107 protein-coding genes and 3 tRNA genes (1 of these 110 running past the window's edge) are annotated in these 115,343 nt (G+C 57.6%); 40 read left to right on the top strand and 70 right to left on the bottom strand.

The features are described from left to right. The 12 genes from F0319_RS08435 to mltB form a co-directional block, all read right to left on the bottom strand. Positions 1-14 (bottom strand) — tRNA-Arg (locus tag F0319_RS08435); it reaches 63 nt to the left of the window's first position. Positions 15-78: 64 nt separating this feature from the next. After that, positions 79-155: transfer RNA gene (locus F0319_RS08430), tRNA-Arg, on the bottom strand. 4 nt (positions 156-159) lie between these two features. After that, a tRNA-Ser gene (locus F0319_RS08425) sits at positions 160-252 on the bottom strand. A 342-nt stretch (positions 253-594) separates the two neighbouring features. Then, complete coding sequence (csrA, locus tag F0319_RS08420; protein ID WP_000906486.1) at positions 595-780, bottom strand: carbon storage regulator CsrA; 186 nt, start codon at positions 778-780, stop codon at positions 595-597. A gap of 241 nt (positions 781-1,021) precedes the next feature. Beyond that, a complete protein-coding gene (alaS, locus tag F0319_RS08415) occupies positions 1,022-3,649 on the bottom strand; it encodes an alanine--tRNA ligase (protein ID WP_111965499.1) in 2,628 nt (875 codons plus the stop codon). A 131-nt stretch (positions 3,650-3,780) separates the two neighbouring features. Then, positions 3,781-4,281, bottom strand: coding sequence for a recombination regulator RecX (gene recX / locus F0319_RS08410; protein WP_111965498.1), 501 nt, complete (start codon positions 4,279-4,281; stop codon positions 3,781-3,783). A gap of 69 nt (positions 4,282-4,350) precedes the next feature. Then, a complete protein-coding gene (gene recA, locus F0319_RS08405) occupies positions 4,351-5,409 on the bottom strand; it encodes a recombinase RecA (RefSeq protein WP_024907698.1) in 1,059 nt (352 codons plus the stop codon). Positions 5,410-5,498: 89 nt separating this feature from the next. After that, a complete protein-coding gene (pncC, locus tag F0319_RS08400; protein ID WP_149366673.1) occupies positions 5,499-5,996 on the bottom strand; it encodes a nicotinamide-nucleotide amidase in 498 nt (165 codons plus the stop codon). A gap of 129 nt (positions 5,997-6,125) precedes the next feature. Continuing rightward, positions 6,126-7,004: a metal ABC transporter substrate-binding protein gene (locus F0319_RS08395; RefSeq protein WP_111965497.1), complete on the bottom strand. Its 879-nt coding sequence runs from the start codon at positions 7,002-7,004 to the stop codon at positions 6,126-6,128. Positions 7,005-7,018: 14 nt separating this feature from the next. Then, entirely contained in the window at positions 7,019-7,879 is an 861-nt protein-coding gene (locus tag F0319_RS08390; protein WP_032660373.1) for a metal ABC transporter permease, read from the bottom strand. Then, on the bottom strand, positions 7,876-8,529 hold the full coding sequence (locus tag F0319_RS08385) for a metal ABC transporter ATP-binding protein (RefSeq protein WP_149366672.1): 654 nt from the start codon (positions 8,527-8,529) through the stop codon (positions 7,876-7,878). Before F0319_RS08385 ends, F0319_RS08390 begins: the two co-directional genes overlap by 4 nt. A 269-nt stretch (positions 8,530-8,798) precedes the next feature. Next, positions 8,799-9,899, bottom strand: coding sequence for a lytic murein transglycosylase B (mltB, locus tag F0319_RS08380; protein ID WP_188035090.1), 1,101 nt, complete (start codon positions 9,897-9,899; stop codon positions 8,799-8,801). Positions 9,900-10,151: 252 nt separating this feature from the next. Here mltB and srlA point away from each other — a divergent pair, with 252 nt between their 5' ends. The 7 genes from srlA (at position 10,152) to gutQ (ending at position 15,062) form a co-directional block, all read left to right on the top strand. Continuing rightward, the gene (srlA, locus tag F0319_RS08375; protein ID WP_003862164.1) at positions 10,152-10,715 is read left to right on the top strand and encodes a PTS glucitol/sorbitol transporter subunit IIC; all 564 of its coding nucleotides are present in this window, start codon (positions 10,152-10,154) and stop codon (positions 10,713-10,715) included. Then, positions 10,712-11,671 (top strand): PTS glucitol/sorbitol transporter subunit IIB, encoded by a 960-nt coding sequence (gene srlE, locus F0319_RS08370; protein ID WP_023308950.1) that lies wholly within the window; start codon positions 10,712-10,714, stop codon positions 11,669-11,671. The genes srlA and srlE overlap by 4 nt, the downstream gene beginning before the upstream one ends. A 12-nt stretch (positions 11,672-11,683) precedes the next feature. After that, the gene (gene srlB, locus F0319_RS08365) at positions 11,684-12,046 is read left to right on the top strand and encodes a PTS glucitol/sorbitol transporter subunit IIA (protein ID WP_008499554.1); all 363 of its coding nucleotides are present in this window, start codon (positions 11,684-11,686) and stop codon (positions 12,044-12,046) included. Positions 12,047-12,060: 14 nt separating this feature from the next. Further along, positions 12,061-12,840, top strand: coding sequence for a sorbitol-6-phosphate dehydrogenase (gene srlD / locus F0319_RS08360; protein ID WP_111965493.1), 780 nt, complete (start codon positions 12,061-12,063; stop codon positions 12,838-12,840). Between the two features lie 67 nt (positions 12,841-12,907). Continuing rightward, the gene (gene gutM / locus F0319_RS08355; RefSeq protein WP_111965492.1) at positions 12,908-13,267 is read left to right on the top strand and encodes a transcriptional regulator GutM; all 360 of its coding nucleotides are present in this window, start codon (positions 12,908-12,910) and stop codon (positions 13,265-13,267) included. A gap of 63 nt (positions 13,268-13,330) precedes the next feature. Further along, positions 13,331-14,104 carry a glucitol operon DNA-binding transcriptional repressor SrlR gene (gene srlR / locus F0319_RS08350; protein WP_115876141.1) on the top strand — a complete coding sequence of 258 codons (774 nt, stop codon included), beginning with the start codon at positions 13,331-13,333 and terminating at the stop codon, positions 14,102-14,104. Further along, entirely contained in the window at positions 14,097-15,062 is a 966-nt protein-coding gene (gutQ, locus tag F0319_RS08345) for an arabinose-5-phosphate isomerase GutQ (protein WP_149366670.1), read from the top strand. The genes srlR and gutQ overlap by 8 nt, the downstream gene beginning before the upstream one ends. Here the strand turns inward: gutQ and norR are convergent. Continuing rightward, positions 15,059-16,573, bottom strand: coding sequence for a nitric oxide reductase transcriptional regulator NorR (gene norR / locus F0319_RS08340; protein WP_149366669.1), 1,515 nt, complete (start codon positions 16,571-16,573; stop codon positions 15,059-15,061). The genes gutQ and norR overlap by 4 nt on opposite strands. 186 nt (positions 16,574-16,759) lie before the next feature. Here norR and norV point away from each other — a divergent pair, with 186 nt between their 5' ends. Beyond that, positions 16,760-18,205, top strand: coding sequence for an anaerobic nitric oxide reductase flavorubredoxin (gene norV / locus F0319_RS08335; protein ID WP_149366668.1), 1,446 nt, complete (start codon positions 16,760-16,762; stop codon positions 18,203-18,205). After that, positions 18,202-19,335 (top strand): NADH:flavorubredoxin reductase NorW, encoded by a 1,134-nt coding sequence (norW, locus tag F0319_RS08330; protein WP_149366667.1) that lies wholly within the window; start codon positions 18,202-18,204, stop codon positions 19,333-19,335. The genes norV and norW overlap by 4 nt, the downstream gene beginning before the upstream one ends. 452 nt (positions 19,336-19,787) lie before the next feature. Here the strand turns inward: norW and F0319_RS08325 are convergent, their stop codons facing one another. The 4 genes from F0319_RS08325 to F0319_RS08310 form a co-directional block, all read right to left on the bottom strand. Beyond that, a complete protein-coding gene (locus tag F0319_RS08325; protein WP_149366666.1) occupies positions 19,788-20,810 on the bottom strand; it encodes a HoxN/HupN/NixA family nickel/cobalt transporter in 1,023 nt (340 codons plus the stop codon). Beyond that, a complete protein-coding gene (gene hypF / locus F0319_RS08320; protein ID WP_149366665.1) occupies positions 20,788-23,028 on the bottom strand; it encodes a carbamoyltransferase HypF in 2,241 nt (746 codons plus the stop codon). The genes F0319_RS08325 and hypF overlap by 23 nt, the downstream gene beginning before the upstream one ends. A gap of 5 nt (positions 23,029-23,033) precedes the next feature. Further along, positions 23,034-23,579 carry an electron transport protein HydN gene (hydN, locus tag F0319_RS08315; protein WP_023308960.1) on the bottom strand — a complete coding sequence of 182 codons (546 nt, stop codon included), beginning with the start codon at positions 23,577-23,579 and terminating at the stop codon, positions 23,034-23,036. 134 nt (positions 23,580-23,713) lie between these two features. Next, on the bottom strand, positions 23,714-24,727 hold the full coding sequence (locus F0319_RS08310) for a LacI family DNA-binding transcriptional regulator (RefSeq protein ID WP_149366664.1): 1,014 nt from the start codon (positions 24,725-24,727) through the stop codon (positions 23,714-23,716). 214 nt (positions 24,728-24,941) lie between these two features. On the opposite strand from F0319_RS08310, the gene ascF reads away from it, so the two are divergent. Both ascF and F0319_RS08300 read left to right on the top strand, forming a co-directional pair. Beyond that, positions 24,942-26,393: a PTS cellobiose/arbutin/salicin transporter subunit IIBC gene (gene ascF, locus F0319_RS08305; RefSeq protein WP_149366663.1), complete on the top strand. Its 1,452-nt coding sequence runs from the start codon at positions 24,942-24,944 to the stop codon at positions 26,391-26,393. An 18-nt stretch (positions 26,394-26,411) separates the two neighbouring features. Then, the gene (locus F0319_RS08300; protein WP_149366662.1) at positions 26,412-27,836 is read left to right on the top strand and encodes a 6-phospho-beta-glucosidase; all 1,425 of its coding nucleotides are present in this window, start codon (positions 26,412-26,414) and stop codon (positions 27,834-27,836) included. A gap of 67 nt (positions 27,837-27,903) precedes the next feature. Here F0319_RS08300 and hycI read toward each other — a convergent pair whose 3' ends face one another. The 9 genes from hycI to hycA all read right to left on the bottom strand — a co-directional run bounded on the left by hycI (position 27,904) and on the right by hycA (position 35,682). Continuing rightward, entirely contained in the window at positions 27,904-28,359 is a 456-nt protein-coding gene (gene hycI / locus F0319_RS08295; protein ID WP_149366661.1) for a hydrogenase maturation peptidase HycI, read from the bottom strand. Next, complete coding sequence (locus tag F0319_RS08290; RefSeq protein WP_149366660.1) at positions 28,352-28,762, bottom strand: formate hydrogenlyase maturation HycH family protein; 411 nt, start codon at positions 28,760-28,762, stop codon at positions 28,352-28,354. The genes hycI and F0319_RS08290 overlap by 8 nt, the downstream gene beginning before the upstream one ends. Beyond that, positions 28,759-29,526 (bottom strand): formate hydrogenlyase subunit HycG, encoded by a 768-nt coding sequence (gene hycG / locus F0319_RS08285; protein ID WP_048029233.1) that lies wholly within the window; start codon positions 29,524-29,526, stop codon positions 28,759-28,761. The genes F0319_RS08290 and hycG overlap by 4 nt, the downstream gene beginning before the upstream one ends. Further along, the gene (locus F0319_RS08280) at positions 29,526-30,068 is read right to left on the bottom strand and encodes a formate hydrogenlyase complex iron-sulfur subunit (protein WP_115876150.1); all 543 of its coding nucleotides are present in this window, start codon (positions 30,066-30,068) and stop codon (positions 29,526-29,528) included. Before F0319_RS08280 ends, hycG begins: the two co-directional genes overlap by 1 nt. A 9-nt stretch (positions 30,069-30,077) precedes the next feature. Continuing rightward, positions 30,078-31,787: a formate hydrogenlyase subunit HycE gene (gene hycE / locus F0319_RS08275; RefSeq protein WP_149366659.1), complete on the bottom strand. Its 1,710-nt coding sequence runs from the start codon at positions 31,785-31,787 to the stop codon at positions 30,078-30,080. Between the two features lie 15 nt (positions 31,788-31,802). Further along, entirely contained in the window at positions 31,803-32,726 is a 924-nt protein-coding gene (locus F0319_RS08270) for a respiratory chain complex I subunit 1 family protein (protein ID WP_149366658.1), read from the bottom strand. A 1-nt stretch (position 32,727) separates the two neighbouring features. Next, positions 32,728-34,542, bottom strand: a complete 1,815-nt coding sequence (hycC, locus tag F0319_RS08265; protein ID WP_149366657.1) for a formate hydrogenlyase subunit 3 — start codon at positions 34,540-34,542, stop codon at positions 32,728-32,730. Further along, positions 34,539-35,147: a 4Fe-4S dicluster domain-containing protein gene (locus tag F0319_RS08260; protein WP_149366656.1), complete on the bottom strand. Its 609-nt coding sequence runs from the start codon at positions 35,145-35,147 to the stop codon at positions 34,539-34,541. The genes hycC and F0319_RS08260 overlap by 4 nt, the downstream gene beginning before the upstream one ends. A gap of 70 nt (positions 35,148-35,217) precedes the next feature. Beyond that, positions 35,218-35,682, bottom strand: coding sequence for a formate hydrogenlyase regulator HycA (gene hycA / locus F0319_RS08255; RefSeq protein WP_032653166.1), 465 nt, complete (start codon positions 35,680-35,682; stop codon positions 35,218-35,220). A 210-nt stretch (positions 35,683-35,892) separates the two neighbouring features. Here hycA and hypA point away from each other — a divergent pair, with 210 nt between their 5' ends. The 10 genes from hypA to F0319_RS08205 all read left to right on the top strand — a co-directional run bounded on the left by hypA (position 35,893) and on the right by F0319_RS08205 (position 45,822). Next, positions 35,893-36,243, top strand: a complete 351-nt coding sequence (gene hypA, locus F0319_RS08250) for a hydrogenase maturation nickel metallochaperone HypA (protein ID WP_047173498.1) — start codon at positions 35,893-35,895, stop codon at positions 36,241-36,243. A gap of 3 nt (positions 36,244-36,246) precedes the next feature. Further along, a complete protein-coding gene (gene hypB, locus F0319_RS08245; protein WP_149366655.1) occupies positions 36,247-37,110 on the top strand; it encodes a hydrogenase nickel incorporation protein HypB in 864 nt (287 codons plus the stop codon). Further along, entirely contained in the window at positions 37,101-37,373 is a 273-nt protein-coding gene (locus F0319_RS08240) for a HypC/HybG/HupF family hydrogenase formation chaperone (protein WP_111965475.1), read from the top strand. The genes hypB and F0319_RS08240 overlap by 10 nt, the downstream gene beginning before the upstream one ends. Positions 37,374-37,375: 2 nt before the next feature. After that, positions 37,376-38,497, top strand: a complete 1,122-nt coding sequence (hypD, locus tag F0319_RS08235; RefSeq protein WP_149366654.1) for a hydrogenase formation protein HypD — start codon at positions 37,376-37,378, stop codon at positions 38,495-38,497. Further along, entirely contained in the window at positions 38,494-39,504 is a 1,011-nt protein-coding gene (hypE, locus tag F0319_RS08230) for a hydrogenase expression/formation protein HypE (protein ID WP_149366653.1), read from the top strand. The genes hypD and hypE overlap by 4 nt, the downstream gene beginning before the upstream one ends. Positions 39,505-39,562: 58 nt before the next feature. Further along, positions 39,563-41,635, top strand: a complete 2,073-nt coding sequence (flhA, locus tag F0319_RS08225; protein ID WP_149366652.1) for a formate hydrogenlyase transcriptional activator FlhA — start codon at positions 39,563-39,565, stop codon at positions 41,633-41,635. A 153-nt stretch (positions 41,636-41,788) separates the two neighbouring features. Continuing rightward, positions 41,789-42,787, top strand: a complete 999-nt coding sequence (gene eitA / locus F0319_RS08220) for a siderophore ABC transporter substrate-binding protein EitA (RefSeq protein WP_149366651.1) — start codon at positions 41,789-41,791, stop codon at positions 42,785-42,787. Then, the gene (locus F0319_RS08215; protein ID WP_149366650.1) at positions 42,787-43,824 is read left to right on the top strand and encodes a FecCD family ABC transporter permease; all 1,038 of its coding nucleotides are present in this window, start codon (positions 42,787-42,789) and stop codon (positions 43,822-43,824) included. Before eitA ends, F0319_RS08215 begins: the two co-directional genes overlap by 1 nt. Next, complete coding sequence (gene eitC / locus F0319_RS08210; protein WP_008499588.1) at positions 43,824-44,585, top strand: siderophore ABC transporter ATP-binding protein EitC; 762 nt, start codon at positions 43,824-43,826, stop codon at positions 44,583-44,585. Before F0319_RS08215 ends, eitC begins: the two co-directional genes overlap by 1 nt. 16 nt (positions 44,586-44,601) lie before the next feature. Then, positions 44,602-45,822 (top strand): MDR family MFS transporter, encoded by a 1,221-nt coding sequence (locus tag F0319_RS08205; protein WP_111965468.1) that lies wholly within the window; start codon positions 44,602-44,604, stop codon positions 45,820-45,822. A gap of 5 nt (positions 45,823-45,827) precedes the next feature. Here F0319_RS08205 and F0319_RS08200 read toward each other — a convergent pair whose 3' ends face one another. Further along, entirely contained in the window at positions 45,828-46,172 is a 345-nt protein-coding gene (locus F0319_RS08200; RefSeq protein WP_111965467.1) for a nitrous oxide-stimulated promoter family protein, read from the bottom strand. 175 nt (positions 46,173-46,347) lie between these two features. Here F0319_RS08200 and F0319_RS08195 point away from each other — a divergent pair, with 175 nt between their 5' ends. Beyond that, a complete protein-coding gene (locus F0319_RS08195) occupies positions 46,348-46,578 on the top strand; it encodes a SymE family type I addiction module toxin (protein WP_008499591.1) in 231 nt (76 codons plus the stop codon). Positions 46,579-46,691: 113 nt separating this feature from the next. Further along, complete coding sequence (mutS, locus tag F0319_RS08190) at positions 46,692-49,253, top strand: DNA mismatch repair protein MutS (protein ID WP_149366649.1); 2,562 nt, start codon at positions 46,692-46,694, stop codon at positions 49,251-49,253. A 45-nt stretch (positions 49,254-49,298) separates the two neighbouring features. Here the strand turns inward: mutS and F0319_RS08185 are convergent, their stop codons facing one another. Genes F0319_RS08185 through F0319_RS08175 form a run of 3 tightly spaced genes read right to left on the bottom strand, consistent with a single transcriptional unit; the run spans position 49,299 to position 51,550 of the window. Next, positions 49,299-49,520, bottom strand: coding sequence for a non-oxidative hydroxyarylic acid decarboxylases subunit D (locus tag F0319_RS08185; RefSeq protein ID WP_003862116.1), 222 nt, complete (start codon positions 49,518-49,520; stop codon positions 49,299-49,301). A gap of 10 nt (positions 49,521-49,530) precedes the next feature. Further along, entirely contained in the window at positions 49,531-50,958 is a 1,428-nt protein-coding gene (locus F0319_RS08180; RefSeq protein WP_149366648.1) for a non-oxidative hydroxyarylic acid decarboxylases subunit C, read from the bottom strand. Next, entirely contained in the window at positions 50,948-51,550 is a 603-nt protein-coding gene (locus tag F0319_RS08175) for a non-oxidative hydroxyarylic acid decarboxylases subunit B (protein WP_149366647.1), read from the bottom strand. The genes F0319_RS08180 and F0319_RS08175 overlap by 11 nt, the downstream gene beginning before the upstream one ends. Before the next feature lie 172 nt (positions 51,551-51,722). Between F0319_RS08175 and F0319_RS08170 the strand changes: the two genes are divergently transcribed. Beyond that, positions 51,723-52,130, top strand: a complete 408-nt coding sequence (locus tag F0319_RS08170; RefSeq protein ID WP_149366646.1) for a MarR family winged helix-turn-helix transcriptional regulator — start codon at positions 51,723-51,725, stop codon at positions 52,128-52,130. Here F0319_RS08170 and F0319_RS08165 read toward each other — a convergent pair. Continuing rightward, complete coding sequence (locus F0319_RS08165; protein WP_149366689.1) at positions 52,127-53,014, bottom strand: LysR family transcriptional regulator; 888 nt, start codon at positions 53,012-53,014, stop codon at positions 52,127-52,129. The two genes, F0319_RS08170 and F0319_RS08165, sit on opposite strands and share 4 nt — an antisense overlap. A gap of 108 nt (positions 53,015-53,122) precedes the next feature. On the opposite strand from F0319_RS08165, the gene F0319_RS08160 reads away from it, so the two are divergent. Further along, on the top strand, positions 53,123-54,325 hold the full coding sequence (locus F0319_RS08160) for an MFS transporter (protein WP_149366645.1): 1,203 nt from the start codon (positions 53,123-53,125) through the stop codon (positions 54,323-54,325). Further along, the gene (locus F0319_RS08155; RefSeq protein WP_149366644.1) at positions 54,322-54,702 is read left to right on the top strand and encodes a DUF4440 domain-containing protein; all 381 of its coding nucleotides are present in this window, start codon (positions 54,322-54,324) and stop codon (positions 54,700-54,702) included. Before F0319_RS08160 ends, F0319_RS08155 begins: the two co-directional genes overlap by 4 nt. Positions 54,703-54,754: 52 nt before the next feature. Here the strand turns inward: F0319_RS08155 and rpoS are convergent, their stop codons facing one another. From rpoS to cysG, 13 genes are all read right to left on the bottom strand, one after another. Then, positions 54,755-55,747 (bottom strand): RNA polymerase sigma factor RpoS, encoded by a 993-nt coding sequence (rpoS, locus tag F0319_RS08150; RefSeq protein ID WP_008499600.1) that lies wholly within the window; start codon positions 55,745-55,747, stop codon positions 54,755-54,757. Between the two features lie 59 nt (positions 55,748-55,806). After that, positions 55,807-56,931 carry a murein hydrolase activator NlpD gene (gene nlpD, locus F0319_RS08145; RefSeq protein WP_149366643.1) on the bottom strand — a complete coding sequence of 375 codons (1,125 nt, stop codon included), beginning with the start codon at positions 56,929-56,931 and terminating at the stop codon, positions 55,807-55,809. 116 nt (positions 56,932-57,047) lie between these two features. Further along, a complete protein-coding gene (locus F0319_RS08140; RefSeq protein ID WP_111965459.1) occupies positions 57,048-57,674 on the bottom strand; it encodes a protein-L-isoaspartate(D-aspartate) O-methyltransferase in 627 nt (208 codons plus the stop codon). Next, a complete protein-coding gene (gene surE / locus F0319_RS08135; protein WP_149366642.1) occupies positions 57,668-58,429 on the bottom strand; it encodes a 5'/3'-nucleotidase SurE in 762 nt (253 codons plus the stop codon). The genes F0319_RS08140 and surE overlap by 7 nt, the downstream gene beginning before the upstream one ends. Next, positions 58,410-59,459, bottom strand: a complete 1,050-nt coding sequence (gene truD / locus F0319_RS08130) for a tRNA pseudouridine(13) synthase TruD (protein ID WP_149366641.1) — start codon at positions 59,457-59,459, stop codon at positions 58,410-58,412. The genes surE and truD overlap by 20 nt, the downstream gene beginning before the upstream one ends. Further along, on the bottom strand, positions 59,456-59,935 hold the full coding sequence (gene ispF, locus F0319_RS08125) for a 2-C-methyl-D-erythritol 2,4-cyclodiphosphate synthase (protein ID WP_008499607.1): 480 nt from the start codon (positions 59,933-59,935) through the stop codon (positions 59,456-59,458). Before ispF ends, truD begins: the two co-directional genes overlap by 4 nt. After that, positions 59,935-60,645: a 2-C-methyl-D-erythritol 4-phosphate cytidylyltransferase gene (gene ispD / locus F0319_RS08120; RefSeq protein ID WP_111965455.1), complete on the bottom strand. Its 711-nt coding sequence runs from the start codon at positions 60,643-60,645 to the stop codon at positions 59,935-59,937. The genes ispF and ispD overlap by 1 nt, the downstream gene beginning before the upstream one ends. Positions 60,646-60,664: 19 nt before the next feature. After that, the gene (gene ftsB / locus F0319_RS08115) at positions 60,665-60,976 is read right to left on the bottom strand and encodes a cell division protein FtsB (protein WP_008499609.1); all 312 of its coding nucleotides are present in this window, start codon (positions 60,974-60,976) and stop codon (positions 60,665-60,667) included. A gap of 166 nt (positions 60,977-61,142) precedes the next feature. Continuing rightward, positions 61,143-61,469, bottom strand: coding sequence for a DUF3561 family protein (locus tag F0319_RS08110; RefSeq protein WP_008499610.1), 327 nt, complete (start codon positions 61,467-61,469; stop codon positions 61,143-61,145). Positions 61,470-61,527: 58 nt separating this feature from the next. Next, positions 61,528-62,133 (bottom strand): adenylyl-sulfate kinase, encoded by a 606-nt coding sequence (cysC, locus tag F0319_RS08105; protein ID WP_021241908.1) that lies wholly within the window; start codon positions 62,131-62,133, stop codon positions 61,528-61,530. Beyond that, a complete protein-coding gene (gene cysN, locus F0319_RS08100; RefSeq protein WP_149366640.1) occupies positions 62,133-63,557 on the bottom strand; it encodes a sulfate adenylyltransferase subunit CysN in 1,425 nt (474 codons plus the stop codon). Before cysN ends, cysC begins: the two co-directional genes overlap by 1 nt. Before the next feature lie 9 nt (positions 63,558-63,566). Continuing rightward, a complete protein-coding gene (gene cysD / locus F0319_RS08095; protein WP_006811770.1) occupies positions 63,567-64,475 on the bottom strand; it encodes a sulfate adenylyltransferase subunit CysD in 909 nt (302 codons plus the stop codon). 9 nt (positions 64,476-64,484) lie between these two features. Continuing rightward, positions 64,485-65,834 carry a siroheme synthase CysG gene (gene cysG / locus F0319_RS08090; protein WP_181574044.1) on the bottom strand — a complete coding sequence of 450 codons (1,350 nt, stop codon included), beginning with the start codon at positions 65,832-65,834 and terminating at the stop codon, positions 64,485-64,487. Positions 65,835-66,080: 246 nt separating this feature from the next. On the opposite strand from cysG, the gene F0319_RS08085 reads away from it, so the two are divergent. Then, complete coding sequence (locus F0319_RS08085; RefSeq protein WP_111965451.1) at positions 66,081-67,124, top strand: aminopeptidase; 1,044 nt, start codon at positions 66,081-66,083, stop codon at positions 67,122-67,124. Between the two features lie 71 nt (positions 67,125-67,195). Here F0319_RS08085 and cysH read toward each other — a convergent pair whose 3' ends face one another. The 3 genes from cysH to cysJ are packed head-to-tail and all read right to left on the bottom strand — an operon-like array spanning position 67,196 to position 71,463. After that, on the bottom strand, positions 67,196-67,930 hold the full coding sequence (gene cysH / locus F0319_RS08080) for a phosphoadenosine phosphosulfate reductase (protein WP_111965450.1): 735 nt from the start codon (positions 67,928-67,930) through the stop codon (positions 67,196-67,198). Positions 67,931-67,945: 15 nt separating this feature from the next. Beyond that, entirely contained in the window at positions 67,946-69,658 is a 1,713-nt protein-coding gene (cysI, locus tag F0319_RS08075; RefSeq protein ID WP_008499617.1) for an assimilatory sulfite reductase (NADPH) hemoprotein subunit, read from the bottom strand. Then, complete coding sequence (gene cysJ / locus F0319_RS08070; RefSeq protein WP_149366639.1) at positions 69,658-71,463, bottom strand: NADPH-dependent assimilatory sulfite reductase flavoprotein subunit; 1,806 nt, start codon at positions 71,461-71,463, stop codon at positions 69,658-69,660. The genes cysI and cysJ overlap by 1 nt, the downstream gene beginning before the upstream one ends. 306 nt (positions 71,464-71,769) lie before the next feature. Between cysJ and queD the strand changes: the two genes are divergently transcribed. After that, positions 71,770-72,132, top strand: a complete 363-nt coding sequence (gene queD / locus F0319_RS08065) for a 6-carboxytetrahydropterin synthase QueD (RefSeq protein WP_111965448.1) — start codon at positions 71,770-71,772, stop codon at positions 72,130-72,132. Here the strand turns inward: queD and F0319_RS08060 are convergent. Next, complete coding sequence (locus tag F0319_RS08060) at positions 72,117-74,465, bottom strand: helix-turn-helix domain-containing protein (RefSeq protein ID WP_149366638.1); 2,349 nt, start codon at positions 74,463-74,465, stop codon at positions 72,117-72,119. The genes queD and F0319_RS08060 overlap by 16 nt on opposite strands. Positions 74,466-74,636: 171 nt before the next feature. On the opposite strand from F0319_RS08060, the gene F0319_RS08055 reads away from it, so the two are divergent. Beyond that, positions 74,637-75,806, top strand: coding sequence for a M20 aminoacylase family protein (locus F0319_RS08055; RefSeq protein ID WP_149366637.1), 1,170 nt, complete (start codon positions 74,637-74,639; stop codon positions 75,804-75,806). A 27-nt stretch (positions 75,807-75,833) separates the two neighbouring features. After that, entirely contained in the window at positions 75,834-77,231 is a 1,398-nt protein-coding gene (locus F0319_RS08050; protein ID WP_149366636.1) for an MFS transporter, read from the top strand. 17 nt (positions 77,232-77,248) lie between these two features. On the opposite strand, the gene queE is transcribed toward F0319_RS08050, so the two are convergent. The 3 genes from queE to F0319_RS08035 are packed head-to-tail and all read right to left on the bottom strand — an operon-like array spanning position 77,249 to position 80,241. Further along, complete coding sequence (gene queE / locus F0319_RS08045; protein ID WP_149366635.1) at positions 77,249-77,920, bottom strand: 7-carboxy-7-deazaguanine synthase QueE; 672 nt, start codon at positions 77,918-77,920, stop codon at positions 77,249-77,251. Positions 77,921-77,974: 54 nt separating this feature from the next. Continuing rightward, positions 77,975-78,682 carry an N-acetylmannosamine-6-phosphate 2-epimerase gene (locus tag F0319_RS08040; protein ID WP_149366634.1) on the bottom strand — a complete coding sequence of 236 codons (708 nt, stop codon included), beginning with the start codon at positions 78,680-78,682 and terminating at the stop codon, positions 77,975-77,977. Then, positions 78,682-80,241: a PTS transporter subunit EIIC gene (locus F0319_RS08035; RefSeq protein ID WP_149366633.1), complete on the bottom strand. Its 1,560-nt coding sequence runs from the start codon at positions 80,239-80,241 to the stop codon at positions 78,682-78,684. Before F0319_RS08035 ends, F0319_RS08040 begins: the two co-directional genes overlap by 1 nt. A 165-nt stretch (positions 80,242-80,406) precedes the next feature. Here F0319_RS08035 and F0319_RS08030 point away from each other — a divergent pair, with 165 nt between their 5' ends. Together F0319_RS08030 and F0319_RS08025 are read left to right on the top strand one after the other, a co-directional pair. Continuing rightward, on the top strand, positions 80,407-81,231 hold the full coding sequence (locus F0319_RS08030) for a MurR/RpiR family transcriptional regulator (RefSeq protein WP_024909265.1): 825 nt from the start codon (positions 80,407-80,409) through the stop codon (positions 81,229-81,231). Positions 81,232-81,589: 358 nt separating this feature from the next. Next, positions 81,590-82,699, top strand: a complete 1,110-nt coding sequence (locus F0319_RS08025) for an SDR family oxidoreductase (protein WP_149366632.1) — start codon at positions 81,590-81,592, stop codon at positions 82,697-82,699. A 53-nt stretch (positions 82,700-82,752) separates the two neighbouring features. On the opposite strand, the gene eno is transcribed toward F0319_RS08025, so the two are convergent. The 5 genes from eno to rlmD form a co-directional block, all read right to left on the bottom strand. Beyond that, positions 82,753-84,051: a phosphopyruvate hydratase gene (gene eno, locus F0319_RS08020; RefSeq protein ID WP_024909267.1), complete on the bottom strand. Its 1,299-nt coding sequence runs from the start codon at positions 84,049-84,051 to the stop codon at positions 82,753-82,755. An 82-nt stretch (positions 84,052-84,133) separates the two neighbouring features. Next, entirely contained in the window at positions 84,134-85,771 is a 1,638-nt protein-coding gene (gene pyrG / locus F0319_RS08015; RefSeq protein WP_032648095.1) for a glutamine hydrolyzing CTP synthase, read from the bottom strand. A 223-nt stretch (positions 85,772-85,994) separates the two neighbouring features. Continuing rightward, entirely contained in the window at positions 85,995-86,786 is a 792-nt protein-coding gene (gene mazG / locus F0319_RS08010; RefSeq protein ID WP_149366631.1) for a nucleoside triphosphate pyrophosphohydrolase, read from the bottom strand. A 66-nt stretch (positions 86,787-86,852) separates the two neighbouring features. Then, complete coding sequence (gene relA / locus F0319_RS08005; protein ID WP_008499628.1) at positions 86,853-89,084, bottom strand: GTP diphosphokinase; 2,232 nt, start codon at positions 89,082-89,084, stop codon at positions 86,853-86,855. A 51-nt stretch (positions 89,085-89,135) separates the two neighbouring features. Beyond that, positions 89,136-90,434, bottom strand: a complete 1,299-nt coding sequence (gene rlmD, locus F0319_RS08000) for a 23S rRNA (uracil(1939)-C(5))-methyltransferase RlmD (protein ID WP_149366630.1) — start codon at positions 90,432-90,434, stop codon at positions 89,136-89,138. A 57-nt stretch (positions 90,435-90,491) separates the two neighbouring features. Here rlmD and barA point away from each other — a divergent pair, with 57 nt between their 5' ends. Next, on the top strand, positions 90,492-93,251 hold the full coding sequence (gene barA / locus F0319_RS07995) for a two-component sensor histidine kinase BarA (RefSeq protein ID WP_111965439.1): 2,760 nt from the start codon (positions 90,492-90,494) through the stop codon (positions 93,249-93,251). 95 nt (positions 93,252-93,346) lie between these two features. On the opposite strand, the gene F0319_RS07990 is transcribed toward barA, so the two are convergent. From F0319_RS07990 to syd, 8 genes are all read right to left on the bottom strand, one after another. Further along, complete coding sequence (locus tag F0319_RS07990; protein WP_111965438.1) at positions 93,347-94,486, bottom strand: glycerate kinase; 1,140 nt, start codon at positions 94,484-94,486, stop codon at positions 93,347-93,349. A 77-nt stretch (positions 94,487-94,563) separates the two neighbouring features. After that, entirely contained in the window at positions 94,564-95,901 is a 1,338-nt protein-coding gene (gudD, locus tag F0319_RS07985) for a glucarate dehydratase (RefSeq protein WP_149366629.1), read from the bottom strand. Positions 95,902-95,916: 15 nt separating this feature from the next. After that, a complete protein-coding gene (locus tag F0319_RS07980; protein ID WP_149366688.1) occupies positions 95,917-97,257 on the bottom strand; it encodes an enolase C-terminal domain-like protein in 1,341 nt (446 codons plus the stop codon). Next, positions 97,257-98,612: a galactarate/glucarate/glycerate transporter GudP gene (gudP, locus tag F0319_RS07975; RefSeq protein ID WP_024909274.1), complete on the bottom strand. Its 1,356-nt coding sequence runs from the start codon at positions 98,610-98,612 to the stop codon at positions 97,257-97,259. Before gudP ends, F0319_RS07980 begins: the two co-directional genes overlap by 1 nt. A 294-nt stretch (positions 98,613-98,906) precedes the next feature. Continuing rightward, the gene (locus tag F0319_RS07965; RefSeq protein WP_029741558.1) at positions 98,907-99,356 is read right to left on the bottom strand and encodes a flavodoxin; all 450 of its coding nucleotides are present in this window, start codon (positions 99,354-99,356) and stop codon (positions 98,907-98,909) included. A 24-nt stretch (positions 99,357-99,380) separates the two neighbouring features. Then, entirely contained in the window at positions 99,381-100,157 is a 777-nt protein-coding gene (truC, locus tag F0319_RS07960) for a tRNA pseudouridine(65) synthase TruC (protein WP_149366628.1), read from the bottom strand. Continuing rightward, positions 100,154-100,483, bottom strand: coding sequence for a YqcC family protein (locus tag F0319_RS07955; RefSeq protein ID WP_149366627.1), 330 nt, complete (start codon positions 100,481-100,483; stop codon positions 100,154-100,156). Before F0319_RS07955 ends, truC begins: the two co-directional genes overlap by 4 nt. Positions 100,484-101,114: 631 nt before the next feature. Further along, complete coding sequence (syd, locus tag F0319_RS07950; RefSeq protein ID WP_149366626.1) at positions 101,115-101,660, bottom strand: SecY-interacting protein; 546 nt, start codon at positions 101,658-101,660, stop codon at positions 101,115-101,117. A gap of 69 nt (positions 101,661-101,729) precedes the next feature. On the opposite strand from syd, the gene queF reads away from it, so the two are divergent. From queF to xni, 5 genes are all read left to right on the top strand, one after another. After that, entirely contained in the window at positions 101,730-102,572 is an 843-nt protein-coding gene (gene queF / locus F0319_RS07945) for an NADPH-dependent 7-cyano-7-deazaguanine reductase QueF (protein ID WP_149366625.1), read from the top strand. 116 nt (positions 102,573-102,688) lie between these two features. Further along, entirely contained in the window at positions 102,689-104,053 is a 1,365-nt protein-coding gene (ppnN, locus tag F0319_RS07940; RefSeq protein WP_023309027.1) for a nucleotide 5'-monophosphate nucleosidase PpnN, read from the top strand. Positions 104,054-104,568: 515 nt separating this feature from the next. Beyond that, entirely contained in the window at positions 104,569-105,864 is a 1,296-nt protein-coding gene (locus F0319_RS07935; RefSeq protein WP_111965430.1) for an HAAAP family serine/threonine permease, read from the top strand. A gap of 65 nt (positions 105,865-105,929) precedes the next feature. Then, positions 105,930-107,297 carry an L-serine ammonia-lyase II gene (gene sdaB / locus F0319_RS07930; protein ID WP_149366624.1) on the top strand — a complete coding sequence of 456 codons (1,368 nt, stop codon included), beginning with the start codon at positions 105,930-105,932 and terminating at the stop codon, positions 107,295-107,297. A 112-nt stretch (positions 107,298-107,409) separates the two neighbouring features. Then, on the top strand, positions 107,410-108,165 hold the full coding sequence (gene xni / locus F0319_RS07925; protein WP_149366623.1) for a flap endonuclease Xni: 756 nt from the start codon (positions 107,410-107,412) through the stop codon (positions 108,163-108,165). Between the two features lie 61 nt (positions 108,166-108,226). On the opposite strand, the gene rlmM is transcribed toward xni, so the two are convergent. The 4 genes from rlmM to F0319_RS07905 all read right to left on the bottom strand — a co-directional run bounded on the left by rlmM (position 108,227) and on the right by F0319_RS07905 (position 111,249). Beyond that, the gene (gene rlmM / locus F0319_RS07920) at positions 108,227-109,327 is read right to left on the bottom strand and encodes a 23S rRNA (cytidine(2498)-2'-O)-methyltransferase RlmM (RefSeq protein WP_111965427.1); all 1,101 of its coding nucleotides are present in this window, start codon (positions 109,325-109,327) and stop codon (positions 108,227-108,229) included. Continuing rightward, positions 109,320-109,715 (bottom strand): DUF423 domain-containing protein, encoded by a 396-nt coding sequence (locus tag F0319_RS07915; RefSeq protein WP_023309031.1) that lies wholly within the window; start codon positions 109,713-109,715, stop codon positions 109,320-109,322. Before F0319_RS07915 ends, rlmM begins: the two co-directional genes overlap by 8 nt. 39 nt (positions 109,716-109,754) lie before the next feature. Further along, on the bottom strand, positions 109,755-110,672 hold the full coding sequence (gene gcvA / locus F0319_RS07910; protein ID WP_032643156.1) for a glycine cleavage system transcriptional regulator GcvA: 918 nt from the start codon (positions 110,670-110,672) through the stop codon (positions 109,755-109,757). Between the two features lie 349 nt (positions 110,673-111,021). Continuing rightward, positions 111,022-111,249 (bottom strand): YgdI/YgdR family lipoprotein, encoded by a 228-nt coding sequence (locus tag F0319_RS07905; protein ID WP_008499648.1) that lies wholly within the window; start codon positions 111,247-111,249, stop codon positions 111,022-111,024. A gap of 192 nt (positions 111,250-111,441) precedes the next feature. Between F0319_RS07905 and csdA the strand changes: the two genes are divergently transcribed. Then, positions 111,442-112,647: a cysteine desulfurase CsdA gene (gene csdA, locus F0319_RS07900; protein ID WP_149366622.1), complete on the top strand. Its 1,206-nt coding sequence runs from the start codon at positions 111,442-111,444 to the stop codon at positions 112,645-112,647. Beyond that, on the top strand, positions 112,647-113,093 hold the full coding sequence (gene csdE, locus F0319_RS07895) for a cysteine desulfurase sulfur acceptor subunit CsdE (RefSeq protein WP_111965425.1): 447 nt from the start codon (positions 112,647-112,649) through the stop codon (positions 113,091-113,093). The genes csdA and csdE overlap by 1 nt, the downstream gene beginning before the upstream one ends. Here csdE and tcdA read toward each other — a convergent pair. Together tcdA and mltA are read right to left on the bottom strand one after the other, a co-directional pair. Continuing rightward, on the bottom strand, positions 113,084-113,890 hold the full coding sequence (gene tcdA, locus F0319_RS07890; protein ID WP_111965424.1) for a tRNA cyclic N6-threonylcarbamoyladenosine(37) synthase TcdA: 807 nt from the start codon (positions 113,888-113,890) through the stop codon (positions 113,084-113,086). The two genes, csdE and tcdA, sit on opposite strands and share 10 nt — an antisense overlap. Before the next feature lie 75 nt (positions 113,891-113,965). Continuing rightward, positions 113,966-115,063 (bottom strand): murein transglycosylase A, encoded by a 1,098-nt coding sequence (gene mltA / locus F0319_RS07885; protein WP_111965423.1) that lies wholly within the window; start codon positions 115,061-115,063, stop codon positions 113,966-113,968. Positions 115,064-115,343: the final 280 nt, after the last annotated feature.

Genomic DNA, 115,343 nt, shown 5'->3' with positions numbered 1-115,343 from the left:
TGAGCTACGGATGCATCGGGATTTACTACTGTACTGCTCGATATTCATATCACTTCTAAAGCAATATGAAGTAATAGATGGTGCATCCGGGAGGATTCGAACCTCCGACCGCTCGGTTCGTAGCCGAGTACTCTATCCAGCTGAGCTACGGATGCAAAATGGCGGTGAGGCGGGGATTCGAACCCCGGATGCAGCTTTTGACCGCATACTCCCTTAGCAGGGGAGCGCCTTCAGCCTCTCGGCCACCTCACCACACAACGCCTCTTTCGAGTGCTTCGAGCAACTCGTTAAGAGCTTCTCGTCGCTGCGTGGCGCATATATTACTTTCTGGGACTTATAAGTCAAACAATTTTCCAAAAGCTTTTATCGTTTGCACAAATCACACGCAATTCGCATGTAAAAGCCGCAAAGAGGGTGTTTTATAAGCGGATTTTGCAGGCTTCTTCACAGAAAACCTATGCAGAAAAGGCGGAGATAGGACGAGTTAAGGGTTATGGAGCGGTTAAAAAGAGAGCGATTGAAATTAAACGGTAACTTTGAGCAGGAAAAATGACAGGAGGGTTGCGTCTCGCCCGACAGCGAGACGCGACAATATCAGTAACTGGACTGCTGGGATTTTTCAGCCTGGATACGCTGGTAGATCTCTTCACGGTGGACAGATACTTCTTTAGGAGCGTTAACACCAATACGTACCTGGTTACCCTTTACCCCTAAAACTGTCACGGTGACCTCATCCCCAATCATGAGGGTCTCACCAACTCGACGAGTCAGAATCAGCATTCTTTGCTCCTTGAAAGATTAAAAGAGTCGGGTCTCTTGTATCCCGGCATTATCCATCATATAACGCCAAAAAGTAAGCGATGACAAACACGTAAAGTGTAAGCAGTCACGGCATCACATTCTGTTAAACGTAAGTTTAGCCGATATACACAAACTCAACCTGACTTTATCGTTATCGATAGCACAGTGAACAAGACGCCATAACGTTACCGCTATGGCGTCTGCTTGTGCTTTGTAGTTATTACAGTTTCGCGCTTACCCAGCTTTCAACGCTGGCCAATGCTGCAGGGAGTGCCGCCGCATCCGTACCACCGGCTTGCGCCATGTCCGGACGACCGCCACCCTTGCCGCCCACCTGCTGAGCGACCATACCAATCAGTTCCCCTGCTTTTACGCGGTCGGTCACATCCTTAGATACGCCCGCAATCAGAGAAACCTTACCTTCTGCCACTGTCGCCAGCACGATAACGGTAGAACCAAGCTGGTTCTTGAGATCGTCGACCATAGTACGCAGCATCTTAGGCTCAACGCCCGCCAGATCGCTGACCAGCAGTTTGACGCCCTTAATGTCTACAGCCTTGCTGGAGAGGTTTGCACTCTCCTGCGCCGCAGCCTGCTCTTTCAGCTGCTGCAGCTCTTTTTCCAGCTGACGCGTGCGATCCAGCGCAACGCGCACTTTCTCGCCCAGGTTCTGGCTATCGCCTTTCAGCAGCTGCGCGATATCGTGCAGTTGATCGCTCTGCGCATGCAGGCTGGCAATCGCACCTTCACCGGTCACCGCTTCAATACGACGCACGCCTGCCGCCGTACCCGACTCGGAAACAATACGGAACAGGCCGATGTCACCGGTGCGCGAGGCGTGTGTACCGCCGCACAGCTCGGTAGAGAAGTCGCCCATGCTCAGCACGCGAACACGTTCGTCGTATTTCTCGCCAAACAGCGCCATCGCACCTTTTTTCTTCGCGTCCTCGAGATCCATGATATGAGTCTCGATTGGCAGGTTACGACGGATCTGCGCGTTCACCAGATCTTCCACCGCACGGATTTCAGATGGCTTCATCGCTTCAAAATGCGAGAAGTCGAAGCGCAGCACTTTGTCGTTAACCAGAGAACCTTTCTGTGCAACGTGGGTACCGAGTACATCGCGCAGGGCAGCGTGCATCAGGTGGGTTGCCGAGTGGTTCAGACGAATGCGCGCGCGGCGAGCTTCATCAACGTTAGCCTGGACGCCCTCGCCCACTTTCAGAGAACCGGAAACCAGTTTGCCCTGGTGACCAATCGCCTGACCGTATTTTTGGGTGTCGCTGACGCTGAAGCTAAAGCCATTGCCCTTCAGTTCGCCCTTATCGCCAACCTGGCCGCCGGATTCGGCGTAGAACGGCGTTTTGTCCAGAATGACTACGGCTTCCTGGCCCGCGCTGATGCTGTCCACGGCTTTGCCGTCAACAAACAGGGCGGTCACTTTGCCGGTCAGTTCCAGCGCCTCATAACCTTTGAATTCAGACGCGCTATCAACGCGGATCATCGCGTTGTAGTCTGCACCGAAACCGCTGGACTCACGCGCACGACGGCGCTGCTCTTCCATCGCGGCTTCGAAGCCCGCTTCGTCAACTTTGATGTTGCGCTCGCGGCAAACGTCCGCCGTCAGGTCAACCGGGAAGCCATAGGTATCGTACAGGCGGAAAGCTGTTTCGCCATCCAGCGTGTCGCCCTTGAGTTTCGCCAGCTCTTCGTCCAGCAGCGCCAAACCGCGCTCCAGAGTACGGGCAAACTGCTCTTCTTCGGTTTTCAGAACCTGCTCAACCTGCGCCTGCTGGCGTTTCAGCTCGTCACCGGCTGAACCCATCACGCCGATCAGTGGCCCAACGAGTTTGTAGAAGAAGGTGTCCTTCGCGCCCAGCATGTTGCCGTGACGAATAGCACGACGAATGATACGACGCAGCACGTAGCCACGGTTTTCATTCGACGGGATAACGCCGTCTGCAATCAGGAACGCGCAGGAACGAATGTGGTCCGCGATAACGCGCAGCGATTTGTTGTTCAGATCGGTCGCGCCGGTGACTTCGGCAACGGCTTTGATCAGGGTGCTGAACAGGTCAATCTCATAGTTGGAGTTAACGTGCTGCAGAACCGCGGCAATACGCTCCAGCCCCATACCGGTATCAACGGAAGGCTTCGGCAGCGGCTCCATCGTACCGTCGGCCTGACGGTTGAACTGCATGAAGACGATGTTCCAGATCTCAATGTAGCGATCGCCGTCTTCTTCCGGGCTTCCCGGAGGGCCGCCCCAGATGTGGTCGCCGTGATCGTAGAAGATCTCGGTGCACGGACCGCAAGGACCGGTGTCACCCATCTGCCAGAAGTTGTCGGACGCGTAAGGCGCGCCTTTGTTATCGCCGATGCGAATAATACGCTCGCGCGGGATCCCGACTTCTTTTTCCCAGATTTCGTAGGCTTCGTCATCGGTTTCATAGACGGTAACCCACAGACGCTCTTTCGGCAGGTTGAACCAGTTTTCACCGGTCAGCAGTTCCCACGCATATTGAATGGCATCGTGTTTGAAGTAGTCGCCGAAGCTGAAGTTACCCAGCATTTCGAAGAAGGTGTGGTGACGCGCGGTGTAACCGACGTTTTCCAGGTCGTTGTGTTTACCGCCCGCACGCACGCAACGCTGTGAGGTTGTGGCGCGGGAATAATTACGCTTGTCGAGACCAAGGAACACATCCTTGAACTGGTTCATCCCGGCGTTGGTAAACAGCAGAGTCGGATCGTTGTTCGGTACCAGGGAGCTGCTGGCAACAACCTGGTGTCCCTTACTATGGAAAAAATCGAGAAACGCCTGACGGATCTCAGCGGTGCTCTTGCTCATAATTATCCTGAAATCAAGCTAACGAAATGTCGTAGCCAGCCTGTATCGGTAAACCGTTGGACAGACCAGCTACTGGAAAAAGTGGGAATAAGATAAGTTTTCTTTAGTGGGAAGTAAAATCCCGCATGCGTTCAATCGGCAAAATTACGCCAGATATCCTGAATATCTTCCATCAGAAAGCCGCGGTAGAGCAAAAAGCGCTGGATTTTGACTTTTTCTGAAAATTCACGCGGCAGCGGCTCGCCGTACTTGCGAATCGCCTGTTCTCTTGCCAGTTCGCACCAGTCAATATCGCATTCGCGCATCGCTTTTTCGATGGACTCCCTGGCTACCCCTTTCTGGTTTAGCTCCTGCCGGATGCGCGCGGGCCCGTATCCTTTACGGCCACGGCTGGCGAGAAACCGCGAGGCAAAACGCTCGTCATCAAGATAGCGATGCTCATAGCACCAGGCGATGACGCGGTCATAATCTTCCGCGGCGGCATCAATCTCTTCCGGGCCGTTTTTACTCATCACCGGCGCCGACAGTTTTCGCCGCAGCTCCTGTTCACTGTGGTCACGGACGGCCAGGATGCGCACCGCGCGATCAAGTAAGCGTGCATACGCGGGTCGACGTGTTGTCGGTTCACTCATAAAAAAACCTGCTGATTCAGAAATGCAAAAAGGGCCGCATCAGCAGCCCTTCATTGTTAAACGAGAGAATTAAAAGTCTTCGTTAGTTTCTTCAGCATCCGCGCTATCAACCGCGAAATCAGGTGTGGAGTCCTGGTTGTTCAGCAGAAGCTCACGCACTTTCTTCTCGATCTCTTTCGCCGCAGCCGGGTTCTCTTTCAGCCAGGAGATGGCATTCGCTTTACCCTGACCAATCTTGTCACCGTTGTAGCTGTACCAGGCGCCCGCTTTTTCAATCAGCTTCTCTTTCACGCCCAGGTCAACCAGCTCACCGAAGAAGTTAATACCTTCGCCGTAGAGGATCTGGAACTCAGCCTGCTTGAACGGCGCTGCGATTTTGTTCTTCACAACCTTGACGCGGGTTTCGCTACCGACGACGTTCTCCCCCTCTTTCACCGCGCCGATACGGCGGATATCAAGACGGACAGAGGCGTAGAATTTCAGGGCGTTCCCCCCGGTCGTGGTTTCCGGGTTACCGAACATCACGCCAATTTTCATACGGATCTGGTTGATGAAGATCAGCAGCGTGTTGGACTGCTTCAGGTTACCCGCCAGCTTACGCATCGCCTGGCTCATCATACGAGCCGCAAGGCCCATATGAGAGTCGCCGATTTCGCCTTCGATTTCGGCTTTTGGCGTCAGTGCAGCAACGGAGTCGACCACGATAACGTCAACAGCACCAGAACGCGCCAGCGCGTCACAAATTTCCAGTGCCTGCTCACCGGTATCCGGCTGAGAACACAGCAGGTTGTCGATATCGACGCCCAGCTTACGGGCATACACAGGGTCCAGCGCGTGCTCGGCATCGATAAACGCACAGGTTTTACCTTCGCGCTGTGCCGCGGCAATGACCTGCAGCGTCAGGGTGGTTTTACCAGAGGACTCTGGCCCGTAGATTTCTACGATACGGCCCATAGGCAGGCCGCCAGCGCCCAGCGCGATATCCAGAGAAAGCGAACCGGTGGAGATGGTTTCCACATCCATGGAACGGTCTTCACCCAGGCGCATGATGGAGCCTTTACCGAATTGCTTTTCGATCTGGCCCAGTGCTGCCGCCAACGCTTTCTGTTTGTTTTCGTCGATAGCCATTATTACTCCTGTCATGCCGGGAGAAGCGACTGTGCTTCACCGTGGATTTCTGTTCTGTTGGTGCAATTATACTGTATGGTCATACAGTATCAAGTGTTTTGTAGAAATTGTTGCCAGAGCGTTTTTAACGCATATTCCGTTGCCTGACGACGCACGCTTTCGCGATCGCCGCTGAAGCACTCCCGGCGGGTGATGCCTTCGCCTTTAGAAGTAGCAAACCCAAACCAGACTGTGCCGACAGGCTTCACGTCGCTGCCGCCGTCCGGGCCCGCAATGCCGCTAATGGAAATTGCGTAATCTGCGCGCGCCTCTTTGAGCGCACCAATCGCCATCTCGATCACCACCGGTTCGCTGACCGCGCCATGCTGTTCAAGCGTGGATCCGCGCACGCCAATCATCTGTGCTTTAGCTTCGTTACTGTAGGTCACAAATCCGCGTTCAAACCAGGCGGAACTGCCGGCAATATCGGTAATCGCTTTCGCCACCCAGCCGCCGGTGCAGGATTCCGCGGTGGTGATTGTCGCGCCACGCTGCTTCAGCGCAAGGCCAACGATCTCGCTAAGCTGCATCAATTCATGGTCAGTCATTCTCGCTCCAGGCATCAGAAAAACATGCTGCACAAGATAGCACTTTCTCGTCAGATGTGGGGATGCACTTCAGGTTTTACGAGGGGGCTTCAGAAAAAAGCCGGTACGGACGCACCGGCGATGGAATGGTTATTTCATGCTGTCGGCGAGAGTGTTCACATTGTGGCGAAATGCCTTAACGTAGGTGTCTGCCACCCCGCCTTTTGCCGACAGCGCTTCCGGATACAGTTCGCCCCCCGGCTGTGCGCCCGTCGCCGACGCTATCTGCTTCACCAGACGCGGATCGAGCTGATTCTCCATAAACCAGGTTTTGACGCCGTCGGCTTTGATCTGATTGATAATCTCAGCAACCTGCGACGCGCTGGCCTCGCTCTCGGACGACAGTCCCTGAGGCGCCATAAACGTCACGCCGTAGGCGCGGCTGAAATAGCCGAATGCGTCATGGCTGGTCAACACGTTACGCTTCGCCTGCGGGATCTGGCTAAAGCGCGTTTTGGCCCAGCTATCCAGCTGGTTAAGCTGCGCGATATACGGTTTACCGGAGGCTTCCAGCGCGGCTTTGTCCTGCGGATCGGCTTTCACCAGCCCGTTCAGAATATTTTGTGCATACAGCGCCCCGTTCGCCGCGCTGTTCCACGCGTGCGGATCGGTCACGGTCTTTCCATCTTCCTCAAGCGTGTGGGTTTTCACCCCGGCTGAGGCGACGACCAGCTGTCCTTTGAACCCGGAGGCCTTCACCAGCCGATCGAGCCAGCCCTCCAGCCCCAGGCCGTTCACCACCACCACATCGGCCTTGCTCAGCGCCGCGCTGTCTTTCGGCGACGGTTCAAAGGTATGCGGATCGCCGTCCGGCCCCACCAGCGTCGTCACGTTCACATGGTCACCGCCCACCTCCTGCGTGATATCCCCCAGAATCGAAAAGCTGGTGACCACATTCAGCGTTTTCGCCATCACGCCGTGCGACATCATCCCCAGCGCGAGCGCCACTACTAATCCTGTTCGTTTCATCGTTTCCCCTTGCGTTAAAAAAGCGCGCGCAGGCTGCCAGCGAGCCTGCTTCGCGTGCCCAGTAAAATGGAAATAAAGAACAGCGCGCTGGCGGTGAGCACGATGGATGGCCCGGCAGGCAAACTCATTGCCCAGGAGAGGCTCAGCCCCAGCCATGCGCAGAAAATACCGCTGATGCCCGCCATCAGGAGTAACGCAGGCAGCGTGCGCACCCAGCAGCGGGCCGCCACGGCTGGCAGCATCATCAGCCCGACGGCCATCAGCGTGCCGAGCACCTGAAAACCAGCCACCAGGTTAAGAACCAGCAGCGCCAGAAACAGTCCGTGCAGCAGGCCGGGCAGCCAGCGGGCGTTCACCTGTAGCCAGGCGGTATCAAACGCTTCTGTGACCAGCCCGCGATAGAACAGCGCCAGCGTGATAAGGGTGAACATACACACGCCCGTAACAAACAGCGCGGCGTCGTTGTCCACGGCGAGGATGGAGCCAAACAGCAGATGCAGCAGATCGACATTCGACCCGCGCAGCGACACCAGCGTGACGCCCAGCGCCAGTGAGCCAAGGTAAAACCCCGCGAAGCTGGCATCTTCCTTAAGCGGCGTGCGTCGGCTGACCAGACCGGCCAGCAGCGCCACGGTAATGCCCGCGATAAAACCGCCAATACTCATCGCCAGCAGCGACATGCCGCTGAGCAAGTATCCCACGGCGACGCCCGGCAAAATGGCGTGAGAAAGGGCGTCGCCCATCAGGCTCATCCGACGCAGCTGAAGAAACACGCCGAGCGCGGTGGTGCTGACCGAGAGCGCCAGGCAAACCACCAGGGCACGACGCATAAAGCCGTACTCAATAAACGGCTGAAAAAAGAGATGCCAGATCATGCCACCCTCACCCGCTCGGTTTTCCACTGGGGCACGTCAGCATCCAGCCGCAGCGTTTGCGGGAAATGGCGCGACACGCGCTCGCTGTCGTGCAGTACCGCGAGCAGCGTTTGCCCCTGCATATACATCTCCAGCATCACGTCCATCAGCACGTTGCAGGTGGCTTCATCGACGCCGGTAAAGGGCTCATCCAGCATCACCAGCGGCGCCTGCTGTACCAGAACGCGGGCAAACAGCATGCGCTGGAACTGCCCGCCTGAGAGCTCATCGATGGTGGATAACGCTATGGTTTCCAGCCCGACGCGCTCAAGAGCGCTGGCAAGGCGCAGCCGCGCTTCGCGACGAAACCCGGAAAACAGCGAAATGCCCGGCCAGCAGCCCATGCTTACCACGTCCTGTACGGTCAGCGGAAACTGCGCCTCCAGCGCGTGGCGCTGTGCCAGCCATCCGATTACCGGACGCTTCCCCTGCCAGCGAAAGCCGCCTCTGACGGGAGGAATAAACCCCGCCAGCGTTTTCAGCAGCGTGGATTTCCCGCAGCCGTTAGCGCCGATAATGGCGGTCATGCTTCCGCGCTCAATCGTGCCCGAAAGGGGCCGCGTAATGGGCTGGCGCTCATAACCCGCGACCAGTTCATTCATCACAATCATGGCAATGCCACCGCCCAGCGCACGGCCAGCCCAATAAAGACAACCAACACCAGCGCCAGCAAAAGCCGCACCAGAGCAGACAGAGAGAAAAGGGACGTTGACATCTCGACACCAATTTAAATGTTATAACATAACAATAATAAAAGGTGGTTAAGATGTAAATGGCGGGTTTGCAGAGGGAGTGTGGCGAAATGTTTCTGCGGGAAATAGGTGCGCGCGGGTGCACTCACCCTAACCCTCTCCCAAAGGGAGAGGGGGAATAAGGTGACTTACTGACTAAACGGTGACGCCGCCGGTACGCGGGCCTGAGATACCGCCAGCCCGAGCTGCCATACGGCCATCGCATAGTGGGTGCTGTGGTTATAGCGGGTAATGGTGTAGAAGTTCGGCATGCCGTACCAGTACTGATAGCCCGTCCCGACATCCAGACGCAGCAGACTCACCTGATCGACATTGCCCAGCGGCTGGGTTGGCGTTAAGCCTGCCGCCGTCAGCTGTGCAACGCTGTATTTGGTTTTAAAGCCGTTTTCCAGCCCAAACGCCTCGCCGTTCGCCTGCACCGCAACTTGCCCGCCCGGCACCCAGCCGTGCGCTTTGAAGTAGTTCGCCACGCTGCCGATGGCATCCACCGGATCCCACAGGTTGATATGACCATCTCCGTTAAAGTCGACGGCATACTGTTTATAGGACGACGGCATAAACTGGCCGTAGCCCATGGCGCCGGCAAACGACCCTTTCAGATCGAGCGGATCGTCCTGTTCGTTGCGCGCCATCAGCAGGAAGGTTTCCAGCTCGGAAGAGAAATACTCCGCGCGGCGCGGGTAGTTAAAGGAGAGCGTCGCCAGCGCATCCAGGATGCGGGTTTTGCCCATCACGCGGCCCCAGCGGGTTTCCACGCCGATAATCCCGACGATGATTTCAGGCGGTACGCCGTACACCTGCCACGCGCGGTTGAGCGCCTCTTCATACTGATTCCAGAACGCCACGCCGTTTTGCACGTTGTCCGGAGTAATAAACTGCTTGCGATAGCGCAGCCACGCGCCGTTCGGCCCGCTCGGCACCTGGGCCGTCGGCGCCTGTCTGTCCATCAGACGCAGCACGTAGTCCAGACGCTTCGCCTGAGACAAAATTTCGTGCAGCTGCTGTCTGTCAAAGCCGTGTTTGCTCACCATTTTATCGATGAACTGCTCGGCCGCCGGGTTATTCGCGAAGTCGCCCCCCATCTGCATCATATTGTGCTGCGGCTCCAGCAGGAAGCCTCCGGAAGGCGCGCCCGCCGTTTGCTGAACGGCTTCGGTCTTAGGTTTGCTACTACAGGCAGACAGCAGAATAAGCGCAGGCAACAGCGCTGCATAACGACGCTTGAACATGAGACATCCATTTAACGGGTTCGATAAGAACCCAGTATGGTAAAGCATGTGCAACACCTCAAGGAAGCGGTACGCACCTTCCCTACGCAAATCCGTGCTTTTTTCCATCGAAAATCATTATCCCCACCAATAAACTTTCAAAATAATCCGTTTTTCTTTCATTGTGAGATCTAACTAACACTTTAAAACCTTTCAAAGTGATTATTATTAGCCCAGCCAGACAAAAACAAAAAAGCCTCACAGGAGAGAAGAATGATAGAAACCATCACCCACGGCGCCGAGTGGTTCATCGGGCTATTTCAAAAAGGCGGAGAAGTGTTCACCGGCATGGTGACCGGGATCCTGCCCCTGCTGATCAGCCTGCTGGTGATCATGAACGCGCTGATCAACTTTATCGGGCAGCAGCGCATTGAACGCTTCGCCCAGCGCTGCGCCGGAAACCCGCTGTCCCGCTACCTGATACTGCCCTTTATCGGCACCTTCGTGTTCTGCAACCCGATGACCTTAAGCCTCGGCCGCTTTATGCCGGAAAAGTACAAGCCGAGCTACTACGCCGCCGCTTCCTACAGCTGCCATTCCATGAACGGCCTGTTCCCGCACATCAACCCCGGCGAGCTGTTCGTTTATCTCGGGATCGCCAGCGGCCTTACTACGCTTGGCCTGCCGCTCGGCCCGCTGGCGGTGAGCTACCTGCTGGTCGGTCTGGTGACCAACTTCTTCCGCGGCTGGGTGACCGACCTCACCACCGCTATTTTCGAGAAAAAAATGGGCATCCAGCTTGAACAAAAGGTCCATCTTTCAGGAGCGACAGCATGAACCGGATCCGCATTGAGAAAGGCACGGGCGGCTGGGGCGGCCCGCTGGAGTTCGACGCCACCGAAGGCAAAAAGATTGTTTACATCACCGCGGGTACCCGCCCGGCGATCGTCGACAGGCTGCGCGAGCTGACCGGCTGGGAAGCGGTCGATGGCTTCAAGGAAGGCGAGCCGCCGGAAGCGGAAATCGGCGTGGCGGTGATCGACTGCGGCGGCACGCTGCGCTGCGGTATCTATCCGAAGCGCCGTATTCCGACGGTAAATATTCACTCCACCGGTAAATCCGGCCCGCTGGCGCAGTACATCCTTGAAGACATTTATGTCTCGGGCGTAAAGGAGGACAACATTACTCTGGTGAATGGCACTGCCGCGCCGCAAAAAGCGGCCCCGCGCGAGTACGACACCAGCAAGAAGATCACCGAGCAGAGCGACGGCCTGCTGGCTAAGGTCGGGATGGGCATGGGTTCCGCCGTGGCGGTGCTTTTCCAGTCCGGGCGCGACACCATCGACACGGTGCTGAAAACCATTCTGCCGTTTATGGCGTTCGTCTCGGCGCTGATCGGCATCATCATGGCCTCCGGCCTGGGCGACTGGATTGCCCACGGCCTCGCCCCGCTCGCCAGCCACCCGCTCGGGCTGGTGACGCTGGCGCTGATATGCTCCTTCCCGCTGCTGTCGCCGTTCCTCGGCCCGGGCGCGGTGATCGCTCAGGTCATCGGCGTGCTGATTGGCGTGCAGATTGGTCTGGGGAACATTCCCCCGCACCTCGCCCTGCCCGCCCTGTTTGCCATTAACGCCCAGGCGGCGTGCGACTTCATCCCCGTTGGGCTGTCGCTGGCCGAAGCGCGCCAGGACACCGTGCGCGTGGGCGTGCCGTCCGTGCTGGTGAGCCGCTTCCTGACGGGCGCCCCGACGGTGCTGATTGCCTGGTTTGTTTCCGGCTTTATTTATCAATAAGAGGTTCCTGCAATGACCGTGATTTACCAGACCACCATTACCCGCATTGGCCAGAGCGCGGCCGACGCGCTGAGCGACCAGATGCTGATCACCTTCCGCGAAGGGGCGCCTGCGGATATCGAAGAGTTTTGTTTTATCCACTGCCACGGCGAGCTGAACGGTGAGCTGAAGGCCGGTAGCCAGCTTGAGCTGGGCGAGGCGCGCTATGCCGTGACCGCCGTCGGCGACGTGGCCGAGCAAAACCTGCGCGAGCTGGGCCACATCACCCTGCGTTTCGACGGCCAGCCGCAGGCCGAATATCCCGGCACGGTTCACGTGGCGGGCCCGGTTCCGCAGGCTGTCACCCCAGGCTGCACGTTAAAATTTGTTGCGTAATTAAGGAGAAACACATGAGTCAGGTTGCCGTTGTCATTGGTGGAGGACAAACCTTAGGCGAGTTCCTCTGCCGTGGGCTTGCCGCAGAGGGCTACCGCGTGGCGGTAGTGGATATTCAGAGTGAAAAAGCCGCCCGCGTGGCGGACACCATTAACACCGGGTTTGGCGAAGGAATGGCGTACGGGTTTGGCGCCGACGCCACCAGCGAGCAGAGCGTGATGGCGCTGGCCCGCGGCGTGGACGAGATTTTTGGGCGTACCGATCTGCTGGTCTACAGTGCGGGAATTGCGAAAGCGGCCTTTATCAGCGATTTCGAACTGGGGGACTTTGACCGTTCGCTGCAGGTGAATCTGGTGGGCTATTTCCTCTGCGCCCGCGAGTTTTCCCGTCTGATGATCCGCGACGGCATTCAGGGGCGCATCATTCAGATCAACTCCAAATCAGGGAAAGTGGGCAGCAAGCATAACTCCGGCTACAGCGCGGCGAAGTTTGGCGGCGTGGGGCTAACGCAGTCTCTGGCGCTGGATCTGGCCGAGTACGGCATTACCGTGCACTCGCTGATGCTGGGCAACCTGCTTAAATCGCCGATGTTCCAGTCCCTGCTGCCGCAGTATGCCACCAAGCTCGGCATCAAGGCTGAGGAAGTGGAGCAGTACTACATCGATAAAGTGCCGCTGAAGCGCGGGTGCGATTATCAGGACGTGCTGAACATGCTGCTGTTTTACGCCAGCCCGAAAGCCTCGTACTGCACCGGGCAGTCGATTAACGTCACCGGCGGGCAGGTAATGTTCTGATCGAGCGGCCTGATGCCCTCACCCTAACCCTCTCCCACCGGGAGAGGGTACACAATAAGGAGCCGATATGGTCACCGCACTCATCACCGTCGCCGCCCTCGCCTGGCTCTGCCAGATGGCGTTCGGCGGCTGGCAAATTTACCAGTTTAACCGCGCGTTTGATGCACTGTGCCAGAAAGGCCGCGTGGGCGTCGGGCGTTCCGGCGGACGCTTTAAACCGCGAGTCGTCGTGGCTATTGCGCTGGACGAAAACAATAACGTCTGCGATTCCCTCATCATGCGCGGCATGACCGTCTTTGCCCGTCCGGTGAAAATCCAGGCAATCAACGGCATTTCGCTGCAGGAATTGCAGCCTGATGTGATCTTTCCCCATGATCCACTCTGTCAGAATGCACTATCATTAGCGCTTAATCTGAAACATGGATAATTTCGTTGTGAAAGATATAGACTTGCGAAATTATCATTTCGCAACCTAAGGAACGAAGCGCCTATGAAACCTCGTCAGCGGCAGGCGGCCATTCTCGAGCATCTGCAAAAGCAGGGAAAATGTTCGGTAGAAGATCTGGCCCACTACTTTGACACCACCGGCACGACGATACGCAAGGATCTTGTATTGCTCGAAAACTCTGGCGCCGTCATTCGAACCTACGGCGGCGTGGTGCTCAATAAAGACGAAGCCGACCCGCCTATCGACCACAAAACGCTGATCAATACCCACCAGAAAGCGATGATTGCCGAAGCCGCCGTAAAATTTATCCACGATGGCGACTCCATCATTCTGGATGCAGGCAGTACCGTCCTGCAGATGATCCCGCTGCTCAGCCGCTTTAACAACATCACGGTGATGACCAACAGCCTGCATATCGTCAACGCCCTATCGGAGTTCGACAGCGAGCAGACCATCCTGATGCCCGGCGGCACCTTCCGCAAAAAATCCGCCTCATTTCACGGACAGCTGGCGGAGAACGCCTTCGACCACTTCAGCTTTGATAAACTGTTCATGGGCACCGACGGCATCGACCTGAATGCGGGCGTTACGACGTTCAACGAGGTATTCAGCGTCAGTAAAGCCATGTGCAACGCCGCGCGGGAAGTGATTCTGATGGCGGACTCGTCGAAGTTTGGCCGCAAAAGCCCCAACATTGTCTGTAGCCTTGAAAGCGTCGATAAGCTGATTACCGACGCGGGTATCGACCCGGCGTTCAAAAAAGCGCTGGAAGAGAAAGGAATCGACGTGATCGTAACCGGAGAGAGAGATGAGTGATTTTCTGTTAGAAACGGGCCGCCAGACGCTGATGCTGGAGCTGCAGGAAGCCAGCCGCCTGCCGGAACGTCTGGGCGAGGATTTTGTCCGCGCCGCCAACACCATTATCCACTGCGAAGGCAAAGTGATCGTGGCGGGCATCGGTAAATCCGGCCATATCGGCAAAAAGATTGCCGCGACGCTCGCCAGCACCGGCACCCCGGCCTTCTTCGTGCATCCGGCAGAGGCGCTGCACGGCGATCTGGGGATGATAGAAAGCCGCGACGTGATGCTGTTTATCTCCTACTCCGGTTCGGCCAAAGAGCTGGATCTCATTATTCCGCGCCTGCAGGAAAAATCGGTTGCCCTGCTGGCGATGACCGGGAAATCCTGCTCGCCGCTAGCGCTGGCCGCCAAAGCGACGCTGGATATTTCCGTTGAGCGTGAAGCCTGTCCGATGCACCTCGCTCCGACCTCCAGCACCGTGAATACCCTGATGATGGGCGACGCGCTGGCAATGGCGGTGATGCAGGCGCGCGGCTTTAACGAAGAAGATTTCGCTCGCTCGCATCCGGCAGGTGCGCTCGGGGCACGCCTGCTCAACAAGGTTCACCACCTGATGCGCACCGACGATGCTATTCCGCAGGTCAAACTCAATACCAGCGTCATGGACGCGATGCTGGAGCTCAGCCGCACCGGTCTGGGGCTGGTGGCGGTGTGCGATGACGACGGGTACGTCAAAGGCGTATTCACCGACGGCGACCTGCGCCGCTGGCTGGTGGGCGGCGGCAGGCTGGAAACCCAAGTGTCGGACGCCATGACCAAAGGGGGGCTGACGCTGAACGCCGAGAGCCGCGCCATTGAAGCCAAAGAGGTGCTGATGAAGCGCAAAATCACCGCCGCACCGGTGGTGGATGACACCGGCAGGCTGTGCGGCGCCATCAACCTTCAGGATTTCTATCAGGCCGGCATTATCTAACCCTTCAGTCCCAGACGCTTCGCCAGCCGGTGCAGGTTGGCGACGTCCATCTCCAGCGCCCGCGCGCACGCCGCCCAGCTGCGGTTATTCTGCTCCAGCGCGCGGGTAATCATCCGACGCTGGAATTCTTCCGTAGCCTCGCGCAGATTCTCGTTTGCGCTCTCAGGCGCAGCAGCCTTCACGGTCGGGGCAGTTTCCTCATGCAGTGCAAAATGCCGCGCATGAATTACCACCTCATCTCCCGAACGCGTCGCCCGCGCCAGCACGACCGCGCGGTGAATTGCGTGTTCCAGCTCGCGCACGTTGCCCGGCCAGCCGTAGCTCAGCAGATGCGTTCTCGCACCCGGGCTCAGCACCACGCGGGAAAGCCCCATCCTGAGACGGCACTGCTCGCAGAAAAAGCCCGCCAGCAGCACCACGTCGTCCCCGCGCTCGCGCAGCGGCGGCACGGTAAGCGGGAACACGCTCAGGCGATGGAACAGGTCGGCGCGGAACTGCCCTGCCAGCACCGCTTCACGCAGGTCACGGTTGGTGGCCGCCAGCACGCGAACGTCCACTCTGTGGCTGCGGTCATCCCCCACGCGCTGGATGTCGCCGTACTGCAGCACGCGCAGCAGCTTGGCCTGCAGCGACAGGGAGAGCTCGCCGATTTCGTCCAGAAACAGCGTGCCGTTATCGGCCATTTCGAACTTGCCGCTGCGGTTGCTGATGGCCCCGGTAAACGCCCCTTTAACGTGACCAAACAGCTCGCTTTCCGCCACGCTTTCCGGCAGCGCGGCGCAGTTGAGGTACACCAGCGGGTTCACCGTGCGCGGCGACGCTTCGTGAATGGACTTCGCCACCAGCTCCTTGCCAGTGCCGGTCTCCCCGAAGATCAGCACGTTCAAATCGGAAGCGGCAACGATCTCAATCTCTTTTTTGAGCTGCGCCATGCCCGGAGAGAGGCCAATCATCTCCGTATGCGTGACCTGCTCAAACGCCGCCGGGCTGCCGGGAAGGATATTCTGGCTCTCAAGCTGTTCAATCAGCAGCGCGTTGTTAAGCGCCCCGGCGGCCAGGGCGGCAATCAGGCGCAGCTCTTCGTCGCTAAAGGCATCGAACTGGTCCGGCGAAAGGCCGTCGAGGGTCAACGCGCCAATCAGATTTTGTCCGGCAAATAAAGGCAGGCCGATACAGGCGTGCACCTTCAGGCTCTCCTGGCCGGGAATAAGCCCATCGTACGGGTCGGGCAGATCGCTGTCCGCCGGAAAGCGCACCACGTCACCCGCGCGGGCGATAGTTTCCAGACGCGGATGGCCCTCAAGGGTAAAACGCCGTCCGAGCACGTCCTTCGCCAGCCCGTCGATAGCCAGCGGAATAAACTGCCGCCCCTCGTAGCGCAGCAGTGCGGACGCATCGCACTCAAGCACGTGGCGCAGCGTGGAGATCAGCCGCTGAAAGCGGTCCTGATGGCCGATACCGGTCTGCAGCTCAATGGCGATCTTCGCCAGCACGTCTACGGAAAAGCTCATAGTGACCTCGCTGTCATTTTGACAATGCATGTTGTCATATTGACACTTCTTTTGATAGTCATAATGACTACCCACTACGAGGCACGGCAACATTAATTCATTAAAATCAAATAATTAAAAACTGGCACGCAACTTGATATAAGCAAATCATCTTATTTGAAAATGCTGTATTACGTAGAGGTTGCTATGTCTATTCTGGTTAAAAATAACATTCATTGGGTGGGTCAACGTGACTGGGAAGTGCGCGATTTCCACGGGACGGAATACAAAACGCTGCGCGGCAGCAGCTACAATAGCTATCTCATCCGCGAAGAAAAAAACGTGCTGATCGATACCGTCGATCACAAGTTCAGCCGCGAGTTCGTGCAGAACCTGCGCAGCGAAATCGACCTGGACGCCATCGACTACATCATCATCAACCACGCGGAAGAAGATCACGCCGGCGCGCTGACCGAGCTGATGTCTTACATCCCGAACACGCCGATCTACTGCACCAGCAACGCCATCGACTCGATCAACGGCCACCACCACCATCCGGAGTGGAATTTCCACACCGTGAAAACCGGCGACGCGCTGGATATCGGCAACGGCAAGCAGCTGATCTTCGTGGAAACGCCGATGCTGCACTGGCCGGACAGCATGATGACCTACATGACCGGCGACGCGGTGCTGTTCAGCAACGATGCCTTCGGCCAGCACTACTGCGACGAACGCCTGTTTAATGACGAAGTGGATCAGACCGAACTGTTCGAACAGTGCCAGCGGTACTACGCCAACATCCTTACCCCGCTCAGCCGCCTGGTGACGCCTAAAATCACCGAGATCCTCGGCTTTAATCTGCCGGTGGAGATGATTGCTACCTCTCACGGCGTGGTGTGGCGTGAAAATCCCACCCAGATTGTGGAGCTGTACCTGAAATGGGCGGCGGACTATCAGGAAGACCGCATTACGATTTTCTACGACACCATGTCCAACAACACCCGCATGATGGCGGACGCCATTGCCCAGGGCATCAACGAAGTGGACCCGAACGTGGCGGTGAAAATCTTCAACGTGGCGCGCAGCGATAAGAACGAGGTATTGACCAACGTGTTCCGCTCTAAGGGCGTGCTGGTGGGCACCTCCACCATGAACAACGTAATGATGCCGAAAATTGCCGGTCTGGTGGAAGAGATGACCGGCCTGCGCTTCCGTAACAAGCGCGCCAGCGCCTTTGGCTCCCACGGCTGGAGCGGCGGCGCGGTAGACCGCCTTTCCACCCGTTTACAGGATGCCGGTTTTGAGATGTCCCTCAGCCTTAAAGCCAAATGGCGACCGGATATCGACGCCCTTGAGATCTGCCGCCAGCACGGCCGCGACATTGCGCGGCAGTGGGCGCTTGCACCGCTTCCGCAAGCAGCGAAACCGGTCGAACAGCAGGGCACCTGTGCCTGCGCCGCTGCGGCTGCCGCCGACCTCGGCCCGCGCATGCGGTGCAGCGTCTGCCAGTGGATCTACGACCCTGAGCTGGGCGAGCCGCTGCAGGACGTTGCGCCGGGTACGCCGTGGAGTGACGTGCCGGACAACTTCCTCTGCCCGGAATGTTCCCTCGGGAAAGACGTTTTTGATGAACTGGCAACGGAGGCAAAATGAGCCACGGCATCGTCATCATCGGCTCGGGCTTTGCCGCCCGTCAGCTGGTGAAAAACATCCGCAAACAGGACGCCAGCGTGCCGCTGACGTTGATTGCCGCCGACAGCATGGACGAGTACAACAAGCCTGACTTAAGCCACGTGATTAGTCAGAATCAGCGCGCCGAAGATCTCACCCGCCAGACGGCGGGGGAGTTCGCCGAGCTGTTTAACCTGCGCCTGTTCCCGTACACCTGGGTCACCGACATCGACGCCGCCGCTCACGTTGTGAAAGCGACAGAGAAAACCTGGCAGTACGACAGGCTGGTGCTTGCCACGGGTGCCTCTGCGTTTGTGCCGCCGATTGAGGGCCGCGAGCTGATAATCACCCTCAATAGCCAGCAGGAGTATCAGGCCAGCGAAACGGGGCTTCGCGACGCGCAGCGCGTGATGATTGTCGGCGGCGGGCTGATAGGCACCGAGCTGGCGATGGATTTCTGCCGGGCGGGAAAATCCGTGACTCTGGTCGACCATGCGGCGAGCATTCTGTCGTCGCTGATGCCCGCAGAAGTAAGCAGTCGCTTACAGCATCATCTGACCGACATGGGGGTACATCTGCTGTTGAAATCGCAGCTGCAAAGCCTGAGTAAAACCGAAGGCGGCATTCGTGCCGTGCTCGACCGCAACCGCAGCTTTGAGGTGGATGCGGTTATCGCGGCGACGGGCCTGCGCCCGGAAACCGCGCTGGCGCATCGCGCAGGCGCCGAAATACAGCGTGGCGTGAAGGTAAATAGCTATCTGCAAACCACGCAACCTGATATTTACGCGTTAGGAGACTGCGCTGAAATTAATGGTCAGGTACTTCCCTTTTTACAGCCAATCCAATTAAGCGCGATGTATCTTGCTAAAAACCTGCTCGGCGGCAGCGCGCCGCTGAAATTACCCGCCATGCTAATTAAAGTAAAAACGCCGGAATTACCGCTGCATCTCGCAGGTGAAACGCAGCGTCAGGATCTGAACTGGAAAATAACCCTCGAACAGCAGGGAATGGTCGCGCATGGCGTAGACAACGAGGATCAACTACGCGCTTTTGTGGTCAGTGAAGATCGGATGAAGGAGGCTTTCGCTCTGCTGAAATTGCTACCTGCTTAACCCTCTTTTTGCCGGGTGGCGCTTCGCCTACCCGGCCTGCAAAAGGGTCATGCTTACTTAACCTTTGGATATTATTATTATTCACCGCCCCGATATCCCGGAGCTTTTTTTTACGAATCCTATTCATAAAATAAATGCAAAGCAGATATATCATCGCTATCAATCCCTTATTTATTATTTTCGTAAATACTTTAATATGGAAAAGCTTAAAAACATCATCTCGATTTATTATTGACGCCCGCCCCAGCCTGAAAAGATATGAGCAGCCGGAGGTAAATCATGGCGAATTTTTATAAATAACTCAATTATCTTTCTCGCTATTTCACACAAGCGAAGAATGCGGAATATATTTTATTCCGCAAAAGTCCTATATTTTCAGCATTTTTTATCGGTATGCCGCTATGCGCCAGCCATTGAGGAAGTCGCGGAGGTTACGCTGTGCAGGAGCCGGATCAGGAACGCACCACCAGCGCGTCGTAGCCGCGCCAGCGGTAGTTGACCATGGAGATCAGCCAGCAGGAAACGAACAGCCCGACCACCACAAATCCGGCGTTGCCCAGGTTGTCGTTTACCGTGCCAATCAGATCCCACACGCCGCCGCTGAGGGCAAATTTGTCCATCAGCAGACCCAGCGCTTCCAGCCCGCCGATAAACAGCGCCACCACCACGGAGGTGCTGGTGATAGTCATGTTGTAGTAGAGCTTGCGCTGCGGCTTGTTAAAGGCCCAGCCGTAGGCGCCGACCATCAGCAGATTATCGAGGGTATCCACCAGCGCCATGCCGCTGGCGAAGAGTGCAGGAAAGATCATGATTGACCACACCGACATCCCGCTGGAGGCGCTGGCGGCAGAGATCCCCAGCACGCCAATCTCGGTGGCCGTGTCAAAGCCGAGACCGAACAGGAAACCCACCAGATACATCTGCCAGCTTTTATTGACGAGGCGGAAGGTTTTGCCAAACAGCCAGTTCATGACGCCGCCCTGGGCAGGCAGCGTGATGTCGCCCTGCACCGGCTGGCCTTTTTTCAGCGCCTGAAAACTGCGCCAGACTCCGCGCAGGATCACCATGTTCACCAGCGCCATCGCCAGCAGGAAGGAGGCGGAAACGGCGGTGCCAATCAGGCTGCCGGTTTCGTGGAACCATTCCATGTTTTTCTGAAACGCCGTCGCGGTCGCGGCGATAGCAATGGAGGCCAGCACCACGATGGTGGAGTGCCCCAGCGAGAACCACGCCCCCACGCCGGACGGACGTTTGCCCTGCTGCATCATCTTACGCGTCACGGTATCAATGGCGGCAATGTGGTCGGCGTCCACCGCGTGACGCAGCCCGTAGCACCACGCCAGCAGGCTAGCGGCCATCAGCGCCGTGCTGCCGCTAAAGGTCTGCCATGCCCATCCCCAGGCCAGCAGGTTTGCCATTACCAGAGCCAGCAGCAGAAGCGCGGCGCGAGGTTCATTGCGTAACAGTCGTAACATTTTTAGTCCTTTGTAAACATGACCGGGCAGCGGCGACCACCGCCTGCCCGAAGGAGATCGCTCCGTCACCTGCGGGCAGGCGCGAAGGAAAAAGAAGCGTAAAGTCATAAAGATAATGACGTAGGCGCGCGCGCAGCAGACGGTTGTGCAGCACGCCGCCGCTGAGACAGATTGTCGACAGCGACAGGCGTCGGGCATGGAGCGCGGCGAGTTCCGCCAGCCCTTTTGCCAGCGCGTCGTGAAACGCCCACGCGCGCTCGCAGGGATCCGCCTGCCAGGCCAGCCACTGCTGCCAAAATTGCGCGAGGTTATCCACTTCCAGCGTCACCGGATGGTCAACAACCGTGCACTGCGATGCCAGGGCTTCCAGCCGGCAGGCCGCTTCCCCTTCGTAACGCTGCGTGTCGATGCCGAGCGCACAGGCAACCGCGTCAAACAGGCGACCACAGGAAGAAGCCCGCGGTGCGTTGATGCCACGCCGGATCGCCGTCGCCAGCAGCGGCCAGTTCTGGCGCTGTACCGCACGCGTTTCAGGGTACTGCTGCCAGTCAGGCACAAACGCCAGACAGTGGGCGAGTAAATTGCGCCACGGCTGCCGCGCCGCCAGATCGCCCCCCGGAAGCGCAACGGCAGGCAGCCCGCCCAGACGCTCGCACGCGAGATAGTTCACCCGCAGGCACTCCCCGCCCCACAGAGCGCCGTTCTCGCCCATGCCGATCCCGTCCAGCGTCAGGGCAATTGCGTCTTCGCCGTCGAGTGGCCAGCCGTTCTCCGCCAGGCACGCAGCCGCGTGGGCGTGATGATGCAGGACAGTTTCAACGGGCAGCCCCTGTACCTGCGCCCACTGACGCGCGCGGTACCCCGGATGGGCATCGCATACAATGCGTTCCGGCTGAAAGCCGTAAATTTCCTGCATCGTCGAGAGCGCGCTGCGCCACTGCGCTTCGACACCCTCGTCACCGAGATCGCCAAAATGCTGGCTCAACACCGCCTGGTTCCCACGCGCCAGGCAGAAGGTGTTTTTCATCTCCGCACCGGTGCATAACATGGCGGGAATATTCTCGAAACCCGCAGGCAACGTGATGGCATCGGGCACAAAACCGCGCGCCCGGCGCAGCATCGCCCCGTCTCGATCCATCACCGAGTCGTCCATCCGCTGCAGGATATCGCGGTTATGCAGCAGGAAGCCGTCCGCGATGCCGCTGAGCTCATCCAGCGCCTGCCGGCTGGTGATGGCTGGCGGTCTGCCGCTGAGGTTACCTGAAGTCATCACCAGCGGGCGCTGGCAGTCCATCATCAAAAGATGCTGCAGCGGGTTCGCAGGAAGCATGATGCCCACGGTGTCCAGACCGGGCGCGACACCTTCCGGGAACGCGGGCAGCCAGGCTTTTGGCGTGAGCACAATGGGTGCGGCGGGTGAGCGTAGCAGCGCCTGAACCGTCTCCGGCAGGTCATCCGCATGCGGGATCATCACCGCCAGCGGCTTCGACGGGCGCTGTTTGCGTGACCGAAGCGTCGCGACCGCCTGCGGGTTACGCGCGTCGCAGACGAGGTGAAAGCCGCCCAGCCCTTTGACGGCAACAATACCGCTGCTTTTCAGCATCGCCACCGCCGCACGCAGCGCAGCTTCACGGTCAGCAGTTATGTCGCCCGCACGCCACATAAGCGCGGGCCCGCAGTCCGGGCAGGCTACCGGCTGAGCGTGAAAACGGCGGTCGGCAGGATTGCGGTACTCTGCTTCACACGGCACACAGAGCGGGAATGGCGCCATTGCCGTGGCCGGGCGGTCGTAGGGCATGGCGCGAATAATGGTGAACCGCGGCCCGCAGTGCGTGCAGTTGATGAACGGATAGCGATAGCGGCGCTCGCCGGGGTCGCGCATTTCAGCCAGACATGCCGGACAGGTCGCGGCATCCGGCACTATCTGGGTGTCCATCGCCCCGCCCGCGCTGTGGCGGATGGAAAAGTCCTCCGGCACGTGCGCCCAGGTAAACGGCTGCATTTCCACGTGGTCAATGCGTGCCAGCGGCGGGCAGTCCTGTTGCAGCCTCGCGGTAAAGGCCCCCCCATTACCCGCGAGGCGCACCAGCACGCCCTCTCCGTCATTGCAGACGTCACCGGTCAACTGAAGCGCCTGCGCCAGCTGCCAGACGAAGGGACGAAACCCTACGCCCTGCACTTTGCCGCGCACGCGCAGCTGAACGCCGTTGCTGCTCATACGGTTCAGAACAGCAGTGATGACGAGGTGTCGAACGCCGCGCGACGGCGCTTTTCGGCGCTCATCTGCTCAAGCTTGTCGCGATCCACGCAGACCAGCGCGTGCGTCGGGCAGGCTTCCATGCAGGCCGGACCGGCGTCGCGGTGGTAGCACAGGTCGCACTTGTTGGCTTCGGCTTTCTCGGCCCGCACGCTCAGCCCCATACCGCTGTTGCGCACCACCGGACGGACCACCACCTCCATCGCGCCATACGGACAGGCCACCACGCAGGTTTTGCAACCAATGCAGCGCTCCTGCATCACGTGCACAAAGCCTTTCTCGCGTTTAATCGCCCCGTTCGGGCAGACGTTCGCGCACGGTGCGTCTTCGCACTGGCGACAGATGGCGGCGGTGGAAATATTCACGCCTTTGATGACGTGGATGCGCGGAAGGAAGGTATCAGGGGTAAGCGACGCGCAGTCCTGCTCCGCCTGATGGGAAACCACGCACGCCACTTCACAGGTACGGCAACCAATACACTTACTGGCATCGGCCATAATAAAACGGTTCATCTGCTTCTCCAGCATTACAGTTATGCGCGGAGATATTCATAAACCGTGCCAATAATTAACGCATTGATTTTATAGCACTTTAAAAATCGCAGCGGCGCTGTCATCGTCACTTATGACGATGACAGCTGTCGACATCAGCGGTGTGGGCCATCAATTACGGAGTCACGCAGGACAAGCTCGCCGGAGAAGGTTTGTTGATACTTAAACTCGCCGCCGTCGAGCATGAAGATCAGGCGGCTGATGGTTTCTTTAATCATCTCCGTCACCGGAATACGCACGCTGGAAAGCGACGGCACGATGTAGGGCGCGATGGCCACGTCGTCGAAACCGATCACCGACACCGCGTCCGGTGCGGCCACGCCGCTGTCGTGCAGCAGCTTCATGGCGCCGATCGCCATGTCGTCATTACTCGCCACCAGCGCCGTAAAGCGTTCACCGCGAGCAAGCAGTTCGGCAACCGCCGCCGCGCCGCTGGCGGGGTTCCACTTCCCCTGCGCAATCAGACCCTCGCGCAGCGGAATACCGTGCTGCGCCAGCGCGTCCTTATAGCCGGAGAGACGCTCAACCCCGGTGGGAGAATCCAGCGAGCCGGTGATAAACGCGATCTCCCGGTGCCCTTTCGCAATCAGCTGCGACACCGCGTCCTGGCTGGAGGCTTTATGATCTGACCAGACGCTGTGGCTGCTGTTTTTCCGCAGGCGACGGTTGAGCACCATTATGGGCTGCTCGCACTTCTCGACGATTTCATCCATTTCATCCACGCTCAGAAAACGCGGATAGATGATCACCGCGTCGCAGCGCATATCGAGCAGGTACTGGATCGCCTCGCGCTCTTCATCCGCGCTATGCTTGCCGTCCGCGAGGATCAGCTGCCGCCCCTTTTCTTCCGTCATGCGCGCGGCGTGAAACAGCAGTTCGCTAAAGTAGACGCCGTGATAAAGGGTGTTCGTCACCACCAGGCCCAGCGTCTGGGTACGTTTGGTCGCCAGGTTTCGCGCCAGCAAATTCGGGCGATAGCCGCTCTCTTCAATGGCCTGAAACACCCGATCTTTGGTTTCCTGGCTAACGTAGCCATTTCCCGACAGCACCCGGGATACCGTGGCTTTCGAAACGCCTGCCCGCTTCGCCACTTCCAGCATCGTGGTCATGTTGTTATTCCGTCTGAATCTGATGGAGCGCAGTGTACTGCACTGCAAAAAAATTGTCGCAGCGATGAAATCACGCTTTCGATACTCCATTGCGATCTGCATCACGAAACGAAAAAATGGTCAAAAAGCGATCTTGTTTCATTCATAGAAACTCATGATGATTATGTGGAACCGGTTTCCTACATTTCTCACAACAATAACAGGATCACATCCGATGGCCAAAAATTACGCTGCGCTGGCGAACGACGTCATCAGCGCGTTGGGCGGCAAAGAGAACATCATCGCCGTCACCCACTGCATGACGCGACTGCGTTTCGTTCTGAAAGATGAAACCCTCACCGATGCCGCACGCCTGAAAAGCATCAGCGGCGTCCTTGGCGTAGTGCGCAACGACAACCAGTGCCAGGTGATTATTGGCAACACGGTGTCACAGGCGTACCGCGAAGTGGTAAGCCTGCTGCCCACGGAACTGCAGCCCGCAGTGCCGGAAGGACCGCAGAAACTGACGCTGCGCCGCATTGGCGCCGGGATCCTCGACGCGCTGATCGGCACCATGTCCCCGCTGATCCCGGCGATCATCGGCGGCTCGATGGTCAAGCTGCTGGCGATGATCCTTGAGATGACCGGCGTGCTGCCAAAAGGCGCGCCGACGCTGACTATTCTGACCGTCATCGGCGACGGCGCGTTCTTCTTCCTGCCGCTGATGGTGGCAGCCTCGGCGGCGGTGAAATTCAAAACCAACATGTCGCTGGCCATCGCCATTGCGGGCGTGCTGGTGCACCCGAGCTTTATCGAGCTGATGGCAAAAGCCGCGCAGGGCGAGCACGTTGAGTTCGCCTTTATCCCGGTGACGGCGGTGAAATACACCTACACCGTCATCCCGGCGCTGGTCATGACCTGGTGCCTGTCATACATCGAACGCTGGGTGGATCGTATTACCCCGGCGGTGACGAAAAACTTCCTCAAGCCGATGCTGATCGTGCTGATTGCTGCCCCGCTCGCCATCGTGCTGATTGGCCCGCTGGGGATCTGGATCGGTAGCGCCATCTCCGCGCTGGTCTACACCATTCACGGCTACCTGGGCTGGCTCTCCGTCGCCATTATGGGCGCGCTCTGGCCGCTGCTGGTGATGACCGGGATGCATCGCGTGTTTACGCCGACCATCATTCAGACCATTGCCGAGACGGGCAAAGAAGGGATGGTGATGCCGTCGGAAATTGGCGCCAACCTGTCGCTCGGCGGCTCTTCGCTGGCGGTGGCGTGGAAAACCAAAAACCCGGAGCTGCGCCAGACGGCGCTGGCGGCGGCAGCCTCCGCCATTATGGCGGGGATTTCTGAACCGGCACTGTACGGCGTGGCGGTGCGTCTGAAACGTCCGCTGATTGCGAGCCTGATCAGCGGCTTTATCTGCGGCGCGGTGGCCGGTATCGCGGGTCTTGCCAGCCACTCGATGGCGGCTCCGGGGCTGTTTACCAGCGTGCAGTTCTTCGATCCGGCCAACCCGATGACCATCGTCTGGGTGTTTGGCGTGATGGGTCTGGCAGTGGTGCTGTCGTTTGTTCTGACCCTGCTTTTAGGGTTTGAGGATATCCCTGTCGAAGACGACGCCGAAAAAGCGCGCGCCCTGCAGACCGCACCGGTACAGAACAACGCAGCAAAAGCATAAATTGAAAGCGAGGTAAGAATGTCTGTTTTTCCACAAGGATTTTTATGGGGCGGCGCGCTTGCCGCCAACCAGAGCGAAGGTGCGTACCGTGAAGGCGGCAAAGGGCTGACGACGGTCGATATGATCCCCCACGGCGCGAACCGCCTGGCGGTGAAGCTTGGTAAGGAAAAGCGTTTCTCGCTGCGTGACGACGAATTCTACCCGAGCCACGAGGCGATTGATTTTTACCATCGCTATAAAGAGGACATCGCCCTGATGGCGGAGATGGGCTTTACGGTGTTCCGCACCTCGATCGCCTGGAGCCGCCTCTATCCGAACGGCGACGAACCGCTGCCGAATAAAGAGGGTATTGCCTTTTACCGCGCGGTGTTCGAGGAGTGCAAAAAATACAACATCGAGCCGCTGGTGACGCTCTGCCACTTCGACGTGCCGATGCACCTGGTGACGGAGTACGGCTCCTGGCGCAACCGCAAGATGGTGGATTTCTTCGCCCGCTACGCCCGCACCTGCTTTGAGGAATTTAACGGGCTGGTGAAATACTGGCTGACCTTCAACGAAATCAACATCATGCTGCACAGCCCGTTCTCCGGGGCGGGACTGGTGTTTGAGGAAGGCGAAAACGAAGACCAGGTGAAATACCAGGCCGCGCACCACGAGCTGGTGGCGAGCGCGCTGGCGACCAAAATTGCCCACGAGGTGAACCCGGAAAACCAGGTCGGCTGCATGCTGGCGGGCGGGAATTTCTATCCGTACTCCTGCAAGCCGGAAGACGTGTGGATGGCGCTGGAGAAAGACCGCGAGAATCTGTTCTTTATCGACGTGCAGGCGCGCGGCAGCTATCCGGCTTACTCCGCCCGCGTGTTCCGCGAGAAAGGCGTGGTGATTGTAAAAGATCCCGGCGACGACGAACTGCTGAAAAATACCGTCGACTTTGTCTCGTTCAGCTATTACGCCTCGCGCTGCGCCTCGGCGGATATGAATGCGAACAACACCAGTGCGGCGAACATCGTCAAATCCCTGCGCAACCCGCACATTCAGGTGAGCGAATGGGGCTGGGGCATCGACCCGCTCGGCCTGCGCATCACCATGAACATGATGTACGACCGCTACCAGAAGCCGCTGTTCCTGGTAGAAAACGGCCTCGGGGCGAAAGATGTCGTTGATGAAAACGGCGAGATTAACGACGACTACCGCATCAGCTATCTGCGCGAGCACATCCGCGCGATGGGCGACGCGATTGAGGACGGCGTGCCGCTGATGGGCTACACCACCTGGGGCTGCATTGACCTGGTCTCGGCCTCAACAGGCGAGATGAGCAAGCGCTACGGGTTTGTGTACGTCGACCGCGACGACGCCGGGAACGGCACGCTGGAGCGGAAACGTAAGAAATCGTTCGGATGGTATAAGAAGGTGATTGCGAGTAACGGGGCGGATCTCGAGTAGCCTGTTTTGCCGGGTGGCGGCTTCGCCTTACCCGGCCTACAAAACCGTAGGCCCGGTAAGCCGCTGCTCAGAGCTGAGAAAACCCTCCGTCTCCAGCCCACCCGGCTAGTCGTGAATACACCTCCTCCACCGCCGCCTTCACTGGCGGCGTCATCGGGTAATAAAACCCGACAATGTCCGGCTGGATCCCTAAAAACAGCACCTCGCCCACGTCACCTTTGATCTGATCCACAAGGTAGTTCAGCGGCATATTGTGGGTGGTCATCATAAACATCTCGGCGATGTCGTCCGGGTCAATCAGGCGGATCTCGCCGGGGTTGAGCCCCATATCGGTGGCATCGACGATTAACAGCCTGTCCGGACGCAGTTCGCGAATGGCGACCACGTCGTTTTCCGGCGCGCTGCCGCCGTCAATGACCACCCAACTGCCCTGCGGGTTGGCGGCGCACATCTCCGCCAGCAGCGGACCCGCGCCGTCGTCGCCCATCATGCTGTTGCCGACACACAGTAAAACGTCAGTCACGTAATCTCCTCACCATCAGGTAGATGGCGCTCTCCTGATGAATATCATGCAGCATGCCGAGCAGCGTTTTGCTCCACGCCTGCTGCTCGGGGGTTTGCCTGCCGAGCGCCGCGTCAAAGGCGTTGGCGAGCATGGCAATGTGGTTCACATCGATCACGATCTCGCCGTACTTCGGCACGCCTTCCATCTTGCGCCGCGCCGTGCTGCCCTCCTCCAGCGTGGCGATCCACGCCAGATATTCCGGCCACGGGCAGCTCAGCGCGGCCTCCAGGCAGTCAATCATCCCGAGGTGATGCCCAATCGCCAGGCTGTAATAGACCACCTGCTGCGCCGCGTCGGGCGTGGCATCGTTCTCATCAATAAACTTACGGCTCAGCTGGCTGAACACCACCGTTTCACTCATCGGATACGCGCCTCATCGACGATGCTGTTCAGGTTCGCCACGATCTCATTGAGGCGCGGATCGTTTTCCGCCTCCAGCCAGCGCGCCACCTGATGCTCGCCCTGGCTCAGCAAGCGCAGATAATCATCGGCAATCTGACGCCCGTAGCGATAGCCCGCCAGCCTGCGCGCCGTGCGGTCGACCTTCACCCGCAGCGGTTGCACCATGTCCGGGTGCAGAATGGCGGCAGGCTGGTTGTCCAGCTCGCCCGGCTCGCGGGCGTGGATTTTCTGCTCCAGCAGGCCGAGCGCCATCGCGAAGCCGTACAGCGTGGCGGCGGGCGTCGGCGGACAGCCCGGAATGTAGACGTCCACCGGCACGATTTTGTCGGTACCGCCCCAGACGCAGTAAAGGTCGTGGAAGATGCCGCCGCTGTTTCCGCAGGCGCCGTACGAGATGCAGATTTTCGGGTCCGGCGCGGACTGCCAGGCGCGCAGCGCGGGCGAGCGCATGGCGCGGGTGACGGCCCCGGTAAACAGCAGGATGTCCGCATGACGCGGGGACGGCACTACCTTGATGCCGAAGCGCTCGGCGTCAAACAGCGGCGACAGCGTAGCGAAGATCTCAATCTCGCAGCCGTTGCAGCCGCCGCAGTCCACGCGGTAGACGTAGGCCGAGCGTTTGATTTTTTTCAGCAGCGACGCCTTCATGCTGGCGATGGATTCGTCCACCGTCATCGGCACCGGAATGCCGTTAGCGTCGCGCGGGCCCAGTAGGTTTTCCATCAGCTGGCCTCTCTCATGTGGCGGGTGATATCAATGCGGTCGGACGGCAGCAGGCACTTCTGACGCTTGCACGCCGGGCAGGTTTCAAAGCTTTCGCGGTGATGCTCCGCGCGGGCGTCGCCGTTGTGCTGCAGCAGCGCGATGGCGTAGTCGATCTCTTTCTGCACGGCGAACGGACGTCTGCAGACGCGGCAGCTGCACAGGTCAAAGCGCGACTGCTGCAGAAAATCCTCTTTCTTCCACACCGCCAGCTCGTACTCCTGCGACAGGCGAATGGCGACCGTCGGGCAGACCTCCTCGCAGCGGCCGCAGAAGATGCAGCGCCCGAGGTTAAACTGCCAGGCCAGCTCGCCGGTTTTGAGATCCGTTTCCACCGTTAAGGCGTTCGACGGACAGGCGTTGACGCAGGCCGCGCAGCCGATGCACTGCTGCGGGTTGTGCTCCGGCTTGCCGCGAAAGTTTTTATCCACCGGCATCGGCTCCAGCGGATAGCTGCTGGTTTGCGTGCCGGTTTTGATCGCTTTTTTGATAAAGGTAAACATGACTAATCCTTATTTCAGCGGCGAGTTCTTACGCTCGATGCTGTAGCGCTCAAGCTCTTTGTACGGCACCACCTGGCTTTTCTTCTTGCGCACGTCGACGACTGTCATGCGGTCGGTGCAGGAGTAGCACGGGTCGAGGCTGCCGATGATCAGCGGCGCATCGGAAACCGTGTTGCCGCGCAGCATGTAACGCAGGGTTGGCCAGTTGGCGTAGGTCGCCGCACGGCAGCGCCAGCGGTAAAGCTTCTGGTTGTCGCCGGTCATGCTCCAGTGAATGTCGTCCCCGCGCGGCGCTTCGGCAAAGCCGAGGGCAAAGCGGTTCGGAATGTAGGTGAAGCCCTCCACCATCAGCGGGCCGCCAGGCAGGTTATCAAGGCCGTAGTCGATCATGTTCAGCGCCGTGAACACCTCGTTGATGCGCACCTTGAGGCGAGAGATGACGTCGCAGCCCTGCTCGCTGTGCACGGTCATCGGCAGCAGGCCGTAGCCAACGAACGGGTGATCGGCACGGGTGTCGCGGGCGTGGCCGCTGGCGCGCACCATCGGGCCGACGTTGCTGAAGTCGCGGGCAATTTCCGGGTCAAGACGGCCGATGCCGACGGTGCGCTGCTCGATGTTTGGCGTGCTGAGCAGCATATCCACCAGCTCCTGCACGTCGCGGCGCATCTGCTGCGCCAGCTGGCGGGTCTGGATCATGTCGTTTTTCAGCAGGTCGCGACGGATCCCGCCGATCAGGTTCAGACCGTACGTTTTGCGCGCCCCGGTGAGGATCTCCGCCATCTTCATCGACGCTTCGCGCACGCGGAAGAACTGCATAAACCCGGAATCAAACCCGACGAAGTGACAGGCCAGGCCGAGGTTCAGCAGGTGCGAGTGCAGGCGCTCCACCTCAAGCAGAATGGCGCGGATCATCTGCGCGCGTTCCGGCACCACGATCCCCATGCCGTTCTCCACCGAGGTAGTGTAGGCGGTGCTGTGGGCGAAGCCGCAGATGCCGCACACGCGGTCAGAGAGGAAGGTCACTTCGTTGTAGCCCATGCGGGTTTCCGCCAGCTTTTCCATCCCGCGGTGGACGTAGAACAGACGGTAGTCGGCGTCGATAATGTTTTCGCCATCGACGAACAGGCGGAAGTGGCCCGGCTCGTCGGAGGTGACGTGCAGCGGGCCGATCGGCACCACGTTGTTCTTCTTGCTGCCTAGCTCGTTGATGAACTCGTAGGTTTCGCTGTCGGTAGTTGGGGCCGGACGCTGGCGGTAGTCCATGCTGTCTTTGCGCAGCGGATAGAGCTCGTCCGGCCAGTCGTCAGGCAGCACCAGGCGGCGCTCGTCCGGCAGGCCGACCGGCACCAGACCGTACATGTCGCGCACTTCACGCTCGCCCCAGACGGCAGCGGGCACGCGGGGCGTGACGGACGGGTATTCTGGCTTAGCCGGGTCGACTTCGACGCGCACGGTGAGCCAGCACTTTTCGCCCTGCTCCATAGACATCACGTAGTACACCGCGTAGTTGCCGCACAGCTGGCGCTCGTCGTTACCGAACAGCACCGACAGCCAGCCGCCCTGCTGGTAGTAGAGAAACTCCACCACTTCCGGCAGATAGTTCACCTTAATGGTGACGGTTATCTGGTCTTTGGTTTGCCAGGACTCCTCCAGCACCACGCCGGGGAAAGCCTGATGCAATGCGGCGAGATACTGCTGACCTTTCTTTTCTTCAGACATAAATACTCTCTTTAATCACGCCACCAGCAAGGAGACGAACGCTAAAAATGCAAAACCAAACCCGGCCCAGGTGATGCGGGACGTTTCCAAAAAACGCAGACGCGCCATGCTGTTTTCGAACAGGGCAATTACCAGCACGCCGACCAGCAGCTTGAGGGCGGCAAACACGACGGCCAGCAGCAGACCGCCCGCGGAGAAGTGCGTCATCTGCCCCCACGGGAAGAAGACGCCGACAAACATCTGCAGCACCACCAGCTGTTTGAGGCTAATGCCCCACTTCAGCACCGCAAAGCCGTAGCCGCTGTACTCGGTGAGCGGCCCTTCCTGCAGTTCCTGCTCGGCTTCCGCCAGATCGAACGGCAGTTTGCCCATCTCGATAAAGGTGGCGAACGCGCAGGCGCACAGCGCCAGCACCAGCGGAATGGAGCGGGCAACCGGCCAGTGGGAGACGGCGTGGGTGATAAAGCTGATGTGGGTGGAGCCCGCAACCTGCGCGGCAACCCACAGCCCCAGCAGCAGGATCGGCTCAACCAGCACGCCGAGCATCGCCTCGCGGCTGGCACCGATGCCGGTAAACGGGCTCCCGGTGTCCAGGCCCGCGATGGCAAAGAAGAAGCGGGCGATAGCGAAGAGGTAGATAAGCGTGATCAGATCGCCGAGCGCCGGCAGCGGCGACGCCACCGTCACCACCGGCAGCGCGGTGGCGATGGTCAGCATCACGCCCACCATCACAAACGGCGTCAGACGGAAGACCCAGCCTGCGGCATCCGGCGCCACGCTCTGGCGAGAAAACAGCTTGAAGAGATCGCGATACTCCTGGAGCACACCAGGGCCGCGACGGTTGTGCATCCGGGCGCGCGCCACGCGCGTGATGCCCGACAGCAGCGGCGCCACGGCGAACAACACCAGCGCCTGAAGAATTGCCAGTAACAGACTCATGTCAGGCTCCTTGTGAAATCACAATGACCACCAGCACCGCCAGTTCGATCAGCGCCAGACGGCGGAACAGCGCGGGTGCGGCAGCGCTCTGCCAGCCGGGTACCCAGCCGACCGGGTTCAGCCAGTGGCGCAGCTTCAGCACGGCGGCAAAGTTTTCTTTTACCGGCATGGCGAAACCGTGGGCGGTAATGACCATCGACTGTTCGTGTTCGTAGCCGCAGGCCCACGCCGCACCGCGCGAGCGGGAGGCGAGCCGGTCGCGTTTGAAGAACATCATCAGGATGAGCGGTAGCAGCGGTGCGCCAATCAGCAGCAGCGCAATCATTGGCTGAGAGACGGTGGTATTCGCCACGGTCAGCGGCAGCGGAATGGCGTTGCCCAGCAGCGGTAGCAGCCACGGCGCAGCGACGCCGCCCGCAATGCAGCACAGCGCCAGCGCGACCACGCTCACGCCCATCAACAACGGTGCGCAGCAGGCGTTTTCCGCTTCGCGGGTGCGCGGCGCACCGAGGAAGGTCACGCCGTAGACTTTCGCCATGCACATCACCGCCAGCGCCCCGGTAATCGCCAGCCCGACCGCCAGCAGCGGCCCCAGCAGACGAGCGATAAACGCATCGCTCTGACCGAGGGCGAAGAAGGACTGATAGATCACCCACTCCCCGGCAAAGCCGTTCAGCGGCGGCAGCGCGGCCATCGCCATCAGCCCGACCAGCATCGCCAGTGAAATCACCGGCATCTTTTTGCCAATCCCACCGAGCTTTTCGATATCCCGATGGCCGGTGCGGAACCAGACGCTTCCCGCGCCGAGGAACAGCGTGCTTTTAAACAGGCTGTGGTTGACGAGGTGATAAAGACCGCCGATAAAACCGGCCGCAATCAGCGCCGGCTGGTTGAGCGCCAGCCCGGTCACGCCCGCGCCAATGCCGAGCAGGATGATGCCGATATTCTCCAGCGTGTGGTACGCCAGAAGACGCTGGATATTGTGCTCCATCAGGGCGTACAGGCCACCGACGAACGCCGTAATCATGCCGGCGACCAGCAGCACAACGCCCCACCACAGCGGCGGCTGGCCGCCGGTCAGCGTAATCGCCAGAATCCCGAACAGACCGACCTTCATCACCACCACAGAAAACAGCGCGGCGGCGGGCGCGGAGGCATCCGCATGCGCCTGCGGCACCCAGCCGTGCAGCGGAATGATGCCGGCGAGCAGGCCAAAGCCGATCACGCCCAGCAGCCAGACGTCATTGCCCAGCGGATGCCCGTTGAGCACAGCGAAATCCAGCGTGCCGAAGCGCTGCCACACCAGCCAGCAGGCCAGCGCCAGCAGCAGCGTTCCGAGGCGTCCCAGCGCAAACCACAGCTTGCCGGAGGCGCTACAGCCCGTCAGGAACACGCCGCACAGCGCCATGATCTCCGCCATCACCACCAGCGCGCCGAGGTTGCTGGCGGTCACGGTGCAGACCGCCGTCGCCATCAGCAGGTTAACCAGCAGGCCGTTGGCTTTAGCGTGCGGGTGGCGGTGCCAGTCGATATTGAACAGGCTGATAAACACCCCGCACAGGCCAAACGTCACCAGCCAGATGGCGTTCAGCGGCGTGATCTCAACGGTGTGGCGAATCAGCGGCATCACGGTCTCTGCCGACTGGCCGCCGAGCAGAACAACGCCGCCTGCCGCCAGCGTCATCAGGCTAGCGACCGCCCCGCCGAGCCCGGCGATCGCGCCGCTCAGGGTTTTATGGAATGAGAAGATCGGCGCCAGAACGGCGGCGGCCGCAAAACAGGCTACCGCGCTGGTAATCATCATCACCGCGTTCATTTCACCCCCTCGTTAAGCGCCTGTAGCAGAGAAAGGTCGCCAAAATCACTGTTGATGGTCAGCTCGCGTTTGCGCTTGCTGGTACGGGCGATGTCGCGAATGTTAACCAGAATCAACGCTTTAGTCGGGCAGGTGCGCACGCAGGCCGGGCCCTGATCATCGAAGCTGCAAAGGTCGCATTTCACCGCAACGGCACGGATGCCGGGCACCCAGTCCAAAAGCGAGCTTACGCGCGCAGGCGCCGGCGGCGCGGGCGGGGCTTTTGGCGAGTTGGCATTCGCCGGGATATGCAGCGGTCGGCTGCCGGAAAACTCAATCGCGCCGAACGGGCAGGCAATGCCGCACAGCTTGCAGCTTACGCACAGGCTTTCGTTCAGCTGGACAGCGCCATCCACGCGGGTGATGGCATTTACAGGACAGACACCCGCGCACGGGGCATCCTCACAGTGATGGCAGAGCTGCGGGGCAGACTCTTTTTCATTGCGCATGACGTGCAGGCGCGGCATGGACTGCAGCCCATGCAGGCGATGCGTTTCCGAACACGCCGCCTCACAGGTTCGACAGCCAATGCAGACCGTCGAGTCAGCAATTACAAAACGGTTCACCGGGTTATCCTCTGGTGATAGTCATTTTTGTCGAAAAGCTGTCTTATCGACACTTCTCGACACGCATGGGTCAGGCCACGTTCGCTGAGGCATTTCCGTCCATCAGCTGCTTCAGGTTGACAGGAAGATCGTGCTCAACGGCGGCGTACAGGCCGTTATAAACCGGCGCGATTTTTTCCAGATAGTGTTCCAGCACCTGCTGGCGATCGCGGTTGCTGACGTGGCCGTCCACCATGCCATCCGCCATCAGCTGCGCCTTCGCAATACACTGTTTTTCGCCGTCTTTTGTCTCGAGGTAGTACTCAATGGTGTGGCTGTTGAAGTTGTCCGCCAGGGTAACGTTGATGGTGAAATGGCCGAACAGGACGAAGCGCATGTCGCCCTGCGCCGCGCAGCTCATCGCGTGGTGAAGACGCGCTTTCGACAAGGTAATGCCCTGAACCAGAGAGTTGCAGTAAAGGTGCCACTGGTCCTGTAACTGTTGATGACGCTGCGCGATGTAATCCGCTTTTTCGCTGATTTCCCAAATAGTCATAGAAGGTATCCGGTTAATGGAGATAGCGGCTGTTAAGCAGATTCCATGCCAGTTTTTATCTTTATGATTTTCAATACGTTTATCTTACGAATCGCTGTCAACATCGCGGTGTCGACGTGTCATTTCGACAGCGTTGACATCGTCACGCCCTGACAAAAATCGAGCTGGCACCGTTATTGCATTACCGGGGCAATTCATTGAGGAGGCGTCATGCACGAAATCACCCTCTGCCAGCGGGCTCTTGAACTTATCGAACAGCAGGCAGTGCAAAACCACGCGAAACGCGTCACCGGCGTCTGGCTGAAGGTCGGAGCATTTTCCTGCGTCGAGACCAGCGCCCTGACCTTCTGTTTTGAGCTGGTCTGCCGCGGCACGCTGGCGGAAGGCTGCGAACTGCATATTGAAGAACAGCAGGCGGAGTGCTGGTGCGAGCAGTGCCAGCAGTACGTCACCCTGGTGTCATCAAAGGTACAGCGCTGCCCGCAGTGTCAGAGCACCGGTCTGCGCATCGTGGCGGATGACGGCATGCAGATCCAACGCCTCGAAATCGAGAAGGAGTAAAGTATGTGTAGTACCTGCGGTTGCGCCGAAGGCAACCTGTATATAGAAGGGGATGAACACCGCCCCCACTCCGCGTTTCGCTCCGCGCCCTTTTCCCCCGCACCGCGCCCTGCGGCAGCCCTGACCGGCATTACCTTTGCGCCGCAACGCTCCGATGCGGGCGACCTGCATTACGGCCACGGCGAAGCGGGCACTCACGCGCCGGGCATGAGCCAGCGCCAGATGCTGGAGGTGGAAATCAACGTGCTGGACAAGAATAACCAGATCGCCACCCGCAACCGCGCCCGCTTTGCCACCCGCAAACAGCTGGCGCTGAACCTTGTCTCCAGCCCCGGCTCCGGCAAAACCACGCTACTGACCGAAACGCTCAAGCGCCTGAACGGGCTTGTCTCCTGCGCGGTGATCGAAGGCGACCAGCAAACCGTTAACGATGCGGCGCGCATTCGCGAAACCGGCACCCCGGCGATTCAGGTCAACACCGGTAAAGGCTGCCACCTCGATGCGCAGATGATTGCCGACGCTGCCCCGCGCCTGCCGCTGGCGGATAACGGCATCCTGTTTATTGAAAACGTCGGCAACCTGGTCTGCCCGGCGAGCTTCGATCTTGGCGAACGACACAAGGTTGCGGTGCTTTCGGTGACCGAAGGCGAAGATAAACCGCTGAAGTACCCGCACATGTTTGCCGCCGCGTCCATCATGCTGCTGAACAAAGTCGACCTGCTGCCGTACCTGAATTTCGACGTGGATAAGTGCGTGGCGTATGCCCGCGACGTGAATCCGGATATTGAGATCCTGCTGGTCTCCGCCACGCGCGGCGACGGCATGGACGGCTGGTTACGCTGGCTGGAGAGCGAACGATGTGCATAGGCGTACCGGGACAAATTCACGCCATCGACGGTAATCAGGCCAAAGTCGAGGTCTGCGGCATCCTGCGCGATGTCGACCTGACGCTGGTGGGCACCACCGATGAGAGCGGCGCATCGCGTCTCGGCCAGTGGGTGCTGGTCCACGTGGGGTTTGCCATGAGCGTGATTAACGAAGCGGAAGCCCGCGACACGCTCGACGCCCTGCAAAATATGTTCGACGTGGAGCCTGACGTGGGCGCGCTGCTGTACGGCGAGGAGCGATAATCATGCGTTACGTTGATGAATACCGCGCGCCGGAGCAGGTGCTGCAGCTTATCGGCCACCTGAAAACGCGCGCAGCGCGGCTGGACTACACGAAAGAAAGGCCGCTGCGGATCATGGAGGTGTGCGGCGGGCACACGCACGCCATCTTCAAATTTGGCCTCGACCAGCTGTTGCCGGAAAACATTGAGTTTATCCACGGCCCCGGCTGCCCGGTCTGCGTGCTGCCGATGGGGCGCATCGACAGCTGTATTGAAATTGCCAGCCAGCCCGACGTCATTTTCTGCACCTTTGGCGACGCGATGCGCGTGCCGGGGAAAAATGGTTCGCTGCTGCAGGCGAAAGCGCGCGGCGCAGACATCCGGATCGTCTATTCGCCGATGGATGCCCTGACGCTGGCAGCGCGTAACCCCACCCGTGAGGTGGTATTTTTTGGTCTGGGGTTTGAAACCACCATGCCCGCCACCGCCATCACGCTGCAGCAGGCGAAAGCGCGCGGCGTCGAGAATTTTTTCTTCTTCTGCCAGCACATTACGCTCATCCCCACCCTGCGCAGCCTGCTGGAAGAGCCGGGAAACGGCATTGACGCCTTTCTGGCACCGGGGCATGTCAGCATGGTGATTGGCACAGACGCCTACGGTTTTATCGCTGAACAGTACAATCGTCCGTTAGTGGTCGCTGGTTTCGAACCACTTGATCTACTGCAAGGTGTCATCATGCTGGTTGAGCAGAAAATAGCGGCCCTGAGCGCGGTCGAAAACCAGTACCGCCGCGTGGTGCCGGATGCGGGAAATGAACGGGCGCAGCAGGCGATAGCCGACGTATTTAGCGTTGAGGGCGACAGCGAGTGGCGTGGTCTGGGGCTGATTGCCGAATCCGGCGTGCGCCTGACGCCAGCCTATCGCGCGTTCGACGCCGAAGCGCATTTCCGCCCGCAGCCGCAGCAGGTTTGCGACGATCCCCGTGCCCGCTGCGGCGAGGTGCTCACCGGCAAATGCAAACCGCATCAGTGCCCGTTATTTGGCAATACCTGTAACCCGCAAACGGCCTTTGGCGCGCTGATGGTCTCCTCCGAAGGGGCGTGTGCCGCGTGGTATCAGTATCGCAACCAGGAGAGCGAAGCATGAATACGGTTGAAATGGCGCACGGCAGCGGCGGACAGGCGATGCAGCAGCTGATTAACCGGCTGTTTATGGAGGCCTTTAACAACCCCTGGCTCGCCGAACAGGAAGACCAGGCGCGCATTGACCTCGCCACCCTCACCGCCCAGGGCGATAGACTGGCCTTCTCCACCGACAGCTACGTCATTGACCCGCTGTTCTTCCCGGGCGGCGATATCGGCAAGCTCGCCGTCTGCGGCACGGCGAACGACGTCGCCGTCAGCGGCGCCGTTCCGCGCTACCTCTCCTGCGGGTTTATCCTTGAAGAGGGATTACCGATGGAGACGCTCGCGGCCGTGGTCAACAGCATGGCGCAGACCGCGCGCGAGGCGGGAATAGCTATCGTCACCGGCGACACCAAAGTGGTGCAGCGCGGCGCGGCCGACAAGCTGTTTATCAATACCGCCGGCATGGGCGCGATCCCCGCCGATATTCACTGGGGCGCGCAGCGCCTCAGCGTGGGCGACGTGCTGATCGTGAGCGGAACGCTGGGCTGCCACGGGGCGACCATCCTGAACCTGCGCGAAGGCCTGGGGCTGGACGGCGAACTGCGCAGCGACTGCGCGGTACTCACCCCGCTGATTCAGACGTTGCGCGGTATTCCCGGCGTGAAGGCCCTGCGTGACGCCACGCGAGGCGGCGTGAATGCCGTGGTTCACGAGTTTGCGGCAAGCTGCGGGTACGGGATTGAACTTACCGAGCGCAGCCTGCCCGTTAAGCCCGCCGTTCGCGGGCTTTGCGAACTGCTGGGTCTGGACCCGCTCAACTTTGCAAACGAAGGCAAGCTGGTGATTGGCGTTGAACGAGCCGCGGCAAAAGCCGTTCTTGAACAGCTGCAGGCTCATCCGTCAGGAAAAGAGGCGGCGATGATTGGTGAAGTGGTTGAGCGCAAAGGGGTGCGCCTGACCGGACTTTATGGCGTGAAGCGCACGCTGGATCTGCCGCACGCTGAACCCTTACCCCGTATTTGCTAGGCCGCGCCACAAGCGGCCAGCATGGATTTTTTTTTGCTCGTTTCTACTGGAAAGCACTATGCCGTATACACCGATGAGCGATCTTGGACAGCAGGGTCTGTTTGACATTACGCGCACACTTTTACAGCAACCCGATCTCGGCGCGCTGAGCGATGCCCTGACGCGGCTGGTCAGGCAATCGGCGCTGGCGGACAGCGCCGCGATTGTGCTCTGGCATAGCGGAACGCAGCGCGCGAGCTACTTCTCAACGCGTGATAATGGCAAAACGTTTGAATACGAAGACGAAACGTACCTCGCGCATGGCCCGGTACGCCGCATTCTCTCCAGACCTGAAGTGCTGCACTGCAACTTTGCGGAATTTCAACAGGCGTGGCCGCGGCTCGCGGAGAGCAACCTCTATCAGCCGTTCGGGCATTACTGCATGCTGCCGCTGGCTGCAGAGGGCCAGATTTTTGGCGGATGCGAGTTTATCCGCACGACCGACCAGCCCTGGAGCGAGGCGGAATACGAGCGCCTGCACACCTTTACCCAGATAGTGGCCGTCGTCGCGGAGCAGATCCAAAGCCGAGTGACCAATAACGTGGATTACGACCTGCTCAGCCGCGAACGCGACAACTTCCGCATTCTGGTCGCCATCACCAACGCCGTACTCTCCCGTCTGGACATGGATGAGCTGGTCAGCGAAGTCTCGAAAGAGATCCACCACTATTTCAAAATCGACGCCATAAGCATTGCGCTTCGCGGGCATCGCAAGGGCAAGCTGAACATCTACTCCACGCATTATCTTGATGAAGCCAACCCGGCGCACGAGCAGAGCGAAGTGGATGAAGCGGGCACTCTTTCTGAACGGGTCTTCAAAAGCAAAGAGATCCTCCTGATCAACCTCAACGAGCAGGATCCGGTCGCGCCGTACGAGCGGATGCTGTTCAACACCTGGGGCAACAAAATCCAGACCCTGTGCCTGCTGCCCCTGATGTCCGGCAACACCATGCTGGGCGTGCTGAAGCTGGCACAGTGCGAGGAAGGCGTGTTCACCACCGCCAACCTGAAGCTGCTGCGTCAGATCGCCGAGCGTATCTCCATCGCGCTCGATAACGCCCTCGCCTATCAGGAGATCCACCGTCTGAAAGAGCGGCTGGTGGATGAAAACCTGGCCCTGACCGAACAGCTCAACAACGTGGACAGCGAGTTTGGTGAAATCATCGGACGCAGCGACGCCATGTACAGCGTGCTCAAGCAGGTTGAGATGGTGGCGCAAAGCGACAGCACGGTGCTGATACTGGGCGAAACCGGTACAGGTAAAGAGCTGATTGCCCGCGCCATCCACAACCTGAGCAACCGCAACAGCCGTCGGATGGTGAAGATGAACTGCGCGGCGATGCCCGCAGGGCTGCTGGAAAGCGACCTGTTCGGCCACGAACGGGGTGCCTTCACCGGGGCAAGCAGCCAGCGGCTGGGCCGTTTTGAGCTGGCAGACAAAAGCTCGCTGTTCCTTGACGAAGTGGGCGATATGCCGCTGGAGCTACAGCCGAAACTGCTGCGCGTCCTGCAGGAGCAGGAGTTTGAACGTCTTGGCAGCAACAAGCTTATCCAGACCGACGTGCGGCTGATTGCCGCGACTAACCGCGACCTGAAAAAAATGGTCGCCGACCGCGAGTTTCGCAGCGATCTCTACTATCGCCTGAACGTCTTCCCGATCTTCCTGCCGCCGCTGCGCGAGCGCCCGGAAGATATCCCCCTGCTGGTTAAAGCGTTTACCGCGAAGATCGCGCGCCGGATGGGGCGAAACATCGACAGCATTCCTGCCGAGACGTTGCGTACCCTTTCATCGATGGAATGGCCCGGCAACGTGCGCGAGCTGGAAAATGTCATTGAACGCGCGGTGCTGCTGACGCGCGGCAATGTGCTGCAGCTCTCCCTGCCTGAAGTGACGCTGCCTGACGCGATCGCGCCCGCCGCCGAGACGGCGAAAGAGGGAGAAGATGAATATCAGCTCATTATGCGCGTGCTGAAAGAGACCAACGGCGTGGTCGCCGGGCCAAAAGGTGCCGCCCAGCGCCTGGGGTTAAAACGCACCACCCTGCTGTCACGCATGAAGCGTCTCGGTATTGATAAAGAGAGCCTCATTTAAGGCCTTATTCCGGCGGTGTTTTTCTGACACCGCCTTTTGTTACCCTGCGCGATTGTCCCTCATTGACACAAAATCGTTTCCTCTGTATAAAATTCCGCCTTAATAATGAGTTTCATTTGCATCAAAAATAATTTTAATGAAGGGTAGCGTTTCATGAAGAAGGTCATCTGCGCGTTAGGCCTGGCGCTTGCGTCGGTCAGTTCTGCTCTGGCAACCACATATCCTCTGACGATTGAAAATTGTGGCTACAAAGAGACATTCACCAAAGCGCCGGAACGCGTCGTGGCTCTGGGTCAGAATACCGTCGAAATTCTGCTCCTGCTGGGGCTGGAAGATAAGGTGAAGGCCAGCGCCTTCTGGCCGACGAAAGTGTTGCCGCAGCTCGCTGAACAGAACGCAAAAATCAAAACCCTGACGGTCGAAATCCCTACCCTTGAATCCGTGCTTGCGCAAAATCCCGACTTTGTCCCCGCCCAGACGCCACTGCTGCTGGGGCCGGAAAGCAAGGTCGCAAAACGCGACGATCTGATGACCCTGGGCGTGAACAGCTACGTGTCGCCGGGCATGTGCGCGACCAAAAAAGCCACCGGCGATATGTACGGCAGCCGCCAGAAGCTGTGGGATATGACGTATCTCTATCAGGAGATTGAGGACTTCGCCAAAATCTTTAACGTTGAAGACCGCGGTCAGGCCGTGATTGCCGATTTCAAAAAACGCGAGGCCGACTTGCGTAAGGAATTCGGCAAGAACAAAAAAGACCTCTCGTTTGTCTTCTGGTTCTCCAGTTCATCCCCTTCCGCTGACGCCTATGTAGGTGGTAAAAATAGCCCCTCCGGGTTTATCGCCAGCCTGATGGGCGGTCATAACGCCATTACGTCCGAGACCGAATGGCCAACCGTGGGCTGGGAGAGCATTATTGCCGCCAATCCGGATGTCATTGTGGTGTCCAGCCTGGACCGCAACCGCTGGGCGCTGGATAACGCGGAAGAGAAAATCAAATTCCTGAAAAGCGATCCGGCCGTCAGCCAGCTGGACGCGGTGAAAAAAGGTCATATCGTGGTGATGGACGGTCAGGCCATGAACCCGACGATTCGCACGATTTACGGGGCTGAGCAGGTCGGCGAACAGCTCAGAAAGCTGGGGCTGAACTGATGACCACCGCCGTTCTTCAGGCCAGGCAAAGCCTGGTTCTGACGACCTCGTGTTTGCTCGCCTTTGTCCTGCTATTTCTGGTTATCGCGCTGAGCGTCAGCGTCGGCGAACTGTCCATCCCGCTGGATAACGTATTTTACGCTATCAGCAATAAAATGGGGCTCACCGATATTCCGCTCACTCGTATCTATGAGAGCGTCATCTGGGACTTTCGCCTGAGCCGCGCGCTGGTTGCGGCCTGCTGCGGCGCGGGGCTGGCCATCTGCGGGGCCGTATTGCAGAGCCTGCTGAAGAACGCGCTGGCGGAACCCTACGTGCTCGGCGTGTCCGCGGGCGCGTCGACCGGGGCGGTTTCTGTTGTCGTATTGGGGATCGGTACCGGTGCGGTGTCGCTCTCTGCCGGGGCCTTTGCCGGGGCGTTCGCCGCGTTTGCGTTTGTCGCGTTTCTGACGAACGGCGCGCGCGGCGGGAATGAACGTACTATTCTGGCAGGCGTTGCCGCCTCGCAGCTTTTTAACGCCATTACCGCCTACACCATTAGCACCTCCGCCAGCGCCCAGCAGGCGCGCGACGTGATGTTCTGGCTGCTGGGCAGCTTCAGCGGCGTACGCTGGCCCGAATTCCAGCTGGCACTGGTCGTGGTGCTGATTGGGTTAGCCGTGTGCCTCTACTATTCCCGGGCGCTGGATGCCTTTACGTTCGGTGATGACGCCGCGGCGTCGCTGGGCATTGCTGTCCCCTGGGTGCGCCTGGCGCTCTTTACCACCACCGCGCTGATTACCGCAACCATCGTCAGCATGGCGGGCTCAATCGGCTTTGTCGGGCTGGTGGTGCCGCACGTCATGCGTTTCCTGTTCGGGCCGCTGCACCGCACGCTGCTGATTGCCAGCGCGCTGGCAGGCGCGATCCTGATGGTGCTGGCAGACATTGCCTCGCGCATGCTGATTGCGCCGCAAAGCCTGCCCGTCGGCGTGGTCACCGCGCTGGTTGGCGTTCCGTTCTTTGCCGTGATTATCTACCGCTCAAGGAATAAGTGATGAGCATCTGCGCTGAAAATATTACCTGGAAGGTCGGCAAAAAAGTCATCGTTAATGACGTCTCGCTGAAGGTTTCCCGGGGCGAAACGGTAGGACTGCTTGGCCCTAACGGCTGCGGTAAATCGTCTCTTTTACGTATCCTCGCGGGGCTGCGTCGCCCGGATGCGGGCTGTGTGACGCTGGACGGCCAGGACATCTCTCGTATTGCCAAAAAGCAGCTGGCCCGCCGGGTCGCCTTCGTGGAGCAGCACGGCATGACTGACGCCAACATGCGCGTGCGCGACGTGGTCAAACTCGGGCGGATTCCGCACCACTCCGCCTTTTCCAACTGGAGCACGCACGATGACGAAACCGTCACCGCCGCTCTGCAGCGCGTGGATATGCTGGATAAAAGCGACCAGGGGTGGCTGAGCCTCTCCGGCGGTGAGCGCCAGCGCGTCCACATTGCCCGCGCGCTGGCCCAGACCCCGACGGAAATCCTGCTGGATGAACCAACAAACCACCTGGACATTCATCATCAGATGCAGCTGATGCAGTTGATCAGCGAATTACCGGTCACCAGCATTGTCGCTATCCACGATCTCAACCACGCCTCGATGTTCTGCGACTCGCTGATTGTGATGCAGAAAGGGCAAATTGTGGCGACGGGCACGCCGCAGGACATCCTGTCCGAGTCGTTGCTCTGGGACGTCTTCCGGGTCAAAACCAAAATCGAGATCTCGCCGTTCCATGGCAAAAAACACATTCACTTTATCGTTTAGGGGCGAGTGACCAACGATGCCCCTTCGCCCTGCCACCACGCTCTGGCCCCCCGTTTTACTGGGTAGCCAGTTTGTTTTTAACATCGGCTTTTATGCCGTTGTCCCCTTCCTGGCGATATTCCTGCGCGACGATATGCTGCTCTCCGGCGGGCTGATCGGGCTGATCCTCGGCCTGCGCACATTCTCTCAGCAGGGGATGTTTATCGTCGGTGGTGCCCTCTCGGACCGGTTTGGCGCGAAAGTGATTATCCTGAGCGGCTGTATTGTCCGTGTTTCAGGCTATCTGCTGCTGGCCTTCGGGGAATCGCTGTGGCCGATTATACTGGGCGCGTGTCTGACAGGCGTGGGCGGCGCGCTGTTTTCTCCGTCTATTGAGGCATTGCTGGCGAAAGCGGGCACGCACAGCGAGGCGAAAGGTAAACGAAGCCGGGCGGAGTGGTTCGCGCTGTTTGCGGTCTGCGGGGAACTCGGTGCGGTACTGGGCCCGGTCGCCGGCGCCCTGCTAACCGGCCTGGGTTTTCGTCAGGTGGCTCTCGCGGGAGCAGGCGTCTTTGTCATTGCATTAGTGGTGCTCTACTTCTGCCTGCCTGCTTCTGGCCGCCGTTCACAGACGCTAAAAATTGTGCCCTGGTGGACGACGTTTCATCAACCCCGCTTTGTCGCCTTTATCATTGCCTACAGTTCGTGGCTTTTAAGCTATAACCAGCTCTATCTGGCGCTGCCGGTAGAGATCCAGCGCTCTGGCGGTAACGAGAAAGATCTCGGCCCGCTTTTTATGCTTGCCTCCGTTCTGATCATCACCTTACAGCTGCCGCTGGCGCGATTCGCCCGGCGCGTGGGTGCGGTGAGGATCCTGCCGGTGGGCTTTTTATTCCTCTCCGCCGCCTTTGCAAGCGTGGCAATGTTTGCGCCGACGGCACCGCCTGAGGGCTGGCTGCGCCTGCTGCCGTCGGTCTGTTTCGTGACGCTGCTGACGCTGGGGCAGATGCTGCTGGTACCCTCGGCAAAGGATCTGATCCCGAGGTTTGCCGAGGAGTCCACGCTGGGGGCGCACTATGGCGCACTCGCCACCGCTGGCGGCATCGCGGTACTGGCAGGAAACTTGTTGTTTGGTAGCCTGCTGGATCGCGCGCTGGTGCCCTCAACGCAGGCGATTTATCCCTGGCTGCTGCTGGCCCTTTTCCCACTCTGTAGCGCGCTGGCCCTGAACGTTATTTGCCGCCCGCTCAGAAGCTGAACCGGTCACTTTTTCGGACGATACTTTTCCGGCAACTCCGGCACGGGGCGACGGTCATCAATCAGATGGCGGACGGTCAGAATGGGGTGACGCCATAACATACGCGGGCCTGCCCAGCGCATAATCAGCTTCATCTCTTCGCGTTTTGCAGGCTGATAGCAGTGGACCGGACACTGCTTACAGGCAGGCTTTTCCTCACCAAAAACGCACTTATCCAGGCGCTTATCGGCATAGGCATTCAGCGCCTGGTAGTGCCCGTCTTCCACAGAGGCCTGAGGACACTGCTTCTGATACAGCGCGATCATTTTCGCGATGGTCTCTTTTTCGCGAGAAATTCGTTTACCGGACATAGCGACTTACCAAACAATAAAGTGCAAAAATAATACACCTTTCAATGCGGGATTTCAGTTGTTGCATGCGGCTTTCTGAAGCCTGATTCCAGTTTTATCCCTGCACCGTCCGACAATTACTGGTATTTTATACAGTCATTAGTGATGACTTTTATCCGTGTTGTCGGGAGACCCTATGCAAGAACTCGCTATCAACAAACCCTATCGCCATTTAACAGTGGGATATTTCAGAAAGCGCCATGAAGACCGCAATACCAAGATACCGAAGCGCTACAGCGTGCATGCGGCGCTGAGCTTAAAAGGTGACTGGCTTGAAAAGGCGGGATTTACGACCCATTCCCGAGTCAGGGTGGGCGTGGAGCATGGAAAAATAGTCATTGAGTTAATGTCGGAAGATGCCTCGTAAAGCGACGACATTTTTCTGCGCCGTACCTTTTTTTCATGCGACAATAGAAGGAACAAACGGCCTCTGAGCCGCTCAAAACGGTTTATTTTCAAAGAAATGGACATCATAACTCCATGAGCACACTCGACAATTTCGACGCACATACGCCGATGATGCAGCAGTATCTGAAGCTGAAGGCACAGCATCCGGAAATCCTGCTGTTTTACCGTATGGGCGATTTTTACGAGCTGTTTTATGACGATGCTAAGCGTGCATCGCAGCTGCTCGACATCTCGCTGACCAAACGTGGTGCATCGGCAGGTGAACCCATCCCGATGGCAGGTATTCCGCACCACGCGGTAGAAAATTACCTGGCGAAACTGGTGAATCAGGGTGAGTCTGTCGCCATCTGCGAACAGATCGGCGACCCCGCGACCTCAAAAGGCCCGGTGGAACGCAAGGTCGTGCGCATCGTCACGCCTGGCACCATCAGTGATGAAGCCCTGCTTCAGGAGCGCCAGGACAACCTGCTGGCCGCGCTGTGGCAGGACGGCAAAGGGTTTGGCTACGCGACGCTGGACATCAGCTCCGGGCGTTTTCGTCTGAGTGAACCGGCCGATCGTGAAACGATGGCTGCCGAACTGCAGCGCACCAACCCGGCAGAATTGCTCTACGCCGAAGATTTCGCCGAAATGGCGCTGATTGAAGGTCGTCGCGGGTTGCGCCGCCGTCCGCTGTGGGAATTCGAAATTGATACCGCGCGCCAGCAGCTGAATCTGCAGTTTGGCACCCGCGATCTGATTGGCTTTGGCGTTGAAAATGCCCCGCGCGGGCTGTGTGCGGCAGGTTGCCTCCTGCAGTACGTAAAAGATACCCAGCGCACCGCCCTGCCGCATATCCGCTCTATCACCATGGAGCGCCAGCAGGACAGCATCATCATGGATGCCGCCACTCGCCGTAACCTGGAGATCACGCAGAACCTCGCGGGCGGCGTAGAAAATACGCTGGCGTCGGTCCTCGACAATACGGTAACGCCAATGGGCAGCCGTATGCTGAAACGCTGGCTGCATATGCCGATTCGCGATACCGCTACGCTGGTTTGTCGTCAGCAGACGATTGCCGCGCTGCAGGATCGCTATACCGAGCTGCAGCCTGTCCTGCGCCAGGTGGGGGATCTGGAACGTATCCTGGCCCGTCTGGCGCTGCGCACGGCACGACCGCGCGATCTCGCACGGATGCGTCATGCTTTCCAGCAGCTGCCGGAACTTCGTGCGCAGCTGAGCGACGTTGACAGCGCGCCGGTACAGAAACTCCGCGAAACCATGGGTGAATTTACCGAACTCCGCGAGCTGCTTGAACGCGCCATTATTGATGCGCCTCCGGTTCTCGTGCGTGATGGCGGCGTGATTGCTCCGGGCTACAACGAGGAGCTGGACGAATGGCGCGCGCTGGCCGACGGCGCGACGGACTACCTCGATAAGCTGGAGATCCGCGAGCGCGAGCGTCTTGGGCTCGACACTCTGAAGGTGGGTTATAACGCGGTTCACGGTTATTACATTCAAATCAGCCGCGGGCAGAGCCACCTGGCGCCGATTCACTACGTGCGCCGCCAGACGTTGAAAAACGCTGAACGCTATATCATTCCCGAGCTGAAAGAGTACGAAGACAAAGTCCTCACCTCGAAAGGGAAAGCCCTGGCGCTGGAAAAACAGCTGTATGAAGAGCTGTTTGATATGCTGATGCCGCACCTGGCCGACCTGCAGCTGAGCGCCAGCGCGCTGGCGGAACTGGACGTGCTGGTGAACCTCGCAGAGCGTGCGGAAACGCTGAACTACACCTGCCCGACCTTTACCGATAAGCCAGGCATTCGTATCACTGAAGGCCGTCACCCGGTGGTCGAGCGGGTGCTGAACGAACCGTTCATCGCCAACCCGCTGAGCCTGTCGCCGCAGCGAAGAATGCTGATCATTACCGGTCCGAACATGGGCGGTAAGAGTACCTATATGCGTCAGACGGCGCTGATTGCCCTGCTTGCCTATATCGGCAGCTACGTTCCAGCGCAAAACGTGGAGATTGGCCCCATCGACCGTATCTTCACCCGTGTTGGAGCTGCGGACGATCTGGCGAGCGGTCGCTCAACCTTCATGGTCGAAATGACTGAAACGGCAAACATTCTGCATAACGCGACGGAGCATAGCCTGGTGCTGATGGACGAAGTCGGACGCGGAACGTCAACCTACGATGGTCTGTCGCTGGCCTGGGCCTGTGCGGAAAGCCTCGCGAATAAAATCAAGGCCATGACGCTCTTCGCCACCCACTACTTCGAACTGACGCAGTTGCCGAAGAAAATGGAAGGCGTGGCTAACGTCCACCTTGATGCGCTGGAGCACGGCGACACCATCGCCTTTATGCACACGGTGCAGGATGGCGCGGCAAGCAAAAGCTATGGTCTGGCCGTTGCGGCGCTGGCTGGCGTACCGAAAGAGGTGATAAAGCGCGCGCGTCAGAAACTGCGTGAACTGGAAAGCCTGTCACCGAATGCGGCGGCGACGCAGATTGATGGTACGCAGATGTCGCTGCTGGTGCCAGCGGAAGAGACATCGCCTGCTGTGGAAGCGCTGGAAAACCTCGATCCGGATTCACTGACGCCGCGTCAGGCGCTGGAGTGGATTTATCGCCTGAAGAGTCTGGTTTAGTTTTCTGCGGTCTTTGCCCGGTGGCGCAGCGCCACCGGGCTGTCTTTACAGCAGCGGCGGGATCGTTGGCACCTGCGGCGCCTCGTCAATATCCTTCTGCGTCATGCGGAACGCTTCAGGGTAATGCTCGCGGCTGGTACGGCGCAGCGGTTCGGTATCGCGCCAGGTATACAAACAATGCTGGCACTGGTAAACGGTCCAGACCCCTTTCACCGGCGACGTCGCCATCACTTCAATATGCTCATCGGCACAACGTGGACAAATCATCTTTTCCTCCTTATTGACGTGAAGCCAGCATCGCGGTCAGTTTTTCAGCCCAGGCTTTGGTTTCAGGCAGATCCTGTACCGGCTGGCTATAGTGGCCACGGGTGTCCGGTGCGACAGGCGTGGTCGCATCGATAATCAGTTTGTCGGTAATGCCCGCCGGACTGGATCCAGGATCGAGTTCCAGCACCGACATGTTCGGCAGCTGCACCAGATCGCCTGCCGGGTTGACCTTCGATGACAGCGCCCACATCACCTGCGGGAGGTTGAACGGGTCGACATCCTCATCCACCATGATCACCATCTTTACGTAGCCCAGGCCGTGCGGCGTGGTCATGGCGCGCAAGCCGACCGCGCGGGCAAACCCGCCGTAGCGTTTTTTGGTGGAGATAATCGCCAGCAGACCGTGGGTGTACATCGCGTTCACCGCCTGCACTTCCGGGAATTCCGCTTTCAGCTGCTGGTAGAGCGGCACGCAGGTGGCTGGCCCCATCAGATAATCAATCTCGGTCCACGGCATGCCGAGATAAAGGGATTCGAAAATCGGTTTGGTGCGGTAAGAAACTTTGTCGATACGCACAACCGTCATGTTACGACCACCGGAGTAGTGCCCAGTAAACTCGCCGAACGGCCCTTCAATTTCGCGTTTACGGCCTTCAATCACCCCTTCCAGGATCACTTCAGAACCCCACGGCACATCGAAGCCGGTCAGCGGCGCGGTGGCAATCGGATACGGGCTTTCACGCAGCGCACCGGCCATTTCATACTCTGACTGATCGTATTTCAGCGGCGTCGCGCCCATCAGCGTAATGATCGGATCGTTGCCGAGGGTAATGGCAATCGGCAGGTCTTCGCCGCGCTCTTCGGCTTTGTGCAGATGCAGAGCAATATCGTGCATCGGTACCGGCTGCAGGCCGAGCTTGCGCTTGCCCTTCACTTCCATGCGGTAGATGCCAACGTTCTGCTTGCCGAAGTTATCAGGGTCAAGTGGATCGCGCGAGACGACGCACGCTTTATCGAGATAAAAACCCCCGTCTCCGTCGTTCAGACGGAACAGCGGCAGAATATCGAACAGGTTAATGTCTTCGCCGTCCACCGTATTCTGCGCCCAGGCCGGATTGGCGCGGCTCTCTGGCGCAATCGGGAATTTATCCCAGCGGCGAATAAACTCGTCGATCTGCTTTTTCACCGGCGTGTTCGCCGGCAGCCCCATCGAAATGGCATGGTTCTGCCAGGAGCCGATGGTGTTCATCACCACGCGGGCATCGGTAAATCCGCGAATGTTGTCGAACCACAGCGCGGGCGCGCCGTCGCCAATACGGCCGGTCGCGTTGGCCGCCGCCGCCAGATCGGGCTCGGCGTTTACCTCTTCCTCAATTTTCAGCAGTTGCCCTTGCTCATCGAGCGCCTGCAGGAAGCTTCTCAAATCATCAAATGCCATCTTTATTCTCCTGTGAAAAATGTTTCGCCTCCCGCAACCCGTTCCAGCGGCGGGCCTTTTTATGCTCCAGGCCAAACTGGTCAAGCACGCGGGTCACAATATGCTGGGTGATGTCATCGGCGGTTTGCGGATGGTTGTAATACGCAGGCATAGGCGGCACCATCGCCACGCCCATGCGGGAGAGCGCAAGCATATTCTCCAGATGAATGGTGCTGAGCGGCGTTTCACGGGGCACCAGCACCAGCTTACGCCCCTCTTTCAGCACCACATCCGCCGCACGGCCCACCAGCCCTTCGGCATAGCCCGCGCGGATCCCGGCCAGCGTTTTCATGCTGCAGGGAATGACGACCATGCCGTCGGTACGAAACGAACCGGAGGAGATGGTGGCGGCCTGGTCTGCCGGGCTATGGACAACGTCAGCCAGCGCAGCAACGTCCTGGGCGGTGTAAGGCGTTTCCAGCTCAATGGTGGTTTTTGCCCACTTCGACATCACCAGATGGGTCTCCACTTCCGGCATTTCCCGTAGCGCCTGCAGCAGCGCCACGCCAAGCGGAGCACCCGTTGCCCCCGTCATTCCCACGATCAATCTCATTCATCACCTCAATCATTTTGTTCGTGTGCGAACATTATGGGTAAACTACTCCCGAATTCTTTTTCTGACAATATCGTTCGCATACGATCACACTAAATGCTAAAAAATGCCGCATTATCATCCCGGGCTTTAGCAGCTATCATAGGGGGTGATTTTTTCTGTCGGAGTGTTCATGGAACTAAGACAAGAGGCGTTCCACCTGTTACGTCAGCTTTTTCAACAGCATACTGCACGGTGGCAACATGCATTGCCGGAGCTGACCAAGCCGCAGTATGCGGTGATGCGCTCTATTGCCGAGCATCCGGGCATCGAACAGGTGGCATTGACTGAGGTCGCGGTCAGCACCAAAGCGACCCTGGCGGAAATGCTCAGCCGCATGGAGGCGCGCGGGCTGGTCAAACGCGAGCACGACCCTGCAGATAAGCGCCGTCGCTTTGTCTTCCTCACGCCAGAAGGTGAGGCCCTGCTTGCAGACTGTAAGCCGGTAGGCAATGAGGTTGATGAGGCCTTTTTAGGCCGTCTTAACAAGGCCGAGCGGGAGCAGTTCTCGGCTCTCATCAAAAAGATGATGCACGATTAATTCACGCTGGTGCGCATAAAATCGATAAAGGTGCGCACTTTCGCTGAGACATGCCGGGCATCAGGATAGACCGCATAGATGCCCTGCCGCGCAAAGGTATATTCCGGTAACACCTGGACCAGTTCTCCCGCATCAAGTGAATCGCGCACCAGCCATTCCGGCAGTAACGCCACCCCACCGCCTGCGAGCGCAAAAGCCATAAGGGCCTGAGCGCTGTCGGCAAACAAACGTGGCGCTTTTTTTATCTCGAGCGTTTCAGGCGCGCCGCTGGCATTTTTCACCTGCCAGCGCAGCGGTGAGGCCAGGCGCTCATGAATAATCCAGTCGGCCTGCGCCAGCTGCGCAATCGATTCGATAGGGTTTCTCGCAAGCCACTCGGGCGTCGCGACGGGGAGAATAGAAAAGTGAGAAATCAGTGCGGCGTGGTTGCGCGAATCGGCAAGCGTCCCCAGCCGGATGGCCACGTCAAAGCGCTCCGAGATAAGGTCAGCATGCAGTGACGACGAAACGTGTCGGACGCGAAGATCGGGGTGCTGCTGGCTAAACCTGGCCAGCAGCGGCACCACGACCCGGGAGCCATATTCAGGCGTGGTCGTGATCCGCAGTTCACCGGTAAGTCCCGCATGATTCGCGCGGACATCATCCTGCAGCCGTTCGGCTTCCTTCAGAAGCGCCACGCTGCGCTGATGAAAAAGCGCGCCCGCCTCGGTTAACGTCAGGCGGCGGGTAGAGCGCAGCAGCAGCGTAACGCCCAGCTCATCTTCAAGCTGGCGGATATTGAAGCTAACCACCGCTTTTGTCAGCCCCATCGCCTCTGCGGCCGCCGTAAAACTGCCGGTGTCGGCCACTGCGATAAACATCTGCGTTCGCTGTAGGTTAATCATCATTACGCCTTATACTGTCAAAATAATTTTGACAGTAAATCGCGCTTTGTCAGGTTTATCCGTGATTCCCGAGCCGATACGATACGCCACCTCACCGGAGGATCCACCATGACGTATCGCAGCAAAGTTGCCGTTGTCTATCTGCTGGGCTTTTTTCTTGATTTGATCAACATGTTTATTGCCAGCGTCGCCTTTCCGGCAATGGCTCACGCCTTTACTGCCACGCCATCAGCGCTTGCCTGGGTCAGTAACGGGTATATTGCCGGTCTGACGCTGGCGATCCCGTTCAGCAGCGTGCTCACTCGCCGCATCGGGCCAAAGCGCGTCATCCTGCTTTCGCTTTTTCTGTTCAGCGCAGCCTCAGCTGCAGCGGGCCTGTCTGCAACGCTGGAAACTCTGATTGCCTGGCGAGTGCTTCAGGGCGTGGGAGGGGGCTTACTGATCCCCGTCGGACAGGCGCTGACCTGGCAACAGTTCAGGCCTCACGAGCGGGCCCGACTCTCCTCGGTAGTGATGCTGGTTGCGTTGCTTGCCCCGGCCTGCTCCCCGGCTATCGGCGGCGTGCTGGTGCAGACGCTGGGCTGGCGATGGATCTTTTTCGCCACGCTCCCGGTGGCTATCGTGACCTTTGTTCTGGCCTGTCTGTGGCTTAAACATGAAAAACCCACGATGAACGCGGCCAGATTGCTAAACCTGCCCTTGCTCGCGGACCCGCTTTTGCGTTTTTCAATGCTTGTCTATTTTTGCGTCCCCGGCATATTTATTGGGGTGAACGTCACGGGCATGTTTTATCTTCAGCACGAGGCGAACATGAGCCCAGCCGCAACGGGAATGCTCATGCTGCCGTGGTCTGTAGCATCGTTTATCGCCATCACGACGACGGGACGTTATTTTAACCGTATCGGCCCCCGACCGCTGATAGTCATCGGCTGCCTTTTGCAGGCGGCGGGTATTCTGCTTTTGATTGACGTCAGCTCGTCAATGCTGTTGCCTGCCGTCGCGTTTACCCTGATGGGCGCGGGAGGAAGCCTGTGCAGCAGTACAGCTCAGAGCAGCGCGTTTCTGGCAACGCGCCGGGACGAGATGCCGGATGCCAGCGCGCTGTGGAATCTCAATCGTCAGCTGAGTTTTTTTGCCGGTGCCCTGCTGCTTGCGCAGGTGCTGAACCTGGCGCAGGCCTGGCTGCCACCACTCGCCGCCTGGCACGGGATGTTTATTTTTGCTGCAGGCATGACCTTGCTGCCTGTACCGTACGTTTTTCGTCTTAACAATACGCAGGTGCTAAATCAGCTGCGACAGGAGAATTCATGACGCCTTTCGAACACGACATTATCGACCTCCACATTGCGCTTGAAGACTGGTTAGGCAAAGGTGAAGGCGATCCCGACGCCCTGCTCGCCCGCTTCAGCCCAGATTTTCTGATGATCCCGCCGGGTGGTGTGCAGATCGACTATAACGGCCTGGCCAGTTTTCTGGAAAAACAGCGTGGAAGCCGTCCCGGACTGAAGATCGTCATTGACGAATTATCCACGATCCAGCGTTGGGATCGTGGCGCGGTGCTCCACTACCGGGAGACGCAAACCCGGCCAGACCTGCCCGTCAACGTGCGCTGGTCGACCGCGGTGCTCAGTCAGGAAGGCGACAAAATAACGTGGCGTCTGCTGCACGAAACGGCGGCACAGCCGTAACACAAAAGAAAAAGGCCCGTCTCACGACGGGCCTTTTTTGACGAAAGGTTGCTTATTCGCGGAACAGCGCTTCGATATTCAGACCTTGCCCCTGCAGGATTTCACGCAGGCGGCGCAGACCTTCAACCTGAATCTGACGAACACGTTCACGGGTCAGGCCAATTTCGCGGCCGACGTCTTCCAGTGTCGCAGCTTCATACCCCAGTAAACCGAAACGACGTGCCAGCACTTCACGCTGTTTGGCGTTCAGTTCGAACAGCCATTTGACGATGCTCTGTTTCATGTCATCGTCCTGCGTGGTGTCTTCCGGACCGTTATCTTTTTCATCGGCCAGGATGTCCAGCAGCGCTTTTTCGGAGTCGCCACCCAGCGGGGTGTCAACAGAGGTAATGCGCTCGTTGAGACGCAGCATACGGCTTACGTCATCAACCGGTTTATCGAGTTGCTCGGCAATTTCTTCTGCGCTTGGCTCGTGGTCCAGTTTATGGGACAACTCGCGCGCGGTGCGCAGATAAACGTTCAACTCTTTGACGATGTGTATCGGCAGGCGGATCGTACGGGTCTGGTTCATAATAGCCCGTTCGATGGTCTGACGAATCCACCAGGTCGCGTAGGTTGAGAAACGGAACCCGCGTTCCGGGTCAAATTTCTCAACTGCGCGGATGAGACCTAAGTTGCCCTCTTCAATCAGATCCAGCAGAGCCAGACCACGATTGCCGTAACGGCGGGCAATTTTCACGACCAGTCGCAGGTTACTTTCAATCATGCGACGACGCGAGGCAACATCACCACGCAAAGCACGACGTGCGAAATAGACTTCTTCTTCGGCCGTTAGCAGTGGGGAGTAACCAATCTCCCCAAGGTAAAGCTGAGTCGCGTCCAGTACACGCTGTGTGGCACCCTGCGATAACAGCTCTTCTTCAGCCAAATCGTTATCACTGGGTTCCTCTTCTACTAAGGCTTTTTCGTCAAAAGCCTCTACTCCGTTCTCATCAAATTCCGCGTCTTCATTTAAATCATGAACTTTCAGCGTATTCTGACTCATAAGGTGGCTCCTACCCGTGATCCCTGAACGAGACACCCTGGCTGGCATGCCCCGTCAAATTATCGCTGCGGCAAATACTGCAGCGGGTTTACGGATTTCCCCTTGTAACGAATTTCAAAATGCAAGCGTGTAGAACTGGTTCCGGTGCTACCCATGGTAGCGATTTTTTGCCCCGCCTTAACTTCTTGTTGTTCCCGGACCAGCATTGTGTCGTTATGGGCGTAGGCACTCAGGTAATCATCGTTATGTTTGATGATAATAAGATTACCGTAACCGCGCAGAGCGTTACCGGCATACACAACGCGCCCATCTGCGGTCGCGATGATAGCCTGTCCTTTACTCCCTGCGATATCGATCCCTTTATTTCCCCCTTCGGAGGAAGAGAAGTTTTCGATAACCTTGCCGTCAGTTGGCCAGCGCCATGCAGAGATTGGCGAACTGGAGGTCATACTGCTGGCAGTCGGTTCAGTAGAGCTAACCACAGGTGCCGTTACCGGTGCTGTGACAACAGTCGCAGTCCCTTTATTATTCGGCAACATTTTGTTAGCAGTCTGATCACCTGAATCCTCAGAATACGTAATTACAGGTTGTGAAGCAACCACCGTGGTGGATTTTTGTGCAGGCTTAACGCTGTTATTTTGAGCTGTTACATCGGCCGCTGAAACGGTGTTGCCAGGCGTAAGCGGCGTCCCCGTCGCGTTGCCCACCTGGAGCGTTTGCCCGACTTCCAGAGCATATGGGGCCTGGACGTTATTGCGCTGCGCGAGGTCACGGAAATCGTTCCCGGTGATCCACGCAATGTAGAACAGCGTATCGCCGCGTTTCACGGTATAGGTGCTGCCACCGGTGTAGCTGCCTTTCGGAATGTTCCCATACTGGCGGTTATAGACTATGCGGCCATTTTGGGTCTGAACAGGTTGTTCAACTGGCTGAACCTGCACTGGCTGTGTAACAGGATGTTGCACAGGCTGAATTTGTGGTGTTTGCTGCGGTGCAGCCGTCCCCATTTTAGGTGGCGGCGTGATTAACATTCCGCTGGACGTGTTACCGGAGCCGCTGTTTCCGCCGACGGAACTCACGGGCGCAGGCGCGTTGTTTGAACTTGTACAGCCTGCCAGCCAGAGCGAAACCAGTGATAATGCCGCAACACGGCTGATGGTGAATTTAGGGCTTCCCGCGCTCATTTATCCCCCAGGAATGTGTTAACTACCAGTGACTTAAAATTTACCGTGATGGCACGAATCTTTCGCGCCACACCATACGCTGAATTTGCCTTAATAACCCTGGATAATTCCGAGTCTCAGGCCAACTCCCCCTTCACCAGAGGCACAAAGCGCACGGCTTCCACGGTGTCGATAATAAACTCGCCGCCGCGCCGACGAACGCGCTTCAACAGCTGCTGCTCGTCCCCGACAGGCAGAACAAGAATGCCCCCCTCATCCAGCTGCGACAACAGGGCTGCTGGAATTTCAGGCGGGGCCGCCGTCACGATGATCGCGTCAAACGGGGCGCGCGCCTTCCAACCCTGCCATCCATCACCGTGTCGTGTCGAAACATTATGTAAATCAAGTTGTTTCAGGCGACGACGCGCCTGCCACTGTAAACCTTTGATCCGCTCAACGGAGCATACGTGATGAACCAGATGCGCCAGGATCGCGGTCTGATACCCCGACCCGGTGCCAATCTCCAGCACGCGGGAGTCGGGCGTCAGCTCCAGCAGCTCCGTCATGCGTGCCACCATGTAAGGCTGCGAAATCGTCTGGCCCTGTCCGATGGGCAGCGCCACGTTTTCCCACGCTTTGTGTTCAAACGCCTCGTCTACAAATTTTTCACGCGGAACCAGGGCGAGCGCTTCGAGCACGTGCTCGTCGCTGATCCCCTGCGCGCGGAGTTGTTCCAGAAGAGTTTGTACACGTTTGTTTACCATTGCGCGTTCACTCCTGCGCGATCCAGCCAGCCCGACACCACATCATGCGCGCTATACGCGGTTAAATCTACGTGCAGCGGAGTAACCGAAACATAGCCTTCCTCTACGGCGGCAAAGTCGGTATCCGGACCCGCATCGCACTTGTCGCCGGGAGGGCCAATCCAGTAAAGCGTGTTACCGCGAGGATCCTGCTGCGGGATCACCTGATCGGCAGGATGTCGGCTCCCGCAACGGGTGACGCGGATGCCTTTAATTTCATCAAGAGGAAGATCCGGCACGTTGATGTTGAGGATGCGCCCGGTACGCAGCGGCTCGCGACCGAGCGCCCGCAGGATCGAACAGGTTACCACGGCAGCGGTGTTGTAGTGCGTGTGGCCATTTAACGAGACCGCCAGCGCCGGGAACCCCAGATGGCGGCCTTCCATTGCGGCCGCCACGGTGCCGGAGTAAATCACGTCATCGCCGAGGTTAGGCCCGGCGTTGATGCCGGAGACGACGATATCCGGACGCGGCCGCATCAGCGCGTTCACGCCCAGAAAAACGCAGTCGGTTGGCGTGCCCATCTGTACGGCAATATCGCCATTTTCAAAGGTAAAGGTGCGAAGCGACGACTCCAGCGTCAGCGAGTTAGACGCTCCACTGCGGTTACGATCGGGCGCCACGACCTGCACGTCCGCAAATTCACGGAGGTGTTTCGCCAGGGTCTGAATGCCTGGCGCGTGGATCCCGTCATCGTTACTCAGCAATATTCGCATAATCACCCGAGGTGTTGATAAGTTCCCTGACAACACTGGTGGCAAAGCTGCCTGCCGGCAGCCAGAAGCGTAACTCGACGGTCACGTCATCCCACCAGTTCCAGCTTAACTGCTGCGGATAGAGCAGCATCGCGCGGCGTGCCGCTTCAACTTTTTCCCGCACCAGCAAGGATTGCAATTCTGGCGCGTCCGCCACGGCTGACTGCTCGGCGGCCAGCGCGTCGCCCTGTGTTCCCCAGTCGCCCGTACCGGGCAACGCGGCGGTAATCATCAGCGCTTTTGCGTCCACGCGCGACTGCACATCAGCCATCTCTTCGGCCGTTGCCACAAACCAGCTTCCGCGTCCCGCTAATTGTAGCGCATCGCCAACAACAACTTGATTCGCGTCCGGTTTTTTCAGCCTTTCGCTCACAATCTGATTAAACAACGCGCTGCGGGCCGCCGACAACCAAAAACTGCGTTTATTCCTGTCACGTACCGGCGCATAGCTTTGCGCCCAGCGCAGCGCGCCCTGCAGGTTGCTGCCGCCGATGCCAAAGCGCTGCGCGCCAAAGTAGTTCGGTACGCCGCGGTCGCTGATGGCGTTCAGGCGTTTTTCAACGTCTTCTCGGTCAGTCACTTCGCGCAGCACCAGCGTAAACGCGTTGCCTTTCAACGCCCCCAGACGCAGTTTGCGCTTGTGGCGGGCATATTCCAGTACCTTACAGCCCTCAAGCTCAAATTTGCTTAAATCAGGCATCGCATTGCCGGGAACGCGCGCGCAGAGCCACTGTTCCGTGACGGCGTGTTTATCTTTCTGCCCGGCAAAGCTCACTTCGCGGGCATGAATTTTGAGGAATTTTGCCAGCGCGTCGGCCACAAAGCGGGTATTGCAGCCATTTTTCAGAATACGCACCAGGATATGTTCGCCTTCGCCATCCGGCTCAAAGCCCAGATCCTCGACCACGAGGAAATCTTCCGGGCTGGCTTTCAGCACCCCGTTCCCCTGCGGTTTGCCATGCAGATATGTCAGGTTGTCGAAGTCTGTCATTTGCTCGCCTTCACCAGCAGCGCCACGGCTTCACAGGCAATCCCTTCGCCACGACCTGTGAAGCCCAGCTTCTCGGTCGTCGTCGCTTTGACGTTCACGTCGTCCATATGGCAACCCAGATCTTCTGCGATAAACACACGCATCTGCGGAATGTGCGGCAGCATTTTCGGGGCCTGGGCGATAATCGTCACGTCGACGTTGCCAAGGGTGTAGCCTTTCGCCTGGATGCGGCGCCACGCTTCGCGCAGCAGTTCACGGCTGTCTGCCCCTTTAAACGCCGGGTCGGTGTCCGGGAACAGCTTGCCGATATCACCCAGTGCGGCCGCGCCCAACAGCGCGTCGGTCAGCGCATGCAGCGCCACGTCGCCATCAGAATGCGCCAGCAGCCCTTTTTCATAAGGAATGCGCACGCCGCCAATGATAATTGGGCCTTCGCCGCCAAAGGCGTGTACATCAAAACCGTGTCCAATTCGCATTATGCCTTCTCCTGATGGGTCGAACGGGTAAGATAAAATTCCGCGAGCTGTAAATCTTCCGGACGCGTCACTTTAATATTATCAGCACGTCCTTCAACAAGCTCAGGATGGAAACCGCAGTACTCCAGCGCAGAGGCTTCGTCCGTGATGGTCGCACCTTCGTTAAGCGCGCGCGTTAAGCAGTCGTGGAGTAATTCGCGGGGGAAAAATTGCGGCGTCAGCGCGTGCCATAGATCGACGCGTTCGACGGTGTGGGCGATAGCCCGTTTGCCCGGCTCGGCGCGCTTCATGGTGTCGCGCACGGGGGCAGCCAGAATGCCGCCCACTTTGCTGGTTTCGCTCAGCGACAGCAGGCGCGCAAGGTCGTCCTGGTGCAGGCACGGACGCGCCGCGTCATGGACCAGTACCCACGGGGCGTTTCCGGCAGCCTGAATGCCTGCCAGCACGGAATCGGCGCGCTCGGCACCGCCATCGACAACGGTAATCTGTGGATGATTTGCCAGCGGGAGCTGCGCGAAGCGCGCATCGCCCGGGCTGATAGCGATGATCACCCGCGTCACCCGCGGGTGCGCCAGCAGCGCCGCCACGGCGTGCTCAAGGATCGTTTTATCGCCAATAGAGAGGTACTGCTTGGGACATTCTGTCTGCATGCGCCGGCCAAAACCTGCGGCCGGCACCACGGCGCATACGTCCGAAAAAGTTACTGCCATGTCGTAATCCTGGGCCTGATTATCGATTATTTTGTGCTGAGCCCTGATTGCGTTTAGACGCATCCGGAACCAGACGATAAAAGGTTTCGCCCGGCTTAGTCATACTGAGTTCATTGCGTGCGCGTTCCTCAATCGCCTCTTGCCCGCCATTGAGGTCATCAATTTCAGCAAAGAGTTGATCGTTTCGCGCCTTAAGTTTGGCGTTTGTTGCCTGCTGAGCCGCGACGTCATCGCTTACCCGGCTATAGTCGTGCAGTCCGTTCTTACCGAACCACAGCGAATATTGCAGCCAGATTAGCAAAGCCAGCAACAGCAGCGTTAGTTTACCCATCCTGCCCCCTGAAAAACGGCATCATCATCCCAAGACTTCCCCAGAGCACTACGCCGGGGTAACAGAGATGCCGCAACATCGCGGGCAAATGTACCACATTTTTTCCGCAGAATCGTCCTGCACAATATCGTTACACAGTTGGTTACGGTTTGAATTATGGCTGAAGTTAGCCCATGAGCCACAAAAATAACAGACCAAACATCAGAACCACCGTCACAATCGTGACCACGGTGCTGTACAGGAGCTTACCATTGAGCAACGAGTGCAGCGCAATGCCGACGACAACCGCCACGGGCATCAGCGCCAGAAAGAAAGGCCAGGTGTAGAGAAAGAAGAACAGCGTGTTGCCGCCGTAGATGAGAAACGGAATACCCAGCGCCAGCAGCCATGAGACGAAGCCAATGATGGCCCCAGGAAATGACCAGGTCGTTTCGTCGTCGGTCGCAAGCGGCTCCGACCCGGTTGTGGTGATGTAATGTTCACTGTTGCGCATAGCTAGTCCTGTGACCGTGACTCATCGTTCGGGAAGACAGCTCCCGAACGATACCGTCTCAGGATCTGATAATATCGTCCCGTCTGAGCAGGTCTAATAATTGGCTTACTAAATTTGTTACCAATTGTTGACCTTCCAGGTGAATTTCAGGCGATTCAGGCGCTTCGTATACCGCGTCAATTCCGGTGAAGTTGCGCAATTCTCCGGCACGCGCTTTTTTGTATAGCCCTTTCGGGTCGCGCGCTTCGCAAACCTCCAGCGGCGTATCGACAAACACCTCGATAAAGCGATCCTGACCGACGCGTTCGCGCACCATCTGGCGCTCGGCGCGGTGCGGAGAGATAAACGCGGTCAGCACCACCAGCCCGGCGTCGGCCATCAGGCTGGCGACTTCCCCGACCCGGCGGATGTTCTCTTTGCGGTCGTCGTCGCTGAACCCTAAATCGCTGCACAGGCCATGGCGCACGTTGTCACCATCCAGCAGGTAGGTGCTTACGCCCTGCTGATGCAATGCCTCTTCCAGCGCGCCCGCCACCGTCGATTTACCCGAGCCGGACAGCCCGGTAAACCACAGCACAACCCCACGGTGACCGTGGAGCTGTTCGCGCTGGGCGACGGTGACCGGATGAGGATGCCAGACGACGTTCTCATCATGGGCAGCCATTACTTGCCTCCCAGCAGATCGCGCGCGCCCCAGTGCGGGAAGTGTTTACGCACCAGCGCGTTCAGCTCCAGCTCAAAGGCGCTGAATTCTGAAGCCGCGGACGCCTGTTTGTTTGGCTCACGGACCATCCCCGCGCCGACGGTGACGTTCGTCAGGCGGTCAATAAAGATAAGCCCGCCCGTCACCGGATTTTGCTGATACGGATCCAGCACCAGCGGTTCGTCGAAGGTCAGATCGACCAGACCAATGCCGTTCAGCGGCAGCTCGGTGACGTCACGCTGGGTCAGGTTGTTGATATCCACCTGGAACTGAATGCCGTCCACGCGGGCGCGGGTTTTCTTGCCGGCGATTTTGATGTCGTAGCTCTGGCCCGGCGTCAGCGGTTGCTCCGCCATCCACACCACATCCACGGAAGCCCCCTGCACGGCGGCCAGCGTTTCCCGGGCATCTACCAGAAGATCGCCCCGGCTGATATCAATCTCGTCTTTCAGCACCAGCGTAACCGCTTCACCGGCGCCTGCGTCCTGCAGGTCACCGTCAAAGGTGACGATGCGGGCGATGGTCGATTCCACGCCGGATGGCAGCACCTTGACGCGCTGACCGACCTTTACGGAGCCTGACGCTAGGGTGCCTGAGAAACCGCGGAAATCGAGGTTTGGACGGTTCACGTACTGCACCGGGAAGCGCATCGGCTGGGTGTCGACCACGCGCTGAATTTCAACCGTTTCCAGCACTTCCAGCAGCGTCGGGCCGCTGTACCACGGCATGTTCGCGCTCTGGGAGGCGACGTTATCCCCTTCCAGCGCCGAGAGCGGCACAAAGCGGATATCCAGGTTGCCCGGCAGCTGTTCAGCAAAGGTCAGATAGCTCTGGCGGATCTCCTCGAATTTTTCTTCGCTGAAGTTCACCAGATCCATCTTGTTGACCGCCACCACCAGGTGTTTGATCCCCAGCAGCGTCGAGATAAAGCTGTGGCGACGGGTCTGATCCAGCACGCCTTTACGCGCGTCCATCAGCAGGATCGCCAGGTCGCAGGTCGACGCGCCGGTCGCCATATTGCGGGTGTACTGTTCGTGCCCCGGGGTGTCGGCGATAATAAATTTGCGCTTCTCGGTAGAGAAGTAGCGGTAGGCCACGTCAATCGTGATGCCCTGCTCGCGCTCCGCCTGCAGGCCATCCACCAGCAGCGCCAGGTCGAGTTTTTCACCCTGGGTGCCGTGACGTTTACTGTCGTTATGCAGGGAAGAGAGCTGATCTTCGTAAATCTGGCGCGTATCGTGCAGCAGGCGGCCAATCAGGGTACTTTTCCCGTCATCCACGCTGCCGCAGGTCAGAAAACGCAGCAGGCTTTTGTGTTGTTGCGCGTGCAGATACGCTTCCACGCCGCCTTCTTTGGCAATTTGTTGAGCAATAGTGGTGTTCATGGCGGCTCCTTAGAAATAACCCTGACGTTTCTTCAGCTCCATGGAGCCTGCCTGGTCGCGGTCAATCACGCGGCCCTGTCGCTCGCTGGTGGTCGACACCAGCATCTCTTCGATGATCTCCGGCAGCGTCTGTGCGCTGGATTCCACCGCACCGGTCAGAGGCCAGCAGCCGAGGGTGCGGAAACGCACCATCTGTTTCTTAATCACTTCGCCCGGCTGCAGGTCGATGCGATCGTCGTCGATCATCATCAGCATGCCGTCGCGCTCCAGCACCGGACGCTCGGCGGCCAGATACAGCGGAACGATCTCGATGTTTTCCAGATAGATATACTGCCAGATATCCAGCTCGGTCCAGTTGGAGAGCGGGAAGACGCGGATGCTTTCGCCCTTGTTGATCTGACCGTTGTAGTTGTGCCACAGCTCCGGGCGCTGGTTTTTTGGGTCCCAGCGGTGGAAGCGGTCGCGGAAGGAGTAGATACGCTCTTTGGCGCGGGATTTCTCTTCGTCACGGCGCGCGCCGCCGAAGGCCGCGTCAAAACCGTATTTATTCAGCGCCTGCTTTAGCCCTTCGGTCTTCATGATATCGGTGTGTTTGGCGCTGCCGTGCACAAACGGGTTAATGCCCATCGCCACCCCTTCCGGGTTTTTATGCACCAACAGCTCGCAACCGTAGGCTTTCGCGGTTCGGTCGCGGAATTCGTACATCTCGCGGAACTTCCAGCCGGTGTCCACGTGCAGCAGCGGGAACGGCAGCGTACCCGGATAAAACGCTTTACGCGCCAGATGCAGCATGACGCTGGAATCTTTACCGATGGAGTACATCATCACCGGGTTAGAAAACTCGGCGGCCACTTCGCGGATGATATGGATACTCTCCGCTTCAAGCTGCCGCAGGTGTGTAAGACGTTTTTGGTCCATAACCGTTCCTTAAGCCAAATTTACAACAGAAGAACCAAAGCCTTCTGTATCGGTTGTGTGTTGGAACCAGGCGAGCGTGCTGTGCAGCTGCACCACTTCACCCACCACTATCAGGGCGGGCATAGGGGCGTCTTTCGCCAGGGTTGCAAGATGTTCCAGCGTGCCCGTCGCAACGTGCTGATCGACGCGCGTGCCGCGAGAAATGACGGCAACGGGCGTCGTCGCCTCGCGACCGTGCTGAATAAGCTGTTCGCTGATGTCCGCCGCCTTCATCGTGCCCATGTATATCGCCAGCGTCTGGCGGCTCTGGGCGAGATGCGACCAGTCAAACGGCGTGCTGTCGGCCTTGTAGTGGCCGGTCACAAAGGTGACGCTCTGGGCGTAATCGCGATGGGTCAGCGGAATACCGGCGTAGGCCGTCACCGCAGAGGCCGCCGTGATGCCGGGCACCACCTGGAACGGCACGCCCGCTTCGGCTGCCGCCTGCAGCTCTTCGCCGCCGCGTCCGAAAATGAACGGGTCGCCCCCCTTCAGGCGCACCACGGTTTTGCCCGCTTTGGCAGCGTCAACCAGCATCTGGTTGGTGTCGTGCTGCGGCACCGAGTGCTCGCCTGCCCGTTTGCCCACGCAGATTTGCTCCGCGTCGCGACGGATCAGCTCGCGCACGCCGTCGGTGACCAGATGGTCGTAGAACACGACGTCCGCGTCCTGCAGCACCTGCAGGCCGCGCAGCGTCAGGAGCCCGGCATCGCCAGGCCCCGCGCCTACCAGGATGATCTCCCCGCCCGTGCTGCCGGGGTTATCCAGTTCATCCTCGAGGATTTTCTGCGCAGCCGTTTCATTGCCGGCATGCATCAGGCTGGCGAAGCGGCCGCGAAACACGCGTTCCCAGAAGCGACGGCGTTCAGTCACGCTGGTCAGGCGGGTTTTCAGGTGGTTACGCCAGTAGCTGGCTTTCTCCGCCATGCGCCCGAGGCTGGTCGGCAGCAGCGCTTCGATTTTTTCACGCAGCACGCGCGCCAGCACCGGTGCGGTACCGCCGGAGGAGATCGCCACCAGCAGCGGCGAACGGTCAACGATCGACGGAAAGATAAACGAGCACAACGGCTGGTCGTCCACCACGTTCACAAGGCGATAACGGGCCTGCGCGGCGTCGGAGATCCGCCGGTTCAGTTCACGATCTTCGGTCGCCGCAATAACCAGCACCACGCTGTCGATTTGTGACTCGTGAAAATCTGCCTCTGCAACGACCTGCACCTGGGCCCCTGCGCGCTGCAGAAACGCGATTTTGCGATCGGCGATTTCACCCGTGCCAACAACCAGCACCGGTTTCTCTTTAATCGCAGCAAATAAGGGCAGATAGTCCACAGGCAACAACTCACTAACAACGAGGAATAGAGGGACTATAGGGGGCGGCTTAGACCGAATGAAATTACGAATTGGAATGAGTAGTTACTCAATGGAATAACGCCGTGAAAATGCTAATACCAAAAAGTGCTTAACGCGCGAAATTTCGGGCATTTAAGAGCAATTCAAATTGTGTATGGACGATCACAGTTTCATACTAGGCGGGTTATTATTTTGCTCTGTTTTTAAGGACTCACTATGTTTTCCGCAACGCGCCACCGTATTGCTGCCCTGGCGCTCGGCGTTTGCTTTATTCTTCCTGCTCAGGCAAAAAACCAACCTTATGGTGAAATCGCCAATATGCAGGCGCGGCATATTGCCACCGTTTTCCCTGGCCGCATGACCGGTTCGCCTGCGGAAATGCTCTCCGCGGACTATCTTCGCCAGCAGTTTGCTGAGATGGGTTACCAGAGCGACATCCGGTCGTTTCACAGCCGCTACGTCTATACCTCGCGAAATAAAACGAAAAACTGGCATAACGTGACCGGCAGTACGGTAATTGCGGCCCACGAAGGCAGCGCAAAAGAGCAAATTATTATTATGGCGCACCTTGATACCTACGCTCCGATGAGCGATGCCGACACGGATAACAACCTCGGCGGGCTGACGCTGCAGGGCATGGACGACAACGCTGCAGGCCTGGGCGTGATGCTCGAACTGGCCGAGCGGATGAAAGATATTCCCACCCAATATGGCATTCGTTTTGTTGCCACCAGCGGTGAAGAAGAGGGCAAACTCGGCGCTGAGAATCTCCTTAAACGCATGAGCGCCGAGGAGAAGAAAAATACGCTGCTGGTGATCAACCTCGACAACCTGATCGTCGGCGACAAGCTCTATTTCAACAGCGGGCAGAGTACACCGGGTACCGTGCGAAAACTGACGCGCGACCGTGCGCTGGCGATTGCCCGCAGCCATGGCGTTTATGCCACCAGCAATCCCGGCGGTAACCCGGATTATCCGCGAGGAACAGGCTGCTGCAACGACGGGGAAGTGTTCGATAAGGCGGGCATTCCTGTGCTGTATGTGGAAGCGACAAACTGGGCGCTGGGCAAAAAAGATGGCTACCAGCAGCGGGCTAAATCGAAAGCCTTCCCGGACGGGACAAGCTGGCACAACGTGATGCTGGATAATCAGCAGCACATCGATCGCGCGCTGCCGCAGCGGATTGAACACCGCAGCCGTGATATAGTGAAGGTGATGTTGCCGCTGGTGAAGGAGCTGGCGAAAGCGGGGAAAGCCTGAGGTTTTTAAGTATAGCGGGGCCTGATGCCCTCACCCCAACCCTCTCCCACAGGGAGAGGGTGGATAAAGGATCACCCTTCGTGCAGCCCGCACTCGCGCTTCAGCCCGAAGAATCGCGTCTCTTCTTCCGCCATTCCCGGTTCCCACTTACGCGTGGTGTGGGTATCCCCCACTGACAGATAGCCCTGATCCCACAGCGGATGGTACTTCAGCCCGTGTTTTTGCAGATACTGGTACACCGTCCGGTTATCCCAGTCGATAATCGGCAGCACTTTAAACACGCCGCGCTGCACCGCCAGCACCGGTAAGGTTGCCCGGCTGCCGGACTGCTCGCGGCGCAGGCCCGCAAACCACGTCTGAGCATTAAGCTCTTTCAGCGCCCGGTTCATCGGCTCGACCTTGTTGATCTCATTGTATTTCTCAATGCCCTCAACGCCCTGTTCCCACAGCTTACCGTAGCGCGCCTCCTGCCAGGCCGCGCTTTCCGTCGCGCGGTAGACCTTAAGGTTCAGCTTGAGCTTGTCCGTCAGCTCGTCAATAAACTGGTAGGTTTCCGGGAACAGGTAGCCGGTATCGGTGAGGATCACCGGAATGTCCGGACGGATCTGATTCACCAGATGCAGGCTGACCGCCGCCTGAATACCAAAGCTCGACGAGAGCACATATTCTCCCGGCAGGTTTTCCAGCGCCCACGCCACGCGCCCTTCGGCGTCCAGCTTTTCAAGGTGAGCATTGGTTTCTGCCAGCGCCAGAATACGTTCGACTTTTGGCAGGTCATTAAGGGCGTTTAGATCGAGTTCGGACATAGTTACCTCTCGTGGTTACTCCCAGAAATCCCTTGCGGGATCGAGCACCGGGCGAATGATGCCCGCACGCACCGTAAAGTCGCCGAAGCCTTCACCCGCTTCGCGCTCTTTCGCCCAGCGCCCGACAAGCTCGTCGATGGAATCAAGAATTTCCGGCTCGGTGATGTTCTCGCGGAACATGCGCGGAATGCGCGTGCCGATACGGTTACCGCCCAGATGCAGGTTATAGCGCCCCGGCGCTTTCCCCACCAGACCAAGCTCGGCCAGCATCGCGCGACCACAGCCGTTCGGACAACCGGTGACGCGCATAACAATATGCTCGTCCGGAATGCCGTGTTTTTCCAGAATCGCTTCCACTTTGTCGGTAAACGACGGCAGGAAACGTTCCGCTTCGGCCATCGCCAGCGGGCAGGTCGGGAACGATACGCAGGCCATCGAGTTTTCACGCTGCGGCTTAACCGCATCCATTAACCCGTGTTCGCGCGCCAGCTTCTCGATCTTCGCCTTCTGGCTTTCCGGCACGCCGGCAATAATCAGGTTCTGGTTAGCGGTAATGCGGAACTCACCTTTGTGGATCTTCGCAATTTCCAGCAGACCGGTTTTCAGCGGACGTCCCGGATAATCCAGAATACGGCCGTTTTCAATAAACAGCGTCAGGTGCCATTTATTGTCGATGCCTTTTACCCAGCCAATGCGATCGCCGCGACCGGTGAATTCGTAAGGGCGGATCGGCTCAAATTTGATGCCCGCACGACGCTCCACTTCCGCTTTGAACGTCTCCACGCCCACGCGCTCCAGGGTGTATTTGGTTTTCGCGTTTTTACGATCGGTACGGTTACCCCAGTCGCGCTGGGTCGTCACCACCGCTTCCGCCACGGCCAGCGTATGCTCGAGCGGCAGGAAGCCGAACTCGCTCGCGGTACGGGCGTAGGTTTTCTTGTTACCATGTTCGATGGACAGGCCGCCGCCCACCAGCAGGTTAAAGCCCACCAGCTTGCCGTTTTCGGCTATCGCCACGAAGTTCATGTCGTTGGCGTGCAGGTCGATATCGTTCTGCGGCGGGATCACTACCGTGGTTTTAAACTTGCGCGGCAGGTAGGTCTGGCCAAGGATCGGTTCTTCGTCGGTGGTCGCGACTTTTTCCTGATCGAGCCAAATCTCGGCATAGGCGCGCGTACGCGGCAGCAGGTGCTCAGAGATCTTCTTCGCCCACTCGTAGGCTTCGGCGTGCAGCTCGGACTCATACGGGTTCGAGGTGCAGAGCACGTTACGGTTCATGTCGTTGGCGGTCGCCAGCGCGTCCAGCCCGACCGAGTGCAGCATCTGGTGCACCGGCTTAACGTTCTTCTTCAGAATGCCGTGGAACTGGAAGGTCTGACGGTTGGTTAGACGAATGCTGCCGTAGATCGTGTTTTCACCGGCAAACTTGTCGATCGCCTGCCACTGCTTGGTGGTGATCACCCCGCCCGGCAGACGGCAGCGCAGCAGCATCGCGTGACGCGGCTCCAGCTTCTGCTCGGCACGCTCGGCGCGGATGTCGCGGTCGTCCTGCTGGTACATGCCGTGGAAGCGGATCAGCAGGAAGTTGTCGCCTTTAAAACCGCCGGTGAGACCGTCATTCAGATCTTCAGCAATGGTGCCGCGCAGATAGTTGCTTTCCAGCTTCATGCGCTCGGCGTCTGTCAGTTTACCTTCGACCACCAGTGGCCCTGGATGTTTTTCGCTCATTAGTAGACATCTCGCTGATAACGGCGCTCAACGCGCAGCTCACTTAAAAATTCATCCGCCGTTTCGGCATCCATACCGCCGAATTCGGCAATCACTTCCAGCAGTGCCTGCTCAACGTCTTTCGCCATGCGATTGGCGTCGCCGCAGACATAAATGTGGGCACCGTCATTGATCCAGCGCCACAGCTCTGCGCCCTGTTCGCGCAGTTTGTCTTGTACGTATACTTTTTCTTTCTGGTCGCGGGACCAGGCCAGATCGATGCGGGTCAGTACGCCTTCTTTCACATAGCGCTGCCACTCAACCTGGTAGAGGAAATCTTCGGTAAAGTGCGGATTGCCGAAGAACAGCCAGTTCTTACCAGACGCGCCGTCTGCCGCGCGCTGCTGCATGAAGGCGCGGAACGGCGCAATGCCGGTGCCCGGGCCAATCATGATGACCGGTGTTTCCGGGTTTGCCGGCAGGCGGAAGTTGTCGTTGTGCTCGATAAAGACGCGCACTTCGCCCTCTTCTTCCACGCGATCGGCCAGGAAGCTCGACGCCCCACCCGCGCGCGCGCGGCCTTCGATGTCGTAGCGCACCACGCCGACGGTAACATGCACTTCACTCTCCACTTCGGCCTGCGAAGAGGCGATGGAGTACAGGCGCGGGGTTAGCGGACGCAGCAGGCCGATCAGCGCATCGGCATCCAGCTGAGCCGGAGAGAAACGCACCATATCGACAATCGGCGTCGTCGCGGCGTAATGCTGCAGCTGCGCCTTGTCGCCCACCAGCGGCAGCAGGGATTCGCTGCGCGTTAAGGTGGCATAATTTTCGACGATATTCGGGGTGTTCACCGTCAGTTCGAAATGCCACTGCAGCGCCTCGGATAACGGCAGCGATTTGCCGTCAACGGTGACAGGCTCGTCGCCTTTCAGCCACAGCAGCTCAACCAGCTCTTTCACCAGCGCCGGATCGTTCTGATACCAGACGCCCAGCGCATCGCCAGGCTGATAGCGCAGCCCCGAGTCGCCTAAATCGATTTCGATATGACGCACGTCTTTTTCCGAGTCGCGGCCGGTAATTTTCTGGTTCACCGACAGGCTCGCCGTCAGCGGCGCCTCTTTGGTGTACGGGCTGGTGTGGATGTCGTTAACAGCACCCGTCGCGGTGAACGCGGCCTGCGTCGAGGTCTCTTTCGGCACGCGCGCTTTTAGCACTTCAACGATGCGGGCACGCCATTCAGCGGCGGCGGTCTGGTATTCGACATCCGCATCAACGCGGTCCAGCAGACGCTCCGCGCCCAGCTCCGCCAGCTTGCTGTCGAAGTCTTTGCCGGACTGGCAGAAGAATTCATAGGAGGTATCGCCCAGGCCAAAGACGGCAAACGCCGTCCCATCCAGCTTCGGCGCTTTTTTCGAGAACAGGAACTTATGCAGCGCCACCGCTTCTTCAGCTGGTTCACCTTCACCCTGCGTAGAGGCGACCACCACCAGCAGTTTTTCCGACGCGATTTGCTTGAATTTATAATCCCCGGCGTTGACCAGGTTCACGTTCAGTTTAGCGGCCAGCAGGTCGTCGCGCAGCGCTTCGGCCACGCGGCGGGCGTTGCCCGTCTGCGAGGCGGAAATCAGGGTAATGGCCGGAATCTCAACGGCCGTAGCCGGTGCACCCGCCACAGCGCCAGGCTGCTGATTGAGCATTCCCCAGAAATAACCGGAGACCCAGGCAAGCTGAGTGGGAGAAAAATCAGAGGTGGCAGCCTGAAGGCGCGCCAGTTGCTCCGGGTTCAGGGGAAGCAAATTTGAAGGTGGGGCCTGTGTTGTCATGCGTCGTTATGTTCCAGTAGCCAAGCGGACTTTAAGCGAATAAATCCAAACTGAAGATAAGGTTAACGGCGAGGATAATAACAATTAAAGAAGGGATGGAAATAATAAATAACCAAATGGACTAACCTGTTTTACTTATCGTTCTTAACAGTAAAAGCGATTAATTAACCTATTGAAATATAATAATAAAATTAACAAAAACTGGACATTTAGCGGCTCAGTACCTATTGAGCCGTTTTAGTTAATGCTAAAAATTGTGCTTTCCGGTACTATGCGGCGGTTTTTTCCGCATTACTGAGAGCGATCATGTCCACCACACTGTTTAAAGATTTCACCTTCGAAGCCGCCCACCACCTTCCGCATGTCCCTGAAGGACATAAATGTGGCCGTCTGCACGGGCATTCGTTCATGGTGCGTCTTGAGATCACCGGTGAAGTTGATCCGCATACCGGTTGGATCATGGATTTTGCCGAGCTGAAGGCGGCGTTTAAGCCGACCTACGATCGTCTGGATCACTACTACCTGAATGAGATCCCGGGCCTTGAAAACCCGACCAGCGAAGTGCTGGCAAAATGGATTTGGGATCAGATGAAGCCGCTGGTACCGCTGCTGAGCGCGGTGATGATCAAAGAGACCTGCACCGCGGGCTGCATCTATCGCGGGGAGTGATTCTCCTCTTCCCCACGCACTTTTAGCGGCGTGAACTCATAGAGCACAAGCGCGTTACTTTCCAGCGATTCTGTAATTTGCCAGCCGTCATAAAGCCGTTCATCGCGTAAGGAAAGCGTTGGGCGCGCTTTGTGCGCAATCCAGCGCCACATCTCCTCATCAGGCCCGCTGTCGCTGTGTACTTCTTCAAGCAATGGGTAGAGCGCACCGTTGTGCCGATCGAACAAATGTCTCTTTATGCGCCAGTGACCGCGCATTCCTCGCAGCTCAAGATGATACTGCTGGCGAAAACGCTGAATAAAAGCCTCCTCGCTGGAGAGCAGAGGATTGAAGACCACCACGTTACGCAACAGCAGCTGATATCGCCCCTGATGGCGGAGCAGCAGCACGCTCTTGTCGTTAACGAGCACCTCTCCCCGCAGACGCTGCCACAGCCAGAGTACCCAATAGATGGGCCGTGGAAGGCCGTGATTATATTGAAGCGCAAGGCTTGATGTATCGAGGGTGTTGTTCGCCCTCGCTTCCCCCTGTAAACCAGAATTAAGCCAGAATCCCGCCAGCCATACCTGTTCTGAAAGCCCGAGCAGATTCTGCATCAACAGCGCACCGCGAAAAAACCAGCCGTTGGTCGCCCGCGTATTCCCCGTAAGAGTATTCCACGAGAGTAACCATACCGGCAGCGTCCGCTGCCGCTGGCGAAGGGCGGCGAGGATCTGGCGGACCTTTAGCACCGGGTAATTTTCAGACGAGGAAAGATGCGCGGGATCCAGCTGCGCCAGATCGAGCAGCTCGTTGGCATCTGCCGGACATGCGAGGAAATCAGCCTCGTCCAGAATGTCAGAACGGAACAGCGCGTCACCGCTCAGCTCGCTACCATCGGGGGAGAAGCGATGCCACACCCCCAATTTTGCCTGCGGAAGGTAGGCCCTCAGCGCCGCCCGCTGCGCCCGCCAGGCGTGCTCCTGGGTTTCCGCGTTTGCCTGGGGAGACCAGTGCATGACGACGTGCCAGCCAGCGGTAATGTCGGGCAAAAATCGGTTAACCGAAAGCTGCAAAAAGCGCGTCAGGAGATCGCAGCGGGTAGTGACCCCCGTGTGCAGCAGGACCGTCCAGCCTTTTTTCGCCACCCAGGTAAACAATTGCTGCAGATGATACCAACAGGCGTAGCCCGCCATTTGGGGATCGTCCCATCCCGTAGCGAACAGACGGCTGCTGAGAAAAGGTTCGGCGATATCAATGCCCTCAATCGGGATCGCCTCGTGTAGCGCCTCCAGATGCCGACGAACATCCTCTCGCAGCAAATCGTCTAGCTCGCGCAGGGTGATGACCAGCCGCGTGCGGCGCAGCGCGGAAGAGAGCGGATAAAGCTGCTGCACATCCAGTATCCGCTCCTGACACGGGGAGTAGGTTAGCGGCGACGGTTCCCAACCGCGGGTCTCAGCGTCGTTAAGCAGGCTAAATAACGTATCTACCGCAACAGGGAAACGCTGTTCATCCACGGTCGTGCGCGGGCGGAACGCAAGGGGACGATGACGCCCGGCCTTACGAAACTCACCCGGAGACATATTGTGATAGCGCTGGAAACTATCGGTCATCATACGTGTGCTGGCAAATCCGTTCTCCAGCGCAATCTGATGCAGAGGGCGGCTGGTGAGACACAGGGCGTCAGCCGCTTTTTCCAGCCGCAGGGCAGTGATGTACTGCATAAAACTGGCTCCCGTCTCTTTTCGAAAGAGACGAGAGAGCCACGCTTCTGAGACGAACTCACTCTCTGCGATTTCGGCCAACGTAATGCGGCGGGTGTAGCTGGCGTCGATCCGCTCAAGTACACGGGCGATGCGCTTGCTTACGTTGGGGTGCTGGTTCCGGGGTTTCTGGCGGACGGGCTGCTGAAAGCGACCAATCAGCAGCAGCAGGATCTCGCTCAGCCAGCGATTCGCCTCCAGCCGGTAGCGATGCGGATCGTTGACCAGCGTCACCACCAGCAGCTGGCGCAGCAGGTGCCGAAGCTCGTCACACTGCGGCCAGCGCCCGCCTGACTCCTCCGGAACCGCGTAATCATGGGCAAAAAAATCATTGTACAGCTGGATTACCCAGCGTCCGGATAGAACGACACGCAGAGTCACATTCGCGTTCTGGCTGATAAGCCTCCATCGCTGATGGCGGTTTATCACTACAAGGCCATTTGTCGGGACCCTTTCTTGTCCCGCCTCGGTTTGCAGTTCAGCTTGCCCTTCCAGCACCCACAGTATCGTCAGCAAATCGCCTTCATCCTGCGCGAACAGGCGAATGTCCTCAACGGCTATCGCAAACTCATTATCACGATGTTCCATTCGCCCCCTCCACGAAGACAAAAAATGACGCACTCTTTTTTGTCATAACCGAATCGTATGAAAAACAATCAGAAAAAAGGCGTCGATTTACAACAAAAAAGGACATTTTCCGGCAATGCGATCGACATAAACTCGAAACTAACACCATTTGGCAGGAAAAGGATAACAAAAATGACACATCCAATTGTTGACGCGCTGCGAGGCTCCGAGGCTCAGTTCACTGAATTACGCCGCGAGTTTCACCGACATCCCGAAACAGGCTTCGAGGAGCACAAAACCAGCGACCGCGTCGCGTCACTCCTGGAGCAGTGGGGCTATGAGGTCCACCGGGGAATGGCCAAAACCGGGGTAGTCGGCACCCTGAAGGTAGGAAACGGCAGCAAACGTCTGGGCCTGCGCGCCGATATGGATGCGCTTCCGATGCAGGAAAATAGCGGCAAAACGTGGAGCAGCACGGTTGAAGGTAAATTTCACGGCTGCGGGCACGATGGCCACACCACTACCCTGCTTTATGCCGCAGAGTATCTGGCCCGAAGCCGCAACTTTAGCGGCACGCTGCATCTGATTTTTCAGCCAGCCGAAGAGCTGCTGTATGGCGGGCGCGTCATGGTTGAAGATGGCCTGTTTGAACAATTCCCCTGCGACCATATTTTTGGCCTGCACAACATGCCCTCCCAGCCGCTTGGGAAAATTGGCCTGCGCGATGGCGCCATGATGGCCTCCTCTGACACCGTTCATATTGAAGTGAACGGCGTAGGGGGTCACGGCGCCGTTCCGGAACACACCGTTGATGCCACGCTGGTTGCCTGCCATATCACCCTCGCCCTGCAGTCGATTGTGTCGAGGAATATCACCCCATTCCAGCCGGTCGTCGTAACCGTGGGCAGCATCCAGGCGGGACATGCCCCGAATATTATTAACGATAAGGTATTAATGAAGCTGACCGTGCGCACGCTGGACGAAGCGGTGCGTCAAACCGTCCTGCAGCGAATCCACGACATTGCCGTGGCACAGGCTGAAAGCTTCAACGCCACGGCCACGATCCGTCACGTCAACGGCAGCCCGGTGCTGCGCAATAGCCCGCAGGCCAATGACATGGTGCGCACGGTGGCGACCGACCTGTTCGGTCAGGATGCCGTCACGTCGGTGAATGCCTTTATGGGAAGCGAAGATTTTGCGTTCATGCTCGAGAAAAACCCCAACGGCTGTTACTTCACCCTCGGCGCTGGCGATGAGCCGGACCGCTGCATGGTGCATAACCCAGGCTACGACTTTAACGACAAACTTCTGCTTACCGGCGCGGCACTCTGGAGTGCGTTGACCGAGCACTATCTGCGCTGATTCGCACCAACCCCGGAGGGCCGAACGATGATTACCGTACCCCTGACAGGCACACCGTCCTACGCCGGTAACGATCGGCTGCTGGCCGGTATTGTGATGAGCGTTCTGACCTTCTGGTTATTTGCGCAGTCGGTGATTAACGTTGTCCCGGCAATGAAAAACAGCCTCGCTATCTCCCTTGAAACCCTCACGCTGGCGGTCAGCCTTAGCGCCTTGTTCAGCGGCTGTTTTGTCGTTGCCTGCGGCGGCTTTGCCGATAAGTTTGGCCGCGTGCGTATGACCTATATTGGCCTCGCGCTGAGCATCATCGGCAGCGCCCTGCTTTTTTTCTCGTGGGAGCCGGTTCTGTTTCTGCTGGGGAGAGCGATACAGGGGCTGTCAGCGGCCTGCATCATGCCCGCCACTCTGGCGCTGATTAAAACCTGGTATCAAGGCAACGCTCGCCAGCGGGCAATCAGCTTTTGGGTCATCGGCTCATGGGGCGGCAGCGGGCTGAGCTCGTTTGTCGGCGGCGCCATCGCCACCACGCTCGGCTGGCGATGGATCTTCATTTTTTCCATGCTGGTGGCAGCGGCAGCGCTGCTGCTGATCCGTGGCACGCCGGAAAGCCGAAGCGACGGCGCGAGCCGCCATAAGCTGGATATTGGCGGTCTGGTGAGCTTTGTCTGCATGCTGGTGCTGCTGAACCTGTTTATCAGCAAAGGCCACAGCTGGGGCTGGAGCAGCGGCCTGTCGCTGCTGGTGCTGGGGGGCGCCGCGCTGGCAGCGGCCTGCTTTGTGCTCACCGGGCGACGCAAGGGTGACGCGGCGCTGATTGATTTTGCCCTGTTTAAAAACCGGGCCTACAGCGCCTCGGTATTCTCTAACTTTTTGCTCAACGGCTGCATTGGCACCATGATGATCGCCAGCATCTGGCTGCAGCAGGGCCAAGGTCTGTCGCCGCTGCAAACCGGCATGATGACGCTGGGATATCTGATTACCGTGCTGGCGATGATCCGGGTGGGGGAAAAGCTGCTTCAGCGCTACGGCGCGCGCCTGCCGATGATGACCGGGCCGCTGCTGACTGCAACGGGCATCACGCTCATCTCCTGCACGTTTTTAAGCAAGGAGATCTACATCGTCACCGTCTTTCTCAGTAACATTTTATTTGGTCTGGGGCTGGGATGTTACGCCACGCCGTCAACGGATACTGCGGTGATGAACGCGCCAGAAAACAAAGTCGGGGTGGCCTCTGGGGTGTACAAAATGGGCAGCTCGCTGGGGGGAGCGATGGGGATCGCGGTTACCGCGTCGCTCTATGCGCTGCTGCTGCCGCTGGGCATGGCCAGCGCCGCACAGTATGCCCTCCTTTTCAACAGCGCGATGTGTCTCGCTTCGGTGGGAGTGACCTGGGCGTTACTCCCTTCAGGTCGTGCCCCGCGATAGGCGGGGCCACGAAAGGGTCAGGCAATATTCAGGTACTTGTGCGTCTGCATCGACAGGCGCCAGTTGCGCGCAATACAGGTATCGATGCACAGGCGCGTCGCGTCGTCTTTCTGGCTGATCGGCTGTAGCGCAATGACGCGCTGCTTTTCATCCGTCAGCGTGGCCAGCAGTTCATCCAGCGCTTCGATATCACGCACGCGCCCTACAGGATGCTTAATCTCATCCGCGCGTTCCAGCGCCTGAGACAGCACGTCATACCCGCCGCGCATATTCACTTTTGGCGATACCGTCACCCAGGTCGTGTGCGAGCAGCGCACTTCATGGGTGCCGCTGGTTTCAATCTGGCAGCTGTAGCCGTTCTTTTCGAGCAGCTCGGTCAGCGGCGTCAGATCGTGGATGCAGGGTTCACCGCCGGTGATCACCACGTGACGCGCGGTCCAGCCCTGACGACCAATAATGGCCAGCAGATCTTCTGAACTGCCCGCGCCCCACTTATCGCTCTCTTTGGTTTTCGCCAGAATGCTAAACAGCGACACTTCCCGATCTGCGAGCTTATCCCACGTATGTTTGGTATCACACCAGGCACAGCCAACCGGGCATCCCTGTAAACGAATGAAAATAGCGGGAACGCCGGTAAAGTAACCCTCGCCTTGCAGGGTCTGGAACATCTCGTTAATCGGGTACTGCATAGTCATCTCAGTAAAGGGGATAAACGATAAGTATCGCAGATCCCCGCCGGATGGTCATGCTCCATCGGTGCTTTGCGCGCCAATCGCCGCCATAAAGCGCTCGGTAATTTGCTGTGGGCGGGTGATCGCACCGCCGACAACGACCGTATGCGCCCCTAGCGCCAGGCATCTGGCCGCGCGTTCAGGCGTATCCACGTTGCCTTCGGCAATTACGGGGACCGTTACGGCAGCCAGCACGGCCTTCAGGAACGCGCAGTCGTTCTCAGGAAGCGAATGGCCCACCGTTTCCGCCGTATAGCCATAAAGCGTGGTGCCGACGCAGTCAAAGCCCAGCGCCTGCGCCGTCACTGCCTCTTCGACCGTTGAAATATCCGCCATCAGCAATACTGAGGAGTAACGTGAGCGTATGCGCGTGACCAGCGTTTCCAGAGATTCTCCGCCGGGACGCTCCCGCGCCGTCGCATCAAGCGCAATGATTTCCGGAGAGACGGCCATGAGCTCATCCACCTCTTTCATTGTCGCGGTGATAAATACCTCGCTTTCCGGGTAATCCCGTTTGATGATGCCGATAACAGGCAAAGAGACCTGCTGCTTAATGGCCTCGATATCCACCACGCTGTTGGCACGAATTGCGGCGGCCCCGCCCTGTGCCGCTGCCAGCGCCATTCGCGACATAATAAACGGGCTATGCAGCGGTTCATTTTCCAGCGCCTGACAGGAGACGACCAGTTTTCCCTTCAGGGTATCCAGTACAGTTTTCATTACGATAAGATCTCTTCCACTTCGTTTTTGATAATCGTGACGTGCGGGCCATAGATGACCTGAACACCGTTGCCGCGCACGATAACGCCGCGCGCCCCGGTGGCTTTCAGCGCCGAGTCATTCACTTTGCTGCCGTCCTTGACCGTAACGCGAAGACGCGTGGCGCAGCAGTCCACCTCTTCCAGATTGTCTTTTCCGCCTAATCCGGCGATCACCGCAGCGGCGCGTTCGTTTTGCGGCAGGCTGACCTCGTCAGCCATCGCCTCCTTTTCCCGACCCGGCGTGGCGAAATCAAAACGGTTAATCAGATAGCGGAAGGTTAAGTAGTAAAGGAAGAACCACGGTACGCCGACCAGCGGAACGAACATCCAGTTGGTTTTGGCCTCCCCCTGCAAAATGCCGAACAGCACGAAGTCGATGAAACCGCCAGAGAAGGTTTGCCCGATGGTGATATGCAGCATGTGTGCGAGCATGAACGCCAGCCCGTCAAACAGCGCATGAATGACGTAAAGCACCGGCGCAATAAACAGGAAGGAGAACTCAATAGGCTCGGTAATCCCCGTCAGGAACGAGGTTAACGCCGCAGAGAGCAGCAGCCCGGCAACGCGCTTTTTGTTCTCGGGTTTTGCCGTGTGGTACATCGCCAGGCACGCCCCGAGCAGGCCAAACATCATCGTAATAAAGCGCCCGGACATGAAGCGTGACGTGCCCTCATAGAAATGCTGCGTGTTCGGGTCGGCCAGCTGGGCAAAGAAGATCCGCTGTGTGCCTTCCACGAGGTGTCCGTTGACGATTTCACTCCCGCCAAGCGCGGTAGTCCAGAAAGGCAGATAGAAGATGTGGTGCAAACCAAACGGGCCCAGCATGCGGAGAATAAAGCCGTACAGCAGGGTGCCCAGATAACCCGTAGCATCCACCAGCCCGCCGAGACCAAAAATCAGCTTCTGGAAATGCGGCCAGACCACGGTCATGAGCGCACCGACGAGTATCGCCGCCAGGGAGCTGATAATGGGGACAAATCGCGAGCCGCCAAAAAAGCCCAGGAACTGCGGAAGCGCAATCTTGTTAAAACGATGATGGAGCGCGCAGGTCACCAGTCCAATCACCACGCCGCCAAACACGCCAGTTTCCAGCGTCTGAATACCCAGCGTCATGCCCTGCCCCACGGCCCCCGGATTCTCCTGCGCCAGTTTGCCGGTGAGGATCAGCAGCGCGTTGATGGTGGCATTCATCACCAGAAACGCGAGTAATGCCGCCAGCCCGGCCGTGCCCTTATCGCTTTTTGCCAGCCCGACGGCCACCCCAACGGCAAACAGCACCGAGAGGTTCGCAAACACGATGGATCCTGCGCTGCTCATGATGGTGAAAATGGCCTGCAGCCAGCTCACGTCTAAAAACGGATAGGCTGCCAGCGTGTTGGGATTCGATAGCGCGCCGCCTATCCCCAGCAGCAGACCCGCCGCAGGCAGCACGGCAATCGGCAACATAAAGGATTTGCCAAAGCGCTGCGCTTTTTCAAACCATCCCCCTGAAGAAGCCCCACTTAATATTTGCATCATTTTTTCATCCCCTCATTAAACGATGAAAATTTTTACCATATAAATATTTAATAGTGAAAATTATCATCACAAACCAGGACGACGATCATACTTTTTCAAAATGACTGGCATCTTTCCCCCGCTTTCCGCCACACTAGTCGCAGAGAAACGCATTAAGGATCGAGCATGTCAGACCATGAAAACCTGCTGCTGAAGCTACGCCAGGAGGCTTCCGGGTACAGCCCAACACAACAAAAACTCGGCGAGTTTGTCCTCAGCGATCCTGCCCGGGTGCTCTACCTGACGATCACCGAGCTGGCGCGCGAGAGCCACACCAGCGAGGCCAGCGTCACGCGTCTTTGCCGGACGCTGGGCTGCAAGGGCTATAACGAATTTAAAATGGCGCTTGCGCTGGATATTCAGCAGGGCCAGCCCGCGCGTCAGGCGGGCGATGAGATTGATAACGTCGTGGATGAGTCGGTGCAAGCTTTGCAGGATACCGCCCGGCTCCTTGACCGCACGCTGCTTGAAAAGGCCGCACTGGCGCTGCACCAGGCGCAGTCCGTGCAGATTTATGGCGTTGCGGCCAGCGCGATCCTCGGGGAGTATCTGCACTACAAGCTGTTGCGGTTGGGCAAACCCGCGCAGCTGTTCAGCGATATGCACCGCGCGGCCATGAATGCGACAACGCTTTCAAAAGAGACCCTGGTCGTGGCTATCTCCAGTTCGGGTTCAACGCGGGATTTACTCCACGTGGTGAAGCTTGCCCGCAAGCGCGGCGTTAAGGTTCTGGCACTCAGCAATACGCCCCGCAGCCCGCTGGCATCCCTGAGCGACATGCTGCTGGTTGCGGCCAAACCAGAGGGTCCCCTAAGCGCTGGCGCACTCAATGCTAAGGTTGGGGTTATGCTGCTGGTCGAGCTGCTGACCACGTCCATGATTGCGCTGGATGGTCATTACGGCGACGTTAGCCAGCAAACAGCCAGCGCCACGCTTCCCCTTTTGCTCTGAAAATCATTCGCAGGCTAAATAAATCGGCCTGCGACTTATATTGTCTGATTTTCGTTAAGTGGGGTTTTCATCATTTATCCGGCAAATGTTTGGTGTAACAAAGTATTATATTTATTACATTTTGAATTAAGTCCACCATTCGGCACAGACCTTATAAAATCAATTAAATTCAATGAGTTAAAATTTAAATTTTAATAGATTGAATTTTTACCATTGCGATAATGTCCAATATCTTCACCTGATTCCCTTTCCTTAAAATAAGCTTAAGACGCAACTGATTTCGGCGTTTTATTATTTAAATGCCGTTTACTTTTGCCCGCCTACAATCCGCCTCATCAATCATAATGAGACGGTATTAATGAAGATGTTATTGATTACAGGCGTGACCGGATTTCTGGGCGGTGCAGTTCTTGAAAAAATCCTGACCAACGATCAATCCATAGAACTCCTTTTGCTTGCGCGCGCCAGCGATCCGCAGAGCGGGCTGGAGCGCGTGCTGGAGAATATGCGCAAGTTCAACGTTCCTGAGGACAAACTGGCCTCCCTGAATGTGGATAATATCCTGATTGGCGACCTCAGCCAGCCAGAAGCCTTCCTGAACGATCCCCGTCTGGATCGGGTCACGCATGTCGTGAACTGTGCGGCTGTCGCCTCATTTGGTAACAACCCGCTGATCTGGAAGGTCAACGTTGAAGGAACGCTGGCGCTGGCGCGCCGCATGGAGCAGGTCACAGGACTGCAGCGTTTCCTCCACGTCGGCACCGCGATGTCATGCACGCCGGAGCAGGATTCCCTGGTCGCCGAAAGCGCCGAATTCAGAGAGAATGCTGAACACCTGGTGGAATACACGTTTTCGAAGTCAACCATCGAACAGCTGATGCGCCAGGAGTGCCCTAACCTTCCCCTGCTCATCGCCCGTCCGTCCATCGTCGTTGGCCATACCCGTCACGGCTGCACGCCGTCGAGCAGCATTTTCTGGGTCTTTAGCATGGGCCTGATGCTGCAGAAGTTCATGTGCTCAATGGAAGACCGGATCGACGTTGTGCCAGTGGATTATTGCGCCGACGCGCTGTTAATGTTGCTTAACAGCAACGCGCGTTCGGGGGAAGTAGTACACATTTCTGCGGGGGAAGAGAACAGCGTTCGCTTTGCGGATATCGATCAGGCGATGGCGCAGGCGCTGGAGAAAGCCCCCGTCGGGGATAAATATGCCCAGGTCAGCTACGAAACGCTGGTCCGAATGCGCCGCGAGTTGAAACATATTTTTGGCCCATGCAACGAGCGTCTGATGCTTAGAGCCATGCGGTTATACGGTGCGTTTGCGACGCTTAACGTGCGTTTCAGCAACGATAAGCTGTTGAGCATGGGAATGCCCAAGCCCCCCCGGTTTACGGATTATATCGCCCGCTGCGTGCAAACTACCCAGGGGCTGACCATTCCGGAGCAAATGGCGGTCGATTTTAAATAGCCAAAAAAAATGCCAGTCATTCGACTGGCATTTTCATTTTAAGGCTTAAGCAATTATGCCTGGCCTTTGATCTCTTTACGACCGTTGTATGGTGCTTTTTCACCCAGCGCTTCTTCGATACGAATCAGCTGGTTGTATTTAGCAACACGGTCAGAACGGCTCATAGAACCGGTTTTGATCTGGCCTGCAGCGGTACCAACAGCCAGGTCGGCAATGGTAGCGTCTTCAGTTTCGCCAGAACGGTGAGAGATAACCGCGGTGTAGCCAGCGTCTTTCGCCATTTTGATCGCAGCCAGAGTTTCGGTCAGAGAACCGATCTGGTTGAATTTGATCAGGATGGAGTTAACGATGCCTTTCTCGATGCCTTCTTTCAGGATCTTGGTGTTGGTTACGAACAGATCGTCACCAACCAGCTGGATTTTGTCGCCCAGTACTTTAGTCTGGTATGCGAAGCCAGCCCAGTCAGACTCGTCCAGACCGTCTTCGATAGACACGATTGGGTACTGTTTGGTCAGGTCTTCCAGGAAGTGAGTGAACTCTTCGGAGGTGAACGCTTTGTTGCCTTCGCCAGCCAGAACGTATTTACCGTCTTTGTAGAATTCAGATGCTGCACAGTCCATTGCCAGGGTGATGTCTTTGCCCAGCTCGTAGCCAGCAGCTTTAACTGCTTCTGCGATAACAGCCAGTGCTTCTGCGTTAGAACCCAGGTTTGGCGCATAGCCACCTTCGTCACCAACAGCAGTGTTCATGCCTTTAGCTTTCAGAACTTTAGCCAGGTTGTGGAACACTTCAGAACCCATACGTACGGCTTCTTTCAGGGATTTCGCGCCAACTGGCTGAATCATGAATTCCTGAATATCAACGTTGTTGTCTGCGTGCTCACCACCGTTGATGATGTTCATCATTGGTACAGGCATGGAGTATTTGCCTGGGGTGCCGTTCAGTTCAGCGATGTGCTCGAACAGTGGCATACCTTTAGCAGCCGCAGCCGCTTTGGCGTTCGCCAGGGAAACAGCGAGGATTGCGTTCGCACCGAAGTTAGATTTGTTTTCAGTACCGTCCAGATCGATCATGATCTTGTCGATGCCAGCCTGGTCTTTGGCGTCTTTGCCAATGATTGCCTGAGCAATAGGACCGTTTACAGCGCCAACCGCTTTCAGTACGCCTTTACCCAGGAAGCGAGATTTGTCGCCATCGCGCAGTTCCAGCGCTTCGCGAGAACCGGTAGAAGCACCTGATGGAGCAGCAGCCATACCAACGAAACCACCTTCCAGGTGAACTTCGGCTTCAACGGTCGGGTTACCACGGGAGTCGATGATTTCACGACCGATGACTTTAACGATTTTGGACATTAGATTTTCCTCAGTACAAGTTAAACTAAAACTCCAGACAAACAACGCGTACCAAAGGTACGCGTTGCCGTTCTAACTTTTTTTACTTCGCCTGACGCTTCTGGTAGTCGCTGGCGGCTTTAACGAAGCCTGCAAACAGCGGATGCCCGTCACGTGGCGTTGAAGTAAATTCCGGGTGGAACTGGCAGGCGACAAACCACGGATGGTTTGGCACTTCAATGATCTCGACTAACTGATCATCCCCGGAGCGTCCCGCAACACGCAGGCCCGCGGCTTCAATAGGTTTCAACAACATGTTGTTGACTTCATAGCGGTGACGATGGCGCTCGGTGATGACCGGCTCGCCATACAGCTTGCGAACCACGCTATCGTCAGTCAGCTGGCAGGCCTGTGCGCCAAGACGCATGGTGCCACCCAGATCGCTCTTCTCGGTACGGACTTCGACGTTACCTTCTTCGTCACGCCATTCGGTGATAAGCGCCACAACAGGGTACTTACAGTCTGGCACAAATTCCGTAGAGTTCGCGTTTTCCATTCCCGCTACGTTGCGCGCAAATTCGATCAGCGCAACCTGCATACCCAGACAGATGCCGAGGTATGGAATATTGTTTTCACGCGCATAGCGCGCGGTGGCGATCTTGCCTTCTACACCACGGTAGCCGAAGCCGCCAGGGATAAGGATAGCATCCAGATCTTTCAGGATTTCAACGCCACGCGTTTCAACATCCTGCGAATCAATCAGCTTGATGTTCACGGAGACACGGTTCTTCAGACCACCGTGTTTCAGCGCTTCGATCACTGACTTATAGGCATCCGGCAGCTCGATATACTTGCCGACCATACCGATAGTCACTTCGCCTGCCGGATTGGCTTCTTCGTAAATAACCTGTTCCCATTCAGACAGGTTAGCTTCCGGACAGTTCAAGCTGAATCGTTTACAAATATAATCGTCCAGGCCCTGAGATTTCAACAGGCCCGGGATTTTATAAATGGAATCGACATCTTTCATTGAAATAACGGCTTTTTCAGGCACGTTACAGAACAATGCAATTTTCGCACGTTCGTTCGCCGGAACCGCGCGATCGGAGCGGCAAACCAGGATGTCTGGCTGAATACCAATAGAAAGCAGCTCTTTAACAGAGTGCTGAGTCGGTTTGGTTTTCACTTCACCTGCAGCGGCCATATACGGCACCAGCGTCAGGTGCATGAACAGCGCGTGTTCACGGCCAATGTCTACCGCCAGCTGACGAATCGCTTCCAGGAATGGCAGGGATTCGATATCACCCACGGTACCGCCGATTTCAACCAGCACCACGTCGTGGCCTTCGCCACCCGCAACAATGCGTTCTTTGATGGCGTTAGTAATGTGCGGGATAACCTGAACGGTTGCACCCAGGTAGTCACCACGGCGCTCTTTACGCAGAACGTCGGAGTAGATGCGACCAGTCGTGAAGTTGTTACGACGGGTCATTTTGGTGCGGATGAAACGCTCGTAGTGGCCAAGATCCAGATCGGTTTCAGCGCCGTCTTCAGTAACGAACACTTCCCCGTGTTGGATTGGGCTCATGGTGCCCGGATCGACGTTGATGTACGGATCCAGTTTCATCATGGTCACATTAAGGCCACGGGCTTCAAGAATGGCTGCGAGGGAGGCTGCGGCAATGCCTTTACCCAGAGAGGATACGACCCCGCCGGTCACAAAAATATAGTTCGTTGTCATGCTGAACCTGAGAAGTTAGGGTGAAACGATGGAATAACCAGGACGGGAAAGTAGTATACCCGAACACGGCGAGCGCCACAAACTTTCATTCTCCGTCTCCATTCCAGGCCATGACAAACATAAGGAGTGAGAAAATAGCCCCTTTTGGGTAAATGTTTTTGACGCAAATCAAGCGCTTGTCATTTAAAAAATCACACAAATTGCGCTTGATCGCAAAATTTCGTTAGAGATCAGATTCCTGGCGCTTTACTTCCTGCCAGACTTCTTCCATCGCTTCGAGGTCAATACCACTCATTTCCAGGCCGCGCGAGGCGACAATCCGCTCCACTTCGCGGAAGCGGCGTTCGAATTTCAGGTTGGCTTTTTGCAGCGCCGTTTCCGCTTTTACACCCAGGTGGCGAGAAAGGTTGACGGTCGCAAACAGCAGGTCGCCCATCTCTTCCTCAAGCTTTGCTTCATCCACCACCGCCTGCTGCGCTTCATGCATGACCTCGTCAATCTCTTCGTGCACTTTATCCAGCACCGGGCCGAGAGAGGTCCAGTCAAACCCCACCGCGGAGCAGCGTTTCTGGATTTTGTGCGCACGCATCAGTGCGGGCAGGCTCAGCGGAATGTCGTCCAGCGCGGAGTGCTGGGATTTTTCTGCCCGCTCGGCGCTTTTGATCTGCTCCCAGCGGGCCAGGACTTCGGTGCTGTTTCCTGCGGTAGCGTCACCGAAAATATGAGGATGACGGCGCTCAAGCTTGTCGCTGATTGCTGCGCAGATATCGTCAAAGTTAAAGCGCCCTTCTTCCTGCGCCATTTGTGCATAGAACACCACCTGGAACAGCAGATCGCCCAGCTCGCCGCGCAGGTCGTCAAAGTCTTCGCGGGAAATGGCGTCCAGCACCTCATAGGTCTCTTCAAGGGTGTACGGGGCGATGGTAGCGAAAGTCTGCTCTTTGTCCCACGGGCAGCCGTTTTCCGGGTCGCGCAGGCGTTTCATGATGCCGAGCAGGCGGTCGATTTGAGTCATAATTCTGTCCTGATAAAAAAATGCCGGGTGGCGGCGTTGCCTAACCCGGCCTACGGAAGAGGATGTTTAGCCGCCGTGCAGACGACGCGCGTCAATCACATCCGGCACCTGGTTCAGCTTGCCAAGCACGCGGCCCAGCACCTGCAGGTTGTAGATTTCGATAGTCATATCGATGGTGGCAAGCTGCTCGCGGGTATCGCTGCGGCTGGCGACGCCCAGCACGTTGACCTTCTCGTTGGCAAGAATGGTCGTGATGTCACGCAGCAGGCCGCTGCGGTCGTTGGCGGTAACGCGCACCACCAGCGAGTAGCCAGCGGAATAGCTTTCACCCCAGACCGCTTCCACGATGCGCTCAGGCGCATGGGACTGAAGCTCGGCAAGCTGGTCGCAGTCGGAACGGTGAATTGAAATCCCGCGCCCCTGGGTGATAAAGCCGACGATATCGTCCCCTGGAATTGGCTGGCAGCAGCGGGCGATGTGATGCATCAGGTTACCTACACCCTCGACCACCACGCGGCCGTTGTCTTTACTGCGCTGCTGCGGCGCGTAGGTTTTCTGCTGCAGCTGCTTCAGCGCCGCCGCATCCTGCTCTTCCGCGCTTGGCTTATTGAACTGCGCCTGCAGGAAATTCACCATCTGATTCAGACGAATATCACCGCCGCCAATGGCCGCTAACAGCTCGTCAAGCTCGTTGAAGTTGTAGCGCGGCAGCAGGAATTTTTCCGCCTCTTTCAGACTTATCCCGATATGCTCCAGCTCGTCGTCGAGGATCTGGCGACCGGCAAGGATGTTCTTGTCACGATCCTGCTTACGGAACCAGGCGTGAATTTTCGAGCGCCCGCGGCTGGTGGTGACGTAGCCCAGGTTAGGGTTAAGCCAGTCCCGGCTCGGGTTGGGCTGCTTCTGGGTAATGATTTCAATCTGGTCACCCATCTGCAGCTGATAGGTGAACGGTACAATACGCCCGCCGATTTTCGCCCCGATGCATCGGTGTCCCACATCGCTGTGGATATGGTAGGCAAAATCAAGCGGCGTAGAGCCGGCCGGCAGGTCGACAACGTCCCCTTTCGGCGTAAAGACATACACCCGATCGTCAAAGACCTGGCTGCGCACTTCGTCGAGCATCTCGCCGGAATCAGCCATCTCTTCCTGCCACGCAATCAGCTTGCGCAGCCAGGCAATGCGGTCTTCGTGGCCAGAACGCGCACCGCCGGAGGTGCCTTCTTTGTATTTCCAGTGCGCGGCAACGCCCAGCTCGGCGTCTTCATGCATCTGTTTGGTGCGGATCTGAATCTCAACCGTTTTACCGCCAGGGCCAAGCACCACGGTATGGATAGACTGGTAGCCGTTCGGTTTTGGGTTGGCGACATAGTCGTCGAACTCATCGGGCAGATGACGGAAGTGAGTGTGTACTATCCCCAGCGCGGCGTAGCAGTCCTGCAGACGCTCCGCCACGATGCGCACGGCGCGCACGTCAAACAGCTCGTCAAAGGCGAGGTGTTTCTTCTGCATTTTGCGCCAGATGCTGTAGATATGCTTAGGCCGACCATAGACTTCGGCGCGCACGTTCTCTTCTTTCATCGCCTGGCGCAGGCCGCCGACAAACTCCTCGATATAGTGCTCGCGGTCGATACGGCGCTCGTGCAGAAGTTTGGCAATCCGTTTATATTCCGCCGGGTGCAGATAGCGGAAGCAGTAATCTTCCAGCTCCCATTTCAGCTGACCAATCCCTAAGCGGTTCGCCAGCGGCGCATAGATGTTCGTACACTCTTTGGCGGCCAGCACGCGCTCGTCTTCCGGCGCATCCTTTACCTCTCGCAGGTGGGCAATACGCTCGGCCAGCTTGATGACCACGCAGCGGAAATCATCCACCATGGCCAGCAGCATCCGGCGAACGTTATCGACCTGCTCTGAGGAGACGGAATCGGTATGAGCGGCTTTAAGCTGACGAATGGCCGCCATATCGCGCACGCCGTGGATCAGCGCGACGACGGATTTGCCGACGCTGTCGCGCAGCACGTCTTCGCTGACCACGTCCGCATCCGCGAGGGGGAAGAGCAGCGCGGCCTGCAGCGTTTCGATGTCCATGTTCAGCATGGACAAGATTTCAACCATCTCAACGCCGCGCCACAGGAGAAGATCGGCGTCGGGATGCCCCTGCGTGGTGCGCAGACAATAGGCCCAGGTTTCGGTTAAGCGTTCACACGACTGCTGGCTGGAAATTCCCAGACTTGCGATCCATTTTTGTGGGTCAAACTCCCCAGCTTTATTGAGATGTGCACTTCTTACCGCAACCATTGTCCTCTCCTTTAGGGACCAGGGCCTGTCGAAGTCGACAAGCCAAACAAATTAGATGTGCTCGAACAACACCATCGATTCCAGATGCCCAGTGTGCGGGAACATGTCCAGCATTGCCAGACGCTGAATCTGGTAACCCGCGCTGAGTAATGCCTCGCTGTCCCGGGCAAGCGTTGCCGGGTTACAGGAAACATAGACCACACGCTTTGGCGCGAGTTTAATAATATGTGCCATCACGCCCGGGGCACCGGCACGTGCCGGGTCGAGCAAAATTTTATCAAAGCCCTGCTTTGCCCACGGCTGTTGGGTGACATCGTCCTCAAGATTTTGATGAAAGAATGTCACATTTTGCAAGCCGTTCTGCCGCGCGTTCTCCTGCCCTTTCGCCACCAGCGCCTCAACGCCTTCCACGCCGACGACGCTGGCCGCTTCTCGCGCCAGCGGCAGCGTGAAGTTGCCCATTCCGCAGAACAGATCGAGCACCCGATCGCTTTTCTGAACGTCCAGCCACGCCAGCGCTTTCGCCACCATCTGCTGGTTAACGCCATCATTGACCTGAATGAAATCCCGCGGGCTAAACGTTAAGCGTAGCCCGTTTGACGCATACCAGGGCGCCTCACCGGTAACCTGCTCAAGTATCTCGCTTTGTGGTGCCAGGAAAAGCGCCAGGTCGTGGGAATGCGAAAAGCGTTCCAGTTTTTCGCGATCTTTTTTCGACAGCGGTGCGGTGTGGCGCAGCACCATCAGCGGGCCATTGTTTGCCATGACCAGTTCGACGTGCCCGAGATGGCGTACGCCGTCCAGCCCGGAGAGGCAGATGCGCACTTCCGGAAGTAATGCCTCAAGATGGGGCGCCAAAATGGGGCACTGCTTCACGTCAACGATGTCGCTGGAGCCGGCCTTGCGAAACCCCATCTCCAGACGTTCCGTTTTTGGCTGATAGCTGAGGCTCAGGCGCGCGCGCCGACGATAGCCCCAGGGCTCGTCGGCAACAATTTCGTTAACGTCATGTTTGAGCAGACGCGCCAGCGCGCGGCTTTTACTTTTTTGCTGTAATTCTGTGCTCGCATGCTGTTGCTGGCAGCCGCCGCAAACGCCAAAATGCGGGCAGCGGGGCTTCTCGCGCTCCGGGCTATCGTTGAGACGACGCTTAACCTGTCCGCGCGCGAACTGACGTTTATCTTCCGTCAGCGTAATTTCTGCTCGTTCTGCTGGCAGTAAACCTGTTATAAACAGAGTCTTACCATTGTGACGTGCTACTCCCTGACCAAACGGATCGAGGTCCGTGGCTTCAACAGTAATGATTTCACGCGTCGTCACGCGTCGCTTTGCAGAGTAGAATTGCGCCATCGCCGAGATTTTTCTCACATAAACATAATTATCTTAATTGTCCCATAACGGAACGCCATGACCAACTACAGCCTGCGCGCGCGCATGATGATTTTGATCCTCGCCCCCACCGTTCTCATCGGTTTGCTGCTGAGTATCTTCTTTGTGGTGCACCGCTATAACGATTTGCAGCGGCAGCTGGAGGATGCAGGCGCCAGCATCATCGAACCGCTTGCCGTATCCAGCGAGTACGGCATGAACCTGCAAAACCGCGAATCCATTGGGCAGTTAATCAGCGTACTCCACCGCCGCCACTCGGACATCGTACGCGCCATTTCCGTTTACGACGAACATAACCGGCTGTTTGTCACCTCGAACTTTCATCTCGATCCGGCGGCCCTGAAGATCCCGGACGGTACGCCGTTCCCGCGCCACCTCACCGTATTGCGGCGCGGCGATATCATGATCCTGCGCACGCCGATCGTGTCGGAAAGCTATTCCCCCGATGAGTCCGCGCAATCCGACGCCAAATCCAGCAATAATATGCTGGGATATGTGGCGCTGGAGCTGGATCTCAAGTCGGTCCGGCTACAGCAGTACAAAGAAATCTTCATCTCTGGCGTGATGATGCTGTTCTGCATTGGCATTGCGCTGATCTTCGGCTGGCGCCTGATGCGCGACGTGACGGGCCCCATCCGCAACATGGTTAACACGGTTGACCGCATCCGCCGGGGACAGCTCGACAGCCGTGTGGAAGGCTTTATGCTGGGCGAGCTGGATATGCTGAAAAACGGCATCAACTCGATGGCGATGTCGCTGGCGGCGTATCACGAAGAGATGCAGCACAACGTTGACCAGGCGACGTCCGACCTGCGCGAAACGCTGGAGCAGATGGAGATCCAGAACGTTGAGCTGGATCTGGCGAAAAAGCGCGCCCAGGAAGCGGCGCGTATTAAATCGGAATTCCTTGCCAATATGTCGCATGAGCTGCGCACGCCGCTCAATGGCGTGATCGGCTTTACCCGCCTGACGCTCAAAAGCGAGCTCAACCCCACTCAGCGCGATCACCTGCACACCATTGAACGCTCGGCCAACAACCTGCTGGCGATCATCAACGACGTGCTGGACTTCTCCAAGCTGGAAGCGGGCAAGCTGATCCTGGAAAGCATTCCCTTCCCGCTGCGCAGCACGCTCGATGAGGTTGTGACGCTGCTCGCGCACTCATCGCACGATAAAGGCCTGGAGCTGACGCTTAATATTAAAAACGACGTGCCGGATAACGTTATTGGCGATCCGCTGCGCCTGCAGCAGGTCATTACCAACCTTGTCGGGAATGCCATTAAATTCACCGAAAGCGGTAATATCGACGTCCTGGTAGAGAAACGCTCTATCAGCAGCAATAAGGTTCAGATTGAAGTCCAGATCCGCGATACCGGCATCGGTATTCCGGAGCGCGACCAGTCGCGTCTGTTCCAGGCGTTCCGTCAGGCGGATGCCAGTATCTCCCGCCGTCATGGCGGCACCGGTCTGGGGCTGGTGATCACCCAGCGTCTGGTGAACGAGATGGGCGGCGATATCTCTTTCCACAGCCAGCCAAACCGCGGTTCAACCTTCTGGTTCCACATTAATCTGGACCTTAATCCGAACGTGCTGACCGACGGTCCGATGACGGACTGCCTGAAGGGCAAGCGACTGGCCTATGTTGAGCCTAACGCCGCAGCGGCGCAGTGTACGCTCGACATATTAAGCACCACGCCGCTGGAGGTGGTCTACAGCCCAACCTTCTCCGCCCTGGCCGTTGAGCATTATGACATCCTGCTGATGGGGATCCCGGTCACCTTTACCGGCGAGCTGACCATGCAGCAGGAGCGGCTGGCGAAAGCCGCGTCGATGACCGACTATCTGCTGCTGGCGCTGCCTTGCCACGCTCAGCTGAATGCAGAAGAGTTAAAAAATGACGGAGCCGCCGCGTGTCTGCTAAAACCGCTCACCGCGACCCGTCTCCTGCCCGCGCTCACGGAGTATTGCCGTCTTAGCCAGCATGCCCTTCCGCTGATTAACGATGAGCAAAAATTGCCGATGAGCGTGATGGCGGTGGATGATAATCCGGCCAACCTGAAGCTCATTGGCGCATTGCTTGAAGACCAGGTTCAGCATGTTGAGCTGTGCACCAGCGGCGCGCAGGCGGTTGAACAGGCTAAGCAGATGCAGTTCGATTTAATCCTGATGGATATTCAGATGCCGGGCATGGACGGCATCCGGGCCTGCGAGCTGATCCACCAGTTGCCGCATCAGCAGCAAACGCCGGTCATTGCGGTCACCGCACATGCGATGGCGGGCCAGAAGGAGAAGCTGCTGAGCGCCGGGATGAACGATTACCTGGCAAAGCCCATCGATGAAGAGAAACTTCATAGCCTGCTGCTGCGATATAAGCCGGGTCATATCGGCGGGACGTACACGGTTTCCAGCGAGCAGGCTGAGGTAAGCGTTAATCAGAACGCCACCTTTGACTGGCAGCTTGCGCTGCGCCAGGCGGCAGGTAAACCCGATCTCGCCCGCGACATGCTGCAAATGCTGGTCGCGTTTTTGCCTGAAATTCGCAATAAGGTGGAAGAGCAGCTGGTGGGTGAAAATCCGGAAGATCTGCTGGACGCGATCCACAAGCTGCACGGCAGCTGCGGGTACAGCGGCGTGCCGCGGCTGAAAAACCTCTGCCAGCTGCTGGAGCAGCAGCTGCGTGCCGGTACGCCGGAATCGGAGCTTGAACCGGAGTTCCTGGAGCTGCTGGATGAAATGGATAATGTGACGCGGGAAGCGATGAAGGTGTTGGGGAGCTAAGGTAAATGCCCGGTGGCGCTACGCTTACCGGGCCTACAATTGCGGGTGCGGCCTGATGCCCTCACCCCGCCCCTCTCCCACAGGGAGAGGGAGAACTACATTCCCTGCCCCACTTTCAGCACCGCAGCGATATTCCTTGCGGTCATCCTGACGTTCTCGCTGGCATTTTCCAGCGCGTCTTCCAGCGAGCAGATGGTGTAGATAACGCTAAACACCGCATCAATGCCGTGATCGTGTACGACGCCAACGTCCGCCGTCAGGCTGCCTGCAATGCCGATAACGGGTTTGTTAAAGCGTTTCGCCACCTTCGCCACCCCCACCGGGACTTTGCCGTGGATCGTCTGGCTATCAATGCGGCCTTCACCGGTGATCACCAAATCCGCATCGGCCACCTGGTCGGCCAGGTGTAGCGCATCGGTCACGATCTCAATGCCCTGGCGCAGCTGCGCGCCGCAAAAGGCGTACAGCGCCGCCCCCATGCCACCCGCCGCTCCGCCGCCAGCAAGGTTTAGTACGTCGATATCCAGATCCCGGGCAATGACTCTCGCATACTGCGCCAGCGCGTTGTCCAGGGTGACGATCATCTCAGGTGTGGCACCCTTTTGCGGGCCAAATACGGCTGACGCACCGTCCTTTCCGGTAAGCGGATTCGTGACATCACATGCAACTTCTATCCGACACTCCGCCAGACGTCTGTCCAGCCCGCTCAGGTCGATACGCGCGAGTTTTCCCAGTTCGCCTCCGCCCTGCCCAAGAGGTTGTTCGCTCGCGTCGAGCAATTTAGCGCCCAGCGCCTGCACCATCCCTGCTCCGCCGTCATTGGTGGCGCTGCCGCCAATGCCAATGATGATATGCTTAACGCCCGCATCCAGCGCATGCCGAATCAGTTCGCCCGTGCCCCAGGAGGTGGTTTTCAGGGGATTACGCTGTGAAGGGACGACCAGCTCCAGGCCGCTTGCCGCCGCCATTTCAATAAAGGCACTCTGCTCGTCACCGGATAAGCCATAAAACCCGTCCACGCGCTCACCCAGCGGGCCGGTCACCGGAACATGCACAATGCGTCCATGCGTTGCCGCGATCATCGCCTCAACCGTCCCTTCGCCACCGTCCGCGACCGGGATTTTGACGTAAACCGCCTCGGGAAAAATCTCGCGAAAACCACGCTCTATCGCTGTCGCAACCTCAAGCGCACTCAAACTTTCCTTATACGAGTCCGGTGCGATAACAATTTTCATAAGCCATCCTTACGCATAGTCGTTACGTTAAGCATACACCACGTAAAAGACCGCTCATGGGAGCGGTCCCAATGCGTTTATCGTACCATGCACGGGCGTTTATTGTCGAATGTCCAGTCGGGGATCAGATACTGCATCGCCATCGCGTCATCGCGCGCGCCCAAACCGTGTTTCTGGTACAGCTCATGGGCCTTCATCACCTGGTCCATATCCAGCTCAACCCCCAGCCCCGGAGTGGAAGGCACCTGAACCATGCCACCTTTGATTTCAAACGGCTGTTTAGTAAGACGCTGATTACCCTCCTGCCAGATCCAGTGCGTGTCGATAGCGGTAATCGTCCCCGGAGCGGCAGCGGCAACGTGCGTGAACATTGCCAGCGACACGTCGAAGTGGTTGTTAGAGTGCGAACCCCAGGTCAGGCCAAACTCATGACACATCTGCGCCACGCGCACCGAGCCCTGCATCGTCCAGAAGTGCGGGTCCGCCAGCGGAATGTCGACAGACTGCAATGACAGCGTGTGTCCCATCTGACGCCAGTCTGTGGCAATCATATTGGTCGCGGTTGGCAGCCCCGTTGCGCGGCGGAATTCCGCCATCACTTCACGGCCCGAGAAGCCTTGTTCAGCCCCGCACGGATCTTCCGCATACGCCAGCACGCCTTTCAGCTGTTTACCAATTTTGATCGCTTCATCAAGCGACCATGCTCCGTTAGGATCCAGCGTCACGCGCGCCTGTGGAAAACGTTTTGCCAGTGCGGTGACGGCTTCCGCCTCTTGTTCCCCGGCCAGCACGCCGCCCTTCAGTTTGAAATCATTAAAGCCATATTTTTCGTACGCGGCTTCCGCCAGGCGCACCACCGCATCCGGGGTCATCGCCTCGTCGTGGCGGAGTCGGTACCAGTCGCATTGTTCATCAGGCTGGCTCTGATACGGCAGCGGTGTCAGCCTGCGGTCGCCGACAAAGAACAGATAGCCCAGCATTTCCACTTCGCTGCGCTGCTGTCCTTCACCCAACAGCGACGCGACGTTGACGCCCAGATGCTGACCCAACAGATCCAGCATCGCGGATTCAATCCCGGTCACCACGTGAATGGTGGTACGCAGATCGAAGGTCTGCAGGCCTCGTCCCCCGGCATCGCGATCGGCAAAGGTGTTGCGCACGGTGTTCAGGACATTTTTGTACTCACCCAGCGTTTTGCCCACGACCAGCGAAATGGCATCTTCCAGCGTCTGGCGGATCTTCTCCCCGCCCGGAATTTCGCCCACGCCGGTATGGCCGGAATTGTCTTTGATAATGACAATATTGCGGGTAAAGAATGGCGCATGAGCGCCGCTCAGGTTCATCAGCATGCTGTCATGGCCCGCAACCGGAATGATTTGCATGGAAGTGACGACAGGGGTCGTAAAGGTACTCATCGTGTAATCCTTTTATCAGTGACGTCCAAAAACAGGGCGCTTACGGTCAAATGTCCAGCCGGGGATAAGGTACTGCATCGGGCCCGCGTCGTTACGCGCGCCGCCCGGTAGCTTTTTATACGCCTCATGGGCTTTATGGATCCGATCCCAGTCCAGCTCCACGCCCAGACCTGGCACATCCGGTACGGCAATTTTGCCATCTATGATTTCCAGCGGATTTTTCGTCAGTCGGGCTTCACCTTCCTGCCAAATCCAGTGGGTATCGATTGCGGTCGGGTTACCCGGCGCCGCCGCGCCAACGTGGGTAAACATCGCCAGCGAAATATCAAAGTGATTGTTCGAGTGACAGCCCCAGGTGAGCCCCCACTCATCGCACAGCTGGGCCACGCGGACTGCGCCTGAGAGCGTCCAGAAGTGCGGGTCCGCCAGCGGTATGTCGACGGCGTTAAGCATCACCGCGTGACCCATTTCGCGCCAGTTGGTGGCGATCATATTGGTCGCGACAGGTAGCCCGGTGGCGCGACGGAACTCGGCCATGACTTCTCGACCCGAGAATCCTTGCTCCGCGCCACAGGGGTCTTCTGCATAGGTCAGGACATCGCCCAGCCCTTTGCACAGGCTAATGGCTTCATCCAGCAGCCATGCGCCGTTGGGATCGACGGTGATCCGTGCATCAGGGAAGCGTTTTTTCAGCGCCCGGGCCGTTTCAATCTCCCGCTCGCCGGGCAGCACGCCGCCCTTCAGCTTGAAATCCTTAAAGCCGTAGCGATCCTGCGCCGCCTCGGCCAGCCGCACCACCGCGTCGCTGGAGAGCGCTTCCTGATGGCGCAGCTGATACCAGTCGTGATCGCCCGCGGTTCGGGCCAGATAGGGGAGATCGGTTTTATTGCGATCGCCAACGTAAAACAGATAGCCCAGCACGGTGACCGCATCGCGCTGTTTGCCGGGACCCAGCAGCTCGCAGACCGGAACACTGAGCGCCTTGCCCAGTAAATCGAGCAGGGCGGCCTCCAGGGCGGCAACCGCGTTGACGCGCAGTTCAAACGTCCAGGCACCTTTACCGAACGTATCAAAATCTGCCGACTGATTGCCCTTATGCACCCGCTGAACCACCTTGTTCAGACGGGCGACCTCCTGACCCACTACCTGTGGAATGGCATCAACCAGCGTCTGGTAAATCACCTCTCCACCAGGAGCCTCGCCCACGCCGGTGTTCCCTGCGCTGTCTTTCAGCACGACGATATTACGGGTAAACCAGGCGTTATGCGCACCGCCAATATTGAGCAGCATGCTGTCCTGTCCGGCCACCGGGATGACCTTCATCTCCGTGACGGTTGGGCTCGATTGCGTTGTCATCATCCACGCTCCGCAACAGGTTTAAGTTCGACGCGTTTGATATCCCCCACAAGCACCAGGTAACTCAGTACCGCCACCAGCGCATGCACACCCACGTAAATCAGCGCACCGTTGAAAGAGCCGGTGGTGCCGACGATGTAGCCGATAGCGATGGGCGTAACAATCCCGGAGATGTTGCCGAACATGTTGAACAGACCGCCGCTCAGGCCGCTGATCTCTTTCGGTGCCGTATCCGCCATCACAGCCCAGCCCAGCGCGCCAATGCCTTTGCCGAAGAAGGCCATCGCCATAAAGCCGATAATCATCCACTCGGCATTGACGTAGTTACAAAACACCATTGTCATGGAGAGCAGCATGCCGAGCACGATAGGCGTTTTACGTGCGATGTTCAGGGAACCGGTGCGGCGCATCAGCCAGTCGGAAATCACCCCGCCGAGCACGCCCCCCACGAAGCCGCAGATTGCCGGGACCGAGGCGACAAACCCCGCTTTCAGAATCGACATGCCGCGTGCCTGCACCAGGTACACCGGGAACCATGTAATGAAAAAGTAGGTTAAGGCGTTAATACAGTACTGGCCCAGATAGATGCCGATCATCATGCGCGAGCCGACGAGCTGCTTGATCTGCGCCCATTTCTGGCTGAACGGGACTTTCGCCGTCGAGGATTTCTGATCCATGTTGATCAGCGCGCCGCCTTCCGCGATGTACTCCAGCTCTTTTTTGTTTACGCCAGGATGCTGGTTAGGTTCGTGGATCACTTTCAGCCAGATAAAGCTGATGACAATCCCGAGTCCGCCCATAAAGAAGAAAACGTGTGACCAGCCCACCTCATGGGTCAGCCAGCCCATAATGGGCGCAAAGATCACCGTCGCGAAGTACTGTGCGGAGTTAAAAATCGCCACCGCCGTTCCCCTCTCCTGCGCCGGGAACCAGGCCGCCACAATGCGGCTGTTACCCGGGAAGGAAGGTGCTTCCGCTAGCCCCACCAGGAAGCGCAGCGTGAAGAGCGCCACGATAATGCCGAAGCCGCTGAAGATATCGACGAAGCCCTGCAGCAGGGTAAAGGCAGACCAGATGAAGATGGACCAGAAATAGACGCGTTTCGAGCCAAAACGGTCCAGCAGCCAGCCGCCAGGAATTTGCCCGATGACGTAGGCCCATGAGAATGCGGAGAAAACGTAACCCATCCCCACCGGATCAAGGCCGATATCTTTTGCCATTTCCGAACCGGCAATCGACAGCGTGGCGCGGTCACCATAGTTAAAGGACGTGACGATAAACAGCATCACCACTATCCAGTAGCGGGCATTGGTACGCTTTTCAGCGCTGCTCGCTGCGTGGCTTAATGTACTCATTGTTGCACTCCTGAAACATAGCTTTCGCCTGGTTCATTCTGTACAGCACCGGTAGGGTAATCAGAATGAGATTGGTTTTTGTGGTTTTGGTACGGCCTGACGCCGTTTTATAGTGACCAGAAAAGTATATGAAGGAGTGCCTCATCACCTCACCGTGCAGAAACACAGTATTAAAGGATGTATGAGAGGTTGTTTATGGCATAAGCCCAAAGCAGTGGAAGATGCTTCACGGAATCGAGGATTTGGTGTGGCTTCGTTGCCGGGTGGCGGTTAAGCCTTACCCGGCCTGGAGAACTATTTAAGCAGCGTTGCCCAGTGTTCGACCCACGGGTTTGATTCGCTTTCTGGCTCCGGGTGCTCACCCGCGTCAATCAGCAGCATCTCGCCGACGCGCTGGGCGCTCTGTTCCTGCAGGAGCGCATCGAACTGCTTGCCGCCGCCGCAGAAGTTAGCGTAAGAGCTGTCGCCGAGGGCGATGATGCCGTAGTGAACATCTGGCTGATAGCCAAGCTGGTCTTTAATGCCCTGGAACAGCGGCACGATGCTGTCCGGCAGGTCGCCTTGCCCGGTGGTGGAGGTCACCACCAGAATGTATTTATCTTTATACTTTTCCCAGTCCGCCAGCTCCGGATCTTCATAGACCGTGGCTTTATGGCCCTGGCTGGCGAGTATTGCCTCAGCCTCTTCCGCTACCAGCAGCGAGTTGCCGTACATTGTGCCGACAAAAATGCCTACTTCAGCCATGCTATTTTCCCATATTGAATGCGTTTACTGTTCATCCTGAACGTTGCCCGATACAAACTCAACCCTTTCATTTTCGGGGAGTTGTCCCAGCCAGCCATACTGTGACAGCGCCTGCATCCAGACGTCGTCCAGCCCCGCACGGATAGTCAGCGGCTCGCCGGTAAACGGGTGCGTCAGGCTGAGCTCGCTCGCGTGCAGCATCAGACGATGGCAGCCAAAGTGTTCGGCCGCGCTGCGGTTCTGGCGTAAATCACCGTGTTTGCTGTCGCCAATAATCGGATGGCGCAGATGCGCAAGATGGCGTCGCAGCTGGTGCTTACGCCCGGTTTTGGGCAGAAGCTCAACCAGGCTGTAGCGCGTGGTCGGAAATTTGCTGGTTGCCACCGGCATTTCCGTCGTCGCCATACCGCGATAATCCGTCACGGCGGGCTGGGGGCCTTTGTCATCGCGGGCAAATTTATCGGCGATTTTGTCCAGCTCCTCCACCAGCGGGTAGTCCAGCGTGGCGGACTCGGTCAGCCAGCCCCGCACGATCGCGTGGTAGCGCTTCTGGATCTGATGTTGTTCAAACTGCTGCGCCAGCAGACGCCCCGCCTCGCTGGAAAGCCCCATCAGCAGCACGCCGGAGGTCGGCCGGTCGAGACGATGGGCGGTAAAAACATGCTGACCAATCTGATCGCGAACGGTCTGCATCACCACCACTTTCTCATCACGATCGAGCCAGCTGCGGTGTACCAGCCAGCCGGACGGTTTATTCACCGCCACCAGCCACTCGTCCTGATAGAGGATCTCAAGCGTCATGCATCTTCACCGGCAAACAGGGAATCCAGTTTTTCCAGTTCGACCAGCATGACGTCGCGCGCAGGATGCGTCGCTTCGAGCGCCATTTCATAATAGGGAGAGACAGCAAACGCCTGCGGCAGCGGATGACCGCCCTCAAGCAGGGCGTGCATGCGCGGAATTAACACCCACTGCAGCCACTCAAACGGGGCCAGCGTATCCAGGCAGAAAGGCTGGGTGCTCGCGAACGCTTCTGGCTGCGGCGCGGTCTTCTGCCACAGCTGATGTTGGCGCAAAAGGGCTTCGATGGCGTGCAACTGAGCACGAACGCTATCGTGTTGCGTCATAGTAACCTCAACTGAAAAAGTGAACGGCGCGCAGCATAGCATTGCGGAAGGCAGAAATAAAAAAAGGGAGCACTGTAAAAACAGTGCTCCCGGTTCGTTCCGCAGCATTCCAGCTACAATTCGTGCTCCCTGCTCATCCGTGACAACTTTTCCTGAAGCCCGAAGGCCTGGTCATCCGTCTACCTTCGCATCGTGCACACATCTTCCTGACGTGTTTGTTTCATCCTGAAACGTCCTGGCCTTCCTGACCCACCGACCATCCTGACCGGTTCTCGTTCTCCTTCCTGGAGGTGTCCCTTACGCATCTTGCGTTATCCGCTTCGCTTCATCCTGAAGCCTTCCTGCAGCGCCATCCTGACGAGTCCTGAGTGAGAAACGCCATCATCCTGATGTTCGTTTCTCGTGTCGGCTTCCTGTCGACGGAGATAGAATCCGCTATTCCGCTTCGTCTTACAACCCACTCAGCCAGCGTTGTAAGACGCGAGGACTCCCTAAAAATAATAGGCAGAACAACTAATTCATTGAAAAATAGAGTGATATTAATCTGAATTTAATGAGGTAATACTGAATGTTCCAGCGATCTCTCACAAACGTTGTAAGAGATCTCTCACACGCGTTATAGCATCAGGGATTACAGAAGTGGCTCAAGGCGGGTGAGGAAATCCGCAAGAGAGGGGGCGAGAGTCTCGCGATTGCGGGTACCGATAGTCTCTTTAATCACTTCACCTGACAGGTTACAGACGGAGATAACGTCGAGCTCGCTGTCCAGCGTGGCAATAAAGAGCGTCGGAGAAAGCTTAAGGCGTTTTTGCGTGACAAGATGACCAATCAGGTTTTCCTGAACACGCTGCAGATCGTCTTCGCTCCAGGTCTGCAACAGCGTCAGCGTCATATCGGCAAAGCGCGCGGGCATATCCCCTGCGAACTGCGCGGTATAAAATGCGTGAACCGCTGGTTGTACCACAATGTCCATTGCCCGCTCAACCGCATTTACATTTTGCTCGCCGTCAAAAGGTTTTGGTTGCCAGATAACGTAATCGTCGAGCGAAGAGATAATACACGGTGAAGGTACGCCATATAAATCAGAACTTTGCGGCCACGTGCCCTGCTTTTCATGCCATGCGTCGCAGTAGCGGGTCGTAAAGGTAGTGAGGGCATTTACAGTTTCGATGTCCACCGATTTCTCTCTTCTTGTCAGACAGGATAAACTCAGGCCATAAGTGTACCTGTAAAGTGGCTATGAAACATGTCTTACGAAAATCATCAGGCGTTAACCGGCTTAACGCTGGGTAAATCGACCGATTACCGCGATACCTACGATGCAAGCCTGCTGCAGGGCGTTCCGCGCAGCCTGAACCGCGATCCTCTGGGTCTGCACGCAGACGCGCTGCCGTTCGTGGGTGGCGATATCTGGACGCTGTACGAACTCTCGTGGCTCAACTCACGCGGCCTGCCGCAGGTGGCGGTGGGTCACGTTGAGCTGGACTATGCCAGCGTTAATCTCGTCGAGTCTAAAAGCTTTAAGCTCTATCTCAACAGCTTTAACCAGACAAAATTTAACAGCTGGGACGACGTTCAGCACACGCTGGAACGTGATTTAAGCGCCTGCGCGCAGGGAAAGGTGAGCGTTTCATTGTATCGCCTGCACGAGCTGGAAGGGCAGCCAGTCGCCCACTTCAACGGAACCTGCATCGACGATCAGGATATTGAGGTGGAGAATTATGAATTCAGCGCCGATTACCTCGAAAACGCGGCGAGTGGCAAGGTGGTCGAAGAGACTTTGGTCAGCCATCTGCTGAAATCCAACTGCCTGATCACGCATCAGCCAGACTGGGGCTCGGTGCAGATCCAGTACCGCGGCCCGAAAATCGACCGGGAAAAATTGCTGCGCTACCTGGTGTCATTCCGACATCACAACGAGTTCCACGAGCAGTGCGTGGAGCGCATCTTTAGCGATATTCAGCGCTTCTGCCAGCCAGAAAAACTGAGCGTTTACGCGCGCTATACCCGCCGCGGCGGTCTGGACATCAACCCGTGGCGCACCAACACCGATTTTGTGCCGGCGACCGGACGGCTGGTGCGTCAATAATATAAATATTTTCACAATATGCGCGGTATCTTCCGCGCTTTAGGTTGTGAAACGTCACGCGCCAGGGCTATTGTAATCAACAGGGAAAGACGATAATCGTCCCGTAAGGAGCTCACTTGATTACACATATTAGCCCGCTTGGCTCAATGGATATGTTGTCGCAGCTGGAAGTGGACATGCTTAAGCGCACGGCCAGCAGCGATCTTTATCAACTGTTTCGTAACTGTTCACTTGCCGTACTGAACTCCGGAAGCCTGACAGATAACAGTAAAGAACTGCTGTCCCGCTTCGAAAGCTTTGATATCAACGTGCTGCGCCGCGAGCGTGGCGTGAAGCTTGAAGTCATCAACCCGCCGGAAGAGGCCTTTGTTGACGGGCGTATCATTCGTTCACTTCAGGCTAACCTGTTTGCCGTGCTGCGTGACATCCTGTTTGTTAACGGGCAGATCCACAACGCAGGTCGTTTCCAGCATCTCGATCTGGAAAGCTCGGTACATATCACCAACCTGGTGTTCTCCATTTTGCGTAACGCCCGTGCCCTGCACGTTGGCGAAGCGCCGAACATGGTTGTCTGCTGGGGCGGCCACTCCATTAACGAAACCGAATACCTTTATGCCCGTCGGGTTGGAACGCAACTCGGCCTGCGTGAGCTGAATATCTGTACCGGCTGCGGTCCGGGTGCGATGGAAGCACCAATGAAAGGAGCGGCGGTTGGGCATGCGCAACAGCGTTATAAAGAGGGACGGTTTATCGGCATGACCGAACCGTCCATCATCGCCGCTGAGCCACCTAACCCGCTGGTTAATGAGCTGATTATCATGCCGGATATTGAGAAGCGTCTTGAAGCGTTTGTCCGTATCGCCCACGGCATTATCATCTTCCCGGGCGGCGTGGGGACAGCGGAAGAGCTGCTCTATCTGCTGGGTATTCTGATGAACCCCGCCAACAAGGATCAGGTTCTGCCGCTGATCCTGACCGGGCCAAAAGAGAGCGCCGACTACTTCCGCGTGCTGGACGAGTTTATCGTGCACACGCTGGGTGAAGCCGCACGTCGTCACTATCGCATCATCATTGACGATGCAGCGGAAGTGGCGCGCCAGATGAAAAAAGCGATGCCGCTGGTGAAGGAGAACCGTCGCGATACCGGCGATGCGTACAGCTTTAACTGGTCAATCCGTATTGCGCCAGACCTGCAGATCCCGTTCGAGCCAACTCACGAAAATATGGCGAACCTGAAACTCTACCCGGACCAGCCGGTGGAAGTCCTGGCTGCCGATCTGCGTCGCGCCTTCTCCGGTATTGTCGCGGGCAACGTGAAAGAGATGGGCATCCGCGCCATTGAACAGTACGGTCCCTACAAGATCCACGGCGACCCGGAGATGATGCGCCGCATGGACGACATGCTGCAGGGCTTTGTCGCCCAGCACCGCATGAAGCTGCCAGGCTCAGCCTATATTCCTTGCTACGAAATCTGCACATAACGCTTAGCGATATCTCCTCAAAGCCGGGTCGCCCTGTTGCGCGTCCCGGCTTTTTTTATTCCCGATGTAATTCATACGAATCACTTATGTCTTTAACAAACTACGCACAAACGCAAACGATTACCTTGTTTTCTCAACCGTAAATTATCAGACTTAATCCAAATTTCCCGCCAGAAAATACTAAAAACCCATATCTTTACAGCTAAAGACACCTATATCACGGATCAGTCTTTCAGCTCACATGTCGTTGGTGGTAGCCTTCGCGCCCGTAAATTCTCTTTGGTGTTTTTTTAACAGATAAATGGTCTAAAGATGCCCACATCATAAGTGGATTATTGCATTTGGGATCAGGATCACTGATAGATTCATAACTAGAATGTATCTTTCCGCCCGCCAATAGTTACGGGCAAAAATTATTAAAAAACCGTCACTGAACGAATTTCATATTACCGTCAGGCACTTTTTCATCGGATTTGACTAAAAACCTGACAATTCGCTTCCTCCAGGAGATATAGATGGAAACCACTCAAACCAGCACCGTTGCTTCGATTGAATCCCGAAGTGGTTGGCGCAAAACGGATACCATGTGGATGCTTGGCCTTTACGGCACGGCAATCGGCGCTGGTGTACTGTTCCTTCCTATCAACGCAGGCGTCGGCGGTCTGATTCCGCTGATCATTATGGCTATCATTGCTTTCCCGATGACCTTCTTTGCACACCGCGGTTTGACCCGCTTCGTGCTGTCCGGTAAAAACCCGGGCGAAGACATCACTGAAGTGGTTGAAGAGCATTTCGGCGTGGGCGCAGGTAAGCTGATTACCCTGCTCTACTTCTTCGCGATTTACCCTATCCTGCTGGTTTACAGCGTGGCGATTACCAACACCGTTGAAAGCTTCATGCTGCACCAGCTGCACATGACGCCGCCTCCGCGTGCCATCCTGTCTCTGATCCTGATTGTCGGCATGATGACCATCGTGCGCTTCGGTGAGCAGATGATTGTGAAGGCGATGAGCGTGCTGGTGTTCCCGTTTGTGGCTGCTCTGATGCTGCTGGCCTGCTACCTGATCCCACAGTGGAACGGTGCAGCGCTGGAAACCCTGTCCCTGAGCAGCGCATCGGCGACCGGTAACGGCCTGCTGATGACCCTCTGGCTGGCGATTCCGGTAATGGTCTTCTCCTTCAACCACTCTCCAATCATCTCTTCCTTCGCCGTTGCGAAACGTGAAGAGTACGGTAACGGCGCAGAGAAGAAGTGCTCCAGCATCCTGGCACGCGCTCACATCATGATGGTTCTGACCGTTATGTTCTTCGTCTTCAGCTGCGTACTGAGCCTTTCCCCGGCGGATCTGGCTGCAGCGAAAGAGCAGAACATCTCTATCCTGTCTTACCTGGCGAACCACTTTAACGCACCGCTGATTGCGTGGATGGCACCGATCATCGCGATTATCGCCATCACCAAATCCTTCCTGGGCCACTACCTCGGCGCACGTGAAGGCTTCAACGGTATGGTGATTAAATCTCTGCGCGGTAAAGGCAAGAGCATTGAAATCAACAAGCTGAACAAAATCACCGCGCTGTTCATGCTGCTCACCACCTGGGCAGTAGCGACCCTGAACCCAAGCATCCTGGGCATGATTGAAACCCTGGGCGGCCCGGTCATCGCGATGATTCTGTTCCTGATGCCGATGTACGCGATTCAGAAAGTCCCTGCTATGCGTAAGTACAGCGGTCATGTGAGCAACGTGTTTGTGGTTATCATGGGTCTTATCGCAATCTCTGCGATCTTCTACTCCCTGTACACCATGTTCTGATTACCACCCGCGCCGTTTTCGGACGGCGCACTCCTCCCTCTCTGACTGAAAGCAATGGACGCATCATGATTAGCGTATTCGATATCTTCAAAATCGGTATTGGTCCTTCCAGCTCTCATACCGTCGGACCGATGAAAGCCGGTAAGCAGTTCACGGATGACTTGATTGCACGCGGCATCTTGCACGACATCACCCGCGTGGTTGTCGATGTATACGGCTCGCTTTCCCTGACCGGGAAAGGCCACCATACCGATATCGCCATTATCATGGGCCTGGCGGGAAACCTGCCGGATACCGTTGATATTGATGCGATCCCTGGTTTCATCCAGGACGTTAATACCCACGGGCGCCTGCTGCTGGCGAACGGCGAGCATGAGGTTGAATTCCCGGTTGACCATTGCATGAATTTCCATGCGGACAACCTGTCGCTGCATGAAAACGGCATGCGCATTACCGCGCTGGCCGGCGATAAAGCGGTATATAGCCAGACGTATTACTCAATCGGCGGCGGTTTTATCGTCGACGAAGACCACTTTGGTCAAACCAATATCTCTTCTGTCGAGGTGCCGTATCCGTACAAAACGGCGGCGGACCTTCAGCGTCATTGTCAGGAGACGGGCCTTTCCCTCTCCGGCCTGATGATGAAAAATGAGCTGGCGCTGCATAGCAAAGAAGAGCTAGAACAGCACTTCGCTAACGTCTGGGAAGTGATGCGCGGCGGTATTGAGCGCGGGATCACCACCGAAGGCGTTCTGCCGGGCAAGCTTCGCGTGCCGCGTCGTGCTGCAGCACTGCGCCGTATGCTGGTGAGCACCGACAAAACGACCACGGACCCGATGGCCGTTGTAGACTGGATCAACATGTTCGCCCTGGCGGTAAACGAAGAGAACGCCGCAGGGGGCCGTGTGGTCACCGCGCCGACTAACGGCGCTTGCGGTATCGTTCCGGCGGTGCTGGCGTACTACGACAAGTTTATCCGTGAAGTGAACGCGAACTCGCTGGCGCGCTACCTGCTGGTCGCCAGTGCAATTGGTTCGCTGTATAAGATGAACGCGTCTATTTCCGGTGCGGAAGTGGGCTGTCAGGGTGAAGTCGGCGTGGCGTGCTCTATGGCGGCGGCGGGTCTGGCGGAACTCTTGGGCGCAAGCCCGGTGCAGGTGTGCATCGCTGCGGAAATCGGCATGGAACACAACCTGGGGCTGACCTGCGACCCGGTTGCCGGCCAGGTACAGGTTCCGTGCATCGAGCGTAACGCGATTGCCTCCGTGAAGGCGGTTAACGCGGCGCGAATGGCTCTGCGCCGCACCAGCGAGCCTCGCGTCTGTCTCGATAAGGTTATCGAAACCATGTACGAAACCGGTAAAGATATGAACGCCAAATACCGCGAAACCTCTCGCGGCGGCCTGGCGATGAAGATCGTAACCTGCGATTAAGCCTCTCAGGAAGCCTCGTTTTGCGAGGCTTCTTCCTGTTTTCCCCACCATTCATAGTTTCACGCTGCTGACAGTGTTACCCTTCACATATGAGATAGAAGGGAGATTATCTGTGGCCGTTCATTTACTTATCGTCGATGCACTAAACCTGATTCGCCGTATCCATGCGGTACAGGGGACGCCTTGTAAAGACACCTGCCTGCACGCGCTGGAACAGCTTATCCGCCACAGCGAGCCCACCCATGCGGTCGCGGTTTTTGATGACGAAGACCGCAACACGGGCTGGCGACACCAGCGTTTGCCCGACTACAAAGCCGGACGCGCACCGATGCCGGACGATCTTCACGCTGAATTGCCCATGCTGCGCGCTGCATTTGAACAGCGGGGCGTCCCCTGCTGGGGCGCACAGGGCAATGAAGCCGACGATCTCGCGGCCACTCTGGCCGTAAAGGTAGCCAGCGCCGGGCATCAGGCCACTATCGTTTCAACTGACAAAGGCTACTGTCAGCTGCTCTCCCCAACTATCCGCATTCGCGACTATTTTCAAAAACGCTGGCTGGACGCGCCATTTATTGCCGGCGAGTTCGGCGTCTCGCCCGGACAACTGCCGGATTACTGGGGGCTGGCAGGCATCAGCAGCTCTAAGGTTCCGGGTGTCGCCGGTATTGGGCCGAAAAGCGCCGCGCAGCTGCTGGCCGATTTTCAGAGTCTGGAAGGGATTTACGCCCGTCTGGATGAGGTGCCGGAAAAGTGGCGCAAGAAGCTGGAGGCGCATAAAGAGATGGCGTTTATCTGCCGGGAAATCGCAACGCTACAGACGGATTTACAGCTCGACGGGAATTTACAGCAGCTGCGTTTAGAACGTTAAAACCACTACACAGTTTTTTTGCCCGGTAAGCGCAGCGCCACCGGGCAAAACAAAGCACGTACTATCGCTCGTCGCGACGTCCGCCGACCGCAGCCCACCAGCGACGAATGTGCACCGTCACCTCTTCGCGGTCGTGATACAGCTGACGCGCCTGGATCTCCACGTTAATACCGTGTTCATCCATCTGCTCCTGAATGTAGGCCAGGTTCTGCGACACTTCCTCATAGCGCTTTTTCATCGGCAGCTTGAGGTTGAAAATGGTCTCACGACACCAGCCGTTGACAAGCCAGGAGGCCATCAGCGCGGCGACTTTTGCCGGCTTCTCAACCATATCGCACACCATCCACGAGATGTTGTTACGGTTCGGGCGATAGCGGAAACCGTCTTCACGCAGCCAGGTGACCTGCCCGGTGTCCATCAGGCTTTGCGCCATTGGGCCGTTATCAACGGACGATACCCACATGTTGCGTTTCACCAGCTGATAGGTCCAGCCGCCCGGGCACGCGCCAAGGTCGACGGCGTACATGCCGTTTGCCAGACGCTCATCCCACTCATCCGCCGGGATAAAGACGTGGAACGCCTCTTCCAGCTTGAGCGTGGAACGGCTTGGCGCATCGGCCGGGAAGCGCAAACGCGGGATGCCCATAAAGAAGGGAGAGTTGTTGGTGGTGTACGAATAGCCTGCATAGCAGCAGCCCGGTGCGATAAAGAAGATATGCACCACCGGACGCTTCGGCGTTTCGTAGTTCGTCAGCACGCCCGCATCACGCAGCGCCGCACGCAGCGGCACGGTGAACTTACGGCAGAACTTCATCAGCTCTTTACTTTCGTTGGTATCCGCCACTTCAACGCGCAGATCGCCGCCTTTTTCAACCACGCCCTGCAGCATGCCGACAATTGGCGTAATGCGGTCTTCCGGCGGAAGATCCTTCAGCAGCTCACCCGCAACAAACATCTGGCGAGCAAAGATCAGCGAGCTGAACGGCAGCTCGCGTGCCAGCTTGTCTGCGTCTTCAGGCTGGTAGCACTCGAATACCACATAGCCCGCGTTCTCTTTTACGCGGGCAAAGCCGAAGACTTCGCGCTTCGCCGCTTTATCGGTAATTTCCGCGGCGCACTCTTTCTCAAACCCCGGGCGACAATATAAAACAACCTTATTCATGAACAACGCCCTTGCGTTTCAGACGGATAGCTCCGATAAACATTAATACCCAACCCGCCAGGAAGCTGAAGCCACCGACGGGTGTAACGAACGCCCACAGGCGCAGATGTGAGAGCGCAAGGCAGTACAGGCTACCGCTGAATAACACGGTACCCAGCGCCATAAACACGCTGCTCCAGTAAAACCAGATACTGATACGACGCTGCATCGCCACCGCCAGCCCAAAAATAGCCAGCGTGTGGAATGCCTGATATTCAAGGCCGGTCTGGATCCAGCCCATCTCTACAGCGCCCAAAGACTTGCTTAATACATGTGCGCCAAAGGCGCCCAGTGCAACAAAAATAAAGCCACTCACCGCGGCAAAAATCAGCATGAATCGGCTGGTCATGTTTAAGTCCTGAGTTGATGCGTGCCCGGCACACAAACGTTATTGTTCATACCTGAAGCGGAATTTTTCTTGCTCGGTTGCCGCTTTCGCCAGTATCCACTGCCGGAAGGCGGCTATTTTACCCAGTTCTGCCTGACTGTCATGACAAACCAGATAAAACGCATTCTTGCTGACCAGTACATCATTAAAAGGGCAGACCAGGCGGCCTGCCTCAATTTCGGACTGCGCCATAACGTTGTTCGCCAACGCCACGCCTTGTCCGTGAATGGCAGCCTGTAACACCATCGCACTGTGGCTAAAGATGGGTCCCTGCTGCACGTTTATATGAGTAAGACCTAATTGACGGGTATAAGTTTGCCAGTCGCGGCGAGAGGCATCATGCAAAAGCGTATGCTGCGCCAGATCAGCGGGAGACTTCAGCGCCTTGTCGCCCGTTAACAGCAGGGGAGAACAGACCGGCAGGAGATATTCTGCGTATAATTTCTCAACACGCAAGCCCGGCCAGTTACCGCGACCGTAAAAAATGGCGACATCCACATCATCGGCCAGCTTGTCCTCCTGACGATCTACCGCCTGGATTCGAACGTCGATCCCCGGATAAGCTGAGTTAAAGCTTGAGAGTCTGGGCACCAGCCACTGAATCGCAAAACTGGGCAATAAACTGACAGTCAGGGCACCTTTTGCACTGCGAGCCTGCAGCTTACGCGTGGCTTCCGTAAGCTGGGAAAAAATCTCTTTAATATCCTGAAAATAGCTCTGCCCCTCTTCGGTCAACAGCAACGAACGGTTGCGTCGACGAAACAGCTTAAGGCCCAGAAAATCCTCCAGAGACTTGATTTGGTGACTTACTGCGGCCTGTGTCACAAAAAGCTCATCTGCTGCGCGGGTAAAGCTCAGGTGACGTGCTGCTGCATCAAAAACACGTAATGCATTAAGAGGTGGCAATCGCTTTGACATGGTTATCTGGCTTAGATGTTAACGGATTTTAACAAACAGGAAACAACGTTTAACCTATTAGTTTTTTTTATCTGAGCCATTATAATTTGTCCGTTGAGGAACTACCAGCAAATACCTATAGTGGCGGCACTTCCTGAGCCGGAACGAAGAGCTTTTTTCGGAATGCGTGTTCTGAAGGGCTTTTGGCTTACGGTTGTGATGTTGTGTTGTTGTGTTTGCAATTGGTCTGCGATTCAGACCACGGTAGCAACGCTACCAATTTTTCACTTCCTGTACATTTACCCTGTCTGTCCATAGTGATTAATGTAGCACCGCCAATTTGCGGTGCTTTTTTTTCGCTTGCGATCTGTTAATGCTCGATCTCTTTCATCTCTTTCACGTCCGTGCGGTTGATCTGCTGCTTGTTCCCGTTAGCATCTTTGTACGAAATCATCCCGGTATCATTATCGGTAGTCGGTTTCCCTTCCGAAACGATAGAACGACCATCGTTGGTGTGCATCACGTAGTTATTACCAGAACAGGCGCTCAGGGCAAAAGTAAACGCACAGGCAGAAATGATTGCAGCTGTCTTATTCATGATTATTCTCCTTTAGCAATTAATGCTATTCAAACCTCGATTTATAACAGGCTAAAACATCCGCCTAACACTATTTAGCATAACCTGCTTTTTTAGGGTCATCAGGATAAGCAGACAATTCTGATAGATATCAACCTCCTTGCCCTGCAGCTGAAATTGCGCGACGATCGCTATATTGAAATGAGGAATCCCATGAACGCTTTCAGCCCTGCGCAGTTCCGCGCACAGTTTCCGGCCCTGGCCGATGCCGGTATTTATCTGGATAGCGCCGCCACCGCCCTTAAGCCCCAGGCGGTGATTGAGGCCACTCAGCAGTTCTACAGCCTGAGCGCCGGGAACGTGCATCGCAGCCAGTTTGCCGAAGCGCAGCGGTTAACCGCGCGCTACGAAGCCGCACGCGATCAGGTCGCGCGCCTGATCAATGCCGAAAGCGGGAAAAACATCGTCTGGACGCGCGGCACGACCGAAGCCATCAACATGGTGGCACAGTGCTACGCGCGCCAGCTGCTTCAGCCGGGCGATGAGATCGTCGTCAGCGAGGCGGAACATCACGCCAACCTGGTGCCGTGGCTGATGGTGGCCGAGCAAACGGGATCACGCGTGGTGAAGCTTCCGCTGGGTGCAGACCTTCTGCCCAATGTGGCTCGCCTCCCCGAGCTGATTACCTCCCGCAGCCGCATTCTGGCGCTCGGACAGATGTCGAACGTCACGGGAGGTTGCCCGGATCTGGCTCAGGCCATTCGCGTAGCCCATGCCAGCGGGATGGTGGTGATGGTTGACGGCGCTCAGGGCGTGGTGCACTTCCCCGCCGACGTGCAGGCGCTGGATATCGATTTCTATGCCTTCTCAGGACATAAACTTTATGGACCAACCGGTATTGGGGCGTTGTACGGCAAGCCAGAACTGCTGGCAAAAATGACGCCGTGGCTTGGTGGCGGCAAAATGATTACCGAAGTGTCGTTCGAGGGCTTCAAAACGCAGGACATCCCCTATCGTCTGGAAGCCGGTACGCCGAACGTGGCGGGGGTGATTGGCTTAAGCGCGGCGCTGGAGTGGCTGGCAGAAACAGACATTGTTCAGGCTGAAAGCTGGAGCCGGGGGCTGGCGACGCTGGCAGAGGAAGAACTCAAAAAGCGCCCGGGCTTCCGCTCGTTCCGCGTTCAGGACTCAAGCCTGCTCGCCTTTGATTTTGCGGGCGTACATCACAGCGACATGGTGACGCTGCTGGCCGGATACGGCATTGCCCTGCGTGCCGGACAGCACTGCGCCCAGCCGCTGCTTGCGGCGCTTGGCGTTAACGGTACGCTGCGCGCCTCGTTTGCGCCGTATAATACCCAAAGCGATGTCGACGCGCTGGTTGCCGCCGTTGACCGCGCCCTTGAAATACTGGTGGATTAATGACTAGCGCTGCTTTAGCCGGACACCCGTTTGGCACCGTCATCACAGAAGAGACCTTGAAACAGACCTTCGCCCCGCTCCAGCAGTGGGAAGATAAATATCGACAGCTGATCCTGCTGGGTAAACAGCTCCCTGCCCTTTCAGACGAGCTCAAAGCGCAGGCGAAAGAGATTGCGGGCTGTGAGAACCGCGTCTGGCTGGGCGTGAGCGTCTCCGGCGAAAAGCTGCACTTCTTCGGCGACAGCGAAGGCCGGATTGTCCGGGGCCTGCTGGCCGTATTGTTAACCGCTGTTGAAGGAAAAAGCGCGGCGGAACTGCTGGCCCATTCGCCGCTGGCGTTATTTGATGAGCTGGGACTGCGCGCGCAGCTCAGCGCCTCGCGCGGTCAGGGGCTGATCGCGCTAAGCGAAGCCGTGCAGGACGCCGCACGCCAGGCTCAGGCCTGACGCTCCGCTTTCGCCATCATCTTCTTCAGGGCGTGTGACACCGCCACAAAGCCAAAGGAAGCGGTCACCATCGTGGCCGCGCCAAAGCCTGAGGCGCAATCCATTCTCTTTGGTCCTTCCGCCGTGCTTTTCATCGCGCACACGGAGCCGTCCGCCTGCGGGTAGACCAGCGCTTCGGTCGAGAACACGCAGTCAACGCCCAGCTTGCCTTTGCTGTTCTTCACCACGTTAAAGTCGCTCTTCAGGCGCTCACGCAGCTTAGCCGCCAGCGGATCCTGAATGGTTTTCGCCAGATCGGCTACCTGGATCTGCGTAGGGTCGATTTGCCCGCCCGCGCCGCCCGTCGTGACCAGCGGCACCTTGTAACGACGACAGTAGGCGATCAGCGCCGCTTTTGGCCGCACGCTGTCGATGGCGTCAATCACATAGCTGTAGCCTTTGCTCATATACTCTGCGACGTTATCTGCCGTCACAAAGTCGTCGATCACCGTGACCTGACATTCCGGGTTGATCAGGCGGATACGCTCCGCCATGGCCTCAGACTTCGCCAGACCAACGTTATCGCGCAGGGCGTGGATTTGACGGTTGGTGTTGGTGACGCAAACGTCATCCATGTCTATCAGCGTGATTGCGCCAATACCGGTTCTCGCCAGCGCTTCTGCCGCCCACGACCCCACACCACCAATGCCCACGACGCAGACATGCGCATCCGCAAACAGCTGCAGGGCTTTTTCACCATATAAACGTGCCGTCCCGCCAAAACGCTGGCGCCAGGCGTCGCTGATTACCACAGACATAAAACCTCAGATGTAAAAAGGGTGAGGTTATCCTCACCCTGAACAGTAATCCGTATTGCGCTCAGAATACCACAATCAGCCGCTGAATACGTTTCCGGCACCTGGTGCCGCCTTCAGTACCCACACGCGTCCGTAGTGATTATACCAGCCCGCGCGATGACCTGCGTCAGGGCCAATACCCTGATAGATGTCGAAGTGCTGGCCTTTAATCGCCCCGCCGACGTCCAGCGCCACCATCAGACGCAGCTCATACTGGCCGTTGAACTTGCCGTTGTTGTCCAGCAGCGGGACCTCAGCAAGCAGCGTGGTGCCTGCAGGAATAATCGAACGATCGGATGCTACCGACGCGCGGCCAATCAGCGGAACTGCGCTCGCCCCTTTCACCGGCGCGAAGTTTTGCGGTTTAAAGAAGACGAACGACGGGTTCTGCTCAAGCAGCTCGCGCACCTCGGCTTCGCTGTGTTTCTCGCCCCACTCGCGGATCGCCTGCATCGACATATCTTCTTTCTTCACTTCGCCGCGGTCGATCAGCACCTTGCCGATACTGCGATAGGCGTGGCCGTTTTTACCGGAATAGCTGAAGAAGTTAAGTGGCGAACCGTCGCCAAAATCAATGTAGCCGCTGCCCTGAACGTCCATGATGAAGTTATCCATCAGGGAGTTGCTGTAGGCCAGGACGTAGTTTTCGCTCAGCGCACCGGCGTAGATCTCGGCGCGCGACGGGAGGCGACCGCGTTTTGGCGGCATACGGTAGATAGGATACTGGAACTCGCCCTGACGCGAGTGTCGTGCCTGGATAACAGGGGTGTAATAGCCGGTAAACTGGACGTTGCCGTAGTTATCGGCCCCTTCCATCTGCCAGGCGTCGATACCAAACTGGCGCATATTGCGCGTATCGCCGCCTGCTTTCAGCCAGTCCTGGACCGCGTTATATACGCTACTCTGGGCGCCATACAGACGCGGCGACGCGTTGCGGATCTGGTAGACCTGCTCGGAGAAATCACCGGCATTAATCGGTGCCCCGACAGCATCAGGCTGATTAACTAAAGAGAAAGGCTGGGATAACTTCCCGTCTTTATACTGTTGACCGCGATCGGTCGGTTTGGAAGAACAGGCCGCAAGAATCGCTACCATTGCGCCCGTCATCAGATACTTCGCCCAACGTCCTTTCATTATATCTCGTCTTTAAGTTGCCCATTTCCGCGTGATGAAGATAACAAACCGCCAGGGCTAATGAAATGCGATCGCATGCCCTTTGGCAAATTTTGCGCAAAAAATAGTCCAAACAACGCCATGTCGTTCAATTTACATACAAAATCATGATAAATGTGAAAAAGGGGTTGCATCACAAGTCTATCCGAGTATAGTGCGCATCCACGGACGCGGGGTGGAGCAGCCTGGTAGCTCGTCGGGCTCATAACCCGAAGGTCGTCGGTTCAAATCCGGCCCCCGC

The organism is Enterobacter vonholyi, from assembly GCF_008364555.1.
Classification (GTDB): Bacteria; Pseudomonadota; Gammaproteobacteria; order Enterobacterales; family Enterobacteriaceae; genus Enterobacter; species Enterobacter vonholyi.
This window is presented reverse-complemented; position numbering and strand designations above follow the sequence as displayed.

Coding starts and splice junctions, on each gene's coding strand:
- csrA (WP_000906486.1), bottom strand. CDS start 780: ATGCTGATTCTGACTCGTCGAGTTGGTGAGACCCTCATGATTGGGGAT.
- alaS (WP_111965499.1), bottom strand. CDS start 3,649: ATGAGCAAGAGCACCGCTGAGATCCGTCAGGCGTTTCTCGATTTTTTC.
- recX (WP_111965498.1), bottom strand. CDS start 4,281: ATGAGTGAACCGACAACACGTCGACCCGCGTATGCACGCTTACTTGAT.
- recA (WP_024907698.1), bottom strand. CDS start 5,409: ATGGCTATCGACGAAAACAAACAGAAAGCGTTGGCGGCAGCACTGGGC.
- pncC (WP_149366673.1), bottom strand. CDS start 5,996: ATGACTGACCATGAATTGATGCAGCTTAGCGAGATCGTTGGCCTTGCG.
- F0319_RS08395 (WP_111965497.1), bottom strand. CDS start 7,004: ATGAAACGAACAGGATTAGTAGTGGCGCTCGCGCTGGGGATGATGTCG.
- F0319_RS08390 (WP_032660373.1), bottom strand. CDS start 7,879: ATGATCTGGCATCTCTTTTTTCAGCCGTTTATTGAGTACGGCTTTATG.
- F0319_RS08385 (WP_149366672.1), bottom strand. CDS start 8,529: ATGATTGTGATGAATGAACTGGTCGCGGGTTATGAGCGCCAGCCCATT.
- mltB (WP_188035090.1), bottom strand. CDS start 9,899: ATGTTCAAGCGTCGTTATGCAGCGCTGTTGCCTGCGCTTATTCTGCTG.
- srlA (WP_003862164.1), top strand. CDS start 10,152: ATGATAGAAACCATCACCCACGGCGCCGAGTGGTTCATCGGGCTATTT.
- srlE (WP_023308950.1), top strand. CDS start 10,712: ATGAACCGGATCCGCATTGAGAAAGGCACGGGCGGCTGGGGCGGCCCG.
- srlB (WP_008499554.1), top strand. CDS start 11,684: ATGACCGTGATTTACCAGACCACCATTACCCGCATTGGCCAGAGCGCG.
- srlD (WP_111965493.1), top strand. CDS start 12,061: ATGAGTCAGGTTGCCGTTGTCATTGGTGGAGGACAAACCTTAGGCGAG.
- gutM (WP_111965492.1), top strand. CDS start 12,908: ATGGTCACCGCACTCATCACCGTCGCCGCCCTCGCCTGGCTCTGCCAG.
- srlR (WP_115876141.1), top strand. CDS start 13,331: ATGAAACCTCGTCAGCGGCAGGCGGCCATTCTCGAGCATCTGCAAAAG.
- gutQ (WP_149366670.1), top strand. CDS start 14,097: ATGAGTGATTTTCTGTTAGAAACGGGCCGCCAGACGCTGATGCTGGAG.
- norR (WP_149366669.1), bottom strand. CDS start 16,573: ATGAGCTTTTCCGTAGACGTGCTGGCGAAGATCGCCATTGAGCTGCAG.
- norV (WP_149366668.1), top strand. CDS start 16,760: ATGTCTATTCTGGTTAAAAATAACATTCATTGGGTGGGTCAACGTGAC.
- norW (WP_149366667.1), top strand. CDS start 18,202: ATGAGCCACGGCATCGTCATCATCGGCTCGGGCTTTGCCGCCCGTCAG.
- F0319_RS08325 (WP_149366666.1), bottom strand. CDS start 20,810: ATGTTACGACTGTTACGCAATGAACCTCGCGCCGCGCTTCTGCTGCTG.
- hypF (WP_149366665.1), bottom strand. CDS start 23,028: ATGAGCAGCAACGGCGTTCAGCTGCGCGTGCGCGGCAAAGTGCAGGGC.
- hydN (WP_023308960.1), bottom strand. CDS start 23,579: ATGAACCGTTTTATTATGGCCGATGCCAGTAAGTGTATTGGTTGCCGT.
- F0319_RS08310 (WP_149366664.1), bottom strand. CDS start 24,727: ATGACCACGATGCTGGAAGTGGCGAAGCGGGCAGGCGTTTCGAAAGCC.
- ascF (WP_149366663.1), top strand. CDS start 24,942: ATGGCCAAAAATTACGCTGCGCTGGCGAACGACGTCATCAGCGCGTTG.
- F0319_RS08300 (WP_149366662.1), top strand. CDS start 26,412: ATGTCTGTTTTTCCACAAGGATTTTTATGGGGCGGCGCGCTTGCCGCC.
- F0319_RS08290 (WP_149366660.1), bottom strand. CDS start 28,762: ATGAGTGAAACGGTGGTGTTCAGCCAGCTGAGCCGTAAGTTTATTGAT.
- hycG (WP_048029233.1), bottom strand. CDS start 29,526: ATGGAAAACCTACTGGGCCCGCGCGACGCTAACGGCATTCCGGTGCCG.
- F0319_RS08280 (WP_115876150.1), bottom strand. CDS start 30,068: ATGTTTACCTTTATCAAAAAAGCGATCAAAACCGGCACGCAAACCAGC.
- hycE (WP_149366659.1), bottom strand. CDS start 31,787: ATGTCTGAAGAAAAGAAAGGTCAGCAGTATCTCGCCGCATTGCATCAG.
- F0319_RS08270 (WP_149366658.1), bottom strand. CDS start 32,726: ATGAGTCTGTTACTGGCAATTCTTCAGGCGCTGGTGTTGTTCGCCGTG.
- hycC (WP_149366657.1), bottom strand. CDS start 34,542: ATGAACGCGGTGATGATGATTACCAGCGCGGTAGCCTGTTTTGCGGCC.
- hycA (WP_032653166.1), bottom strand. CDS start 35,682: ATGACTATTTGGGAAATCAGCGAAAAAGCGGATTACATCGCGCAGCGT.
- hypA (WP_047173498.1), top strand. CDS start 35,893: ATGCACGAAATCACCCTCTGCCAGCGGGCTCTTGAACTTATCGAACAG.
- hypB (WP_149366655.1), top strand. CDS start 36,247: ATGTGTAGTACCTGCGGTTGCGCCGAAGGCAACCTGTATATAGAAGGG.
- F0319_RS08240 (WP_111965475.1), top strand. CDS start 37,101: ATGTGCATAGGCGTACCGGGACAAATTCACGCCATCGACGGTAATCAG.
- hypD (WP_149366654.1), top strand. CDS start 37,376: ATGCGTTACGTTGATGAATACCGCGCGCCGGAGCAGGTGCTGCAGCTT.
- hypE (WP_149366653.1), top strand. CDS start 38,494: ATGAATACGGTTGAAATGGCGCACGGCAGCGGCGGACAGGCGATGCAG.
- flhA (WP_149366652.1), top strand. CDS start 39,563: ATGCCGTATACACCGATGAGCGATCTTGGACAGCAGGGTCTGTTTGAC.
- eitA (WP_149366651.1), top strand. CDS start 41,789: ATGAAGAAGGTCATCTGCGCGTTAGGCCTGGCGCTTGCGTCGGTCAGT.
- F0319_RS08215 (WP_149366650.1), top strand. CDS start 42,787: ATGACCACCGCCGTTCTTCAGGCCAGGCAAAGCCTGGTTCTGACGACC.
- eitC (WP_008499588.1), top strand. CDS start 43,824: ATGAGCATCTGCGCTGAAAATATTACCTGGAAGGTCGGCAAAAAAGTC.
- F0319_RS08205 (WP_111965468.1), top strand. CDS start 44,602: ATGCCCCTTCGCCCTGCCACCACGCTCTGGCCCCCCGTTTTACTGGGT.
- F0319_RS08200 (WP_111965467.1), bottom strand. CDS start 46,172: ATGTCCGGTAAACGAATTTCTCGCGAAAAAGAGACCATCGCGAAAATG.
- F0319_RS08195 (WP_008499591.1), top strand. CDS start 46,348: ATGCAAGAACTCGCTATCAACAAACCCTATCGCCATTTAACAGTGGGA.
- mutS (WP_149366649.1), top strand. CDS start 46,692: ATGAGCACACTCGACAATTTCGACGCACATACGCCGATGATGCAGCAG.
- F0319_RS08185 (WP_003862116.1), bottom strand. CDS start 49,520: ATGATTTGTCCACGTTGTGCCGATGAGCATATTGAAGTGATGGCGACG.
- F0319_RS08180 (WP_149366648.1), bottom strand. CDS start 50,958: ATGGCATTTGATGATTTGAGAAGCTTCCTGCAGGCGCTCGATGAGCAA.
- F0319_RS08175 (WP_149366647.1), bottom strand. CDS start 51,550: ATGAGATTGATCGTGGGAATGACGGGGGCAACGGGTGCTCCGCTTGGC.
- F0319_RS08170 (WP_149366646.1), top strand. CDS start 51,723: ATGGAACTAAGACAAGAGGCGTTCCACCTGTTACGTCAGCTTTTTCAA.
- F0319_RS08165 (WP_149366689.1), bottom strand. CDS start 53,014: ATGATTAACCTACAGCGAACGCAGATGTTTATCGCAGTGGCCGACACC.
- F0319_RS08160 (WP_149366645.1), top strand. CDS start 53,123: ATGACGTATCGCAGCAAAGTTGCCGTTGTCTATCTGCTGGGCTTTTTT.
- F0319_RS08155 (WP_149366644.1), top strand. CDS start 54,322: ATGACGCCTTTCGAACACGACATTATCGACCTCCACATTGCGCTTGAA.
- rpoS (WP_008499600.1), bottom strand. CDS start 55,747: ATGAGTCAGAATACGCTGAAAGTTCATGATTTAAATGAAGACGCGGAA.
- nlpD (WP_149366643.1), bottom strand. CDS start 56,931: ATGAGCGCGGGAAGCCCTAAATTCACCATCAGCCGTGTTGCGGCATTA.
- F0319_RS08140 (WP_111965459.1), bottom strand. CDS start 57,674: ATGGTAAACAAACGTGTACAAACTCTTCTGGAACAACTCCGCGCGCAG.
- surE (WP_149366642.1), bottom strand. CDS start 58,429: ATGCGAATATTGCTGAGTAACGATGACGGGATCCACGCGCCAGGCATT.
- truD (WP_149366641.1), bottom strand. CDS start 59,459: ATGACAGACTTCGACAACCTGACATATCTGCATGGCAAACCGCAGGGG.
- ispF (WP_008499607.1), bottom strand. CDS start 59,935: ATGCGAATTGGACACGGTTTTGATGTACACGCCTTTGGCGGCGAAGGC.
- ispD (WP_111965455.1), bottom strand. CDS start 60,645: ATGGCAGTAACTTTTTCGGACGTATGCGCCGTGGTGCCGGCCGCAGGT.
- ftsB (WP_008499609.1), bottom strand. CDS start 60,976: ATGGGTAAACTAACGCTGCTGTTGCTGGCTTTGCTAATCTGGCTGCAA.
- F0319_RS08110 (WP_008499610.1), bottom strand. CDS start 61,469: ATGCGCAACAGTGAACATTACATCACCACAACCGGGTCGGAGCCGCTT.
- cysC (WP_021241908.1), bottom strand. CDS start 62,133: ATGGCTGCCCATGATGAGAACGTCGTCTGGCATCCTCATCCGGTCACC.
- cysN (WP_149366640.1), bottom strand. CDS start 63,557: ATGAACACCACTATTGCTCAACAAATTGCCAAAGAAGGCGGCGTGGAA.
- cysD (WP_006811770.1), bottom strand. CDS start 64,475: ATGGACCAAAAACGTCTTACACACCTGCGGCAGCTTGAAGCGGAGAGT.
- F0319_RS08085 (WP_111965451.1), top strand. CDS start 66,081: ATGTTTTCCGCAACGCGCCACCGTATTGCTGCCCTGGCGCTCGGCGTT.
- cysH (WP_111965450.1), bottom strand. CDS start 67,930: ATGTCCGAACTCGATCTAAACGCCCTTAATGACCTGCCAAAAGTCGAA.
- cysI (WP_008499617.1), bottom strand. CDS start 69,658: ATGAGCGAAAAACATCCAGGGCCACTGGTGGTCGAAGGTAAACTGACA.
- cysJ (WP_149366639.1), bottom strand. CDS start 71,463: ATGACAACACAGGCCCCACCTTCAAATTTGCTTCCCCTGAACCCGGAG.
- queD (WP_111965448.1), top strand. CDS start 71,770: ATGTCCACCACACTGTTTAAAGATTTCACCTTCGAAGCCGCCCACCAC.
- F0319_RS08060 (WP_149366638.1), bottom strand. CDS start 74,465: ATGGAACATCGTGATAATGAGTTTGCGATAGCCGTTGAGGACATTCGC.
- F0319_RS08055 (WP_149366637.1), top strand. CDS start 74,637: ATGACACATCCAATTGTTGACGCGCTGCGAGGCTCCGAGGCTCAGTTC.
- F0319_RS08050 (WP_149366636.1), top strand. CDS start 75,834: ATGATTACCGTACCCCTGACAGGCACACCGTCCTACGCCGGTAACGAT.
- queE (WP_149366635.1), bottom strand. CDS start 77,920: ATGCAGTACCCGATTAACGAGATGTTCCAGACCCTGCAAGGCGAGGGT.
- F0319_RS08040 (WP_149366634.1), bottom strand. CDS start 78,682: ATGAAAACTGTACTGGATACCCTGAAGGGAAAACTGGTCGTCTCCTGT.
- F0319_RS08035 (WP_149366633.1), bottom strand. CDS start 80,241: ATGATGCAAATATTAAGTGGGGCTTCTTCAGGGGGATGGTTTGAAAAA.
- F0319_RS08030 (WP_024909265.1), top strand. CDS start 80,407: ATGTCAGACCATGAAAACCTGCTGCTGAAGCTACGCCAGGAGGCTTCC.
- F0319_RS08025 (WP_149366632.1), top strand. CDS start 81,590: ATGAAGATGTTATTGATTACAGGCGTGACCGGATTTCTGGGCGGTGCA.
- eno (WP_024909267.1), bottom strand. CDS start 84,051: ATGTCCAAAATCGTTAAAGTCATCGGTCGTGAAATCATCGACTCCCGT.
- pyrG (WP_032648095.1), bottom strand. CDS start 85,771: ATGACAACGAACTATATTTTTGTGACCGGCGGGGTCGTATCCTCTCTG.
- mazG (WP_149366631.1), bottom strand. CDS start 86,786: ATGACTCAAATCGACCGCCTGCTCGGCATCATGAAACGCCTGCGCGAC.
- relA (WP_008499628.1), bottom strand. CDS start 89,084: ATGGTTGCGGTAAGAAGTGCACATCTCAATAAAGCTGGGGAGTTTGAC.
- rlmD (WP_149366630.1), bottom strand. CDS start 90,434: ATGGCGCAATTCTACTCTGCAAAGCGACGCGTGACGACGCGTGAAATC.
- barA (WP_111965439.1), top strand. CDS start 90,492: ATGACCAACTACAGCCTGCGCGCGCGCATGATGATTTTGATCCTCGCC.
- F0319_RS07990 (WP_111965438.1), bottom strand. CDS start 94,486: ATGAAAATTGTTATCGCACCGGACTCGTATAAGGAAAGTTTGAGTGCG.
- gudD (WP_149366629.1), bottom strand. CDS start 95,901: ATGAGTACCTTTACGACCCCTGTCGTCACTTCCATGCAAATCATTCCG.
- F0319_RS07980 (WP_149366688.1), bottom strand. CDS start 97,257: ATGACAACGCAATCGAGCCCAACCGTCACGGAGATGAAGGTCATCCCG.
- gudP (WP_024909274.1), bottom strand. CDS start 98,612: ATGAGTACATTAAGCCACGCAGCGAGCAGCGCTGAAAAGCGTACCAAT.
- F0319_RS07965 (WP_029741558.1), bottom strand. CDS start 99,356: ATGGCTGAAGTAGGCATTTTTGTCGGCACAATGTACGGCAACTCGCTG.
- truC (WP_149366628.1), bottom strand. CDS start 100,157: ATGACGCTTGAGATCCTCTATCAGGACGAGTGGCTGGTGGCGGTGAAT.
- F0319_RS07955 (WP_149366627.1), bottom strand. CDS start 100,483: ATGACGCAACACGATAGCGTTCGTGCTCAGTTGCACGCCATCGAAGCC.
- queF (WP_149366625.1), top strand. CDS start 101,730: ATGTCTTACGAAAATCATCAGGCGTTAACCGGCTTAACGCTGGGTAAA.
- F0319_RS07935 (WP_111965430.1), top strand. CDS start 104,569: ATGGAAACCACTCAAACCAGCACCGTTGCTTCGATTGAATCCCGAAGT.
- sdaB (WP_149366624.1), top strand. CDS start 105,930: ATGATTAGCGTATTCGATATCTTCAAAATCGGTATTGGTCCTTCCAGC.
- rlmM (WP_111965427.1), bottom strand. CDS start 109,327: ATGAATAAGGTTGTTTTATATTGTCGCCCGGGGTTTGAGAAAGAGTGC.
- F0319_RS07915 (WP_023309031.1), bottom strand. CDS start 109,715: ATGACCAGCCGATTCATGCTGATTTTTGCCGCGGTGAGTGGCTTTATT.
- gcvA (WP_032643156.1), bottom strand. CDS start 110,672: ATGTCAAAGCGATTGCCACCTCTTAATGCATTACGTGTTTTTGATGCA.
- F0319_RS07905 (WP_008499648.1), bottom strand. CDS start 111,249: ATGAATAAGACAGCTGCAATCATTTCTGCCTGTGCGTTTACTTTTGCC.
- csdA (WP_149366622.1), top strand. CDS start 111,442: ATGAACGCTTTCAGCCCTGCGCAGTTCCGCGCACAGTTTCCGGCCCTG.
- csdE (WP_111965425.1), top strand. CDS start 112,647: ATGACTAGCGCTGCTTTAGCCGGACACCCGTTTGGCACCGTCATCACA.
- tcdA (WP_111965424.1), bottom strand. CDS start 113,890: ATGTCTGTGGTAATCAGCGACGCCTGGCGCCAGCGTTTTGGCGGGACG.
- mltA (WP_111965423.1), bottom strand. CDS start 115,063: ATGAAAGGACGTTGGGCGAAGTATCTGATGACGGGCGCAATGGTAGCG.